The 107,663-nt window shown below is 71.9% G+C and carries 102 protein-coding genes and 3 tRNA genes; 53 read left to right on the top strand and 52 right to left on the bottom strand.

Annotated features, from left to right (window positions below; translation table 11 throughout):
• Positions 1-692 precede the first annotated feature (692 nt).
• The 10 genes from ACXR8F_RS18775 to ACXR8F_RS18820 all read right to left on the bottom strand — a co-directional run bounded on the left by ACXR8F_RS18775 (position 693) and on the right by ACXR8F_RS18820 (position 10,050).
• The gene (locus ACXR8F_RS18775; RefSeq protein WP_458802812.1) at positions 693-968 is read right to left on the bottom strand and encodes a hypothetical protein; all 276 of its coding nucleotides are present in this window, start codon (positions 966-968) and stop codon (positions 693-695) included.
• Positions 969-1,053: 85 nt separating this feature from the next.
• Positions 1,054-1,797, bottom strand: a complete 744-nt coding sequence (locus ACXR8F_RS18780; protein WP_458802814.1) for an SDR family NAD(P)-dependent oxidoreductase — start codon at positions 1,795-1,797, stop codon at positions 1,054-1,056.
• Entirely contained in the window at positions 1,794-3,035 is a 1,242-nt protein-coding gene (locus tag ACXR8F_RS18785; RefSeq protein WP_458802816.1) for a sialidase family protein, read from the bottom strand. The genes ACXR8F_RS18780 and ACXR8F_RS18785 overlap by 4 nt, the downstream gene beginning before the upstream one ends.
• Complete coding sequence (locus tag ACXR8F_RS18790; protein WP_458802818.1) at positions 3,032-3,847, bottom strand: HpcH/HpaI aldolase family protein; 816 nt, start codon at positions 3,845-3,847, stop codon at positions 3,032-3,034. Before ACXR8F_RS18790 ends, ACXR8F_RS18785 begins: the two co-directional genes overlap by 4 nt.
• Positions 3,844-4,836 (bottom strand): aldo/keto reductase, encoded by a 993-nt coding sequence (locus tag ACXR8F_RS18795; RefSeq protein WP_458802819.1) that lies wholly within the window; start codon positions 4,834-4,836, stop codon positions 3,844-3,846. Before ACXR8F_RS18795 ends, ACXR8F_RS18790 begins: the two co-directional genes overlap by 4 nt.
• A complete protein-coding gene (locus tag ACXR8F_RS18800) occupies positions 4,833-5,681 on the bottom strand; it encodes an ATP-binding cassette domain-containing protein (RefSeq protein ID WP_458802820.1) in 849 nt (282 codons plus the stop codon). Before ACXR8F_RS18800 ends, ACXR8F_RS18795 begins: the two co-directional genes overlap by 4 nt.
• Positions 5,674-6,516, bottom strand: a complete 843-nt coding sequence (locus ACXR8F_RS18805; protein ID WP_458802822.1) for an ABC transporter ATP-binding protein — start codon at positions 6,514-6,516, stop codon at positions 5,674-5,676. The genes ACXR8F_RS18800 and ACXR8F_RS18805 overlap by 8 nt, the downstream gene beginning before the upstream one ends.
• Positions 6,513-7,454, bottom strand: a complete 942-nt coding sequence (locus ACXR8F_RS18810) for an ABC transporter permease (protein WP_458802824.1) — start codon at positions 7,452-7,454, stop codon at positions 6,513-6,515. Before ACXR8F_RS18810 ends, ACXR8F_RS18805 begins: the two co-directional genes overlap by 4 nt.
• A complete protein-coding gene (locus ACXR8F_RS18815) occupies positions 7,451-8,383 on the bottom strand; it encodes an ABC transporter permease (RefSeq protein ID WP_458802826.1) in 933 nt (310 codons plus the stop codon). Before ACXR8F_RS18815 ends, ACXR8F_RS18810 begins: the two co-directional genes overlap by 4 nt.
• 38 nt (positions 8,384-8,421) lie before the next feature.
• On the bottom strand, positions 8,422-10,050 hold the full coding sequence (locus ACXR8F_RS18820) for an ABC transporter substrate-binding protein (protein ID WP_458802828.1): 1,629 nt from the start codon (positions 10,048-10,050) through the stop codon (positions 8,422-8,424).
• 248 nt (positions 10,051-10,298) lie between these two features.
• Here ACXR8F_RS18820 and ACXR8F_RS18825 point away from each other — a divergent pair, with 248 nt between their 5' ends.
• Genes ACXR8F_RS18825 through ACXR8F_RS18835 form a run of 3 tightly spaced genes read left to right on the top strand, consistent with a single transcriptional unit; the run spans position 10,299 to position 13,442 of the window.
• The gene (locus ACXR8F_RS18825; protein WP_458802830.1) at positions 10,299-11,639 is read left to right on the top strand and encodes a four-carbon acid sugar kinase family protein; all 1,341 of its coding nucleotides are present in this window, start codon (positions 10,299-10,301) and stop codon (positions 11,637-11,639) included.
• Positions 11,636-12,643, top strand: a complete 1,008-nt coding sequence (gene pdxA, locus ACXR8F_RS18830; protein WP_458802832.1) for a 4-hydroxythreonine-4-phosphate dehydrogenase PdxA — start codon at positions 11,636-11,638, stop codon at positions 12,641-12,643. The genes ACXR8F_RS18825 and pdxA overlap by 4 nt, the downstream gene beginning before the upstream one ends.
• 10 nt (positions 12,644-12,653) lie before the next feature.
• Positions 12,654-13,442: a DeoR/GlpR family DNA-binding transcription regulator gene (locus tag ACXR8F_RS18835; RefSeq protein ID WP_458802834.1), complete on the top strand. Its 789-nt coding sequence runs from the start codon at positions 12,654-12,656 to the stop codon at positions 13,440-13,442.
• Positions 13,443-13,445: 3 nt separating this feature from the next.
• Here the strand turns inward: ACXR8F_RS18835 and ACXR8F_RS18840 are convergent, their stop codons facing one another.
• A complete protein-coding gene (locus ACXR8F_RS18840; RefSeq protein WP_458802836.1) occupies positions 13,446-15,848 on the bottom strand; it encodes a phosphoketolase family protein in 2,403 nt (800 codons plus the stop codon).
• 169 nt (positions 15,849-16,017) lie between these two features.
• Positions 16,018-16,212, bottom strand: a complete 195-nt coding sequence (locus tag ACXR8F_RS18845; protein ID WP_458802838.1) for a CsbD family protein — start codon at positions 16,210-16,212, stop codon at positions 16,018-16,020.
• A 123-nt stretch (positions 16,213-16,335) separates the two neighbouring features.
• On the opposite strand from ACXR8F_RS18845, the gene ACXR8F_RS18850 reads away from it, so the two are divergent.
• The 11 genes from ACXR8F_RS18850 (at position 16,336) to ACXR8F_RS18900 (ending at position 23,520) form a co-directional block, all read left to right on the top strand.
• Positions 16,336-17,346: a cation diffusion facilitator family transporter gene (locus ACXR8F_RS18850; RefSeq protein WP_045190969.1), complete on the top strand. Its 1,011-nt coding sequence runs from the start codon at positions 16,336-16,338 to the stop codon at positions 17,344-17,346.
• Positions 17,343-17,855, top strand: a complete 513-nt coding sequence (locus ACXR8F_RS18855; RefSeq protein WP_458802840.1) for a methylated-DNA--[protein]-cysteine S-methyltransferase — start codon at positions 17,343-17,345, stop codon at positions 17,853-17,855. Before ACXR8F_RS18850 ends, ACXR8F_RS18855 begins: the two co-directional genes overlap by 4 nt.
• An 85-nt stretch (positions 17,856-17,940) precedes the next feature.
• On the top strand, positions 17,941-18,441 hold the full coding sequence (locus tag ACXR8F_RS18860) for an RNA polymerase sigma factor (RefSeq protein ID WP_045190971.1): 501 nt from the start codon (positions 17,941-17,943) through the stop codon (positions 18,439-18,441).
• Positions 18,434-19,045 (top strand): methylated-DNA--[protein]-cysteine S-methyltransferase, encoded by a 612-nt coding sequence (locus ACXR8F_RS18865; RefSeq protein WP_045190972.1) that lies wholly within the window; start codon positions 18,434-18,436, stop codon positions 19,043-19,045. The genes ACXR8F_RS18860 and ACXR8F_RS18865 overlap by 8 nt, the downstream gene beginning before the upstream one ends.
• Positions 19,042-19,605, top strand: a complete 564-nt coding sequence (locus ACXR8F_RS18870; protein WP_458802843.1) for an NUDIX domain-containing protein — start codon at positions 19,042-19,044, stop codon at positions 19,603-19,605. The genes ACXR8F_RS18865 and ACXR8F_RS18870 overlap by 4 nt, the downstream gene beginning before the upstream one ends.
• Before the next feature lie 95 nt (positions 19,606-19,700).
• Positions 19,701-20,204: a SigE family RNA polymerase sigma factor gene (locus ACXR8F_RS18875; RefSeq protein WP_458802845.1), complete on the top strand. Its 504-nt coding sequence runs from the start codon at positions 19,701-19,703 to the stop codon at positions 20,202-20,204.
• Positions 20,201-21,103, top strand: coding sequence for a hypothetical protein (locus ACXR8F_RS18880; protein ID WP_458802846.1), 903 nt, complete (start codon positions 20,201-20,203; stop codon positions 21,101-21,103). Before ACXR8F_RS18875 ends, ACXR8F_RS18880 begins: the two co-directional genes overlap by 4 nt.
• A gap of 49 nt (positions 21,104-21,152) precedes the next feature.
• Positions 21,153-22,199, top strand: a complete 1,047-nt coding sequence (locus ACXR8F_RS18885) for a PHP domain-containing protein (RefSeq protein ID WP_458802848.1) — start codon at positions 21,153-21,155, stop codon at positions 22,197-22,199.
• Positions 22,200-22,291: 92 nt separating this feature from the next.
• Positions 22,292-22,364: transfer RNA gene (locus ACXR8F_RS18890), tRNA-Glu, on the top strand.
• 32 nt (positions 22,365-22,396) lie between these two features.
• A tRNA-Asp gene (locus ACXR8F_RS18895) sits at positions 22,397-22,470 on the top strand.
• Between the two features lie 93 nt (positions 22,471-22,563).
• A complete protein-coding gene (locus ACXR8F_RS18900; RefSeq protein WP_458802850.1) occupies positions 22,564-23,520 on the top strand; it encodes a D-2-hydroxyacid dehydrogenase family protein in 957 nt (318 codons plus the stop codon).
• A gap of 81 nt (positions 23,521-23,601) precedes the next feature.
• On the opposite strand, the gene ACXR8F_RS18905 is transcribed toward ACXR8F_RS18900, so the two are convergent.
• Positions 23,602-24,720, bottom strand: a complete 1,119-nt coding sequence (locus tag ACXR8F_RS18905) for a PucR family transcriptional regulator (protein WP_458802851.1) — start codon at positions 24,718-24,720, stop codon at positions 23,602-23,604.
• 171 nt (positions 24,721-24,891) lie between these two features.
• On the opposite strand from ACXR8F_RS18905, the gene ACXR8F_RS18910 reads away from it, so the two are divergent.
• The 3 genes from ACXR8F_RS18910 to ACXR8F_RS18920 are packed head-to-tail and all read left to right on the top strand — an operon-like array spanning position 24,892 to position 27,937.
• The gene (locus ACXR8F_RS18910; RefSeq protein WP_045190982.1) at positions 24,892-25,962 is read left to right on the top strand and encodes a ferredoxin reductase; all 1,071 of its coding nucleotides are present in this window, start codon (positions 24,892-24,894) and stop codon (positions 25,960-25,962) included.
• 12 nt (positions 25,963-25,974) lie between these two features.
• The gene (locus ACXR8F_RS18915; RefSeq protein WP_458802853.1) at positions 25,975-27,246 is read left to right on the top strand and encodes a fatty acid desaturase family protein; all 1,272 of its coding nucleotides are present in this window, start codon (positions 25,975-25,977) and stop codon (positions 27,244-27,246) included.
• Positions 27,236-27,937 carry an HAD family hydrolase gene (locus ACXR8F_RS18920; protein WP_458802855.1) on the top strand — a complete coding sequence of 234 codons (702 nt, stop codon included), beginning with the start codon at positions 27,236-27,238 and terminating at the stop codon, positions 27,935-27,937. The genes ACXR8F_RS18915 and ACXR8F_RS18920 overlap by 11 nt, the downstream gene beginning before the upstream one ends.
• A 185-nt stretch (positions 27,938-28,122) precedes the next feature.
• On the opposite strand, the gene ACXR8F_RS18925 is transcribed toward ACXR8F_RS18920, so the two are convergent.
• Positions 28,123-29,559, bottom strand: a complete 1,437-nt coding sequence (locus ACXR8F_RS18925) for a GuaB1 family IMP dehydrogenase-related protein (protein ID WP_458802856.1) — start codon at positions 29,557-29,559, stop codon at positions 28,123-28,125.
• Positions 29,560-29,742: 183 nt separating this feature from the next.
• On the opposite strand from ACXR8F_RS18925, the gene ACXR8F_RS18930 reads away from it, so the two are divergent.
• Together ACXR8F_RS18930 and ACXR8F_RS18935 are read left to right on the top strand one after the other, a co-directional pair.
• The gene (locus ACXR8F_RS18930) at positions 29,743-31,893 is read left to right on the top strand and encodes an MMPL family transporter (RefSeq protein WP_458802858.1); all 2,151 of its coding nucleotides are present in this window, start codon (positions 29,743-29,745) and stop codon (positions 31,891-31,893) included.
• A gap of 120 nt (positions 31,894-32,013) precedes the next feature.
• The gene (locus ACXR8F_RS18935) at positions 32,014-32,535 is read left to right on the top strand and encodes a hypothetical protein (protein ID WP_045190987.1); all 522 of its coding nucleotides are present in this window, start codon (positions 32,014-32,016) and stop codon (positions 32,533-32,535) included.
• A 23-nt stretch (positions 32,536-32,558) separates the two neighbouring features.
• Here ACXR8F_RS18935 and ACXR8F_RS18940 read toward each other — a convergent pair whose 3' ends face one another.
• Positions 32,559-33,125, bottom strand: coding sequence for a YceI family protein (locus ACXR8F_RS18940; RefSeq protein WP_045190988.1), 567 nt, complete (start codon positions 33,123-33,125; stop codon positions 32,559-32,561).
• 259 nt (positions 33,126-33,384) lie between these two features.
• Between ACXR8F_RS18940 and ACXR8F_RS18945 the strand changes: the two genes are divergently transcribed.
• Positions 33,385-33,458 (top strand) — tRNA-Phe (locus tag ACXR8F_RS18945).
• 124 nt (positions 33,459-33,582) lie between these two features.
• Here the strand turns inward: ACXR8F_RS18945 and arsA are convergent.
• A complete protein-coding gene (arsA, locus tag ACXR8F_RS18950) occupies positions 33,583-35,397 on the bottom strand; it encodes an arsenical pump-driving ATPase (RefSeq protein ID WP_458802861.1) in 1,815 nt (604 codons plus the stop codon).
• 223 nt (positions 35,398-35,620) lie between these two features.
• On the opposite strand from arsA, the gene ACXR8F_RS18955 reads away from it, so the two are divergent.
• A complete protein-coding gene (locus ACXR8F_RS18955; protein ID WP_045191006.1) occupies positions 35,621-35,995 on the top strand; it encodes a hypothetical protein in 375 nt (124 codons plus the stop codon).
• 74 nt (positions 35,996-36,069) lie between these two features.
• Positions 36,070-36,894: a phytanoyl-CoA dioxygenase family protein gene (locus ACXR8F_RS18960; RefSeq protein ID WP_458802863.1), complete on the top strand. Its 825-nt coding sequence runs from the start codon at positions 36,070-36,072 to the stop codon at positions 36,892-36,894.
• 6 nt (positions 36,895-36,900) lie between these two features.
• Here ACXR8F_RS18960 and ACXR8F_RS18965 read toward each other — a convergent pair whose 3' ends face one another.
• Positions 36,901-37,458: a nucleotidyltransferase family protein gene (locus ACXR8F_RS18965; RefSeq protein WP_045191008.1), complete on the bottom strand. Its 558-nt coding sequence runs from the start codon at positions 37,456-37,458 to the stop codon at positions 36,901-36,903.
• Positions 37,459-37,562: 104 nt separating this feature from the next.
• Between ACXR8F_RS18965 and ACXR8F_RS18970 the strand changes: the two genes are divergently transcribed.
• The 3 genes from ACXR8F_RS18970 to ACXR8F_RS18980 all read left to right on the top strand — a co-directional run bounded on the left by ACXR8F_RS18970 (position 37,563) and on the right by ACXR8F_RS18980 (position 42,050).
• Positions 37,563-38,330: an endonuclease/exonuclease/phosphatase family protein gene (locus ACXR8F_RS18970; protein WP_045191010.1), complete on the top strand. Its 768-nt coding sequence runs from the start codon at positions 37,563-37,565 to the stop codon at positions 38,328-38,330.
• Between the two features lie 172 nt (positions 38,331-38,502).
• A complete protein-coding gene (locus ACXR8F_RS18975; protein ID WP_458802865.1) occupies positions 38,503-40,743 on the top strand; it encodes a glycosyltransferase in 2,241 nt (746 codons plus the stop codon).
• On the top strand, positions 40,740-42,050 hold the full coding sequence (locus ACXR8F_RS18980; protein WP_458802867.1) for a nucleotide disphospho-sugar-binding domain-containing protein: 1,311 nt from the start codon (positions 40,740-40,742) through the stop codon (positions 42,048-42,050). Before ACXR8F_RS18975 ends, ACXR8F_RS18980 begins: the two co-directional genes overlap by 4 nt.
• 29 nt (positions 42,051-42,079) lie before the next feature.
• On the opposite strand, the gene ACXR8F_RS18985 is transcribed toward ACXR8F_RS18980, so the two are convergent.
• The 4 genes from ACXR8F_RS18985 to ACXR8F_RS19000 are packed head-to-tail and all read right to left on the bottom strand — an operon-like array spanning position 42,080 to position 48,168.
• The gene (locus ACXR8F_RS18985) at positions 42,080-43,390 is read right to left on the bottom strand and encodes a guanine deaminase (protein WP_458802869.1); all 1,311 of its coding nucleotides are present in this window, start codon (positions 43,388-43,390) and stop codon (positions 42,080-42,082) included.
• Positions 43,387-44,208 (bottom strand): xanthine dehydrogenase accessory protein XdhC, encoded by an 822-nt coding sequence (xdhC, locus tag ACXR8F_RS18990; protein ID WP_458802871.1) that lies wholly within the window; start codon positions 44,206-44,208, stop codon positions 43,387-43,389. Before xdhC ends, ACXR8F_RS18985 begins: the two co-directional genes overlap by 4 nt.
• Before the next feature lies 1 nt (position 44,209).
• Positions 44,210-46,666, bottom strand: coding sequence for a xanthine dehydrogenase molybdopterin binding subunit (gene xdhB / locus ACXR8F_RS18995; protein ID WP_458802873.1), 2,457 nt, complete (start codon positions 46,664-46,666; stop codon positions 44,210-44,212).
• On the bottom strand, positions 46,663-48,168 hold the full coding sequence (locus tag ACXR8F_RS19000; protein WP_458802874.1) for a xanthine dehydrogenase small subunit: 1,506 nt from the start codon (positions 48,166-48,168) through the stop codon (positions 46,663-46,665). Before ACXR8F_RS19000 ends, xdhB begins: the two co-directional genes overlap by 4 nt.
• 131 nt (positions 48,169-48,299) lie before the next feature.
• Here ACXR8F_RS19000 and ACXR8F_RS19005 point away from each other — a divergent pair, with 131 nt between their 5' ends.
• Positions 48,300-49,058 (top strand): pirin family protein, encoded by a 759-nt coding sequence (locus ACXR8F_RS19005; protein ID WP_458802876.1) that lies wholly within the window; start codon positions 48,300-48,302, stop codon positions 49,056-49,058.
• A gap of 57 nt (positions 49,059-49,115) precedes the next feature.
• On the opposite strand, the gene ACXR8F_RS19010 is transcribed toward ACXR8F_RS19005, so the two are convergent.
• The 6 genes from ACXR8F_RS19010 to ACXR8F_RS19035 all read right to left on the bottom strand — a co-directional run bounded on the left by ACXR8F_RS19010 (position 49,116) and on the right by ACXR8F_RS19035 (position 54,162).
• The gene (locus ACXR8F_RS19010) at positions 49,116-49,847 is read right to left on the bottom strand and encodes a GTP cyclohydrolase II (RefSeq protein WP_458802878.1); all 732 of its coding nucleotides are present in this window, start codon (positions 49,845-49,847) and stop codon (positions 49,116-49,118) included.
• A complete protein-coding gene (locus tag ACXR8F_RS19015; protein WP_458802881.1) occupies positions 49,840-50,559 on the bottom strand; it encodes a RibD family protein in 720 nt (239 codons plus the stop codon). Before ACXR8F_RS19015 ends, ACXR8F_RS19010 begins: the two co-directional genes overlap by 8 nt.
• Complete coding sequence (locus tag ACXR8F_RS19020) at positions 50,552-51,607, bottom strand: lysylphosphatidylglycerol synthase transmembrane domain-containing protein (protein WP_458802883.1); 1,056 nt, start codon at positions 51,605-51,607, stop codon at positions 50,552-50,554. The genes ACXR8F_RS19015 and ACXR8F_RS19020 overlap by 8 nt, the downstream gene beginning before the upstream one ends.
• Before the next feature lie 73 nt (positions 51,608-51,680).
• Positions 51,681-52,733 (bottom strand): glycosyltransferase family 4 protein, encoded by a 1,053-nt coding sequence (locus ACXR8F_RS19025; protein ID WP_458802885.1) that lies wholly within the window; start codon positions 52,731-52,733, stop codon positions 51,681-51,683.
• Positions 52,730-53,128 (bottom strand): 6-pyruvoyl trahydropterin synthase family protein, encoded by a 399-nt coding sequence (locus ACXR8F_RS19030; protein ID WP_045191020.1) that lies wholly within the window; start codon positions 53,126-53,128, stop codon positions 52,730-52,732. Before ACXR8F_RS19030 ends, ACXR8F_RS19025 begins: the two co-directional genes overlap by 4 nt.
• A 41-nt stretch (positions 53,129-53,169) precedes the next feature.
• Complete coding sequence (locus ACXR8F_RS19035; RefSeq protein ID WP_458802887.1) at positions 53,170-54,162, bottom strand: zinc-dependent alcohol dehydrogenase; 993 nt, start codon at positions 54,160-54,162, stop codon at positions 53,170-53,172.
• Between the two features lie 83 nt (positions 54,163-54,245).
• Here ACXR8F_RS19035 and ACXR8F_RS19040 point away from each other — a divergent pair, with 83 nt between their 5' ends.
• From ACXR8F_RS19040 to ACXR8F_RS19050, 3 genes are all read left to right on the top strand, one after another.
• Complete coding sequence (locus ACXR8F_RS19040) at positions 54,246-55,022, top strand: CDP-alcohol phosphatidyltransferase family protein (RefSeq protein ID WP_458802889.1); 777 nt, start codon at positions 54,246-54,248, stop codon at positions 55,020-55,022.
• Positions 55,019-56,665: an alkaline phosphatase family protein gene (locus tag ACXR8F_RS19045; protein WP_458802893.1), complete on the top strand. Its 1,647-nt coding sequence runs from the start codon at positions 55,019-55,021 to the stop codon at positions 56,663-56,665. Before ACXR8F_RS19040 ends, ACXR8F_RS19045 begins: the two co-directional genes overlap by 4 nt.
• Before the next feature lie 110 nt (positions 56,666-56,775).
• Complete coding sequence (locus ACXR8F_RS19050) at positions 56,776-57,180, top strand: hypothetical protein (protein ID WP_045191022.1); 405 nt, start codon at positions 56,776-56,778, stop codon at positions 57,178-57,180.
• 23 nt (positions 57,181-57,203) lie between these two features.
• Here ACXR8F_RS19050 and ACXR8F_RS19055 read toward each other — a convergent pair whose 3' ends face one another.
• The 9 genes from ACXR8F_RS19055 to ACXR8F_RS19095 form a co-directional block, all read right to left on the bottom strand.
• Positions 57,204-59,006: a sensor histidine kinase gene (locus ACXR8F_RS19055; protein ID WP_458802895.1), complete on the bottom strand. Its 1,803-nt coding sequence runs from the start codon at positions 59,004-59,006 to the stop codon at positions 57,204-57,206.
• A 57-nt stretch (positions 59,007-59,063) separates the two neighbouring features.
• Positions 59,064-61,547 (bottom strand): sensor histidine kinase, encoded by a 2,484-nt coding sequence (locus ACXR8F_RS19060; RefSeq protein WP_458802897.1) that lies wholly within the window; start codon positions 61,545-61,547, stop codon positions 59,064-59,066.
• A gap of 144 nt (positions 61,548-61,691) precedes the next feature.
• Complete coding sequence (locus ACXR8F_RS19065; protein WP_458802899.1) at positions 61,692-62,021, bottom strand: nitroreductase family deazaflavin-dependent oxidoreductase; 330 nt, start codon at positions 62,019-62,021, stop codon at positions 61,692-61,694.
• A gap of 145 nt (positions 62,022-62,166) precedes the next feature.
• The gene (locus ACXR8F_RS19070; protein ID WP_045191025.1) at positions 62,167-63,336 is read right to left on the bottom strand and encodes an acyl-CoA dehydrogenase family protein; all 1,170 of its coding nucleotides are present in this window, start codon (positions 63,334-63,336) and stop codon (positions 62,167-62,169) included.
• Positions 63,336-64,550: an acyl-CoA dehydrogenase family protein gene (locus ACXR8F_RS19075; protein ID WP_458802902.1), complete on the bottom strand. Its 1,215-nt coding sequence runs from the start codon at positions 64,548-64,550 to the stop codon at positions 63,336-63,338. The genes ACXR8F_RS19070 and ACXR8F_RS19075 overlap by 1 nt, the downstream gene beginning before the upstream one ends.
• Positions 64,551-64,556: 6 nt before the next feature.
• A complete protein-coding gene (locus ACXR8F_RS19080) occupies positions 64,557-65,621 on the bottom strand; it encodes a phosphotransferase family protein (protein WP_458802905.1) in 1,065 nt (354 codons plus the stop codon).
• Between the two features lies 1 nt (position 65,622).
• Positions 65,623-66,390, bottom strand: coding sequence for a 3-oxoacyl-ACP reductase FabG (fabG, locus tag ACXR8F_RS19085; protein ID WP_045191027.1), 768 nt, complete (start codon positions 66,388-66,390; stop codon positions 65,623-65,625).
• A complete protein-coding gene (locus tag ACXR8F_RS19090) occupies positions 66,387-67,205 on the bottom strand; it encodes an SDR family oxidoreductase (protein WP_458802907.1) in 819 nt (272 codons plus the stop codon). Before ACXR8F_RS19090 ends, fabG begins: the two co-directional genes overlap by 4 nt.
• Positions 67,206-67,316: 111 nt before the next feature.
• Positions 67,317-68,324, bottom strand: a complete 1,008-nt coding sequence (locus tag ACXR8F_RS19095; protein ID WP_458802909.1) for an alpha/beta hydrolase — start codon at positions 68,322-68,324, stop codon at positions 67,317-67,319.
• A gap of 120 nt (positions 68,325-68,444) precedes the next feature.
• On the opposite strand from ACXR8F_RS19095, the gene ACXR8F_RS19100 reads away from it, so the two are divergent.
• The 11 genes from ACXR8F_RS19100 to ACXR8F_RS19150 all read left to right on the top strand — a co-directional run bounded on the left by ACXR8F_RS19100 (position 68,445) and on the right by ACXR8F_RS19150 (position 83,230).
• On the top strand, positions 68,445-70,022 hold the full coding sequence (locus ACXR8F_RS19100) for an ATP-dependent DNA ligase (RefSeq protein WP_458802911.1): 1,578 nt from the start codon (positions 68,445-68,447) through the stop codon (positions 70,020-70,022).
• Between the two features lie 125 nt (positions 70,023-70,147).
• Positions 70,148-71,995: a glycoside hydrolase family 3 protein gene (locus tag ACXR8F_RS19105; protein ID WP_458802913.1), complete on the top strand. Its 1,848-nt coding sequence runs from the start codon at positions 70,148-70,150 to the stop codon at positions 71,993-71,995.
• A gap of 33 nt (positions 71,996-72,028) precedes the next feature.
• Entirely contained in the window at positions 72,029-73,348 is a 1,320-nt protein-coding gene (locus ACXR8F_RS19110) for an exo-beta-N-acetylmuramidase NamZ family protein (protein WP_458802915.1), read from the top strand.
• A 36-nt stretch (positions 73,349-73,384) separates the two neighbouring features.
• The gene (locus ACXR8F_RS19115) at positions 73,385-75,136 is read left to right on the top strand and encodes a serine hydrolase domain-containing protein (RefSeq protein ID WP_458802917.1); all 1,752 of its coding nucleotides are present in this window, start codon (positions 73,385-73,387) and stop codon (positions 75,134-75,136) included.
• A gap of 4 nt (positions 75,137-75,140) precedes the next feature.
• The gene (locus tag ACXR8F_RS19120; protein WP_458802919.1) at positions 75,141-76,040 is read left to right on the top strand and encodes a MurR/RpiR family transcriptional regulator; all 900 of its coding nucleotides are present in this window, start codon (positions 75,141-75,143) and stop codon (positions 76,038-76,040) included.
• A 224-nt stretch (positions 76,041-76,264) separates the two neighbouring features.
• Entirely contained in the window at positions 76,265-77,179 is a 915-nt protein-coding gene (locus tag ACXR8F_RS19125; protein WP_458802921.1) for an N-acetylmuramic acid 6-phosphate etherase, read from the top strand.
• Between the two features lie 71 nt (positions 77,180-77,250).
• Positions 77,251-78,576 (top strand): ABC transporter substrate-binding protein, encoded by a 1,326-nt coding sequence (locus ACXR8F_RS19130; protein ID WP_458802923.1) that lies wholly within the window; start codon positions 77,251-77,253, stop codon positions 78,574-78,576.
• Between the two features lie 34 nt (positions 78,577-78,610).
• A complete protein-coding gene (locus tag ACXR8F_RS19135) occupies positions 78,611-79,510 on the top strand; it encodes a carbohydrate ABC transporter permease (RefSeq protein ID WP_045191037.1) in 900 nt (299 codons plus the stop codon).
• Entirely contained in the window at positions 79,507-80,415 is a 909-nt protein-coding gene (locus ACXR8F_RS19140; protein WP_458802925.1) for a carbohydrate ABC transporter permease, read from the top strand. The genes ACXR8F_RS19135 and ACXR8F_RS19140 overlap by 4 nt, the downstream gene beginning before the upstream one ends.
• A 13-nt stretch (positions 80,416-80,428) precedes the next feature.
• Positions 80,429-81,376 carry an N-acetylglucosamine kinase gene (locus tag ACXR8F_RS19145; protein WP_458802927.1) on the top strand — a complete coding sequence of 316 codons (948 nt, stop codon included), beginning with the start codon at positions 80,429-80,431 and terminating at the stop codon, positions 81,374-81,376.
• 84 nt (positions 81,377-81,460) lie between these two features.
• Positions 81,461-83,230, top strand: coding sequence for an alpha-amylase family glycosyl hydrolase (locus ACXR8F_RS19150; RefSeq protein ID WP_458802929.1), 1,770 nt, complete (start codon positions 81,461-81,463; stop codon positions 83,228-83,230).
• Positions 83,231-83,329: 99 nt separating this feature from the next.
• On the opposite strand, the gene ACXR8F_RS19155 is transcribed toward ACXR8F_RS19150, so the two are convergent.
• Positions 83,330-83,815 carry a hypothetical protein gene (locus tag ACXR8F_RS19155; RefSeq protein ID WP_458802931.1) on the bottom strand — a complete coding sequence of 162 codons (486 nt, stop codon included), beginning with the start codon at positions 83,813-83,815 and terminating at the stop codon, positions 83,330-83,332.
• Positions 83,816-83,945: 130 nt separating this feature from the next.
• Between ACXR8F_RS19155 and ACXR8F_RS19160 the strand changes: the two genes are divergently transcribed.
• Positions 83,946-84,494 carry a sigma-70 family RNA polymerase sigma factor gene (locus tag ACXR8F_RS19160; RefSeq protein WP_458802977.1) on the top strand — a complete coding sequence of 183 codons (549 nt, stop codon included), beginning with the start codon at positions 83,946-83,948 and terminating at the stop codon, positions 84,492-84,494.
• On the top strand, positions 84,491-85,231 hold the full coding sequence (locus ACXR8F_RS19165; RefSeq protein WP_458802933.1) for a hypothetical protein: 741 nt from the start codon (positions 84,491-84,493) through the stop codon (positions 85,229-85,231). The genes ACXR8F_RS19160 and ACXR8F_RS19165 overlap by 4 nt, the downstream gene beginning before the upstream one ends.
• Positions 85,232-85,406: 175 nt before the next feature.
• Here ACXR8F_RS19165 and ACXR8F_RS19170 read toward each other — a convergent pair whose 3' ends face one another.
• Positions 85,407-86,675: an NAD(P)/FAD-dependent oxidoreductase gene (locus ACXR8F_RS19170; protein ID WP_458802935.1), complete on the bottom strand. Its 1,269-nt coding sequence runs from the start codon at positions 86,673-86,675 to the stop codon at positions 85,407-85,409.
• 137 nt (positions 86,676-86,812) lie between these two features.
• Between ACXR8F_RS19170 and ACXR8F_RS19175 the strand changes: the two genes are divergently transcribed.
• A complete protein-coding gene (locus tag ACXR8F_RS19175; RefSeq protein ID WP_052677298.1) occupies positions 86,813-88,495 on the top strand; it encodes a helix-turn-helix domain-containing protein in 1,683 nt (560 codons plus the stop codon).
• Positions 88,496-88,537: 42 nt separating this feature from the next.
• On the top strand, positions 88,538-89,194 hold the full coding sequence (locus ACXR8F_RS19180) for a nucleotidyltransferase domain-containing protein (protein ID WP_458802938.1): 657 nt from the start codon (positions 88,538-88,540) through the stop codon (positions 89,192-89,194).
• Between the two features lie 24 nt (positions 89,195-89,218).
• Here the strand turns inward: ACXR8F_RS19180 and ACXR8F_RS19185 are convergent, their stop codons facing one another.
• Together ACXR8F_RS19185 and ACXR8F_RS19190 are read right to left on the bottom strand one after the other, a co-directional pair.
• Positions 89,219-89,659 carry a VOC family protein gene (locus ACXR8F_RS19185; RefSeq protein ID WP_458802940.1) on the bottom strand — a complete coding sequence of 147 codons (441 nt, stop codon included), beginning with the start codon at positions 89,657-89,659 and terminating at the stop codon, positions 89,219-89,221.
• 125 nt (positions 89,660-89,784) lie between these two features.
• Positions 89,785-89,976, bottom strand: a complete 192-nt coding sequence (locus ACXR8F_RS19190; protein WP_045191048.1) for a BldC family transcriptional regulator — start codon at positions 89,974-89,976, stop codon at positions 89,785-89,787.
• 362 nt (positions 89,977-90,338) lie between these two features.
• On the opposite strand from ACXR8F_RS19190, the gene ACXR8F_RS19195 reads away from it, so the two are divergent.
• Positions 90,339-90,533: a DUF3073 domain-containing protein gene (locus ACXR8F_RS19195; protein ID WP_442277260.1), complete on the top strand. Its 195-nt coding sequence runs from the start codon at positions 90,339-90,341 to the stop codon at positions 90,531-90,533.
• Positions 90,534-90,789: 256 nt separating this feature from the next.
• On the opposite strand, the gene purM is transcribed toward ACXR8F_RS19195, so the two are convergent.
• Complete coding sequence (purM, locus tag ACXR8F_RS19200) at positions 90,790-91,920, bottom strand: phosphoribosylformylglycinamidine cyclo-ligase (RefSeq protein ID WP_458802942.1); 1,131 nt, start codon at positions 91,918-91,920, stop codon at positions 90,790-90,792.
• A gap of 161 nt (positions 91,921-92,081) precedes the next feature.
• Here purM and ACXR8F_RS19205 point away from each other — a divergent pair, with 161 nt between their 5' ends.
• Complete coding sequence (locus ACXR8F_RS19205; RefSeq protein ID WP_458802943.1) at positions 92,082-92,906, top strand: glycerophosphodiester phosphodiesterase; 825 nt, start codon at positions 92,082-92,084, stop codon at positions 92,904-92,906.
• 24 nt (positions 92,907-92,930) lie between these two features.
• Here the strand turns inward: ACXR8F_RS19205 and purF are convergent, their stop codons facing one another.
• The 6 genes from purF to ACXR8F_RS19235 form a co-directional block, all read right to left on the bottom strand.
• The gene (purF, locus tag ACXR8F_RS19210) at positions 92,931-94,493 is read right to left on the bottom strand and encodes an amidophosphoribosyltransferase (protein ID WP_045191053.1); all 1,563 of its coding nucleotides are present in this window, start codon (positions 94,491-94,493) and stop codon (positions 92,931-92,933) included.
• Positions 94,494-94,519: 26 nt separating this feature from the next.
• Positions 94,520-95,107, bottom strand: a complete 588-nt coding sequence (gene thpR / locus ACXR8F_RS19215) for an RNA 2',3'-cyclic phosphodiesterase (RefSeq protein WP_045191054.1) — start codon at positions 95,105-95,107, stop codon at positions 94,520-94,522.
• Positions 95,104-96,312: a CaiB/BaiF CoA transferase family protein gene (locus ACXR8F_RS19220; RefSeq protein ID WP_458802946.1), complete on the bottom strand. Its 1,209-nt coding sequence runs from the start codon at positions 96,310-96,312 to the stop codon at positions 95,104-95,106. Before ACXR8F_RS19220 ends, thpR begins: the two co-directional genes overlap by 4 nt.
• Positions 96,309-96,557, bottom strand: a complete 249-nt coding sequence (locus tag ACXR8F_RS19225; RefSeq protein ID WP_458802948.1) for a hypothetical protein — start codon at positions 96,555-96,557, stop codon at positions 96,309-96,311. The genes ACXR8F_RS19220 and ACXR8F_RS19225 overlap by 4 nt, the downstream gene beginning before the upstream one ends.
• Positions 96,554-96,934 carry a sterol carrier family protein gene (locus ACXR8F_RS19230; protein WP_458802950.1) on the bottom strand — a complete coding sequence of 127 codons (381 nt, stop codon included), beginning with the start codon at positions 96,932-96,934 and terminating at the stop codon, positions 96,554-96,556. The genes ACXR8F_RS19225 and ACXR8F_RS19230 overlap by 4 nt, the downstream gene beginning before the upstream one ends.
• Positions 96,935-97,018: 84 nt before the next feature.
• Entirely contained in the window at positions 97,019-97,900 is an 882-nt protein-coding gene (locus ACXR8F_RS19235; RefSeq protein WP_458802952.1) for an LLM class flavin-dependent oxidoreductase, read from the bottom strand.
• Between the two features lie 51 nt (positions 97,901-97,951).
• Between ACXR8F_RS19235 and ACXR8F_RS19240 the strand changes: the two genes are divergently transcribed.
• The 3 genes from ACXR8F_RS19240 to ACXR8F_RS19250 are packed head-to-tail and all read left to right on the top strand — an operon-like array spanning position 97,952 to position 100,006.
• On the top strand, positions 97,952-98,377 hold the full coding sequence (locus tag ACXR8F_RS19240) for a VOC family protein (RefSeq protein ID WP_458802954.1): 426 nt from the start codon (positions 97,952-97,954) through the stop codon (positions 98,375-98,377).
• A gap of 4 nt (positions 98,378-98,381) precedes the next feature.
• Positions 98,382-99,191 (top strand): GNAT family N-acetyltransferase, encoded by an 810-nt coding sequence (locus ACXR8F_RS19245; protein WP_458802956.1) that lies wholly within the window; start codon positions 98,382-98,384, stop codon positions 99,189-99,191.
• Between the two features lie 14 nt (positions 99,192-99,205).
• Positions 99,206-100,006: a spermidine synthase gene (locus ACXR8F_RS19250; RefSeq protein ID WP_458802958.1), complete on the top strand. Its 801-nt coding sequence runs from the start codon at positions 99,206-99,208 to the stop codon at positions 100,004-100,006.
• Positions 100,007-100,018: 12 nt separating this feature from the next.
• On the opposite strand, the gene ACXR8F_RS19255 is transcribed toward ACXR8F_RS19250, so the two are convergent.
• Positions 100,019-100,444 (bottom strand): MarR family winged helix-turn-helix transcriptional regulator, encoded by a 426-nt coding sequence (locus ACXR8F_RS19255; RefSeq protein WP_458802960.1) that lies wholly within the window; start codon positions 100,442-100,444, stop codon positions 100,019-100,021.
• Positions 100,445-100,508: 64 nt separating this feature from the next.
• Here ACXR8F_RS19255 and ACXR8F_RS19260 point away from each other — a divergent pair, with 64 nt between their 5' ends.
• Positions 100,509-101,708, top strand: a complete 1,200-nt coding sequence (locus tag ACXR8F_RS19260) for a phosphotransferase (protein ID WP_458802962.1) — start codon at positions 100,509-100,511, stop codon at positions 101,706-101,708.
• A gap of 35 nt (positions 101,709-101,743) precedes the next feature.
• Complete coding sequence (locus ACXR8F_RS19265) at positions 101,744-102,760, top strand: LLM class flavin-dependent oxidoreductase (protein WP_458802964.1); 1,017 nt, start codon at positions 101,744-101,746, stop codon at positions 102,758-102,760.
• A gap of 82 nt (positions 102,761-102,842) precedes the next feature.
• Here the strand turns inward: ACXR8F_RS19265 and purL are convergent, their stop codons facing one another.
• The 4 genes from purL to ACXR8F_RS19285 all read right to left on the bottom strand — a co-directional run bounded on the left by purL (position 102,843) and on the right by ACXR8F_RS19285 (position 106,879).
• On the bottom strand, positions 102,843-105,161 hold the full coding sequence (purL, locus tag ACXR8F_RS19270; RefSeq protein ID WP_458802966.1) for a phosphoribosylformylglycinamidine synthase subunit PurL: 2,319 nt from the start codon (positions 105,159-105,161) through the stop codon (positions 102,843-102,845).
• A complete protein-coding gene (gene purQ, locus ACXR8F_RS19275; RefSeq protein ID WP_458802968.1) occupies positions 105,158-105,853 on the bottom strand; it encodes a phosphoribosylformylglycinamidine synthase subunit PurQ in 696 nt (231 codons plus the stop codon). The genes purL and purQ overlap by 4 nt, the downstream gene beginning before the upstream one ends.
• The gene (gene purS, locus ACXR8F_RS19280) at positions 105,850-106,149 is read right to left on the bottom strand and encodes a phosphoribosylformylglycinamidine synthase subunit PurS (RefSeq protein ID WP_458802970.1); all 300 of its coding nucleotides are present in this window, start codon (positions 106,147-106,149) and stop codon (positions 105,850-105,852) included. Before purS ends, purQ begins: the two co-directional genes overlap by 4 nt.
• Positions 106,150-106,252: 103 nt before the next feature.
• Positions 106,253-106,879 carry an LURP-one-related/scramblase family protein gene (locus tag ACXR8F_RS19285; protein WP_458802972.1) on the bottom strand — a complete coding sequence of 209 codons (627 nt, stop codon included), beginning with the start codon at positions 106,877-106,879 and terminating at the stop codon, positions 106,253-106,255.
• 34 nt (positions 106,880-106,913) lie between these two features.
• Between ACXR8F_RS19285 and ACXR8F_RS19290 the strand changes: the two genes are divergently transcribed.
• Positions 106,914-107,165 carry a hypothetical protein gene (locus ACXR8F_RS19290; RefSeq protein WP_458802974.1) on the top strand — a complete coding sequence of 84 codons (252 nt, stop codon included), beginning with the start codon at positions 106,914-106,916 and terminating at the stop codon, positions 107,163-107,165.
• On the top strand, positions 107,162-107,389 hold the full coding sequence (locus ACXR8F_RS19295; protein WP_458802976.1) for a hypothetical protein: 228 nt from the start codon (positions 107,162-107,164) through the stop codon (positions 107,387-107,389). The genes ACXR8F_RS19290 and ACXR8F_RS19295 overlap by 4 nt, the downstream gene beginning before the upstream one ends.
• Positions 107,390-107,663: the final 274 nt, after the last annotated feature.

The raw sequence follows: 107,663 nt of genomic DNA on the forward strand, positions 1-107,663 counted from the left end.
GTCGCCGGCGACAACGCGCCCTCGGCAAGCTCACCCCCATCGAGTTTGAGACCATCAACCAAGCCGCTCACGCGGCCTGAAACACCACACCCCGCGTGACAACCAGATCGTCAGCAGTCCCCTCCAGAACTCAGCGCTGTGCTCCTCGTATCTCAGCGTTTTGTCAATCGTTGTCGTCATCGAAACCATCCCCCTCACGTCATTCACCCTTCACCGACCCAAACGTGACTTCTAGGGCCAAAGGTCCCATCGCGACGCGGCGACCCAAGGTTTGCCCAGGGGTGCCTCGCTGGCTGCACCCGACCCGACGGGCGCCGTAGACGACCGGGTGACGTTCATGCGCACCCAGGTGGCGGTGGCAAGGACGGGCTGGTCCCGAACGCCCAGTACTCGGTGGACAACCCGTGGGGCAGGCCTGACGATGGTCCTGCCCGTGCGCGCCAGCTACCGGTTCTACGTGCAGGCCGTCAACGCCGTCGGTTCCGGTTTCCCTCTCGGCGAAGTCCAACCTTGTGGCGGGGCGGTGACCGGGTAGACCGCGTGACCGGACCACCGACGCCGCATCCCATCCCTTCGCGACAGGGGTGGGATGGGGTGCGCCTGCCCCGGAGTGACGCGCTCTCACCTCAGGAGTGCACAGTGCATCGCGCACGTCCGCAGGAAACGCGCACCTCTGTCGGGAGCGGCGACTCTCAGCGGTACCAGGCGCTCCCGGTGACGGCCGCGAGCAGCTGCATCGGCACCGAGATCGTCACGAGCAGCACCCCCAACCAGCGCGGGCAGCGCACTGCCACCGACGCCACCGCCGCGAGCAGCCAGAGGGCGGCGCGCGGGAGCAGCGGCATCATCCAGCCCGCGAGCACTAGCCCGACGACGAAGGCCAGCTGCTCCCGGCTCGCCTCGTTGTCCACCGTGAGGGAGTTCCACCACCCCCTCCGTCCCGTGAGTGCGCGCGTGGGTTCGCTCATGTCGTGCTCCTTGCCCCTGTATGCCCTGTAACCCCTGCCTCGGGCCGGCGTCGGCCGGGGCCACCACCCAAGCGCGTCGGAGCCCTCAGGGGAGCGAAGCGCCCCCACAGATCGCGAGCGTCTGGCCGGTCACCATGGCGCCGGTCGGCTCGAGCAGGAAGCGGGTGAGCGCCGCGACCTCCGTCGGCTCGACGAGGCGCCCGAGCGGCGGCACGACCGGGGGCACGGAGGAGCGGTTGGGGTCATCAAGCATCGCCGTACGCGTGGGGCCGGGGGCGACGACGTTCACCGTGATGCCGCGGGGTGCGAGCTCAGCTGCCCATGCGCGGGCCATCGCCGCGAGCGCCGCCTTCGTCGCGGCGTACTGGCTCTTGCCGGGCACGCCGGTCATGGTGCGGCTGCCGACGAGCACGACGCGGCCGCCGTCGGCGAGCACGTCGACGAGACCGCCGACGACGAGCTCGGCTGCGCGCACGTGCACGGCCCACATCCGCTCGCCCTGCTCCGGCTTCAGGTCGCCGACGCCAGCCGAGTACTGCAGGCCGGCGGCGTGGACGATCGCGTCGACACCGCCGGCCGCAGCCTCGCGAACCGCGCGCACGGCCTCGTCGGCCGAGATCACGTCAGCCAGGTCGCACGGCACCCACGTGGCAGCGTCCGACAGCCCACCGCGCGAGCGGCTGAGGCCAAGCACGCGCCACCCGACGCCGACGAGGTCGTCGGCGATCGCGAGGCCGATGCCCGAGCTGGCTCCCGTGACGACCGCGCTGCGTGTTCCGCGCTCGTCGGTTGCACTGGGAGCCGGCCCGGGCGGCGTCAACTCGGTCACCGGGATGGGGACCGGCGATACGCGCGGACGAGCTCGGCGGGCAGGTGCACGTGCTTGATGGCGCGGCGGTGGTACGTGTAGGCGACGTGCAGGTCGCCGTCCGGGCCGGGCAGCACCGAGGGGTAGGACAGCTCGCGGTTGAGCCCGTCGCGCGAGTTGTTCGACATGCAGTAGCCGTCACCCCTCTCGAGGTCGACGAGCACCGGCCACGTGCGGCCGTCGTCGGGGCTCAGGCCGAGCGTCATCGGAGCGCGCGGAGCACCCCAGAACGCGGTGCGGCGTCCTTGGGCCTCTGCCTCCTCTGGCGAGGGCTCTGCGACGACGGGACCGTCGAGACCGTCGACCACCCCCTCGTCGTCGATCTCGTCGTAGAGCGAGACCCGCCGTTCGGTGGCGTCCAGGGACGAGCTGTTGTTGAACACGAGCGCCACCTCTCCCCCACCCGTCGCGACTGCCTGGATCGACGAGTTGTTGTTGGGCAGCTGCGTCGGGGTGGGCTCGGCCCACGTCACGCCCTCGTCGGTCGAGGTCGTCTCCCAGACGTGGTCGGCCCAGCGGCTGCGGAAGCAGGCCCACAGTGAACCGTCCTGCCGCACGACGATGTTCATGTGGACGCAACCGAGCGAGCCAGGCACGGGGGCCTCGCTCCAGGTCGCGCCGCCGTCGTCACTCCACCAGACGCTGGAGGTGTCCTCGTTACCGACCCACTTCTCACCCGGCACTGTCACGCAGTTGAAGACCGGAAGCAGGATGCGCCCGCTCGCGAGGACGACGGGTGGCTGGCGCACGAAGACGCCACCGGCATCGGTCGCCGGCAGCAGCACCCTCGGCGGCCCCCACGTGTGGCCGCCGTCGTGCGAGACCCGTCGCCGTACCTCGGAGGTGTCCTGGTTGCCGGCGAGCTGCGCGGTGTAGAGCAGCCAAACGTCACCGTCGGGCTCCGTGAAGAGGATCGGGTTCTGCTCTGACCTCGTGGGGTCGTCGCTGAGCGGAACGGGGTCGAGCCACGTGTCCGAACCGGACGGCATACGCGAGAGGTAGACCGTGATGTCGCTGACCCCCTCTTGCGTGCCACCGAACCACACGCACGCGAGGTCGCCGTTCGGCAGCCACGCCAGGTTGGCCGCGTGGCACTGCACCGTCGGGGTGGGGGTGTATGCCGTGTGGCCGCCCCCGTCACGCGGGCGCAGCACGCCGTCGGTCGGCAGGGTCTCGGGGGCGGAGCCGACGACGCTCACGACTCACTCCGGGCCGCCTTGAGGTGGGCCGTGGAGGCCTGCTCGAGGTGGATGAGGTCGGACGAGACGGTTGCGAGGGTGAAGCCCTGGCCGAGGCGTTTGGCCGCGACCTCACCGCTCGGCGTGTGGAAGCCCGCGGCGATGCCGGCGTCCTGTGCCGCCCTGAGGATCCGCTCGACGGCTGCCTCGAAGACGTCATCGACGGCGGGGTCGGTCGAGGTCGCGCCGCCGACGGCGAGGCGCAGGTCGGAGGGGCCGATGTAGAGGCCGTCGATGCCGGGCGTGGCCGCGATCGCCTCGACGTTCTCGAGGCCCTGCGGCGTCTCGATCATCGCGAGCACGACCGTCGCCTCGTTGGCGTCGGCCGGGTTGGGGCCGATGCGCAGCTGCGAGCGCATCGGCCCGTAGGAACGGACGCCCTCCGGGCCGTACTTCGCGAACGACACTGCGCGAGCAGCGTCCTCGGCGTTGTTGACGAGCGGCACGATGACGCCGGCGGCCCCGGCGTCCAGCGCCTGCCCGATGAGGAACGGGTCGTTCGCGCCGACGCGGACCATGCCGACGGACTCGCCGCCGGCGTCGATCGCCTGCATGCCCGACAGGATGCCCTTGTAGTCGAGCAGGCCGTGCTGGGCGTCGAAACACACGTAGTCCCAGCCGAGCCGGGCGAGTCGCTCGGTCGACACGGGCGAGTCGATGATGACCCAGTAGCCGAGGATCTGCTCGCGGCCCCGGACACGCCGGGCGTAGTCGAGCACGCGGGCGCGGCTGCGTTCCACCGCCGTCTGGCCGGCGCCCCCCAGGGCGCTCATCGGTTGTACCCCGGCATCGAGCCGGCGAGAGCCAGGCCTGCCTCGTCGCACGCGGCGACGACGTCGTCGGGGAGCGGACCGGCTTGTGCAGCAGTGATGTTGGCCTCCAACTGGTGTGGTTTCGAACCCCCGAGGAGCACCGACGACACGACCGGCTTGCTCAGCAGCCAGCGCAGCGACAGCTCGGGGAGGGTGATGCCGGCCTCCGACGCGATGGCGCCGAGGGCCTCGATGACCGCGAACGTCTCGGCGTTCCAGTAGCGGTCCTTGTACATGGTCGCGAGCGCGGAGGAGCCGAAGCGACCCTCGCCCGGGGACTCGGTGAACGAGTGGCGTCCGGTGAGCAGGCCGCCACCGAGCGGGTTGTACACGATCGTGGCGAGGCCCTTTGTCGTCGCGAACTCGGTGTACTCGGCCTCGATGCGGCGGGCCACGAGGTTGTAGAGCTGCTGGGCGAGGATCGGGCGCGGCGTGCCGAGGGCGTCGCACGCGGCGAAGACGTCACCGATCTGCCACGCCGAGAAGTTCGAGACACCGATCGCGCGGATCTTGCCCTCCTCGACGAGCTCGCGCAGCGCAGCGACGGTCTCGTCGATCGGGACCGAGCGGTCGGGCTGGTGGAGGTAGTAGACGTCGACGTGGTCGGTGCGCAGCCGGCGCAGGCTCGCCTCGAGCGACGAGCGCAAGCCGGCGGCCGACAGCAGCGGCGCCCCTCCCGCGTCGCCGGGGTAGATGCCGGCCTTGGTCGCGATCGTGGCCGCATCACGACGCCCGTCGAGGATGTCGGCGAGCATCTCCTCGCTGCGCCCGGCGGCATACCCGTTGGCGGTGTCGATGGAGGTGATGCCGGCGTCGAGCGCCGCATTGACCATGGCGCGTGCCGTGTGCAGGTCGACGGTGTCGCCGAAGGTCATCGTTCCGAGAACGAGCCGCGGCAGCGGCTTGTCGAGCCCGGGCAGGTCGAGGGTGGGCAGGGTGGAGGTGGTCATGAGGCCTTCTCGGTCTCGGCCGTGCGGGAGGCGGCGATGTGTCGGATGAGGTGGCGCGGCTTGATGCCGGTCATGAGCCCCGGCTCGAGAGCCGACCGCCGCAGGCGCTGGGTGTAGTCCTCCTGCGGACGGGAGAGCAGGTCGTCGGTGCGACCGGACTCGACGATGCGGCCGGCGCGCATGACGATCGTGTCCTGCGAGATGGCGCGCACGACACCGAGGTTGTGCGAGATGAAGAGATAGGTCAGGCCCGTGTCGGCCTGCAGGTCGCGGAGCAGCTCGAGCACCTGCGCCTGGACCGAGACGTCGAGCGCGCTCGTCGCCTCGTCGCAGACGAGCAGCTCGGGCCCGGACGCGAGGGCCCGGGCGATGCCGATGCGCTGCCGCTGACCCCCCGAGAACTCAGGCGGCTTGCGCTCGAGCGCCGACTTGGGCAGCCCGACTCGGTCGATGAGCTCGGCAGCCTTGTCGCGCTGGACCTTTCGCGACTTCTCGCCACGCACCCGCAGCGGCTCGGCCACGATGTCCTGTGCCGTGAGGTGCGGGTCGAGGGAGCCGTAGGGGTCCTGGAAGACCATCTGGACGCGGTGCCGCATCGGACGGAGCTGCTTCTCGGAGAGCTGCGCGAGGTCGGTGCCGTCGAGGTCGATGCTGCCTGACGTCGGCTTGAGCAGGCGCACGAGCGCCTTCGCGATTGTCGACTTGCCGCAGCCGGACTCGCCGACGATGGCGAGCGTGCCGCCGCGGGGCACCGAGAACGAGACGTCGTCGACGGCACGGAAGACCTCCTTGCCGGTGCGGTACTCGACGACGAGGTTGCTGACAGTGAGCAGGTCCTCAGCCATGGCTGGCCTCCTTCACGAGCGTGGGGGCATCGAGCGCGGGGTCGTGCCACGGCCCCAGCTCAGGGATCGCGCCGAGCAGCTTCTGGGTGTACGGGTGCTGCGGGTGGTCGACGACGTCGGTGACGGGACCACCCTCGACGAATGTGCCGGACTTCATGACATGGATCCGGTCGCTCATGAGCCGAGCGACGCCGAGGTCGTGCGTGATGAGCAGCAGCGCGATGCCGGTCTGCTCCTGGAGCTCGAGGAGCAGGTCGAGGATGCCGGCCTGGACGGTGACGTCGAGGGCGCTGGTCGGCTCGTCGGCGACGATGAGGTCGGCGTCGGCCGAGACGGCCATGGCGATGAGGACACGCTGGAGCATGCCGCCCGAGAGCTGGTGCGGGTAGGCGTCGAACTGCTTGGCCGGGTTGCGGATGTGCACCTGCTCCATGAGTGACAGGGCACGCTGCTTCGCCTCGGCCTTGCTCAGCTTCGGGTACTTGACGCGTACGGCCTCGGCCATCTGGCGGCCGACGGTGCGGATCGGGTTGAGCGCCGTCATCGGGTCCTGCGGGATGAGCGCGACGGCTCGACCGCGGAGCGTGTCGATGACCGCGCGGCTGCCCGTGACGTCCTGGCCGCCGATGCGGGCCTCGCCCGAGATGACCGCGAGGTCGTCGGGCAGCAGGCGCAGGATCGCCATCGCCGTCGTCGACTTGCCTGAGCCGGACTCGCCGATGATGGTGACGGTCTCACCCTCGTCGACGTGGAAGCTGACGCCGTCGACGGCGCGCACCACGGAGCCGCCCGTCATCAGCTCGACACGGAGGTCCTTGACCTCGAGAACGCTCATGACTGGTCTCCCTTCGCGCGACGGACGCGGTCGCGCAAGCCGTCACCGACGAGGTTGACGCCGACGACGAGAAGGGCGATGACGATGCCGGGGATCGTGACGAGCCACCACTTGCCGGTGACGAACAGCTCTCGCCCGTCGGAGATGATGCCGCCCCAGGTCGGGTACGGGCGCTGCACGCCGGCGCCGAGGAAGCTGAGGGCGCTCTCGAGGAGCACGGCCTGCGCCAGGAGGAGGAGGACGACGACGAGCACCTGCTGCAGCACGTTGGGGATGACGTGCCGGGCGATGATCGAGACCCGGTGCAGACCGAGCACCCGGGCTGCGGCGACGTACGGCTTCTCCCGCTCCACGAGGACGAGCGCACGCGTGATGCGAGCCGGCTCGGGCCACTGGGCGAAGGCGATCACGAGGGTGATGACGGGGATCGACGGCCCGAACAGTGCGACGACGAGCAGCAGCATGAGCAGCAGCGGCAGCGACATCTGCGCCTCGAGCAGCCGCGACACGATCGTGTCGACCCATCCGCCGAAGTAGCCGGCTGCCGCGCCCGCGGCGATGCCGACCAGCCCCGACACGACGATCGCGAGAACACCGATGACGAGCGAGGTCTGGCCGCCGTGCAGGACACGGCTGAGCAGGTCGCGGCCGTTGGGGTCGGTGCCGAAGAGGTGGCCGGCGCTGAAGGGTGGCAGCGACGACTCCGACAGTGCCCCGACGATCGGGTCGGGCAGCGGCAGCACCTGGGCGAGAGCGACCGGGAGGACGACGAGCCCGGCGCAGACCGCACCGACCCAGATCTTGATCGTGCTGTAGCGGGCGCGTCGCGCGGCGGCGGAGCGGCGCAGCAGCACCTTCGTGACCGCCGAGTCGCGGCCGAGGATCGAGCCGGGGACCTGACTGAGGTCGGGGCTCAGGCCGGGTGTGGAGGTGGTCATGCGCTGGCCTCTCCGAGTCGGACGCGCGGGTCCATGAGCGGGTAGAGGAGGTCGACGAGCAGCTGGACGACGAGCGCCAGCAGCACCGTGACGAGGACGGTGGCCTGGATGAGCGGGAAGTCCCGCTGCTTGAGGGCGTTGACGACGAGCTCGCCGACACCCGGCCACTTGAAGACGACCTCGACGATCACCACACCGTTCAGCATGGCCGCAAAGCGCGTGCCGAGCGCGGTGACGACGGGGATCGCCGAGTTGCCGAACGCGTACCGCCAGGTCAGTGCCCGCTCCGAGATGCCGCGGGAGCGTGCGACCGTGAGGTACGGGGCAGCCAGGTTGACGACCATCTCGCGCCGGACGAGCCGGGAGATGAGCGCGATCTGGAGGATCGCGATCGTCACGGTCGGCAGGACGATCGAGCTGGCCGACGTGAAGCCCGCCGGCGAGAAGATGCCGAGGTTGACGGCGAAGACGATGAGCAGCACGAAGCCGCTCCAGAAGTCGGGCATCGACTGGCCGGCGATCGTGGCGATGTTGGCGCCGAGCTCCTTGGCCGTGTTGGCCCGTCGGGCCATCCACACCCCGAGTGGGATCGCGACCACCGCCGTGACGACGATCGCGGCCACCGCCAGCGTGACGGTGTAGGGCAGGCGCTCCATGACGACCTCGAGCGCCGGGCGCTTGAAGAAGAACGAGGTGCCGACGTCTCCTTGGAAGAGGTGCTGAAGGAAGGTCAGGAACTGCACCGGGATCGACTGGTCGAGCCCGAACTGCTGTCGGATGGCCTCGAGCTGAGCCGAGGTTGGGTTCGGCGGCGCGTAGTTCGCCGCCGGGTCGCCCGGGGCCATCCGCAGCAGGACGAAGACCGTCGCGGTCGCGAGGAACGCGGTGAACACGGTCTGCCCGACGCGCTTAAGGACGTAGTTCAACATGGGATCACCTTGGTGCTGCCGTGAGCCGGGGCTGACGGTCAGGCCGAGACCGAGACCGCGCCCAGGTCGTAGGAGTTGATGGCACGAAGCTTGAGCGTCGCGACGCGCTTGCGTTTGGCGAGGACGTTGTTCGGCGTCCAGGCCCACATGGCCGGCCACAGCGCCCAGATCTTCTCCTGGGCCTGCCCCAGCAGGGCGTCGCGCTTGGCCTCGTCGGCCTCGGCGCCGGCCTGGTCGAGCAGCGACGTTATCTCGGGGACAACGAAACCGTGGTAGGTGTCGCGGGTCTTCTCCTTCTCCGCGGTGCCGCCGTACTGTCCCTGCAAGTTGGTCAGTGCCAGGCCGGTCTGGTTGCCGTAGCCGTTCGCCAGGACGTCCCAGTCGCCGGCCTCGCCGCGACGCCACGCGTTGATCTCGCCGCCCTTGGGGATCATCTTGAGGGTGGCGGTGACGCCGACGGCTGCAAGCATCTGCGACACGGCCTCGAGCACCCGCGAGGCGCCGGCGAACTCGGAGTCCTCCCAGATGAACGTGAGCTTGAGGCCGGCGCCGCCGTTGTCGGCGAGCATCTGCTTGGCCTTGGCCGGGTCGTAGGCGTAGGCGCCCGTCTTGGCGAATCCCGCGAGGGTCTTGGGCACGACACCCTCGGCCGAGGTGACCTGGTTGTTCATCAGGGCCTTGATGAGCGAGTCGTGGTCGATGGCGTACGTCAGGGCCTCGCGCACCTTGGGGTTGGCGAGCGGGTGCCCCGCGGGCTTGCGGAAGTTGTAGAAAAGGTGGATGAGGCGGGTTCCCGGCGTCTCGATGACGTCGACGTCGGAGTTCGACTTGAGAGATGCCGCCGACTCGGGCGTGATCGTGTCGATGACGTCGGCCTGGCCGGAGGTGATCGCGATGACCCGTGCACCCTCCTCCTCCTGGTAGGAGACGTTGACCTCCTGCAGCTTGGCCTTCTCGCCCCAGTAATTGTCGTTGCGGGTCAGCTTGTAGGTGCCGGTGCCGGTGTCGGCGGTCGTGATGACGAACGGACCTGTTCCGAGGCCGTTGCTCAGCTCCTCGGCCTTGTTGTCCTTGGCCGGTGTGATGAGGATGTTGGACATCAGGGAGTCGAGGGTGACGACCGGCGTCTTCGTGGTGAGCACGAACGTCTTGTCGTCGACCTTCTTGAAGCCCGGCTGCTCCGGGAACTGCGACGCGACGTAGCCCGCCTTGACCTCGAAGTAGAGCTTCAGCGCGGTCTCGACGTCCTCGACGGTGACCGGCGACTTGTCGGAGTAGTGGATGTCGCTGCGCAGCTTGACGGTCCACTCGGTCGGCTTGGTCTGCTCGAACGACTCGGCGAGCACCAGCTCGGGCTTGAGGTCGTCGCCGATCTTCGTCAGCGCCTCGCGCACGGCACGCTGGACGGTGACGGCGGCGTCGTACTGGTTCAGCTTGTTGTCGAGGCTGACCAGGTTGCGGTTCAGCACGATGCTCAGGGTGCCGCCCGCCGCACCCGCCCCGGCAGTGCTCGCGGAGTTCGCGGTCTTGGGCCCGGTGCAGGCGGCGAGTGCAGGAGCGAAGAGCGCTCCGGCGCCGGCCAGCGAGGCGAGCTTGAGGATCGAGCGACGCGAGACCTCACGCGTCGGCTGGTCAGACGGGGGAAGCAGTGCAGGCTGCTGGGGCATCGGGACTCCTCATTGAGCGGTGGCCTCTCCGTCGGTGGCGCACGGTGCGCCCCTAGGGTTCACCAACCTTCGCACCATTGCGTGATTCGCGCAATACCTGTAGCGTTTTTTGTGAAGGGACGGTTTGGCACACGCCGTCGAGGTTCACCCCGACAGCCAACAGCAAGACCTTTCACCCCATCGGCAAGGTCGCCAATCTCCTTGTCTTACAAGCATTATTGACCTTGAGCGCATGGTGAGGAGGAGAGATGGATGCACCGGCCCTGGCGGTCGTCGCGGATGACCTGAGCGGCGCTGCAGAGTGCGCAGTCCACGCGCTAGTGCGTGTTTCGCGCAGCCACGTGACACTCGCCCCCTCCCCCGACGCCCACGGCAACAGCACCGGTGCGGCTCCCACGGAGTCCAGGGCGACGGTCGTCACCGTGGACACCGACTCCCGACGCCGCGGCGCCGACGCAGCCGTGCGCGCGGTGCGCGCAGCAGCGCCCCTGGTCGCGCCGGCCGCGATCGTCGTCAAGAAGGTCGACTCACTGCTGCGTGGGCACGTCGGCGTCGAGGTCGCCGCCCTGGCGGAGGAGCTGCAGCGCGTACCCGTCGTCGCCGTGGCCAACCCGAGCCTGCGGCGCGTCGTGCGCAACGGCGTGCTTCACGTCGGCGACACCCCCCTGCACGAGACGGACCTCTGGGCCGTCGAAGCCATGCCCGCACCGGCGACCGTGGCCGAGGCCCTGCTCCCGCTGCGCACCTTCCTGGTCCCCCAGGCAACGGTCGCCCGCGGCGTCGACGCCGTCGCCGAGGCTCTGGCCCGGGCGCGCACCGTCGGCCACGTCGCCGTCTGCGACGCAGCCACCGAGAGCGACCTCGAGGTCATCCACGCCGCCGCGACCCGCACACCCATGGCGCTGCTCGTGGGGTCGGGGGCCATCGCCGCCGTCGCTGCCCACGCCCTCCCCGGCGAGGTCTCGGAACCCGACTCCGACGCGCACGCGTACGCCGGCGACCCGCGGCCGGGCCACGGGGTACGGCCACTGGGTCCGGCGGAGTCGGTGCTGTTCGTGCTCGGTACGCGCGCACCAGGGCTCGCCGACCAGCTCACGCACCTCGTCGCCGGGCACCGCGCGCACGCCGTGCTCGTCCAACCCGACGCCCTGCTCGTCGACCCCGAGGCCGTACGCGTCCAGCTCGCCGGGCACGCACCGCTCGGAGTTGTCGTCGTCGCCCTCGACCCGAACGCACCCACCGACGCCACCCGCTCCCGCCGCCTCACGGAGTCGCTCGCCGACGTGGTCGCCCCGGTCGCCGACGCGTACGACGCACTGTTCCTCTCGGGCGGCGAGACCGCACGAGCCGTCCTCGACCGGCTCGGGGTCCGCGAGCTCGAGGTCGTGGGCGAGGTCGAGACCGGCACCGTCGTCAGCACCCGCGCGGGAGGCGGGACCGTCGTCACCCGTCCCGGCAGCTTCGGAGTTCCCGACTCCCTCGTGCGCGTCGCCACCCACCTTCTCGGCCGCGACCACCCGGCCGCTGCTTCCCCAGCAGCCGCTCCAACACCCACCACCACCAGCGCCCCCACCAAGGAGATCCCATGAGCGCCGTCCTTCCCCGCATCGCCGTGACCATGGGAGACGGCGCCGGCATCGGCCCCGAGATCATCGTCAAGGCCCTCGCCGACCCGCAGGTGGCCACGATGGCGCGCGTCGTCGTGGTCGGTGATGCCCTCCGCCTCAAGCAGGCGGCCGCCCTCGCCGGCATCGCCGTCGACATCGCGACGGTCGAGGACGTCGAGGAGGCGAGCGAGATCCCCGGGCGGGTCAACGTCATCGACCTCGCGCTGCTGCCCGAGGATCTCCCCTTCGGCGAGCTCTCGGCGACGGCCGGCGACGCGGCGTACCACTACATCCGCGTCGCGTCCGAGCTCGCCATGGCGGGCAAGGTCCAGGCCATCTGCACCGCGCCCCTCAACAAGGAGGCTCTCCACGCCGGGGGGCACGTCTTCCCCGGCCACACCGAGCTGCTCGCCCACCTGACCGGCACGCCCGAGGTGTCGATGATGCTGTCCACCGAGAAGGTCAAGGTCATCCACGTCACCACCCACATCGGACTCATCGACGCCGTCAACCGCATCGAGCCGGGACTCGTGGAGCGCGTCATCCGCCGCGGCCACAAGGCACTCGTGGACGCCGGCAACCCGAACCCCAAGATCGGCGTGTGCGGCATCAACCCGCACGCCGGCGAGAACGGCCTCTTCGGCTACGGCGAGGAGGAGGCGAAGATCAACCCGGCGGTCGAGGTGTGCCGCGCCGACGGCATCGACGTGCACGGCGCCCTGCCGGCCGACACCCTCTTCTTCCTCGCCGGCCGTGGCGACTACGACCTCGTCGTCGCGATGTACCACGACCAGGGCCACGGCCCCGTCAAGGTGCTCGGGCTCGAGGCCGGCGTCAACGTCACCATCGGCCTGCCCGTCATCCGCACCTCGGTCGACCACGGCACGGCGTTCGACATCGCCGGCACCGGCGTCGCCGACCACCGCTCCATGATCGAGGCGCTGCGTCTCGGCGCGGAGATGGCGCCGCGGCCCGTGGACGCCTAGGGTGCCCAGCGTGGCGAAGCACACCGCACAGACGCGTCGGGGCGAGATCGTCCGCCTCGCCACCACCAGTGGGCTCGCGAGCGTGGAGGAGCTCTCCGACCAGCTCGGCGTCACGGCGTCGACGATCAGGCGTGACCTCGCCAAACTGACCGCCCAGGGCAAGCTGGCCCGCACCTACGGCGGCGTCATGAGCCTGGCGCACCACCCCGAGGCCTCGCTGCGCCAGCGTCTCGGCGAGGCGCACGCGGCCAAGCGCGACATCGCCCGCTGGGCCGCCGACCAGATCGAGTCGGGCGAGACGATCCTGCTCGACGCGGGCTCGACGATGGGCGCCCTCGCCGACGCCATCACGAAGACGCCCGACCTCACCGAGCTGACCGTCGTCACGGCCGGCATCAGCGCGATGGGCACCCTCACCGACAGCGCCGGCATCGACGTCATCGCCCTCGGCGGACGGTTGCGTCCCCTGAGCCAGGCGTTCGTCGGCCCCCTGGCTGAGGCGGCGGTGCAGCGGCTCAGCTTCGACCGCGCCTTCATGGGGGCCGACAGCGTGCACGCCGAGCGCGGCATCTGCGAGGCCGACCTCGAGCAGACCCGCCTCAAGGAGCTGATGATGAGCCGGGCCGAGCACACTTACGTGCTGGCGCACGCCGACAAGCTCGGCCAGTCTCCCTTCCACGCGTGGGCGGTCATGCCCAGATCGTGGACGCTCGTGACCGATCATTCCGCCGATGCGATTGCGCTGCAGGCCTTCCGCGACAACGGCGTCGAGGTCGTGGTGGCCCCACGCCGCGACTGACCCCTACCCCTCGAGTGGCGTCATCATGACCCAGTCGCGCACCTCGGGCATGTCCTCGAGGTTCTCGACGATGTATGCCGCGTGCTCGGCCAGCTGCGACTCGCACCACTCCTTGAGCTCGCTGGAGCCCCTCACCTGGCGCCCCGCGTTGTTGATGGCGTCCATGACCAGGTGGTAGCGGTCGACCTCGTTGCGCACCACCATGTCGAAGGGCGTCGTCGTCGTGCCCTCCTCGCTGAAGCCGCGCACGTGGAAGCGGTCGGCGTCTGGCCGGCCGTGGACGAGCTGGTGGATCGCGCCGTGGTAGCCGTGGAACGCGAACACGACGTCGACGTGGTCGGTGAACAGCTCGCCGAAGCGCACGTCGTCCATGCCGTGCGGGTGGCTGCGAGGTCGCGCGAGACTCATGAGGTCCACGACGTTGACGACGCGAACCCGTAGCTGCGGCAAGCGTTCGCGCAGGATCTGCGCAGCCGCGACGGCCTCCATGGTGACGACGTCACCCGCGCAGGCGAGCACGACGTCGGGGTCGCGGTCGCCGTCGTCGTTGCCGGCCCAGTCCCAGGTGCCTGCGCCGCGCGCGCAGTGATCGACGGCCTCGTCGATGGTCAGCCACTGGGGCTGAGGCTGCTTGTCGATGACGACCAGGTTGACGTAGTTCTTCGACCTGAAGCAGTGATCCGCCACGGAGAGAAGGCAGTTGGCGTCCGGCGGCAGGTAGATGCGCGAGACGTCACCCTTGGCGTTGAGCACGGTCTGGATGAGACCCGGGCCCTGGTGCGAGAAGCCGTTGTGGTCGTTGCGCCACGCCGTCGACGTCAGCAGGATGTTGAGGCTGGGCACCTTGGCCCGCCAGTCGAGCCGGTTGGCCTCCTGCAGCCACTTGCAGTGCTGGACCGTCATCGAGGCACTCACCATCGCGAAGGCCTCGTAGGTCGCGAAGAGCCCGTGCCGGCCGGTCAGGTTGTAGCCCTCGAGCCAGCCGTGGCAGTTGTGCTCCGAGAGCACCTCCATGACCCGCCCCTGGTGCGAGAGCTTCACGTCGTCGTCGGTGACCCGCTCGGCCGTCATGCGGTCGGAGACGTCGAAGACCGCGCCGACCCGGTTGCTGTTCGTCTCGTCGGGGCTGAAGAGCCGGAAGGTCGTCGGGTTCCGCACGTAGAGCTCGCGCATCAGCTCGCCGATCGCCCTCGTCGACTCCTCCCGCACGGTCGCGGGCGCGGGCACGTCGCGGGCGAAGTCGCGGAAGTCGGGGATGTCGAGGTCCTTCGTGAGCACTCCGCCGTTCGCGTGCGGCGATGCGCTCATGCGCAGATCTCCTTCCGGGTTCGCTTGCAGCACAGTCGCGTTCGGTGCACCCGAGTCGTCGAACAGCTCCTCGGGTCGGTAGGAACGCATCCACGACTCGAGCTGGGCGAGGTGCTCGGGGTTGTCCTTGACGCCCGACAGCGGCACCTGGTGCGAGCGCCACGTGCCGGTCACCTTGACGCCGTCGACCTCGTCGGGCCCGGTCCAGCCCTTGGGGGTGCGCAGGATGATGAGCGGCCAGCGAGGTCGCCGCGTCATGACCCACCCGTCGGCTCGCGCCTCGGCCTGGATGTCCTTGATCCGGCCGTATGCCGTCGCGAGCGTCCCGGCGAAGCGTTCGTGCATGCCGGGCAGGTCGTCACCCTCGACCTCGAGCACCTCGTAGCCGTGCCCCTCCAGGAGGGCACGGACCTCGGCGGGGTCCTTGCGGCCGAGCACGGTGGGCCCGGCGATCTTGGCGCCGTTGAGGTGCAGCACCGGGAGCACCGCGCCGTCGCGGCGAGGGTTGAGGAACGAGATGCCCTTCCACGAGCCCTCGAGGGGGCCGGTCTCGGCCTCCCCGTCGCCGACGACTGCGAGCGCCAGCAGGTCGGGGTTGTCCATGACGGCACCGAAGGCGTGCATCAGGACGTAGCCCAGCTCGCCGCCCTCGTGGATGGAGCCCGGGGTGGTCACCGAGACGTGGCTCGGGATGCCGCCGGGCGCGGAGAACTGACGGAAGAGCCGCCTGACTCCTTCCGCGTCGCACGTCACCTTCGGGTAGGTCTCGGAGTACGTGCCCTCGAGGTAGCCGGCGGCGACCAGGGCGGGACCGCCGTGCCCCGGGCCGGTGAGGTAGATCGTCTGCTGACCCGTGTGCCGGATGACCCGCGACAGGTGCGTGTAGACGAACGAGAGGCCGGGGCTCGTGCCCCAGTGGCCGAGCAGCCGCGGCTTGATGTGCTCTGGCCGCAGGGGCTCTCGCAGCAGCGCGTTGTCCTGCAGGTAGATCTGGCCGATGGTGAGGTAGTTGTTGGCCCGCCACCAGGCGTCCATCGCCGCGATCTCCTCGGCGGTGGGAGCCGGAACGGTCGTCTGATGCGTCGTCGGGGTCGTCACGTCTGGCGCCTCTCGAGTGAGCGGAAACGTTCGTCCCGTCGAGACTCACGGAACCCGGGCGTGCTGGCAAGGGGACGAACGTCCCGGCACCCCAGCCGGGCGGCATACGCCCCCGGGACAGCAGTGGGCCGGTCCCCGTGAAGAGACCGGCCCACCCCACTCCGGAAGATCAGCGGTCGAGGGCGTCCTTGACGTCCTTGCCCGCGTCCTTGAGCTGCTCACCCCGCTGCTTGAGGTCCGCCGAGGCCTGGTCACGCTCGCCCTCGGCCTCGAGTCGCTCGTTGTCGGTGACCTTTCCGGCGGCTTCCTTGGCCTTGCCCTTGAGGTCCTCGCCCATGTTCCTGGCCTTGTCCTCAACACCCATGTCGGGCTCCTTTCGCCAACGATCGGATACCTCTGCCCCTACCCGCTCCGCCACCATCCTCACCACCCGTCCACGTATGGGTCGGCGCCGGCCGTCGTCGGTGCCCTTTGCGACACTGGGGGTGTGTCAACCTCTCCCACGCCTGCGTCCGAGGGTGCGGGCCGCCTGCAGCAGACGCGCGACCTGAGCCGCTTCGCCTACCTCTCGATCGCGGCGGCGGTCGTGACGATCACCCTGAAGTTCGTCGCCTGGCGCATCACCGGCTCGGTCGGTCTCCTCTCCGACGCCGCCGAGTCGGTCGTCAACCTCGTCGCGGCCGTCGCGGTGCTCATCGCGCTCAAGGTCGCCGCCATGCCGGCCGACAAGAACCACCACTTCGGCCACACCAAGGCCGAGTACTTCTCGGCGGCCGTCGAGGGGATGATGATCTTCGTCGCCGCGGTGGTCATCGTGGTCAGTGCCGTCGAGCGCTTCATCCGGCCGCAACCCATCGAGAACGTCGGCCTCGGCCTCGCCATCTCGGTCGTGGCGTCGCTCGTCAACGGGGCCGTGGCGATGGTGCTGCTCCGGGCGGGGCGCCAGCACCGCTCCCTCACCCTCACCGCCGACGGCAAGCACCTCATGACCGACGTGTGGACGTCCGCGGGAGTGGTCGTCGGCGTCCTCGTCGTCGCGCTCACCGGCATCGAGCGCCTCGACCCGGTCGTCGCCTTCCTCGTGGGCCTCAACATCATCTGGACCGGCTGGAAGCTCGTCCGCGAGTCCACCGAGGGCCTCATGGACATCGCCATGCCCAAGGAGGACAACGCCGCGATCGCCGAGATCCTCTCGCGCTTCGTCACCCGCGAGGTCCACTTCCACGCGCTGCGCACGCGCCTCTCCGGACACCACCGCTTCGCGGAGGTGCACGTGCTCGTGCCGGGGGCGTGGACCGTCCAACGTGGCCACGACCTCGTGGAGGAGGTCGAGGAGGCCGTGCACCGCGAGTTCGGCGACCTCGCGCTGACCTGTCACCTCGAGCCCACCGAGGACCCCCGCGCCTACGGCGACTACGCCGCCGAGTTCCCGGTGCCCACCCACGCCGACATCGTGGCGGCCCACGGCGGCGCCGGGAAGGGCGACGACGACGCATGAGCCGCGTGCACGTCGTCCTGCCCTCGCCGATCGGTGACCTCACCGTCGTCGCCGAGGACGGGGCGCTCACGCACCTGCTCATGGATGCCGCGAAGTACCGTCCCAAGGACCCCGCCGTCCTGGGCGAGCCGGGCGACGTCGCCGACGAGCCCTTTGCCGCCGCGTCGGTGCAGCTGGCCGCCTACTTCACGGGCGCGTTGACCTACTTCGACCTACCGCTCGCGCCGCAGGGCGACGACTTCCACCAGCGCGTGTGGGCGCTGCTGCGCGAGATCCCCTACGGCGAGACCCGCAGCTACGGCGACCTCGCCCGGACCCTCGGCGACCGCAACCTCGCGCAGGCTGTGGGCACCGCCAACGGGCGCAACCCGATCGCCGTCGTCGTGCCGTGCCATCGCGTCATCGGGGCCGACGGATCCCTGGTCGGGTATGCCGGTGGGCTCGAACGCAAGCGCTTCCTCCTCGCGCTCGAGGAGCCCGCTGCCGCCGAGGTGGGTCGCCTCTTCTGAGGGTCGCCGGCCGCTCCCGAGGCTGCTCGTCCGCGTCCGCCACACTGGGACCTCACACTTCCGCAGGTCGGAGCGTCTACAGGACATGAAGCGACCGTTCGAGCAGGCCGTCACCGAGCACGGTGCCGTGGTGCTGCGCGTGTGCCGCTCCGTCCTGGGGCCCGACGAGGCCGACGACGCGTGGTCCGAGACCTTCCTCTCGGCCCTGCGCGCCTGGCCCGACCTGCCCGAGGACGCGAACGTCCGGGCGTGGCTCGTCACCATCGCTCACCGCAAGGCCGTCGACGTCGCCCGCGCGAGGGCACGTCACGCGGTCCCGGTGGCGCTGGTTCCCGATGCCCCCGCCCCACACCGCGACCAGCCCGAGGAGGCCCTGCCCGACGGTGGCCTCTGGGCCGCGCTGGCCGCCCTGCCCGACAAGCAGCGTCTCTGCGTGGCCTACCACCACGTGGCCGGGCTGCCCCACCCCGAAGTCGCCCGCATCGTCGGCGGCACGCCCGCGGCGGCACGCCGCGCCGCCGCCGACGGCATCGCCCGGCTCCGGTCCACCTACGCACCCGAAGGAAGGGTGAGCCTCCATGTCTGACCACACGATCCAGCTCCTCGAGAGTGGCACGAACGACGAGGCCGATCACCTCGCGGCCCTCCACGCCGCACTGGTCGACCGCGCCACCACCGAGTCGTCCGTCGACGCGACCTACCGCGTCGTCGACTCCCCCGTCGGCGCCCTCCTGCTCGCGGCCACGGAGGCCGGGGTCGTTCGCGTCGCGTTCGCCGTCGAGGACCACGACCGTGTGCTCGAGTCGCTCGGCACCACGGTCGGCTCGCGGATCCTCCGCGGCGGTCACCGCCTCGACCCCCTCGCCCGAGAGCTCGACGACTACTTCGCGGGCGCACGACGCGACTTCGACGTGCCGATCGACCTGCGACTCGCCCACGGCTTCAGGCTGTCGGTGCTCCAGCACCTCAAGGAGATTCCCTACGGGACCACCGAGAGCTACGGCCAAGTCGCCGTGGCGTCCGGCAGCCCGCGCGCGGTCCGCGCCGTGGGGTCGGCGTGCGCGACCAACCCGCTCCCGATCGTCGTCCCGTGCCACCGGGTCGTGCGCTCCGACGGCTCTCTCGGGGGCTACCTCGGCGGCCTGCCCGCCAAGGAGCTGCTCCTCGGCCTCGAGCGAGGGCCGCGGTGAGCTGGCCCGTCCGCGACACCCGCCTCGTCTACGAGAACGCCTGGATCCGCGTCCGGGAGGACGCTGTGACCCGCCCCGACGGCAGCGAGGGCATCTACGGCGTGGTCGAGCTGCAGCGGCCCGCGGTCTTCGTCGTCGCGCTCACCGACGACGACGAGGTCGTGCTCGTCACGATCGACAGGCACACGGTCGGCGCCTCGGTCGAGGTGCCGGCGGGTGGCACCGACGGGGAGGACCCTCTGGTCGCCGCCCGCCGCGAGCTCGCCGAGGAGACCGGCCTGACGGCTCGTGACTGGCGCCGGGTCGGGGAGATGAACGCGCTCAACGGCGTCTGCCGCGCCTTCGAGGTCGTCTACCTCGCGACCGGCCTGGAGCCCGTCCACGGCTTTCACGGCGACACGGGCGAGGGCGCGCGCGAGCGGGCGCTCGAGGGGATCCGCGAGGTGCGCACCGTGCCCGTTGCCGACGTGCTGGGCCTCGTGCGCGACGGCACGATCACCGACGGCGAGACGATCGCGGCGCTCATGCTCGCCCTCCTCGAGCTCGGCCGGGTGTCCTGACGGCGGCATGCAACGGTTCGGGGTGCCCCCGTGTCCAAGGGGGTGTACGACACCAGTGACGACCTGACCGAACCGACGGCGACGAGCGGGAGCACATGAGACGGAGGGACGAGGCCGCGTTCCGCGCCTTCGTGGAGGAGCGGCAGACGATGCTGCGCCGGCGCGCCTACCTGCTCTGTGGCAACTGGGCCGACGGCGACGAGCTCGTCCAGGAGGCGCTGGCCCGGGTCTACGTGGCCTGGCCACGCATCGCCGCCGGCGCAGAGACCGCCTACACGAGACGCACGATGATGAACCTCTACCTCAACGACCAGCGCAAACGGCGCCGCGAGGTGCTCACCGACGAGGCCCCCGAGCCCCCCACCACCGACCACGACCGCGAGCTCGCGATGACCCTCACCGACCTCTTGCGCGACCTTCCCGAGAAGCAGCGCGCCGTCCTCGTCCTCCGCTTCTGGGAGGACCTCACCGTGCCCCAGATCGCCGAGTGCACCGGCGTGGCAGAGGGCACCATCAAGAGCCAGATCTCGCGCGGCCTGGCCGTGCTGCGCGACCGGCTCGCCGAGCCACCACTGACCGGGGCAGGAGCCGTCTCATGAGTGCCACCGACGACGGGTTCGGCCCGGACACCCCGGAGCAGCGCTCCGCCCCCGAGGCGGGCGAGCTGCAGCTGCGAAAGGCGCTGTCGACCATGAACGACCTCGAGCCCCCACGCGACGACCTCTTCGTGCAGCGGGCCCTCATCCGCGGCCGGGCCCGCACGTCCCGGCGCCGCAACACCGTGCTCGGCGCGGCTGCCGCTCTCGTCGTGGTGGGCGCGGTCGGCACCGCCTGGGTGACCAACCAGTCGGCGTCGACGACCACCGCGAGCGCCGGTTCGGCGGCCGAGGCTCCCAAGGACGTCACCGGTGCAGCCCGCGGCTCCGACGACGGTTCGGGCAATACCCCCCAGTCGCTCCGCGAGAGCGGCGGCGCCGACGGGCCCGCGGTGGCGCCCAGCGTCGCCCCGGAACGAGACGCGTCGACCTGGTTCGGCACCCTCGCGACCCCGCAGACGGCCGCCTTCGACACCGTCGAGCAGCAGCTCGTGACACGCTGGCCCGACGTCTTCTCCGGGGCGTACGCCGCCGACGCCACCGGCACGCGCCTCGTGGTCACCGTGACCCGCCACGACCCGACTCTCGAGTCGTTCGTGCGAGGCGCGATGCCCTCGCCCGGTGACGTCGACTTCGTCGTCGTCAAGCACTCCTACGCCGAGAAGGCGCGCGTGCAGCAGGAGATCGGCAACGAGCGAGAAGCGTGGCGCACCAAGGGGGTCCAGGTCCTCGGCCTCTCGCTCGACGCCCGCACCGACACGGTGGTCGTCCTGGCCGACGAGGGCTCCTCCCCCGGCCTCCTCGCCCAGCGCTACGGCGACCTCGTCCGCGTCGTGCCGTCCACGGCGGTCCCCACCGGCAAGCTGCCCGACGGCTCCACGCTCCCGCCCCTCCAGCGCTAGCCGGCGCGAGGCCGTTTCGGCGTCCGCCCGCGCCGTTAGGCTGCACGGCATGGAGCAGCCGACCCCTCCGCAGGCACCGATCAGCCCTCTCGACGCCCTGCGGCGCATCTGCTTCCTGCTCGAGCGCGGCCGCGAGAGCAGCTATCGCATCGATGCCTTCCGCAAGACCATCGAGGCCATCACGCTGATCTCCGACGACGAGCTGCGCGAACGCGTCGAGGCCGGAACCCTCAAGCAGATCAAGGGGATCGGCGACTCGAGCGCGGCGATCATCGGGCAGGCCGTGCGAGGCGTCCTGCCGGCATACCTCGTGTCCGCCGAGGAGAAGCACGGCGAGCCGCTCACCACAGGGGGCGCCGAGCTGTATGCCGCCCTGCGCGGCGACCTGCACGCCCACTCGAACTGGAGCGACGGGGGCAGCCCGATCGAGGAGATGGTGCTCGCCGCCGTGCAGCTCGGTCAGGAGTGGATGGCCCTGACCGACCACTCCCCCCGGCTGACCGTCGCCAACGGCCTGAGCCGCGAGCGCCTGGCCGACCAGCTGACGCGCGTCGACGCGATCAACGCGAGCCTCGGCGACGCGTTCACGCTGCTCAAGGGCATCGAGGTCGACATCCACCTCGACGGCACCCTCGACCAGGACGACGACATGCTCGACCAGCTCGACGTCGTCACGGCCTCGATCCACTCGAAGCTGAGGCAGCCCTCGTTCGAGATGACGCCGCGCATGGTGGCCGCCGTGCGCAACCCCCGCACCAACGTGCTCGCGCACTGCACCGGTCAGCTCGTCACGGGCGGCCGCGGCAAGCGGCCGCCGTCGGCCTTCGACGCCGAGAAGGTCTTCACGGCCTGCCTCGAGAACGACGTCGCCGTAGAGATCAACTCCCGCCCCGAGCGCTGCGACCCGCCCGACGAGCTCATCGAGCTGGCCCGCGACCTCGGGTGCCTCTTCACCATCGACTCCGACGCCCACGCCCCGGGCCAGCTCGACATGAAGTCGCTCGGGTGCGAGCGCGCCGAACGCCTCGGCATCCCTGCCGAGCGCATCGTGACGACGTGGCCGGTCGAGGACGTGCGGGCGTGGGCCAAGGGCTGACCGGGGGGCCGATCCGAGGCTCCTGACGGCGGATTTGGCGGGTGCCCGAAACTCCCCTATAGTTTCGACGTCCCAACGGATAGGTAGGGCCGGTCCCCATCGTCTAGCGGCCTAGGACTCCGCCCTTTCACGGCGGCAGCACGGGTTCGAATCCCGTTGGGGATACGCAGTACAGTTCAACCCGCACCACCCAGTAAGGCCCCGTAGCGCAGTTGGTTAGCGCGCCGCCCTGTCACGGCGGAGGTCGCCGGTTCGAGCCCGGTCGGGGTCGCAGCACACGAAGCGCCGCTCTCACACGAGAGCGGCGCTTCGCGCATTCCGGGCCCGGACGCCGCCGTCGGTGACCGCCGCCTACGCTTGCCCCGTGCGGATCGCGGTGCTCGACGACTACCAGGGCGTGGCACTGACGAGCGCCGACTGGTCTCCCGTGACCGCCCACCCGACGGGCCCGTGCGCGGTCGACGTCTTCCGCGACCACGTGTACGAGCCCGACGCGCTGGTGGCGCGGCTGGAGCCGTACGACGCGGTGGTGGTCATGCGCGAGCGCACGCCGCTCACGCGCGAGGTGCTGGCCCGCCTCCCCCACCTGCGGCTCGTCGTCACCACCGGGCGCCGCAACCCGAGCATCGACACCGCAGCCGCGGCCGAGGCCGGCATCACGGTCTGCGGCACCGACAGCCTCGCCACCGCTCCGGCCGAGCTGACCTGGGCCCTCGTGCTCGGGCTCTCGCGCCACGTGGTGCTCGAGGCCGAGGCGATGCGCACGGGCGGCTGGCAGACGACGGTCGGGCGCGACCTGGCGGGGCACACGCTCGGCCTGCTGGGACTCGGGCGCATCGGCAGCCAGGTCGCCGCCGTCGGCCGCGCCTTCGGCATGCACGTCGTCGCGTGGAGCCGCAGCCTCACCCCGGAGCGCGCCGAGGCCGCCGGGGCGCGCTCGGTCCCCTTCGACGAGCTGCTCTCGTCCTCGGACGTCGTGTCGGTGCACCTGCCGCTCGCGGACGGGACTCGCGGCCTGCTGGGTGAGCGCGAGCTCTCGCTCATGCGCCCCGACGCGCTGCTCGTCAACACCTCACGTGGCCCCATCGTCGACGAGGCGGCCCTCCTCGCGGCGCTCGAACGGGGTCATCTCGGTGGCGTCGGCCTCGACGTCTTCGACGAGGAACCCCTGCCCGCCGACCACCCCCTGCGCACGGCGCCGCGCACGCTCCTCACGCCGCACCTCGGCTACGTCACGCGCGACGTCTACGCGACGTTCTTCGCGGGCGTCGTCGAGGACGTGACGGCATACCTCGACGGGGTGCCCATCCGGTTGCTCTGACGCGTGGTCGTTCCCGACGACACCCATGGCGTATGCCGTCGCCCGCGACCCGCCCGCGCCCCCGGTCCGTGACCCCGTGGTTCAGCGGTGGCCGGCGCGCAGCACGAGCTCCAGCTCGAACCGGACCTCGGGGTCCTCCAACGCGTCGCCGAAGAGCTCCTTGAGCTGGGCAACCCGGTAGCCCACGGTCTGCTGGTGCACGAAGAGCTCCTCCGCGATCGGCGCCCGCTGGCCCTGGTGGCGCAGCCACGCCAGCAGCGTCTCGGTCAGGCGCTCGCGCACGGCCGGTCGCAGCCCGTCGAGGGGGGCGAGACGGGTGCGGGCGAGGTCCTGGGTGGCGAGCGGCTCGGCGTGCACGACGAGCTCCGCAAGGTGGTCCTCGACCCAGACCGGGGCCGTGTCGCGCACGGGCTGGTCGGGACCGGGGGCGAGACCGTGGGCACCTGCCGACGCCGCCAGGTGCAGCGACTCGCTCGCCTGCTGCCACGGACGAGCAGGCCCGACGATCGCACGGCGCCCACGCAGCGCCCGCTCGAGGTCGCGCCGGCGCGGCTTGCGGCTGACGAAGGGAAAGACGACGACGACGTCGGTGCCGCGCTCGGCAGCGAGCCCGTCAGGGCCCAGCGCAGCCCGCAGGCCGTCGACGTGCGGGAACGGCACGAGCGCCACGACGACGACGTCGGGCAGGGTCCAGCCGACAGCGGCAGCGAGGCGCCCCACCCCGCCATCGCTCGAGTCCCCGCGCAGGATCATCTCGAGCAGCTCACCCCGCAGCCGCAGCTGCTCGCCCGCGCGCTCGGACTGCTCCTGCGCATAGCCCTGGGCGCTCGCGGCCGACAGCTCGTCGATGTAGGCGAAGAGCGACTCACCCAGCGCGAGCAGCGTCTCGGGAGGCAGCTGCGACACGTCGATGGTGCGCGAGATCGCGCGGAAGGTGACGCGCGCGCCGTAGCGGTAGGCCGCGAGCAGCGACTCGAGGCTGCGACCCGAGCGCACCTCGCCGCGGCCGAGGCTCTCGTAGACCCACTTGCCGTCCTCGGAGAGGGCGGGCAGGTGGGTGCCGGGCAGGTCGAGGAAGCGGTTGAGCGCGACGGTCACACCCTGCCGGACGCCCTGGCCGAAGCGTCCCTCCATGGGCATCGCGTAGACCGGGACGTCACGGGGTATGCCCTCGATGATCGCCTCGACGATGTCACCCACGACGGGACGCAGTACTGTGCTGACTTCGGCCGGAAGAAACAACCACGGCGGATCAGAAGTGGTCTGCGCCACTGACTCCACCTCCTATTTGTTGCCTCGCAACAGTTTCTCACTTCAAACCCTACGCGTCGCCGCAAGACAGGGAAGGGGTCGGAGCGCGACCATGGAGGTATGGCCCAGATCAGAGCTCTCCGGCGTGTGGCGTCGATCCTGACGACCCCTCTCGCGCCCGAGGACGTCATCGGGCTCTTCAACCCCCTGTCCTCCTCCCGTCAGCTGCGCGGCGTCGTCACCAAGGTGACCCGCGAGACGCCCGAGTCGACGACGATCCACTTCCGCCCCGGACGCGGCTGGAACCCACATGCCGCCGGCCAGTGGGCGCGCATCGGCGTGGAGATCGACGGCGTGCGGCAGTGGCGCAGCTACTCGCTGTCGGCAGCCGTCGGCCACGACCCCGCCATCACGGTCACCGCCATCGGCTTCGTCTCGACCGCCCTGGCCCGCAACACCAAGGTCGGCGACATCCTCTTCCTCGACACCCCGCAGGGCGACTTCGTGCTCCCCGAGCACCCGCGCCCGCTGCTCATGCTCACCGCCGGCAGCGGGCTCACCCCGGTGATGTCGATGATCCGCACCCTGGTCCCGCGTCGCCCGGACGCCGACGTCGTGCTCGTCCACTCGGCGCGCACCCGCGAGGACGCCCTCTTCCACGACGAGCTGCTCGAGCTCGCCGACCAGTTCCCGGGCCTTCGGGTCGAGCACTGGTACACCCGCGAGCAGGGCGGCCGCCGCCTCGACCTCTCCACCGTCACCGACCTCGAGACGCTGTGTCCCGACTGGCGCGACCGGGCGGCATACGCCTGCGGCCCCACCGACTTCCTCGACGCGGCCAGCGAGCTGTGGCTGCGCGACGGGGACGACGAGGCGCACACGAACCTCACCATCGAGCGTTTCGCGCCCGTCCTGCTGGAGGGATCCGGCGGGGAGGGCGGCCTCGTGACGTTCGAGAAGTCCGACAAGGAAGTGGAGGTGGGCGGCGACGTCCCCCTCCTCGAGGCCGGCGAGAACTGCGGAGTGGTCATGCCGAGCGGGTGCCGTATGGGCATCTGCCGCAGCTGCCTCACGCCGCTCGTCGCCGGCAAGGTCCGCGACCTGCGCACCGGTGAGGTGCACGGCGACGAGGGTGAGCTCATCCAAACCTGCGTCAACGCGGCCGCCGGACCCGTCCACCTGGACATCTGAGAAGGGAAACCCATGACCGCCACCATGAACCGACCGACCACAGCGCCCACCGGCGCGCGTGGCGCCGTCGACGGCGCCACCACGACGATCCGGCCCAGGAAGCCGATCCTCGCGTCGTCCGGCGGCCCCACGAAGCGTCCCGCCGCCGCGGCGCACCTGTCCGATGCCGACGTCGAGCGGCTCGGCCAGGAGCTCGACGCCGTGCGCGACCGCATCATCGCCTCCCGCGGGGCCAAGGACGCCGCGTACATCCGGCGCGTCATCCGCGTCCAGCGCACCCTCGAGATCGCCGGCCGCGCCACGCTGCTCCTCTCCAGGCGCAAGAGCGCCTTCGTGGCCGGCACCGCGATGCTGTCGGTCGCGAAGATCCTCGAGAACATGGAGATCGGCCACAACGTCCTGCACGGCCAGTGGGACTGGATGCGCGACCCCGACATCCACTCGACGACGTGGGAGTGGGACTTCGTGACGCCGGCCGCGGCGTGGAAGCACACCCACAACGACCTGCACCACACGTGGACCAACGTGCTGGGCAAGGACAAGGACGTCGGCTACTCGACGCTTCGCATGGCCGAGGACCAGCCGTGGCGTCCCTTCAACCTCCTCAACCCCGCCATCAACGCGGTGCTGGCTCCCTTCTTCGAGTGGGGCATCGCCATCTACGACCTCGAGCTCGAGGCCGTCAAGGAGGGCGAGAAGTCCAAGGAGGCCCTCAAGAAGGACCTCAAGGCCGTCGGCCGCAAGGTGGTGCGACAGGTGACCAAGGACTACGTGGCCACACCGGTCGCCGCGTTGCCGTTCGGGTCGTCGAAGCAGGCCCTCATCGGCACGTTCACGGCCAACGCGATCCGCAACGTCTGGGCGCACTCGGTCATCTTCTGCGGCCACTTCCCCGACGGTGTCGACACCTTCACGGAGGAGGAGATCGAGGGCGAGACCCGGGGCGACTGGTACATCCGCCAGATGCTCGGCTCGGCCAACATCTCGGGCAGCAAGCTCATGCACCTCATGACCGGCAACCTCAGCCACCAGATCGAGCACCACTGCTTCCCCGACCTGCCGAGCAACCGCTACCACGAGGTCGCCGTCGAGATGCGGGAGATCTGCCAGCGGTACGGCCTGCCCTACACCACCGGCCCCATCCACCGTCAGGTCGGCCAAGCCTGGGCGAAGGTCTTCCGCCTCGCGCTGCCGCCGCGCCCCAAGGCGCTGCCGAAGAACGCCGTCAACGCGCCGGTCCCGCCGCGCCGCGCCGCCCTCCCGATGGTGGCCAGTGTCGGGTGAGGCGCAGGCACGACCCGCGCCGACGGCCGCCTTCTTCGACCTCGACCGCACGCTGATCCGCGGGTCGGCCAACTACCCCCTGGCGATCGCCGCCTTCCGTGGTGGCCACGTGCCGTGGCGCGACCTCGTCAAGGACACCGTCAACGCGATCACCTTCCACCGCAAGGGATCCACCGACGCCGGCTCGGAGGCACTGCGCGAACGCATCCTCCGGGCCGTTGCCGGCATCCGACAGGCCGACATCATCCACCTCACCGACGCGATCGTCCCGGGCATCGTGCGCAAGGCGATCCCCGCCTCGATGACGCTGCTCTCCGACGCGAAGGCGCTCGGCCAGGACCGCATCGTCGTCTCGGCCTCGCCCATCGAGCTCGTGAGCCGCATCGCGGCGGCGCTCGGCCTCGAGGGCGCCGTCGCCACCCGTAGCGAGCTCGACGACGAGGGGCGTTACACCGGCCACCTCATGGGCGAGTTCTGCTACGGCGCCGGCAAGGTCATCGAGATCGAGAAGCTGGCCGCCGAGCGGGGCTACGACCTCGCGCAGTGCACGGCCTACAGCGACTCGATCAGCGACCTGCCGATGATGGAGCGCGTCGGCACCGCCGTCGCCGTCAACCCCGACCGTGAGCTGCGCGACCTGGCCCGCGAGCGGGGCTGGCGCGTCGTCGAGGTCGGGCGCCAGCGCCACTGACCTCGGCACCCGAGGGCGTGTGCCTGAGGCGTGTGCCGAGGGGCCTGCGCCGCTCCTCCCCCTGTCGGGCACACCCACCCGCAACACACCCGGAAACAGTCAGGGTGTCCGGTTTGCAGCCGCGCCCAGTTGACCTTTGCCGGGTGTGTTGCTGGGGCTGAGCTGTTGCGGGGGCGGGCGCAGGGTCACCAGGAGGTGTGGAGGGGCCGGCCCTCGGCGAAGCCGGCGGTGCTCTGGAGGCCGACGACCGCTTGCTCGTGGAACTCCTCGAGACTGCGCGCACCGGCATACGTGCAGCTGCTGCGCAGCCCGGCGACGATCTGGTCGATGACGTCCTCGACGGAGGGACGGGCGGGGTCGACGTACATCCGCGCCGTGCTGATGCCTTCCTCGAAGAGTGCCTTGCGGGCGCGGTCGTACTCGGAGTCGGTGGCCGTCCGGTTGCGCACGGCGCGCGAGCTCGCCATGCCGAACGACTCCTTGTACTGCCGGCCGTCGTTGTCGGTGTAGAGGTCGCCGGGCGACTCGAGGGTGCCCGCGAACCACGACCCGACCATGACGTTGGAGGCGCCGGCGGCGAGCGCGAGCGCGACGTCGCGCGGGTGGCGCACACCCCCGTCGGCCCAGACGTGCTTGCCGAGCTCCCTTGCCGCCGTGGCGCATTCGAGCACGGCCGAGAACTGCGGGCGACCGACAGCGGTCATCATGCGCGTCGTGCACATGGCGCCGGGGCCCACGCCGACCTTGACGATGTCGGCACCGGCCTCGATGAGCTCGCGGGTGCCGGCGGCGGAGACGACGTTGCCGGCGACGACCGGGACGCCGGGGTCGAGGGCGCGGACGGCGCGCAGCGCCTCGATCATCTTGTCCTGGTGCCCGTGCGCGGTGTCGATGACGAGGACATCCGCGCCGGTCTCGAGCACCTCTCGCGCCTTGGCGGCGACGTCGCCGTTGATCCCGATGGCGGCGGCGACACGCAGGCGACCCTGCGCGTCGACGGCCGGCCGGTAGAGGCCGGCGCGCACCGCACCGCCCCGGGTGAGGATGCCGACGAGCTCGCCGTGCTCGGAGACGACCGGCGCCACCTTGCGTCGCGCGGCCGAGAGGCGTTCGAAGGCCTCCTGCGGGTCGATGCTGTCGGGCAGCACGACCATGTCCTCGTGCATGACGTCGTGGACCTGTGTGTAGCGGTCGACGCCGGTGAGGTCCTTCTCGGTGACGATGCCGACGGGCTTCGGGCCGTCGACGACGACAGCCGCACCGTGGGCGCGCTTGCCGATGAGCACGAGCGCCTCGCCCGCCGTCATGTGCCGCTCGAGCGTGATCGCCGTGTCGTGCACGAGGTCACGCTGCTTGACCCAGCCCACGACGTCACGCACGACGTCGACCGGGATGTCCTGCGGGATGACGGCGATGGCGCCGCGCCGGGCCACGGTCTCGGCCATGCGACGCCCGGCGATGGCCGTCATGTTGGCCACGACGAGCGGGACTGTCGTGCCCGAGCCGTCGACGGACGACAGGTCGACGTCGAGTCGGCTCGTCACGGACGAGCGGCTCGGCACCATGAAGACGTCGTCGTAGGTGAGGTCGAGCTGGGGCTGGAGGCCGTTGAGGAACTGCACGAGCAACCATGCTAGGCGGCTCGCCGCGGTGCGGGGCGCACGGCCACCGGTCAGGGTCAACCCGGAGCGACCCCTGAGGCCGACCCCGGTTCCTCGCCGAACCCCTGTGCGCGGGCGCCGCCCGGCCCTAGCGTGGATGCGGGCCGCTGGGCGCGACTCCACTCCGGCAGAGGGGCAATCACCATGCAAGAGAACAAAACCGGTGAGATCGGACGCTTCGCGAGGATCCCGTCGACGCGGGTGACGAAGTGGCTCGTCGTCGGCTTCTGGATCGTCGTCCTGGGCCTGATGTTCGGCCCCGCGTCGAAGCTGCCCGACGCCCTCAACAACGAGGCAGCCTCCTGGCTGCCGCAGGACGCGCAGTCGACCCAGGTCGTCGACCAGATCGCCGACTTCCAGAGCAAGAACGAGTTCCCTGCCGTCGTCGTCTACGAGCGCCCTTCGGGCATCACGCCCGCCGACCTCGCGGCCGTGTCGGCCCAGGTCGCGCGGTTCGACGCGATCGACACCGTCAAACGCGATGCGGTCGGCCCGATCCCGTCCGCCGACAAGCAGGCGCTCCAGGTCATCGTCCCGGTCGACGCCGGCGACGCGGGATGGGACTCGCTCGGGGCCACGGTGACGAAGATGCGTGACGCCGCGAAGGACACCCCGACCGGCCTGTCCATGCACATCACCGGCCCGGTGGGCTACGCCGCCGATTCGTCCGAGGCGTTCTCCGGCATCGACGGCAAGCTGCTCTACAGCGCCATGGCGGTCGTCATCGTCATCCTGCTGATCACCTACCGCAGCCCGGTCCTGTGGCTCGTCCCGGTGCTGTCGGCCGGCACGGCACTCTTCGTGGCCCAGGGCGTCATCTACTTCCTCGCCGACGGCGACGTGCTCACCGTCAACGCGCAGAGCTCGGGCATCCTCACCGTCATCGTGTTCGGCGCCGGCACCGACTACGCGCTGCTGCTCGTCGCCCGCTACCGCGAGGAGCTGCGGCGGCACGAGGACCGCCACGAGGCGATGGCCGTGGCGCTGCACCGCGCCGGGCCCGCCATCATCGCGTCCGGCGCCACCGTCATCGCCGGCATGCTGTGCCTGCTCTTCGCGACGATGAGCTCGACGAAGGGGCTCGGGCCGGTCGCCGCCATCGGCATCGCCGTGGGCCTGCTCGTCATGCTGACCCTGCTGCCTGCGCTGCTCGTCGTGCTCGGCCGGTGGGTGTTCTGGCCGGTGCGCCCGACCTTCGGCTCGGTCGACCACACCCGTGACGGAGTCTGGGCGCGCATCGGCGCTCGCATCGCCCGCGCCCCGCGACGCACCTGGGTCGTCACCTCGCTGCTGCTCGCGATCGCCTCGATCGGCGTGCTGCAGCTGAACGCCGTCGGGCTGTCCAACAAGGACTCCTACTACACCGCGCCGCCCTCGGTCATCGGCGAGCAGATCGCGGCCAAGCACTTCCCCGCCGGGGCCGGATCGCCGGTGCTCGTCCTCGCCGACGAGGCCAGCGCCGGTGCCGTCTCGACCGCCGTCAAGGGCGTCGACGGTGTCGACACCGTCGCGCCCGCGATCTCGCGCAACGGCCGCTCGCTCATCCAGGCGACCCTGGCCGACGCGCCCGACTCGGATGCCGCGACCGCGACCCTGGACCGCATTCGTGAGGCGATCAGTACCGTGCCGGGCGCCGACGCCATCGCCGGTGGCGACACCGCCACGCGCGCCGACACGCTCCGCGCCAGCGCCGACGACAACGTCCGCATCATCCCGGTCATCCTCGGCGTCGTGCTGCTGATCCTCATCCTGCTGCTGCGCGCCGTCACGGCCCCGCTCGTGCTGATCGGAACCGTGGTGCTGTCGTTCGGAGCCGCAATCGGCTTGTCCGCATTGGTGTTCCGTCACATCCTCGGCTTCGCCGGCGCCGACTCGTCACTGCCGCTCTTCGTCTTCGTCTTCCTCGTCGCGCTCGGCATCGACTACAACATCTTCCTCATGACGCGCGTCCACGAGGAGGCGAAGCAGGTCGGCACGCGGCGCGGCGCCCTCATCGGTCTCGCCGCGACCGGGGGCGTCATCACGTCCGCGGGACTCGTGCTGGCCGGCACCTTCGCCGTCCTCGCGACGATGCCGATCGTCGCCTTCGCCGAGATCGGTTTCGCGGTCGCCCTCGGCGTGCTGCTCGACACCCTGGTCGTGAGGTCGGTGCTCGTCACTGCGCTCAACCTCGACATCGGCGGCCGCATGTGGTGGCCCAGCCGGCTGGCGCGCGACGACCGGGCCCTCGGCGACCGCGCCGACTCCGCCGAGCGCTCCCCGGAGGCCGAGCCCGAGCTCGCCCCCACCCGCTGAGTGCCGGCCACGCACCCGAGGACGTATGCCGTCGCGCCCGGCGGGACGGCATACGTCCTCGAGGATCTGCCGGGGGCGTAACCCGTTGACCACCGCTCGTAATGGAGTAATCCTGATTACATGATTACGAACGAAGCACTGGAGCGGGTGCGCGGCTGGTTCGTCGGCCGCCTCCCCGAGGAGTGGCGCTCGACGCCACCCGAGATCACCGTCGACCGCGAGGAGATCACGGTCGTGCTCACGGTCGGCGACGTCGACCTGCCCGACGGGTCCAGCGACGCCGAGCGCGACGAGGCACGCGCGGGCCGCACCAAGGCGTTCCGGGAGGACACCCGCGGTCGCCGCATCGAGATCGCGCGCGAGGCGGAGCACCGATTCGAGCGCAAGGTGTCGTGGGCGGTGCGCGTCGGCGACCGCACCGAGCTCTTCACGCACGTCGCGGCACCGGCGATGACCCGCCTGCGCCAGCCCGAGCGGCTCGTCCTCGACACCCTCGTCGACGCGGGTGTCGCCCGGTCACGCGCGGAGGCGCTGGCCTGGTGCGTCAAGCTCGTCGGCCAGCACGAGAGCGACTGGCTCGGCGAGCTGCGCGAGGCGATGTCGCACGTCGCGGACGTGCGCACGAAGGGTCCCGCCGCCTAGGCGAGACCCTTCGGGGTGGTCGCTCAGCCCTGGTCGCCGCTGCCGCGCTTGACGGCCGAGATCTCGAACTCGAGCGAGATCTTCTCCGACACGAGCACACCGCCCGCGTCGAGCGGCATGTTCCACTCGAGCCCGAAGTCACGCCGGTTGATGCGGCGCGAGCCCTCGAAGCCGGCGCGCAGCGCACCGAACGCGTCGGTCTGCACCCCCATCAGCTCGAGTGGGATCGAGACCGGCTTGGTGATGTCGCGGATCGTCAGGTGACCGGCCACCATGTAGGCGTTCTCCTCGATCTCCTCGATCTGGGTGCTCTCGAAACGGATGTCAGGCCACTTCTCGACGTCGAAGAAGTCGGCGCTGCGCAGGTGGTCGTCGCGCTGCTGGTTGCGGGTGTCCACGCTGGCGGCCTTCAGCGTCACCTCGGCGTAGGACTTCGACATGTCGTCGAGGTCGGCGTAGAAGCGGCCGGTGACGTCGTTGAACGAGCCACGCACGGTCGTCACCATGGCGTGGCGCGCGGAGAAGCCGATGCGGGTGTGGGCCGGGTCGAAGTCCCAGTCCCCGCTCAGCGCGGAGGCGTTGTCGGTCATGGTCTCTCCCCTGGCACGTAGGACGGGTCGTCGAATGGTTTCACGAGCCCGCTGTCATTGAATACTTCACGGTCGTCGCCGCCGGAGGCAAACCGGCTCTCGCCGGCCGCCCGGACAGCGTGCCGAACCCCCGACCCGACGAGCCTATCCATACCCCTCCCCACTCCCGCTACGACGCACGGAAGCGCGGCGAGCTGGCCCTCCCGGGGCGGTTTGCGAGAGGGGGTGAGGGGTCGGCTATAGTTCGTCACGTTGTCCCGGCCAGGTAGCTCAGTTGGTACGAGCGTCCGACTGAAAATCGGAAGGTCGGCGGTTCGACCCCGCCCCTGGCCACAACCCACGAAGCCGCAGGCTCAGAGCCCTCTGACCTGCGGCTTCGTCGTTTCCTCCGTCGCTCGACAGGCCGGCCCCGGGCAGGATCGGCGCGATCGTGACTGTCGACCGGCCGGCTGGGATCTCAGGGGGATGGAAGCAAGGCGTCCCTCGAAGGGTCGGCAACGACGCTCGGAGCCGTCAACGCGGCCAGGGCTGCAGGGCCGACGGGATCCTCAGCGAGCAGCGGGAGCACGGCGACGCGCGGGCAGAGACGACTGACGCGAGCGAGCGGAGCGGTCTCGGCTCGGGCCCGCGTGCGCAGGAACGGTGAGGTCGGCGCCGCCGCGGTGAGGCTGGCGTTGACGACCCAGGCCCAGGGTGTGATGCCGGCACGACCGAGGTCGTCGCGCAGCTCCTCGGCCTCCAGCACGGGCGTCGTCTCGGGGAGGGTGACGATGATGACCTTGGTCTGGGCCGGGTCCTGCAGCCGCATCAGCGGGGTGACGAACCGTGCGCCCTCGGTCATCTGACGGGTGATCTCGCGATGGTAGGAACCTGTGGCGTCCAGGAGCAGCAGCGTGTGTCCGGTCGGCGCGGTGTCGAGCACGACGAACTGCTTGCGGGCCCGGAAGACCACGTGGGAGAACTGCTGGAACACGGCAACCTCGTCGGTGCACGGCGACTTCAGGTCCTCGGCCAGCGCTGCCCTGCCCGCATCGTCGAGGGCCTTGCCCTTGCCGGCCATGACCCGGGACCGGTACTCGGTGATCGCCTGCTGCGGGTCGATCCGTTCGACGGTGAGGTTCTCGACCCGGGCCTGCAACGTCTCGCCCAGGTGGGCCGCGGGATCGGTTGTCGTGAGGAGGACTTCATGGCCGCGGTTGGCCAGCTCGACGGCCACCGCGGCGGCCACCGTGGTCTTGCCGACCCCGCCCTTGCCCATGCACATCACGAGGCCGTGCCCGTCCCTCTCGAGGTCGTCGACGAGGTCACGCAGGCCGACTGCGCCCAGGGGCAGCGACACGGTCTCGCCACTGGCCCCACCCCGCGCAGCGGATGCCGGGCCGAGGAGCGCTCGGAGCGCCGGGACACCAACGGTGTTGAAGGGCAGCAGCGGCAGCGTGGTCCTCGGCAGCGCGGAGAGGTCCGCCGGAATCGCGTTCAGCGCTGCCTGCTCGCGAAGACGGATGGCCTCCGTCAGCTCATCCGCATCATCGTCGGCCGCAGACGCCGGCATGACGCCGTTGACGATGACGTGGGCGTTCGTCATGCCCAGCGCCCGCAGCTCCTCGTAGGTCCGGGCGGCTTCCCCGATGGCGGATCGCTGCGGCCTGGTGACCAGGACGAGTCGAGTGCGTGCCGGGTCGGTCAGTGCGGCGAGCGCGCCGGCATAGTCGCGGCGGAGACGGTCGAGGCCGGCCACCGGGCCGAGGCAAGAGACGTCGCCCTTGCCGTCGGACAGGTAGCTCGTCCACTCGCCCGGGAGCTGGAGAAGGCGGATCGTGTGCCCCGTGGGAGCGGTGTCGAACAGGACGTGGTCGTACGCGGCGGTGACGCCCTCTCCCGCAAGCAGGGTGGTGAACTCGTTGAAGGAGGCGATCTCCGTGGTGCACGCCCCGGAGAGCTGCTCTGTCATCGCGGAGATCTCGTCAGCGGGAAGCACGTCCCGGACCGGGTCGATGATGGCTGCGCGGTAGGCGTCCGCGGCCTGCTGCGGGTCGATCTCCAAGGCTTCCAGGCCAGGCACGGTGGGGACCGCGGAGATCGTGTTGCCGATCGTGACGTCGAAGACCTGCCCGACGTTGGATGCCGGGTCGGTGCTCGTCAGCAGCACCGTGCGACCCTGCTCGGCCAACCAGACCGCGGTCGCGCAGGCAAGCGACGTCTTGCCGACGCCGCCCTTGCCGGTGAAGAACACGAAGCGGGGCAACGCCTCGAGGAACGGTAAACCAGTCATCAGCGGCAGCCTCTCCGCGGTCCGCGCCCAACGGCAACGGAGCGCAGTCGCTACTTCCACGGTGGCAGCCAGGGCGATCGGTGTCGATGGACTGAGGCGAAGTTCACGGAAGGGCCTCCACCGGACCACCGGACCATGATGCCCCGCCGCACAGCGGGTTAGCAGGTTGTTAGCGGTCCTGCGTTGGCTCCTCCCCGGAAAGCCCCCCACCCAAGGAGAAGCCATGAAGCACACGTCCCGCGTCCGCCGCATCCAGGCTCTGGCCGTGTCGGCCGCGCTGGCCGGCGGCCTCGCCGTCGCCGCCGCACCCTCGGCCCTGGCGGCCGACTGCTCGACCGCGTGGCAGGACCGCTCGAGCGGCAACAACAGCCTCAACCAGGGCGCCCCCATCAAGGCCGGCCCGCACGCCGAGTGCGGCACGCGCTACACGCAGAGCGGCACCAGCAGCGGCGTCGAGCTCGACTGCTGGACGAAGAACACCGCGGGCAACATCTGGTGGCACCTGCGCCACATGGGCACCGGCACCGTCGGTTGGGCCTACGAGGGCAACCTCTACTACTCGATCGTGCGCAACGACTCCAACCGCTGCCTGGCCTGATCCGTCGCGGCGCGGCCCACGAGTCCCGGGGTCGCGCCGCGACGAGCCCACCTGTTCGTGGGTAACGTCACGACATGACGAGCACGACCGAGCAGACCTACGACCTCGACGGCATACGGCGGGGGCTCGAGACCGACGGCATCATCGCCTGCCGCGGCGCCTTCTCCACGGAGTGGGTTGCCCGGCTGCGCGAGGACATCGACGTCGCGTTCGACGAGGCCCGCTCCCGCGAGGGCGGCGCCGTGGGACGCGGGCCCAACCGGTGGTACGTCGAGATCCACCCCGAGGCGCTGCGCGGTTTCGTCGACCTCGTCGAGCACCCGTGGGTCCGGACCGTGTGCGAGACCGTCCTCGGCCCCGACTACACGATCGTCGAGGTCGGCTTCGACACCCCGTTCCCCGGCGCGAAGGTGCAGCCGTGGCACCGCGACTTCCGCAGCCCCCGCGAGACGACGGAGGAGCACCGGCTCACCTCGCTCGCGTTCAACCTCACCACCGTCGACACGACCGATGAGATGGGACCCTTCGAGATCGCCCCGGGCACGCAGTGGGAACGGGGCGACACCTTCGACCGCGAGCAGTTCCCGCCGGAGTCGGAGTACCCCCGCTACGAGGCGCTCGCGCAGCGCAAGTACCCGCAGGTCGGTGACATCTCCGCCCGCTCGGCGCTGACCATCCACCGCGGCACGCCCAACACCTCCACGGTCTCGCGGCCGGTGCTCGTGCTCGGCGTCGACGCGCCCGGTGCGGGCAACGACGCGCACCACGACGTCGCCGTGACCCACGGGTTCTGGGAGAGACTGCCCCAGCGGGTGCGCGACCACCTCGCCTGCCCCGTCGTCGACGAGCTGCGGCCCATCGTGCAGAAGCACGACATCGAGGGTCTGGTGATGGGCTGAGCGACGTCAGGCCGCGGCGACGATGCCGAGGCGGTCGAGCAGGAAGAGGACCATGGCCGCGAAGTCGTTGTCGGCCGTCTCGCGGCACACCCGCTCCCAGTCGACCTGTTCGCGCAGGGCGCGCAGCACCGGCAGCACCTTCGCGACGTCGCAGTAGTGCTCGTCGAGCGCGTTGAGCTTGTGCACGACGAGCTCGGTCGACTCGAGCACCGGCATCTCGACCGAGAGCACGTCCATGAGGGTGGCGCGCTGGACCTCCGGCCGGTGCACCGGCCCGCCGACCGGCCCGTGGATGATGTCGACCATCGCACCGTTGCAGAAGACCTTGAAGAGCCAGTCCTCCGGGGGCTGCACGACGTCGAAGTCCTGCTCGGCCAGGTACTGCGCGACGTGGTCGGCGTCCTCGTCGGCGACGAGGAAGTCGACGTCGTGGTCCGGCTCGGGCCCGCCGCGCGCCCACGCGGCGTAGCCGCCCATCAGGGCGAACGGCACCCCCGAGCCCTTCAGCGCCACCGCCACCGCCTTGAGCGCCTCCCGCAGGTCCGGCTCGTCGTCGACTCCCATGCCCAACGCATACCCGTCGGGCAGCTCTCCTTGCGTATGCCGTCCGGCCGGCCCGGGCGCGCCACCGACGTGTGCGTCCGCCGAATCGCGGGTAGGGCCACGGCATGAGAGTGGCGACGTTCAACATCCTCAACGGGCGCGTGCCGACCGACCAGCACGTCGACCTCGCCGGGTTCCGGTCAGCCATCCGCGACCTCGACGCCGACGTCCTCGCCCTCCAGGAGGTCGACCGCAACCAGCACCGCTCCGACCACGCCGACCTCACGGCCATCGCCGCCGAGGCGATGGACGCGCCCGAGCACCGGTTCGTCGCAGCCCTGTCGGGCAGTCCCGGTGCCACGTGGATCGCGGCCACCGGCGAGGAGCAGCCCGACGCGGCGGCATACGGGATCGCCCTGCTCTCACGTTTCCCGGTGCGCGGCTGGCGGGTGGTGCGGCTGGCCCCGGTGCCGGTGCGCGTGCCGATGCGGTTCCGCGGGCGCCTGCGCCCGGAGCTGGTGCGCGACGAGCCGCGGGTCGCGGTGGTCGCGGACGTGGAGACGCCGGACGGCGTCGTGACGGTGGCGAACACGCACCTGTCGTTCATCGACTGGTGGAACGGCCGCCAGCTGCGCCGGCTCATGGCCGACGTCGCCGACGACGAGCAGCCGCTCGTGCTCATGGGCGACCTCAACATGGGCCCCGACCGCGCGACGCGCATCACCGGCCTCCGGTCGGCCGCGTCGGAGCCGACGTTCCCCGTCGACGACCCGCAGCAGCAGATCGACCACGTGCTCGTGCGCGGTGCGGTGCGCGCGACGGGTGCGGCTTCCGTCCGGCTGCCGGTCTCGGACCACCGCGCGCTCACCGCCGAGCTGACCGTGGCGTCCTGAGCGACCTGACTCGCAAGCCCGCCGAGGCGAACGAGGCCAACGAGGCCACCGAGGGCCCCAGCGCATCCCGCCACGCGCGCGCCGAGCACGTCCCCTCTGGCCGCTACCGGCCGCAGGCCAACCTTGGACAGGATCGCGATGGGCACGTCCACTGCACCCTAGGGTTGACGCCATGGACGTCGGCCTCGCGCTCGCCGCGGTGAGGGCCGCCCCCACCATCCTCGAAGGCATGCACGCGGCACCCCGGCTGGCCGCGGCCGCCGCCACCGACCCGTCCGACCATGCCGTTGCTGCGCTTCGCTCCGAGGCGCTGACGGGCGATCCACTCACGGCGATCTCGGCGGTCCACGCCCTCGGCGCCAGCAGGCACGCGTCTGCGGGCCCCACCCTCGGCCGCCTGCTGGCTGGGCAGCGCGGCTACGTGGCCGAGCACGCCGTCGACGCCCTCCGCCGCACCGCACTCGTCGAGGAGGCACTCCCGGCCCTTGTCCGTGCCTGCCGGGCCGGCGGGTTCATCGGGATGCTGGCCCAGCGCAGCCTCGAGCAGTGGGCCGAGCACGCGCCCGACGAGGTGCGCGGTGCAGTGCTCGACGCGCTGCCGGGCTGCACCGACGCCGCGGCCCGGGCTCGCCTGGTCGAGACCCTCGGCCTCGTTGCCGGTGCGCCGTCCACCCGGGCCCTCCTCGCACTCGCCGGCGACGAGTCGGAGCCCCTGCCCGTCCGCACTGCGGCGGTCTGCGCCCTCGGCGACGGGCCGGCAGCCCACCGCAGCGCCGAACACCTGCTCGTCACGCTGTCGCGCAGCGTGGGGCCGTTGGCCCCGACCGCCCGGCTGGCACTTCACGACCTCTTCCCGGCGCCCGCGACGGCGGCCCCGCGAGGACTCACGGTGGCGCAGCTCTTCCTCCACTCCGACATCGACGGACAGCTGAACCACTCCGGGCAGGGGGACACCGGGGGCATCGCCACCCTCCTCGTCCACCTCGGTGACGCCCTGCTGCGACAGCCAGCGGTGGAGCGCGTCATCACCATCTCCGGCGGCGACCCTGACCCGGCGCACTTCCCCGTCCTCCGGGGTGCGGCACGGCCGGCTGGACAGGCGCCGGCATCGACTCTGCTCGTCCCGGGCCACCACTACGCGCACGTCCCCCGCCCGGGCGCGCGTCCCGGCGTCGCGCAGGCCTGGCCGACGCGCGTGGCCACCCGACGCGGCATACGCAGGATCCTGCGAGCGGCAGGACACGTCGACACGATCCACCTCCGGATGGCCGACCTCGGGTCCATGGCCGCCGCCGAGGTGGCGGCCGAGCTCCACATCCCGGTCGTGCTCACGCTGGCCCCCGACCCCCAGGCCCTCATCGCGTCCCGCGACGCGGCAGGCACGTTGACCCGGTCCACGTTCGGGGAGGCCGACCGGACCGAGCACCTGTGGTTCCGCGACCAGCTGCTCCTCGAGCTCGCGGCCCAGGCCGACCACCTCGTGCTCTTCCCACGACCCCACGTCGAGCGCGACCTGCGCCGATTCCTCGGGCTCGAGCTCGGGGCACAGCAGGCGACCGTCGTCGGGGAGGGCATCGACGTCGCGGCCCTGGACCGGATCGTGCGGGAGGTGCGCGACGAGACGAAGCGCGGGACTGCGGTCTCGGCAGCACTGGACGAGCTCGGGCGGCTGGTGGCGACGCTGCCCGCCGAGCGTCGCGACCTGCCGATCGTCGTGTCGGTCGGCCGCCTCAACGCGGTCAAGGGCATGGCCACCCTCGTGCGCGCCTGGCGGGACGACTCGAGCCTGGCGGCACGCTGCAACCTGCTCCTCGTCGGCGGCGACCTCGACCAGCCGAGTGACGAGGAAGCAGCCGAGCTCGGTCGCATCCGCTCCGCCGTGCCCGCGGACGAGGCCACCCATCGTGGGCTGCTCCTCGCCGGACACCGCCCCAACGCGACGGCGACCGCCTGGCTCGCGGCGCTCGGTGCAGGCGCGCAGGAGCCGGAGGACGCTGCCACGGGCGCACCCGCCGCGCCGACCCGTCGCCCAGCCGGTGCGCCGCGCGGGGTCTACGTGAGCGCCAGCGTCAAGGAGGAGTTCGGGATCGCGATCCTGGAGGCCATGGCCGCCGGACTCGTCGTGGTGGCGCCGGCGGGCGGCGGCCCCGCAACCTACGTCGCTCACGGCGACACGGGGATCCTCACCGACACGTCCACCCCACAGGTCGTCGCCACCGCCACCCACGCCGCCCTCGACCTCGCGGAGTCCCCCGGCGCGGCGGCGCGCGTCCGGCGCGCGCGGGACATGATCCGCACCCGGTTCGGCATCGACACCATGGCTGCTGACCTCGCCTCCGTGTACAAGCAGGTCGGGTCCCGGACCGCAGGAGCCGGCGTGCGGTCGCCCGTCGTCGCGGAGGGGGCGTCGTGACCCTCCTTGTCATCAGCCCCGACTACGCCTCCCACCTCTACCCGCTGGCCACGCTGGCGACCGCCTGGCGTGAGGCGGGCGAGCGTGTCGTCGTGGCCACCGGACACGCCACGGACGCCCTCGTGGCGCAGTTCGGCTACGAGCGTGAGCACCTGCAGCTCGGCCGCGGTTCGAACCCTGGCGTCATCCGCGTCGAGGACCAGCCCGCCGGTGAGGACGACTCGCTGAAGGGGTTCTTCGCCGCGACGCGCCTCGGCGCGGTCGAGACGCTCGCCTACCAGGCGCGGGCTCGCGGCGACGACCTGCTCTGGAACGCCGTGGGCGTGGCCCGCGCCGTGCACGACGTCGTCGACCGGGTCAGGCCCGGCACCGTCATCGTCGACCATCTCGCGTTCGGGGCGCGCCTCGCGCTCGTGAGCAGCGGCATCCCCCACGCGGACGTGGTGCTCGGCCACCCGTCCGCACTCACCGTCGGCGACGAGGTCTACGGCTACCCGCCCGCCTGGCCGCGGGCGTTCGACCCCGAGCCAGGGGCACTCGCCGACCTGCGCCGGCTCTCGGAACAGGTGCGCGACGAGTTCACGGCGCAGTGGAACGCCGCTCTCGAGGAGCTGAGCCCCGGTGCGTCGCCGAGCGCCGACGCCTTCGCCGAGACCGGCGACGTGCTGCTGCTCAACTACCCGGCGGAGCTCCACGAGCAGCAGCGCACCGCGCTGCTGCCGCGCCACACCTTCCTGGGATCGGCGGTGCGTGAGGAGGCGCGTGACGAGGAGGTGCAGGACTGGCTGCGTCGCGGCGGCGAACCAGTGGTGTACGTCAGCCTCGGCAGCTTCCTCTCGGCGCGGTCCGACGTGCTGGCCCGCATTGCCGCGGCCCTGCGCGGTCTCGACGTCCGGGTCGCGCTCGCGAGCGGGTCCACTCCACGCGACCTCCTCGGCCACCTGCCGAGCTCATGGCTCGTCCGCGAGATGCTGCCGCAGGTGACGCTGCTGCGGCACGCGGCCCTCGCGATCTCGCACGGCGGCAACAACAGCGTCACCGAGGCCCTGACAGCGGGAGTGCCGCTGCTCGTGATGCCACTGTCGACCGACCAGTTCGCCGGTGCCGCCGCCATCGAGCAGCGCGCTCTGGGCGAGGTGCTCGACCCCAACTCGGCCGGCCCCGCGACGATCCGCGCCGCAGTCGCCCGGCTGCTCGGGTCGGACGGCCCGCGAGCGGCCGCGCAGCTGCTGGGTGAGTCGCTACGAGACCTGCCGGGGCCACGACGCGCGTTCACGGCGCTCGTCGACGCGCCGGCCGCCCACTGAACCCGGGCCCCGCCGACCTCGTTCGCAGGTCACGGACGGCCTGGTCGTCGCCAGTGGCCGGCCGCGATCTGCTCCCCGCCCACCCACACGCCGGCGATGTCGGACGTGGTGCCGAGGGCGAAGACCTTCGACAGCGCCTCGTCGGCGGACGAGGCGTTGGCCAGGCCCACCGCGAGAGGGTCGCCGGGCTCGGGAAGCACCCAGATCGCGTCGAACTGCCGCCCCACCGACAGGACACCCACCTCCTCGCCCAAGCCCAGCGCGTCAGCGCCGGCCGCCGTGGACAGCCAGAGCAGGTGGGCCGACGTGAGCGGCAACCCCGCCTCACCCAGCAGCTGCTGCACGAAGTACGCCTGGAGGCCCTCCTTGAAGAGGCAGAAGCCGGTGCCCGCCCCGACGTCGGAGCCGAGCGACACCCTCACCCCGGCATCGACGTGTCTGCGCAGGGGGAACAGGCCGCTGCCGAGCGCGGCGTTGCTCGTCGGACAGTGCGCGACGGCGGCCCCGCGCGCCGCGAGGGTGCGCAGCTCGGGGTCGGACGGGTGCACGTCGTGCGCCAGGACGGCACGCGGGGTGAGCAGCCCGTGACGGTCGTAGGTGTCGACGTAGGCAGAGCCACCGAAGAGCCTTGCGACCTCGCGGATCTCGTGGAGGTTCTCGTTGACGTGCGAGGTGAAGACCGATCCCGGCACCTCGGCCAGGGTCTGCGCACAGGCCTCGAGGAGATCGTCGCTCGCCGACAGCGAGAAGCGCGGCGTCACGGCATACCGCAGCCGCCCCTTTCCGTGCCAGCGGTCCGCGAGCTCGCGCGATTCGGCGCGGGCGCGGTCGGGGGTGGTGAGGAGGGGTTCGGGCAGCAGCCTGTCGGAGGTGACGAGCCCGGTCGTCACGCGCAGGCCGGACTGGTCGGCGGCGTCGAACATCGCATCGACCCCTCCGGCGTAGTGCGCGCCGAAGACGAGCGCGGTCGTCGTGCCTGCGTCGACGAGTCCGGCGACGAAGTCCCGAGCCACACCGCGTGCGTGGTCGACGTCCGCGAGGCGCATCTCCTCCGGGAGCGCGCACTGGTCCAGCCAGTCGAGCAGCGGCAGGCCGAGGCCACCGATGATGCGCACCTGCGGGAAGTGGACGTGGGTGTCGACCATGCCGGGCAGGAGCATCCCTTCGCGCAGGTCGAGCACCGGCTCGTCGGGATGCGCCCTTCGCAGGGTCTCGAACGGCCCCCGCGCGGTGATGGCGCCGAGCTGGACGAGCAGCCCGCAGTCGTCGTCCGAACGCAGACGGCCGCCGGTGAAGGGGTTGGACGGGGTGTCGACGACGGTCGCCCGGAACAGCGTCACGACGGCGCGCCGTGGGCGGCCCGGTCCCGCTGGAAGGCCTCCAGGAGGTCGACCGCTACGGCGAGGGCGATCTCGGCCGGGCTCTTGCCGAAGAGACCCGGCGCACCGATGGGCGACGTGATCCTGCGCAAGGATTCTGCCGAATGCCCTTCTGCGGCAAGACGTTGCTCGAAGCGACGCCACTTGGCCGATGACCCGATCAGCCCGATCGACCCCAGATGGGAGCATCGCAGCGCGGCGTCGCACAGGGCCGCGTCCTCGGCGTGGTCGTGGGTCATGATGAGCACGTGCGTGCCCTTCGGGACCTGTCCGAGCACCAGCTCGGGCACCGGCGCGTGCCGGACGTGGATACGTGCCACGGCGTCCTCGAGCCCGGTGAGGTGACCCGGCTCGAGCTGGTCCTTGCGACCGTCGACCAGGTGGAGCTCGAGGTCGTGGCGACACAGGACGCGAGCCAGCTCCAAGCCCACGTGACCCAGGCCGAAGATCGCGACGGAGGGCACCACCGTGAGCGGTTCGAGCAGCACCGACACCTCCCCACCGCAGCACTGCTGCCCGTGCTGCACCGGGGCACGCTCGTTGAGCGACAGGACGAGCTGCTCGGGGACCGTGACGCCGTTCGCGATCATCGCCCGGGCCCGGTCGACGGCGGTGGCCTCGAGGTTGCCGCCCCCGATGCTGCCCCAGGCTCGCTCGGCGGCGACGACCATCTTCGCGCCGGCATCGCGCGGCGCGTGGCCCCGCACCGAGACGAGGGTGACGAGGACGCCGGGCAGTCGGTCGGTCCGCAGCTGCTCGACTGCTGCCAGCCAGTGCACGTCAGTCCCCCGCGCCGGTCTGCCGGGCGAGCTGCTCGGAACGTGGGTGCAACGGCCGGGCCGTGGCGTCGGGCTGCTCGGGCACGACACCCAGTCCTCCCTCGACCAGCGGCGCGGTCTGGGGCAGGCCCCCCGCGCCACGGGCCCGCCGCACCGCCCAGAAGACGGCCTCGGGCGTGGCCGGCGAGGCGAGCTCGACAGAGGTACCGGGCGGCCCGAAGGCGGCGGCGGCCTGCCGCAGTGCCTCACGCACCGAGATGGCGAGCATGAGCGGAGGCTCTCCGACGGCCTTCGACCCGTAGACCACCCCGTCCTCGTGCGCCCGTTCGAGCAGAGCGACGTTGAACACCTCCGGCATCTCCGAGAAGCTCGGCAGCTTGTAGGTGCTGGCCGACGCCGTGGCGAGCCTTCCCCGTGCGGGCGTGTGCGACTCGTCCCACCGCAGGTCCTCGAGCGTCAGCCACCCCGCCCCCTGCACGAACCCACCCTCGATCTGGCCGATGTCGACCAGCGGCGAGAGCGAGTCGCCCACGTCGTGCACGATGTCGACGCGGCGCAGCCGGTACGCACCGGTGAACCCGTCGACCTCGACCTCGGTGGCGGCCGCACCGTAGGAGAAGTACTTGAACGGCGACCCGTGCATCCGGGTGGAGTCCCAGTGCAGACCCTCGGTGCGGTAGAACCCGGCTGCCCAGAGCTGCACGCGCTGGTAGTAGGCCTGGCTCACCAGGTCGCCCCAGGCCACCACCTGCTCGCCGCCCGTCACCCCGACGGTTCCCCCGGCGAAGACGACCGCGTCGACCGGCACACCGAGTCGCTCGGAGGCGACGGGCCGCAGCCGGTCGAGGATCTGCTCACACGCGTCCTTGACTGCTGCGCCGTTGAGGTCGGCTCCCGAGCTCGCAGCAGTTGCAGACGTGTTCGGCACCTTGTCGGTGCGGGTCGGGGCAAGCCGCACCGACGACAGGGGCACCCCCAGCGTCGTCGCCGCGACCTGGAGCATCTTGGTGTGGAGGCCCTGGCCCATCTCGGTGCCGCCGTGGTTGACCAGCACCGAACCGTCCTTGTAGACGTGGACGAGGGCCCCGGCCTGGTTGAAGGCGGTGAAGTTGAACGAGATGCCGAACTTGACCGGGGTGAGGGCAAGGGCGCGCTTGGTGTGCACGTGGGCCGCGTTGAACGACGCGATCTGCGCGGCGCGCGCTGCAACCCCGCCGTCCGTGAGCACCTGCTCCCAACAGGTGACCGCGCGCTCGGGGTGGCGCACCGTCTGGCCGTACGGGGTCTGCTGCCCGGCGCGGTAGAAGTTGACGCGGCGCAGCTCGGACGGGTCGATGCCGAGCCGGGGGGCGCACCGGCCGAGGACGTCCTCGACGACGAGCATGCCCTGCGGCCCGCCGAAGCCGCGGAACGCCGTCTGGGACGTCTTGTGCGTCTTGGCGATCCGACCGTTGACCCGGACGTCGGGGATCCAGTACGCGTTGTCGACGTGGCACAGGGCCCGGGCCAGCACCGGTTCGGAGAGGTCGAGGCTCCAGCCACCGTCGGACGTCAGCGTGGCGTCGAGCGCCAGCAGGTGCCCGGCCTCGTCGAAGCCTGCGCGCCACTGGGCGTGGAACCCGTGCCGCTTGCCGGTCATGGTGATGTCCTGGCTGCGCGTCAGCCGCAGGCGCACCGGTCGGCCGGTGAGCGTGGCTCCGAGGGCAGCCACGGCGGCATACCCGTGGGGCTGCATCTCCTTGCCGCCGAAGCCACCCCCCATCCGCAGGCACTGCACCGTCACGGCGTGGCTCGCGAGCCCCAGCACGTGCGCGACGATGTCCTGGGTCTCGGTCGGGTGCTGCGTGCTGCTCTGCACGAACACCTGCCCCGCCTCGTCGACGTGAGCGAGTGCGCACTGCGTCTCGAGGTAGAAGTGCTCCTGGCCGGCGAGGTCGAGCTCGCCGCTGAACACGTGCGCCGCCGCCGCCAGCCCGGCGTCGACGTCGCCACGCTCGAGCCTCGGCTGACCACCCTGGAAGCTCTCCGCCTCGATGGCCTCGCGCACCGTGACGATCGACGGCAGCGGCTCGTAGTCGACCTCGACAGCCAGTGCGCCGAGGCGCGCCGCCTCGAGGCTCTCGCCGAGCACCCAGCACACGGCGTGCCCGAAGAACATCGCCTCCGAGGGGAACAGGGGCTCGTCGAGCTTCGCGCCGGCGTCGTTGACGCCCGGCACGTCGTCGGCGGTGAGCACGCGCACGACGCCCGGCACCTCGAGGGCCGGTGCCGTGTGCAGCCTGGTGACGAGGGCGTGGGCGTGCGGTGCCTGCACCGGGTGGGCGTGGAGGACGCCGTGGGTGCGCACCCAGAGATCGTCGGTGTACAGCGCCCTCCCGGTCACGTGCAGCGCTGCTGACTCGTGCGGGATCGACTGGCCGACAGGGCTGCTCGCCGGACGGTTGGACAGGGGGGTCATGCGCTCGCCTCCTGGCGTGGGGAGGTCTCGGCGTAGAGCCTGGGCAGCGAGGTGCCGAGGACCGCACGACGGTAGGCGGCGCTTGCCCGGTGGTCGTCCAGCGGCGTGCCCTCGCCCTGCAGCACGTCTGCTGCGGCGTGCACGGTCTCGACGGTCCACGGTCGCCCTTCGAGGGCCGCCTCGGTCTGCCGCGCCCGCACCGGGGTTGCCGCCACGCCCCCCAGCCCGATCCGTGCCCGGCGCACCACGTCGCCGTCGATGTCGAGGGCGAACGCCACTGCAACGCTGGAGATGTCGTCGTAGCGTCGCTTGGCGATCTTGTGGAAGGCGGTGACCGGTGCGAGTGGCACCGGGACGCGCACCGCGCGCACGAGCTCGTCCGCTCGCCTGACGCTCTGGCGGTAGCCGGTGAAGTAGTCGGCGACCGGGACCTCGCGGTCGCCGCGCGGTCCCGTGAGCACGACGTCGGCCTCGAGGGCGAGGAGGGCGGGCAGCAGGTCGCCGATGGGCGAGCCGGTGCCGAGGTTGCCTCCGATCGTCGCGCCGTTGCGGATCAGCCTCGAGGCGAACTGGGGAAAGAGCTTGTCGAGCAGGGGGATCCGTCCGGCCAGTCCGCGCTCGACCTCGGTCAGGCTCAGGGCCGCGCCGATTTCGATGACGTCGTTGCCGACCGACAGCGCGCGCAGCTCGGCCAGCCGGTCCAGGCCGATGACGAGGGCAGCCCGTGCCCCCCTGAGGTTCACCTCGACCCCCCAGTCGGTGGAGCCGGCCACGAGCACGGCCCCCGGGTGCTCGCCGAGCAGGGCAATCGCGTCGGCGAGGTCGACGGGGCGCACGTAGCGGCCGGAGTCGCCCTCGAGGAGCGTCGCGGCGGCGCGAGGAGGCGCTTCGGTGCGGCGCGCGGCGAGAGGGTCGTCGGCGGCCGGCTCAGGGAGCGCGAACGCGGCATCGCGGATCGGCCGGTAGCCCGTGCAGCGGCAGAGGTTGCCCGAGAGCGCCTCCAGCTCGAAGCCGTTGGCGCCGCAACCGTGCCCGGGCTCCCGGGCCTCGTCGGCCGCGTCGTCAACCGCGTCGTCGGCCACGTCGCGGGCCGACTCGTCCAAGGGCTGTCGACCGTCGCGGTAGTACTCCGCGGCCATGGAGCAGACGAAGCCGGGCGTGCAGAAGCCGCACTGCGAGCCGCCGCGCCGAGCCAGCTCGCGCTGAACCGGGTGCAGCCGCTCGGGGGTGCCCAACCCCTCCGCCGTGACGACCTCCTGCCCGTCGAGGGATGCGGCCGGCACGAGGCACGAGTTGAGGGCGGTCCACTCGGTGCCCGAGTCGGCGCCGGGGCGGGCCACCATGACGGCACAGGCGCCGCACTCCCCCTCGGCACAGCCCTCCTTGGCCCCGGTGAGGCCTCGGCTGCGCAACCAGTCGAGGGCGGTGGTGGCCGGGTCGGTGCCGTCGAGGCCGATGCCCACCCCGTTCACCGTCACCTCGGGTCGCAACCCGGGCGTCATCCGTGCGTCCGTTGTTCCACCGGACCATGATGCACCGCGGCGTCGCTGACGTCGGCGACGCTCGTCCGTGCGGCACCGCCGGGAGCCCACCGGCGGCTTCACGCCGGGCCGCGCGCTGCATGATGGAGACCATGGACCTCATCCCGGGCATCGACGTGCGCCGCGCCGGCGAGCGCTTCACGAGCCGGTTCGGCTGGCTCGACTCGAAGCACTCCTTCTCGTTCGGGCAGCACCACGACCCGGCCAACACCCACCACGGGGTGCTCCTCGTCAACAACGACGACATCGTCGACCCGGGCACCGGGTTCGACACGCATCCCCATCGCGACATGGAGATCGTCACGTGGGTGCTCGAGGGCTCGCTGGTGCACCAGGACAGCACCGGCCACAACGGGGTGATCTACCCCGGGCTGGCGCAGCGCATGAGCGCCGGCAGCGGCATCCTCCACTCGGAGAAGAACGACTCCTGGCGCCTGCGCGGCGACGTCCACGACGACCCGGTGCACTTCGTGCAGATGTGGGTGCTGCCCGACGAGGGCAACATCACGCCCGGCTACGAGCAGCTGGAGATCGAGCACGAGCTGCTCGCCGGCGGGCTCGTTCCCGTCGCCTCGGGAATGGCGAGGCACGACGGGGAGGCTGCCATCCGCATCCGCAACCGGTACGCCGCCCTGCACGCCGCGCGGCTCGCACCGTGGCAGGAGGTCTCGCTGCCCGACTCGCCGTTCCTGCACCTGTTCGTGGCCCGCGGTGCGGTGACGCTGGAGGGCGCGGGCCCCCTCGCGACCGACGACGCCGTCCGGTTCACGGCGGTCGGCGGCAACCGGGTCACCGCCATCGAGCCCGCAGAGATCCTCGTCTGGGAGATGCACGCGACCATCGGCTCCTGACGGGCAGCGCCGTGGCGGCCTTGCCGAGCAGGAAGGCCGCCCGTGTCGCGCCTTCGCTCACGCGGTGCCGTGGCGCAGGTCGCCCCGAAGCCGCAGACCCAGGTCGAGCTCGCCGCTCGCGCCCAGGGGTGCGTCGGCGACCTCGTCGCCCTGGAGGTCGAGGGTGTGGGCGCCGTACCTGACCTTCGTCGAGAGGTAGTGCGCGTTGGCGTCGGAGAGGTGCACACCGGTGCGCACCCGGCGCGTCACGGTGATCCCCAGCCCGCGCAGCTGGTCGGCCTTGTCGGGGTTGTTGCTCAGCAGGGCGACCCGGTTCACGCCGAGCGCACCGAGCATCTGGGCGGCCACCGTGTAGTCGCGCTCGTCGGCGCCGTAGCCGAGCGCGACGTTCGCCTCGTAGGTGTCGAGGCCGCTGTCCTGGAGAACGTACGCGTCGAGCTTGGCGTAGAGCCCGATCCCCCTGCCCTCCTGCCGCAGGTAGAGCAGGAAGCCACCCGTGGTGGCGAGCCGCTCGACCGACTCGCGCAGCTGGGGGCCGCAGTCGCACCGACGGCTGCCGAAGACGTCGCCGGTGAGGCACTCGCTGTGCAGCCGGGTCAGGGTCGGGCCCGCGGAGGCCGAGCCGGGCTCGACGGGTGCGGCGCGGTCGCCGAGACCCAGGGCCACGTGCTCGAGCCCGTCGACGAGTCCGTCGAAGGTGAAGACCCGAGCCGTCGTCGTGTAGCCGTCGCCGAACGTCATCGGCACGAGCACCTGGGTGCGGATCGAGGCGGCGGCAGGCTCACGCATCGCGTCCCCCGACCGCGGTGCCCCCGTCGTCGAACCGCGGCGACAACGCGTACCTGAGGAGCACGACGTCGCCGATCTGGCGCACCTCGGCCAGCGTCGCCCGTCGGTCGGCGTTCCACGGGAAGCGCCCGTCGCCGACGAAGCGGCAGGCCGACGAGTCGCCGACGAAGAACGGCGCCACGACGAGCTGCAGCTCGTCGGCCAGCCCGGCCGTGAGCAGCTGCGTGTGCAGGGTGCCGCCGCCCTCGACCATGAGCCGGCGCACGCCGCGCTCGCCGAGGTCGTCGCAGACGTGGCTCATCGTGACCGGGCGTCCGGCGTCGACGACGGCCGCGGCAGAGCCGAGGCGGTCACGGGCCTCGCCGACGGTGTCGCTCGGGCAGTAGACGATCTTGTCCGCCCCGTCGGCTGCGAAGAAGCTCGCCGCCCGGTCGAGCTCGGCCCGCCGGGTCACCGTCACCTTGGTGGGCGACGGTGTCAGCCCCCGCGCGACCCGAGCGGCGCGCCGCTCCGCGGACCGCACGAGCAGCCGCGGGTTGTCCTTGCGGATCGTGCCCGCACCGATCAGGATCGCGTCGCTCGCCGCCCGCTCACCGTCGACCCGGTCGAAGTCGGCGTCGTTGGACAGCAGCAGCCGGGTCGTCGTCCCCGAGCCGAGGTAGCCGTCGAGCGACATGCCGCAGCTGAGGAGGGTGTAGGGCCGGTCAGCCACGGGCGGCTCCTTCGACGTCCACGTCCACGCCTGGTCCGGCGAGGACGACGGGTCCGATGCGGACGGGGCGACGCCGATCGACCGTGCCGCTGCGGCGGGACACGAGCAGCAGCACGGCGCCCGGCAGGCTCGCCACGAGCACCAGCACTCCGTACACCACTGCCGTACCCATTCCCGCAGCCGATCCGAGGCCTGCGGCACCGAAGAGTCCCGCGGCCGCACCTTCCCGCGGACCCCATCCGGCGACGTTGAGCGGCAGCCCCATCGCGACGAGCACGAGCAGGGCGAGCGGCAACAGGCTCGGCACAGCGGCGGTGACACCGGCGCTGCGGGCCGCCACGACGAAGGTCGCCACGTGACCGGTGACGACGAGCACCGAGGCCGCGACGACCCCGGGCCAGGTGCGGCGTCCGAGCACCCCGGTGCGCAGGTCTGTCGCGACGACCCGGACTCCTCTCCGGACGAGACGCCACGGCCCTCGGCCGCGGCCGATGCCCCAGAGCACGCCGCAGCCACCCAGCGCCAGGACCAGGACCAGGACCAGGACCACGAGCACGAGCACGAGCGCGAGCCGACCGGCGCCCGTCCCGCTGCCTGTGGTGTCCCCGGTCTCCGGCTCGAACGGCCACGGCAGCAGCAGGAGCGCGCCGAGGGCGAGCACGGCCAGCACGAGCTGGCCGGCTGCTCGCTCCCAGACGACCGCGCGAAGGCCCCGGCCGAGGTCGCCGCCGGCGCGGCCGTGCCGCACGCCCCGTCGCACGTCACCGACGACGCCACCGGGCAACGTCACGTTGAGGAACTGCGACCGGTAGGACTCCGCAACGGCCGAGCGCAGCGTCAGGTCCGCGCCGAGGCCCCGGGCCACGAGTGCCCACCGCCACGCACCGCACACCGTCGTGAGCGCCGCGAGGGCCGCGGCCCCCGCGAGAGCCGAGGCGTCGATGCGCCGGAGCGCGTCGACGACGCCGCCCGCGCCGAAGCGCCAGAAGGCGGCGCCGAGGACCACCGCACCCCCGGCCGGCTGCAGCCAGCGCCGGCTCGTCCGCATGGTCCACCGGCCTCTCCGTGACGCCCCCGGTCGGGGGTCTCCCTCCGGACGACGTCGGCGGGAGACGGCCGGTTCAGTCACGGCTCACCCGCTCCAGCACTCGCGCGACGTCGGCGACCGTCCTCGACCACGGGCTCAGCGTGGCACGCCGCGCGGCCGCGCGAGAGCGCAATCGCGATCGGAGGTCGGCGTCCGCCAGCCACTGGCGCAGTGCGGCGGCGAGCGGTTCGGGCCCGTCGGCCGCGACGAGCACGCCCGGCACGTCGGCGCCGTTGGCGCCCAGGGCCTCCGGTATGCCGCCCACGCGGGTTGCGACGACGGGCAGCCCCCGCGCCAGCGCCTCCGTCACGACCATCCCGTAGGTCTCGGCACGGGAGGGGACCACGACGAGGTCGGCGGCGGCATACGCCCGCTGGAGAGCGTGCCTCCCGAGCGGCCCGACGAGGCTGACGCGCTGCGAGACGTCGACAGAGGCGAGCCGCCCTCGCACGTCGGCGACGCAGTCTGGGTCGACGTCGAGGGCACCGGCCAGCACGCAGTGCCAGGGCAGGTCGGCGACGCGGCCGAGCGCGTCGGCGAGGTCGGTCTGTCCCTTGAGGGGCGACACGGCACCGACGCAGAGCAGCGAGCTGCCGTGCGGTGTGCCCGGCGCGAGCGGCGCGGCGTCGACGCCGGGGTGGGCCACGTGGACCCTGTCGTCCGCGAGCGCGTACGTGTCGGTGAGGCGGCGACGCGTCCAGTCGCTCGTCGCCAGCACCGCTGCCGCCGACCGAAGGACGCGCCCCTCCTCGGGCGCGGCTGCGGGGTCAGCGACCTCGAGCGGCAGGTGGACGAGGACGACGAGCCGCGGGCGCCGAGCCTCCTCGACGAAGACGTCGGCGGAGCACGACGCGACGAGACCGTCGACGAGCAGCACTGCGTCCGTGGGGATCTCGGACATCACAGCCGCAAGGCCCGCGAGCGCCGTCGAGTCCGGTCGGGGCCAGTCACCCGCGACGGGGTGCTCGTGCACCGTCCACCCCGCGACCCGCAGACCGTCGAGCACGCGTCGGTCGTACGTGTTGCCGCCGCTCGGTCGGGCGGGGTCGTCGATGCCGTCGGGGACGACGGCGTGGACGGTCGTCACACGTCGCGCTCGTAGGTGGCCCAGGCGACGTGCGACTCGTGCAGGGTGACCGCGAGACCGGTCACCTGTTCGGACGCCGCGCCCAGCTGCCCCGAACGCACCCGCTCGCAGACGCGGTCGGCGACGGCTCGCGCGAGCACCTCGGTCGACGTGTTGACGCCCGTGAAGGCCGGGTCGTCGTCGAGGTTGCGGTAGGTGAGCTCACCGACGACCTCGTGGACGTGCTGTGTCGCCAGACCGATGTCGACGAGGATGTCGTCGTCGTCGAGCTGCGGGCCGCGGAAGGTCACGTCGACGACGAACGTCGCGCCGTGCAGCGCCTGCGCGGGCCCGAAGACCTCGCCCCGGAAGCTGTGCGCGACCATCATGTGGTCCCGGACGGTGACACTGAACAACGGGCTCCCCCGATCGGTGGTGGGTGGGTCGTGCTGGGTGGTCAGTGGGCGGTGGGATACGTGATCGTGTGGCAGATGGCGGGCAGGCTGCCGTCGACGAGGCGTGGCAGCACGTCGGGCAGCTCACCGAAGGACGACTCCCCCGTGAGCAGCACGTCGAAGGCTGGGTCGCGCAGCAGGTCGAGCGCCAGCGCGAGCCGCTGCGCGTACGAGTAGCGCGAGCGCCTCGCTGCCGCAACGGAACCCACTTGGCTCGCGCGGACGCCGAGCCGCGACGAGTGGAACGCGCCGCCGAGCGCCAGCTCCACGGTGCGGTCGCCGTACCAGCTCAGCTCGAGCACGGTCGCCTCCGGCGCGAGCAGGTCGAGCGAGAGCTGCAGGCCCGCGCTCGTGGCGCTCGTGTGGACGACGAGGTCGTGACCGTGCTCGCTGCGGTCGAGGTCGTCGGGGCGCGCGAACCCCACTCCGAGCCCGGCGGCGACCCCGGACCGCGACGGGTCGATATCGACGAGCGTGACCCGGGCCCCCGGGATGCGGGCCAGCAGCCGGGCGACGCAGCACCCGACCATCCCGGCGCCCACGACGGCGACGCGGTCACCGACGAGCGGTGCCGCGTCCCAGAGTGCGTTGACAGCCGTCTCGACGGTGCCCGCGAGCACCGCCCGCCGGGGCGGCACGTCGTCGGGCACGGCGACCACCGCCTCCGCGGGCACGACGTACGCCGTCTGGTGCGGGTGCAGGCAGAAGACGGTGCGCCCGCGCAGCGCCGGCGGTCCCTGCTCGACGACGCCGACGTTGAGGTAGCCGTACTTCACGGGTCCCGGGAAGTCGCCCTCCTGGTGCGGGGCGCGCATCACGTCGTGCTGGTCGGCCGGGACCGCACCGCGGAAGACGATCGTCTCGGTGCCGCGGCTCACCCCCGAGTGCAACGAGCGCACCAGCACGTCGCCGGGACCCGCCGCGGGCAGGGTGACGGGCCGGAGCTCGCCCCTGCCGGGCTCGGCGACCCAAAAGGCCTGCGCGACGCTGGACACGGCCCCAGACTAGAGCGGACTCTGAACTCCGGAGGCGGCCACGTCGTCCTTGGTTCAAACCCCGTTCGATGAGGTGGAGGCGCGTGCGTCAGCTGATCCCCCCCGGCCCGGTCATCGGGTTCGTCGGCGTGCTGGGCCTGCTCACCGGGCTGCACGACGTCGGCGGGCTGGGCCAGCGCGGGTGGATGGCGGGCCTCGCCAGCGGCGTGGCCCTCCTGGCGGCGCTCTCCTGCGGGCTCGTCCGCGTCGGGCGGCGCGCGCTGCTGCCCGCCGACCGTGTCACCCTCACCCGGGCCGTGCTCGTCTGCGGCGTCACCGCTCTCGTGGCCGCCTCGTCCGGCGGGGCCGGCACACCCAGCGGGCTCGGCGTCCTGGTCGCCGTCTCCTCGGTCGCCCTGGCGCTCGACGCCGTCGACGGCTGGGTGGCCCGGCGCACGGGCACGGCGAACCCCATGGGCGCCCGCTTCGACATGGAGACCGACGCCTTCCTCATCCTCGTCCTCAGCGTGCAGGTCGCACGCGACCTCGGCTGGTGGGTGCTCGGCATCGGCGCCGCACGTTATGTGCTGCTCGCCGTCGGCGTGGCCGGCCGGTGGGCACCCTGGCTACGCGGGCAGGTGCCCGCCCGTCGCTGGCGCAAGGTCGTGGCGGCCTACCAGGGGATCGCGCTGACCGTGGCGTCGGCGCAGGTCCTCGACGAGCGGCTCGTGACCCTGAGCGTCGCGGCCGGGCTGGCGCTGCTGGTCGTCTCGTTCGGCACGGAGGTGGCGGCCCTGCGGCGCCTGCCCGCGCCCGACGCCGCGACGTCCCTCCCCCACCCGGTCCCGCTCGACGTCACCGTGGCCGAAGCGGTCCAGTGAGCGCCACCGTCCGGCCCACCTCCGTGCGCCGGGCCCTCGGGCACGTCGCGACGGCGATCGCCCTCGTGGTGCTGTGGGTAGCGCTCGTCGCACCCGTCCCCGCCATCGGCTGGGCGGCCACGCCCCTGGCGGCGCTCCGCGTCCCGATCGAGGGAGTCGTGCTGCTCGCGGCCCTGCTCGTGCTCCCCGGTCGCGTACGCCGGTGGCTGGCCGTCGTCGTCGGCGTCCTGCTCGGGGCGATGCTGGCCCTCCGCGTGCTCGACGGGGTCTTCGTCGCCACGCTCTACCGTCCGTTCAACGCGCTGACCGACTGGCGCTACGCCGGGTCGGCCCGCGACCTCGTCGGTGACTCCATGGGGTCGACGGTCGCCCTGCTCGTCGTCGCCGGGGCCGCCCTGGTGCTCCTCGGCCTGCTCGTGCTCGTGCCGTGGGCGGTGCTCCGCATCGGCCGGCTCGTCCAGCGACACCGCCCCGTGGCGTGGCGGGTCGTCGCCGCCGGGGCGGTCGTGTGGGCGGTCTGCGCACCGCTCGGCGTCAGCGTCGGTCGCGACCTGCCCGTCGCGGCGGCGACCACCGCGACCCTGACCGCCCACGAGGTGACGACCGTGCGCGAGGCGGCCGCCGACCGAGCCGCCTTCGCGACGCAGATCCCGGTCGACGCCTTCGCCGGGACCCGTCCGGACCAGCTCCTCACCGCGTTGCGCGGCAAGGACGTCGTCGTCGTGTTCGTCGAGAGCTACGGGCGTGTGGCCGTCGAGCAGAGCCCCGACGTCGCCCGAGCCCTGTCCGCCGGGACGAGCAGCCTGCGCGCCGACGGCTGGAGCACTCGCAGCGCCTGGCTGACGTCGCCGACCTTCGGCGGCATCAGCTGGCTCGCCCACTCCACGCTCCAGTCCGGCCTCTGGGTGAGCAGCCAGCAGCGCTACGACCAGCTGCTCGACACGCGGCGCCTCACGCTCACCCGGGCCTTCTCGCAGGCCGGCTGGCGCACCGTCGACGTCGTCCCGGCCAACTTTCGCGACTGGCCGGAGGGTCAGGCGTTCTACGGCTACGACCGCGTCTACGACCGCCGCACGCTCGGCTACGCCGGTCCCGGCTACGGCTACGCGCCCATGCCCGACCAGTTCACCCTCGCGGCCTTCGACCGGCTCGAGCTGGCCAAGACCGACCGGGCCCGGGTCATGGCCGAGGTGGACCTCGTCACCAGCCACGTGCCGTGGGCTCCCCTGCCGCGCCTCGTCGACTGGTCGGAGGTCGGGGACGGCTCGGTCTTCCTCGCCGACGCCGGCAAGGCACCCACCCGCGACGTCGTGTGGCGCAGCACCGACCGCATCCGGACGGCATACGGCCAGACCGTCGCGTACTCCCTCGACAGCGTCGTGTCGTTCCTGCGGGGGACGCAGGACGAGAACCTCGTCGTGCTCGTCCTCGGCGACCACCAGCCCGTCAGCGTCGTGTCCGGCGAGAACGCCAGCCACGATGTGCCCGTCACCCTCGTCACCCGCGACCCGGCCGTCCTCCAGCGCATCCACGGCTGGGGCTGGCAGGAGGGCCTGCGGCCCGGCACGGACGCACCCGTGTGGCCGATGGACCGCTTCCGCGACCGGTTCCTCACGGCATACGGCCCCGGCGGCGACGGCTGAGCGCACCCCTCGTGAACCGGCGCACCCCGGGTGTCGTCTCCGGGTGGAGAGTCCGACACCACGGCGCCACCCCGACGCCGCGCGGCGAGCCGGACGGATGGAGTGACCTGATGAGACTCCGCATCCTGGGTGCCGTGGCGCTGCTCGTCTCCGCCGCGGTGCACGGCTACCTGTGGTTCGACGGCGTGCGCAACCAGTCCGTCGGGCCGATGTTCCTCGTCAACGTGGTCGCGGGCGTCGTCATCGCGATCATGCTGCTGCGCTGGGAGCACTGGGTCCCGGCCTTCCTCACGCTCGGCTTCGGCGCGGCGACGCTGGGTGCGTTCGTCATCTCCTCGACGGTGGGCCTGCTCGGCATCCACACCGAGTGGAAGGGCTTCGCCGTCTTCGCCGCGGCCGCCTCCGAGATCGTCTGCATCGTCGTCGGCGCCACGCTGCTGCTGCGGGCCCGGTCGTTCTCGACAGACCTGGCGCCGCGCACGCACGCGACGACGCACGGGCACCACGCGTCCTGAGGCGGGCGCCCCGGTCAGTGCACTCAGAGGGCGGGCAGGAGCAGCCGGACGCTCGTGCCTCGCCCGAGCTCGGAGTCGACGTGGATGCGGCCCCCGTGCCGCGACACCACGCGCTGGGCGATGCTGAGCCCCAGCCCGGTGCCCGGCACCCTGAGGCTGGCCGGGTTGGTGCCGCGGAAGAACTCGGTGAACAGACCCGCCTGGTCCTCCGGCGAGATGCCGAGACCGTCGTCGGCGCACTCCAGCACCACCCGGTCACGGCGGCTCGCGACCGACACCGCCACCGAGCCACCTGCCGGCGTGAACTTCACGGCGTTGCTGACGAGGTTCTGCACCACCCGCTCGAGGTCGCCGGCGCTGCCGCGCACGAGCGGCAGCGCGGGCTCCAGGTCGAACGTGAGGGTCACGTCCTGGTGGTCGGCGCGCGGCCGGAACATGTCGACGACGTCACGTGACACGACACCCAGGTCCACGTCGGCCTCGGGGAGGGCCCGGTCCGGGTCGCTCACCCGCGAGAGCGTCAGGAGGTCGTCGACGAGGTGCTGCAGGCGCTCGGTGTTGCGCTCGATGACGCCCAGTGACCAGTCCGGGTTGCCGTCCGGCTCCTGCCGCAGCAGCTCCACGTGCCCGACGATCGAGGCGAGCGGGTTCTTCAGCTCATACACGGTGGAGAAGAGCTGGGTCTTGCTGCGGTCGGACTCGCGCAGCTCGGCAGCGACCCGGCGCTCGGCGGCATACAGGCGGGCGTTGCGGATGGCGCGCCCGAGGTCACGGCCGATCTCGAGCGCGGCGGCCGCCTCGGCCTCGGTCCACCCCGGGTCGGCGGGTCCCCGCGTGCATGCGATGTAGCCGAAGCACGACGACCCCGAGCCGATGGGTGCGACGAGGATCGAGCGGGCCCCGGCGTCGCGCAGGAACTGCTGCACCTCGGCGAGCTCGCCGGCCCGCCACGCCAGGTCGGCGTCGCCGGCACCGTCCTGCTCGACGACGGCGACCCTGCCCGTACGCCAGCGGCGGGTCGCGATGTCACGGGCGATCGCGACGAGGGAGACGGGGGTGTGCACCGGGCCGCCACTGCGGGCCGCCACGCTCTCGCGCTCGTCGTCGTCCTCACCCGCGAAGGCGCGCATCCAGAGCCCCGACGTCGCCAGGCCGGCGGCGATCGGCTCCGAGGCGACGTCGAGCACCTTGGCCGGGTCGAGGTCCTCCTGGGCGATGCGGGCGACGGTCTGGACCGCCTCGACGAGCCTGACCCGCTCGGCGAGCGCGTTGCGCTGTCGAGCGGACGAGATCGCGATCCCCGTCTGGTGCGCGAAGAGCTCCAGGACGGCGCGCTGGGTGAGGTCGGGGCGGCGGCCACTCAGCGGAAGGTCGACCGACAGGATGTCGAGGAGGTTGCCGACGGCGTCGGAGAACGGCGCGATGAGGGTGTCCTCGGGGTTCCACGCGTCGGGGTCGTCGACCGGTGCGGTCCAGTCGGAGGCGACCCAGCCGTCCCCGGAGCCGGCGGGCAGCTGGCCGGCCGGCACGAAGCGCAGGCTGCCCCAGCGCTCGGCCGCCGCGAACTCGGCCTCGAGGTTGATGCGGGGGGTGCGGCGGCCCATCAGCTCGCTGCGGGCGTCGTCGTCACCGGCCACGGCGACGACCTCGACGTCTCCCGTCGGGATGACGAGGCTGATCGCGGCGACCTTGAAGCCGACGACGTCGGCCGCGCCGTCGACGACCATCTCGAAGAGGCTGGTCAGGTCGTCCTGTGCACTGGCCCGGTTCATCAGGTCGGTGAGCCGTCCGAGCGCCAGCACCTCCCACGTCACGCCGTCGCGCACCCCTGTCCCCTGACCTTCCGTCCGTGTGTCGCTCGTCCGCGAGCGCGGGATCGCCCCCTACGCGTCGCCCTGGTCGTCACGATATGTCCGACCCGCCCGCAAAAGGGTGGGTCCGCCGGAATTCGCCTCTGGAACAGACCTGGGCAGCGACACCGTGAACGTGGAGCCCCGCTCCGGCTCGGACTCGACCGAGACGGTGCCGCCGTGACCCTCGGCGATGGCGCGCACGATCGACAGTCCGAGCCCCGAGCCCTGGATCGCCCTCTCGTTGGCGGCGCTCGACCGGAAGAACCTCGCGAAGACGCGCTCGTGGTCGGCGGCCGGGATGCCCATGCCGGTGTCGGTGACGACCAAACGCACCATGGTCGGCTCGTGCTCGTCGGGCCCGAGGTCGAGGCCCACCCGGCCGCCGTCGGGGGTGAACTTCACGGCGTTGGAGAGCAGGTTCGTCACCATCCGCTCGAGCGCCACCGGGTCTCCCTCGATCCACAGCGGGCTCTCGGCGACCTCGACACGGCGCTCGAGGTCGCGCTGGGCCGTCACGGTGTCCACCGACGTCCACGCGCTGCGGACGACGTCGGACAGGTCGCAGCGGCGCAGGTCGAGGTGCAGGCGTCCGGCCTCGATGCGGGAGTTGAGCAGCAGGTCCTCGATGAGCGAGAGCAGCCGGCGCCCGTTGCGGTCGACGCGCGAGACGAGCTCGAGCTGCCGGTCGGTCAGCGGTCCGGCGGCTCCGTCCTCGAGCATCTCGGCGTAGCCGAGCACGCTCGCCAGGGGCGTGCGCAGCTCGTGGCTGACGGTCGAGACGAAGTCCGACTTGGTGCGGTCGAGCGCCGTGAGCTCCTCGACGGCCTGGCGCTCGCGGTCGAGCGCGACCTGCAGCGCGATCTCGGCCTGACGGCGCCGCGTCACGTCCTCGGCCACGGCGAGGTAGCCGGTGAGGTGGCCGCCCTCATCGCGGATGCCGCTCATGGTGAGCGACACCGTGCGCCGCGTGCCGTCCTTGCGCACGCACGTCCAGTCGCGCGCCTCCGCAGGAGCGCCCTGCTTCACGAGGTGGACGAGCACGTCGAAGCCGGGCTCGACCCCCAGCTCGGCGGCGCGCCGGGCGATCTCGTCGGGGTCGTGCAGCAACGGCCAGTCCGGGCGGCCCACGACGTCGGACGCGCGCCACCCGAGGACGTTCTCGGCCCCGCGGTTGAAGAGCGTGACGATGCCCTCGAGGTCCATGCCGATGATCGCGGTCGCCGTCGCCGCCTCGAGCAACGCCTCGACGAAGGTGCGCGCGGCGCGCTCGTCGGTGACGTCGACGCCGGTCTTGACGAGGTGGGTGCGCCGGCCGGCGTCGTCGGTCAGGTACGCGTTCGTCCACACCAGACGGCGTACGCCCAGGCCCTCCACGTCCCAGTCGTGCTCCTCGGTGAGCGGGCAATCTCCGCTCGCGATGCCCGCCATCGTGGCCGCCACGCGATCCCGGTCGTCGACGGGGAAGACGTCGGCAGCACGGCGTCCGACGATCGCCTCCTCCGAGTCGCCGATGAGCCGGGCCGCCGTGGCGTTGAGCCGCACGACCGTGCCGGTGGCGTCGACGACGATGATGGCGCTGGCGGCCGTGTCGAGCACGACACCGCTGAGCTCGACCTCGTCACGCAGCTCGGCGAGGGCGTTACGGCGCTGCGTTGTCGCGACGGCCAGCGACAGCGCCGTGACGGCGGCGGTGGCGAGGAAGGCCTGGGTGAGCGCCCCGACCGTCTCGGGACGGATGCCGTGGGTGAGGGCCGCCGAGGCGAAGGGCCCCCCGCCGAGGCTCGTCATGACGACGGCGGTCACGCCGACGACGAGCAGCTGCACCGCGACGGTGCGCTGGCCCAGGCGCAGCGCGCCCCACACGAGCACGGGGATCGGCAGGAAGGCGAGCGGCAGCAGCTGACCCGAGTGGAAGACCCATGCGGTCAGGCCCACCACCGCCGCCCACTGGACGGCGTCCTCCAGGCCGAGCGGCTGGGGGCGGCGGACCCTCGCGGCGAGGCCGATCGGGGCGAGCACCAGGACTGCTGCGGCGTGCGAGGCGGTCACGGCCGACATCGTCGCGAGGAACGGGCCGCCCATACCGATGCGCACCGTCAGTCCGGCCAGCAGCCCGAAGACGAGCGCCCCCGCGAGGGTGGCCGCGAGCAGCCGCCAGAGGTCCTCCATCGACGCGAGGGTGGGACGGCGGGCGCCGCGGGTGAGCAGGCCGTGCACGACGGCCGCCTCGGCCGCGTTCGCGACCCCGAAGCAGAGGGCGACCACGGGAGGCCGGCCGCCGTAGTAGTTCGCGGCCCCGCTCGAGAGCAGCACCCCGACGAGGAAGACGTACGCGCGTGGGTCGCGTCCGGTCGCGAGCAGGAACGACACCGCGAGCCCCGCCGCCGGCCACCAGACCGCGACGGTCGAGCCGGGTGGGGCGAAGCGCACCGCCGTGACGCCGAGCACGAAGACACCGACGAGCGAGAGCAGGGCCCAGACCCACCAGTTCCAGCGCGCGACGAGACCGCGCATCACCCGACGCCCCCTGTCGGCGCCGACCGCGACTTGCAGCCTGCCGCTGCCCTCTGCGCGGACGTCATTGACCCATGATGTCGCAGAGACCCGGCGAATCCGACAAAACGGACGTTCGACGCTCCGTGTCGCCGCGGTGCGGCATTACCAGCCGGACTGCATCACCGGGCGTCGCGGGGCAGGGGTGCGGGTGAGCTGGAGGAAGCCGTGCGGCAGGTCCTGCCGCTCGATCCCCCGCCGGAGCAGGCCCGTGGTGGCTGCGAGCGCGACGTCCTTGCCCACGAACGTCGGCTCGGTGCACACGAACTCCTGCCCCTTCCAGCGCACGGTGCACCCGCCGGCGTGCCGCACGTTGCGCGCCCAGTCCGTGCCGCGCCCCCAGGGCAGCGCGATGAGGAAGGTCGTGTCCGTGGGCACCACCGCGAGCGGGGTCTCGTAGGGGCGACCGCTCTTGCGGCCCGTGTGCCGGAGCACCGCCTACAGCGGGAGGAACCGGTGCCCCGCGAGGTGCACGGCCACCTTGTTGAACTGCCTCGCGGCTGCAGGAGGTCCCGCCATCGCTCCAGCATGCGCCCGAGTGCGGGACCGGCGGAAGGGGAATCGGCCGTATGCCGTCAGGTCAGCCCAGGTGCCCACGCACCGAGGCGTGCCCCCTGAGCAGGTTGCGCGCGATGGTGCGCCGCTGGATCTCGTCAGTGCCCTCGTAGATGCGCAGCAACCGCAGCTCGCGGTACCACCGCTCGACGGGCAGCTCGCGGGTGTAGCCCATGCCGCCGTGCATCTGGAGCACGCGGTCGACGATCTCGTTGGCCTTGACGCCGCCGAAGAGCTTGGCCATGGACTGCGACTGCCGCGAGTCGAGCCCCTTGTCGACCTGCCAGGCCGCGGTGAGCACGAGCCAGCGCAGCGCCTCGATCTCGACGGCGGAGTCGGCGACCATCCACTGGATGGCCTGCCGGCTGGCGATCGGCTCGCCGAACGTGACGCGGTTGCGCGCGTGCTCCATGCCCATCTCGACGAGGCGTTCGCACGCCCCGAGCGCCCGCGCGGGCAGCATGTAGCGGCCCTTGCCGATCCAGCGCATGGCCAGCTCGAAGCCCTTGCCCTCCTCGCCGAGGATCGCCGAGTGCGGCACGCGCACGTCCTGGAACGAGAGGGCGGCCGGGCCCCACTCGCCCATGGTGTCGATCGGCCGGCTCTCCCAGCCGCGGTCGCGGTCGACGAGGAAGCAGGTCACCCCACCGTCGGCGCCCTTCTCCTTGTCGGTGACGGCGAAGACCATGACGAAGTCGGCCTCGTGCCCGCCGGTGATGAAGGTCTTCTCCCCGTTGATGACCCACTCGTCACCCTCGCGCCGCGCGCTCGTGCGGATGGCACGCGCGTCGGACCCGGCGCCCGGCTCGGTGATCGCGAAGCACGACTTCCGCGTGCCCTCGATGGTCGGCACGAGGTAGCGCTCCTGCTGCTCCTCGGTGGCGCTGAAGAGGATGTTGTCGGCCTCGCCGCCGAACCTGAACTGGACGAACGAGCGGCCGAGCTCGATCTCGATGAGGGCCGCGACGACGGCCCCCAGTCCCATGCCGCCATGGCTCTCGGGGGTCTGGATGCCGAAGAAGCCCGACGCCTTCGCCTTGTCCTGCAACGCCTTCAGCTCGTCGGGAGTGATGCCCCGTTCGTGCCGCCGCTCGCGCTCGAGCACCTGCGGCTCGAGCGGCATGATCTCCTTGCGCACGAAGGTGCGCACCCAGTCGCGGATCTCGCGCTCCTCGGCGCTGAGGTCGAAGTCCATCAGGCGTGCCTCCTCAGCTCGGCCTTGGCCAGGGCGTTCTTGTGCACCTCGTCGGGGCCGTCGGCGAAGCGCAGGGTGCGGATGCCGGCGAACGCGGCGGCCAGCTCGGTGTCCTGGCTCAACCCCGCCGCGCCGTGCGTCTGGATCGCCTTGTCGAGGATCCACTCGACGGTCTTGGGCGTGGCGATCTTGATGGCCTGGATCTCGGTGTGGGCGCCCTTGTTGCCGACGGTGTCCATGAGCCACGCGGTCTTGAGCACGAGCAGGCGCAGCTGCTCGATGCGCACGCGCGACTCGGCGATCCAGTCGCGCACCACACCCTGCTCGGCGATCGGCCTTCCGAAGGCCACCCGCTCGGAGGCTCGACGGCACATCGCCTCGATGGCGACCTCGGCGAGGCCGATCGAGCGCATGCAGTGGTGGATGCGGCCGGGGCCGAGACGTGCCTGTGCGATGGCGAAGCCGTCGCCCTCCCCGGCGACGAGGTTGCTCGCCGGCACGCGGACGTCGGTGAAGCGCAGCTCGGCGTGGCCACCGTGGTCGTGGTCGTCGTAGCCGAAGACCTCCATGCCACGCACGACCTCGAGCCCCGGGGTGTCGCGCGGGACGAGGATCATCGACTGCTGCCGGTGCCGGTCGGCATGGGGGTCGGTCTTGCCCATGACGATGAAGATGCGGCAGTCGGGGTTCATCGCCCCGGTGATCCACCACTTGCGGCCGTTGATGACGTAGTCGTCCCCGTCACGCCTGATCGACAGCTCGATGTTCGTGGCGTCGCTGCTCGCGACGTCCGGCTCGGTCATGGCGAACGCCGAGCGGATCTCCCCGCGCAGCAAGGGGTCCAGCCACTCGGCCTGCTGCGCCTCGGTGCCGAACTGGGCCAGCACCTCCATGTTGCCGGTGTCGGGGGCGGCGCAGTTGAGCACCGCGGGAGCGAGCCGGATGCAGCGCCCGGTGATCTCGGCCAGCGGGGCGTACTGGAGGTTGGTGAGGCCGGCCCCCCTCTCTCCGGGGAGGAAGACGTTCCAGAGGCCGCGGTCGCGCGCCTCGGAGCGCAGCGTCTGCAGGACCGGGACGGTGCTCCATGCCCAGCGGTCGTCCAGGGCAGCGACCTGCTCGTCGAAGACCGGGAGGGACGGCACGATGCGCTCGTCCATGAAGGCGAGCAGACCCTGTCGGAGCTCCTCGGTCTTGGCGTCGAATCCGAATTCCATGGCGTCTCAGTCCTCCTCGGCCTCGACAGCCCTGAGGCCGGCCACGACGAGAGGGCCGGTGGCCTCCCCGATGCGCGCGAAGCCCGAGCCGACGGTCTGCCCCTGGGTGTAGCGGTAGTGGATGCCCTCGAGGATCACCGCGAGCTTGAAGTAGGCGAGCCCGAGGTGGAACGACAGGTGCGTCAGGTCGCGCCCGCTCGCGGCGGCATACCTGCGGCGCAGCTCGGGGGCGGTGATGAAACCCGGCGTCCGCGAGACGTCGGAGACGGCGACGCTGTCCATCATGAGCGGCAGCGTCTGGTACGCCTCGAGCAGCGCGACGTCGGTGAGCGGGTCGCCGATGGTGGCCATCTCCCAGTCGAGCACGGCCGACACCTCGTCGGCGTCGGTGACGAGGAGGTTGTCGAGACGGAAGTCACCGTGGACGATGGCCGGGTCGCCTTGGACCGGAACCGACTCCGCCAGCCGACCGTGCAGCTCGTCGATGCCGGGCAGCTCGCGGCTGCGCGACGCATCGAGCTGCTGCTTCCACCGCCACACCTGCCGCTCGAGGAACCCCTCGGGCCGCCCGAAGTCGCCCAGCCCCACCGAGGCGGGGTCGACGGCGTGCAGCGCGACGAGCGTGTCGACCATGCGCTCGCTGATCGCGCGCACCCGCTCGTGACCGAGAGGGCCCAGCTGGGCGGCGAAGCGGTAGGGCGTCCCGGCGACGCGCTCCATGACGTAGAACGGGGCCCCGATGACGTCGGCGTCGGCGCACACGGCATACGTCGCCGGGACGGGCACGTCGGTGTCGCGCAGGGCGCTGATGACCCGGTGCTCGCGGCCCATGTCGTGAGCGGTCGCCAGCACGTGACCGAGCGGCGGGCGCCGCACGATGACGCTGCGGCTCCCGTCGCCGACCTCGTACGTGAGGTTGGACTTGCCCCCCGCCACGACGCGTCCGGTCAGCGGGCCGCCGAGCAGTCCTGGCGCGGCAGAACCGAGCCACTCGGCGAGGCGCTCGAGGGGCAGGCCGGGCGGATCGGTGTCCGGTGTCGCCGGGCGGCGGTGCAGGTCCGGGTCGGTCACATCAGTCCTTCGGGCCGCCGGCGACGTAGACGACCTGACCCGAGACGAAGCCGGCTCCCTCGCTGACGAGGAAGGAGGCCGTGGCGGCGATGTCCTCGGGCTGGCCGACCCGGCCGACGGGGATCTCCTTGGCCGCACCCTCGAGGAACTGCTCGAAGGTGATGCCCATGCGCTCGGCCGTCTGGCGCGTCATGTCGGTGGCGATGAAACCCGGTGCGATGGCGTTCGCGGTCACGCCGAACTTGCCGAGCTCGATGGCGAGCGTCTTCGTGAAGCCCTGCAGACCCGCCTTCGCGGCGGAGTAGTTGGCCTGGCCGCGGTTGCCCAGCGCCGACGTCGAGCTGAGGTTGACGATGCGACCCCACTTGGCGTCGATCATGTGCTTCTGGGCGGCACGGGTCATGAGGAACGAGCCACGCAGGTGGACGTTCATGACGGAGTCCCAGTCGCCGGTCGTCATCTTGAACAGCATGTTGTCGCGGATGATGCCGGCGTTGTTGACGAGCACCGTCGGCGCGCCGAGCTCGGCGGCGACGCGGTCGACGGCAGCCTGCACACCCTCCTCGTCGGAGACGTCGACGCCGACGGCGAGGCCCTTCCCGCCGGCCGCCTCGATCTCGGAAACCACTGCAGCACAGGCGGACTCGTCGAGGTCGAGCACGGCGACGGCGAAGCCGTCCTCCGCGAGGCGCTTGGCGACGGCCGCGCCGATGCCGCGGGCGGCACCCGTCACGATGGCGGTGCGCTGGGTGGTGGGCTGGTCGGTCATGCGTTCTCCTGCTGGTGGTCGTGGGAGGGGGTGGTGGGGGCGGTGGGGTCCGGGGTGAACGGTTCGAGCTTCTGCTGGAGCCGGTTCATGCCGGCGAGCCACGCGTCTGGGTGGGCGGCTCGCTGCGCGTGGTACTCGCTGACCTCGGGGTGGGGCAGGACGAAGAAGCCGTCGCCCGAGAGCGCCTGCCAGGCCGCGTCGGCCACGTCGTCGGCGCTCACGACGTCATCCCGGGTGAGCAGGTCACGCAGGGGGCCGGAACCGTCGAGCATGCGGGTCTGCACGCCCTGCGGGCAGATGGCCTGCACGACGATGCCGCGGTGGCGGTACGTCGCGCTGAGCCACTCGGCGAAGGCGACGGCCGCGTGCTTGCTCACCGAGTAGGGTGCGTCGCCGAGCATCGTCAGCAGCCCCGCGGCAGAGGCGGTCACGACGAGCCGGCCACCGCCGGCCTCGAGCCAGCGCGGCACGAGCAGGCGCGCGGCACGCACGTGGGCCAGGACGTTGGTCTCGAGCGCACGTGCCCACTCGGCATCCGAGGCGTCGAGGCCCTTGAGCGTGCCGACGCCGGCGTTCGCGAAGAACACGTCGACGCGCCCGAGCCGGTCGTATGCCGTCTCGACGAGGTGGCGCACTCCCGCCTCGGTGGACGTGTCGCCGGCGACGGCGTGGGCGCCCGTCTCTGCCGCGACCGCGGCGAGCTCGTCGGCGTCGAGGTCGGCCACCACGACCTGCCACCCCTCGTGCGCGAGGCGGGTGGCGATGGCTCGTCCGATGCCCCGGGCTGCTCCGGTGACGACGGCGGTGTCGGGCATGCTGCTCCTCGCGAGTGGACTAAGCGCTTGCTTACCTTGACGACAACAGCCCCTCCCCGTCAAGTGGCCCACCCCACTCCCCCACCCGTCGAGAGGCCGAGACCAACCGCGTCAGGAGGTGACGCGCTGGAGGAACGCGACCGAGCGGTCCAGTGCCTCGCGTCCCGCCGGCGTGTCGAGGTCGAGCTGGTACTCGTGGCCGAGTCGTGGCTGGTGGTCGTCGGCGAAGAGCAGCGTCTCGTGCTCGACGCCGTGCGACTCCAGCGACTCCACCAGGCCCAGCGTGTGCGGCAGGAGAGGGTCGCCGTTGCCGGCCGAGACGAAAGCCGGCGGGAAGGCGGGAGTCAGGTTCTGCGGGATCGAGCCCTGCGTCGTGATCCGCTCCTCGTGACGCTGCGACCCGAGGTACGACCAGATCGCCGTGTTGACGAGCCAGCCGCCCAGCCGCGTCGACCCGCGGGCCAGCGTGAAGTCGTAGGCGCCGCAGAAGAGCACGACACCGCGCACCCCGTCCGGCAAGAAGTCGAGGGCGATCCCCACGCCACGCGCGTACGCCTCGTCGGTGGCGATGAGCGCGACCTGTGCCGCGATCTGGGCTCCTGCGGAGTCCCCCGCGAGCACGATCCGCGTGGTGTCGATGCCGAGCCGGTCGGCATGGTCGACGAGGTGGGCGAGAGCGGCCGCCACCTGCCGCACGGGCGTGGGGTAACGGGAACCGGGAGCGATCGAGTAGTCGACGCCGACCGTCGCGAAGCCACGGCCCGCGAGCACGCGCAGGTAGTTCGCGACGTCGCCCTTGGAGCCGGAGACGAAGGCCCCGCCGTGCACCCAGACGACCGTCGCCAGCGGCTCGTCGCGTTCGGGACGGAACACGTCGAGGCGCCCGTCGGGCGACGAGATGTCGTACGCCTCGTCGACGTCCTCCACGAGCCCACCGGGCACGTGTCGCTCGAGTGCCGAACTGGCACGGGCCGACCCGCGGTCGAAGATCGCACGGATGGCGAGCGCCGACGGCCAGGGCGTCACCCGCGTCGCGACGGCGAGCAGGCCTGCGGCAGCCGCCGCGCCCCGCGCGCCGGTCCGGGCCAGGGCGCGCGCCCGGAGCCCGGTGCCGCGCATGGGTCGAATCTAGACCCGCGTCTGCGCGGGTGGCCTCTCGACGGTCGGGAGGCCACGAACTTTGGCCTGTCGACGCTTGAAGGGGGTTGGGATGTGGGTGGGAACGGGCAGGATCTGGGCATGGAGCTCTCCGACGTCGTCGCCACGTCCCGGGCCGTCGCTGCGACGTCGTCGCGCACCGCCAAGGTCGAGGCCCTCGCCGCGTGCCTCGCCCGCGCCGCCGCCGACGGACCGGCCACCGTCGAGGTCGTCACCGCGCACCTGTCCGGCGTTCTCCCGCAGCGGCGCATCGGCGTCAGCTGGCGCGGCCTCCAGGGCCTGCCCGAACCGGCAGCGACCAGCGCTCTCACGGTCGAGGAGGTCGACGCCGCCGCCACGGCGATCGCCGCCATCGGGGGCTCGGGTTCTGCCGCGGCCCGCACCGCCGCCGTCCGTGAGCTCTTCGCCCGCGCGACCGCCGACGAGCAGCAGTGGCTGCGCGGCCTCATCACCGGCGAGACCCGCCAGGGCGCGGGAGACGGCGTCATGCTTCAGGCCGTCGCCAAGGCGGCGGACGTGCCCGACGCGGCGGTGCGGCGGGCTGTCATGCTCGCGGGCTTCGCGGGGCCCGTGGCGAGCGCTGCCCTCACCGGCGGCGTCGAGGCGCTGGAGGCTCTCACCCTCGAGGTCGGCCGGCCCCTGCGTCCGATGCTCGCCGGCTCCGCTCCCGACGTCGCCGCGGCGCTCGCCACCTTGGGCGGCGAGGTGGTCGTCGAGACCAAGCTGGACGGCATACGGCTGCAGGCGCACGTCGACAACCGCACGAGCCCGGGCTCCGTGCGCCTCTTCACGCGCACGCTCGAGGAGGTGACCGACCGCATGCCGGAGATCACCGAGGCCCTGGCGGCCGTCGACGTCGAGACGCTCGTGCTCGACGGCGAGGTCATCGCGCTCGGCGAGGGCGGCCGCCCGCAGCCGTTCCAGGTCACCGGCGCGCGCACCGCGAGCACCGCCGACGTGCAGCGCCTCCGCGAGGAGGTGCCGCTCACGCCCTTCTTCTTCGACCTGCTGCACCTCGACGGCGACGACCTGCTCGACGAGCCCGCGGCCACACGGTGGAGCCGGCTCGCCCGCACCGTCCCGCCCGCCTGGCTCGTGCCCCGCGAGCTCACCGACGACCCCGAGCGCGCACAGGAGTTCTTCGTCGACCTCGTCGCGGCCGGTCACGAGGGCGTCGTCGTCAAGGACCCCACCCTGCCCTATGCCGCCGGCCGGCGCGGTCCGGGATGGGTCAAGGTCAAGCCGCGCCACACCCTCGACCTCGTCGTGCTCGGCGTCGAGTGGGGCAGCGGCCGGCGTCGAGGCTGGCTCTCCAACATCCACCTCGGGGCACGCGACGCCGACACCGGCGAGCTCGTCATGCTCGGCAAGACCTTCAAGGGCATGACCGACGAGATGCTCGCCTGGCAGACCGAGCGCTTCAGCGAGCTCGCCGTCGACCCGGGCGACGTCGAGGCGGGCCGCTCGGGGCAGCAGTGGGGCGTCGTGCCGCTGCGTCCCGAGCAGGTCGTCGAGATCGCCTTCGACGGCGTGCAGCGCTCCACCCGCTACCCCGGCGGCATGGCGCTGCGCTTCGCACGGGTGCTGCGCTACCGCGACGACAAGCCGGTCTCGGAGATCGACACCGTCCAGACCGTGAGGTCGCTCGCCGGCTGGTGACGTCCGGCCACCAGCCGCGCGTCCCACGAGGACGCGCCGCTATCTGTTGCCGACCTCACGCTCCGTAGGTAAGTTCCGAATCGTCGGCAGTATGCGTGAATTGTTCACATTCCAACGGAGGACCCATGTCCCTGTCAGACCTGTCCCGTCGTTCGGTGCTCACGGGCGGACTCGCCACGACTGCCCTCGGTGTCGGAGCCGGACGAGCCGCCGCGGCCGGGACCGCCACCGCCGACGGGACCGCCGCCGGCCCCGTCGGCACCGCCGGGGCCGCAGGCGAGGAGGGCTGGATCACCTCGACCCTGAGCCGGATGACGTTGGAGGAGAAGGTCGGTCAGCTCTTCATCCAGAACGTCTACGGCAAGGACGCCACGACCCCCGACAGCCGCAACGTCCCGCTCTACGGGGTCGCGAGCCCGGCCGAGGTCGTGCGCAAGTACCACCTCGGCGGCGTCATCTACTTCGCGTGGACCGACAGCGTGCAGAACCCCGACCAGATCGTGGGCCTGTCGAACGGCCTCCAGAAGGCGGCGCTCGAGCAGGGCGGCAAGGCGCCGGTGCCGCTGCAGATCGCCGTCGACCAGGAGCAGGGGGTCGTCACCCGCATCGGTCCGCCCGCCACCCAGTTCCCCGGGTCGATGGCCCTCGGCGCCGGCGACAGTGCGCCCGACGCCCGCACCGCCGCCGCGATCACCGGACGCGAGCTGCTCGCGATGGGCGTCAACACCGACTTCGCGCCCGTCTGCGACGTCAACGTCAACGCCCTCAACCCGGTCATCGGCACGCGCTCGTTCAGCTCGCACCCCGACCTCGCGGCCGAGCTCGTCGCGGCCCAGGTCGCCGGCTACCAGCGCGACGGCGGAGTCTCGTCGTCGGCGAAGCACTTCCCCGGCCACGGCGACACCGCCACCGACAGCCACGTCGCCTTCCCGGTCATCACCCACACGCGCGCGCAATGGGAGGCCGTCGACGCGCCGCCGTTCAGGGCGGCGATCCGCGAGGGCATCGACATGATCATGACGGCCCACCTGGCCTTCCCGGCCCTCGACGACTCCGGCGACCCCGCGACGCTGAGCCATCCGATCCTGACGGGCCTGCTGCGCGAGGAGCTGGGCTACGACGGCGTCGTCGTCACCGACTCGCTCGCCATGCAGGGGGTGCGCGACCGCTACGGCGACGCCGAGGTGCCGGTGCGGGCCCTGCTCGCCGGGGTCGACCAGCTGCTCATGAGCCCATCGATGGACGAGGCGTATGCCGCCGTGCTGGCAGCCGTGCGCAGCCACCGCATCCGCCCCGACGAGCTCGACGCGAAGGTGCGCCGCGTGCTGCGCCTCAAGTACCGCCGCGGCGTCGTGGCCCGGCCGTACGCCGACCCGTCGCGCGTCGCGTCCGTCGTCGGCATCCCGGCGCACCTGTCCGCCGCCGACGAGATCACCGACCGCACGACGACCCTCGTCAAGAACGACGCGTCCGCGCTGCCGATCGTCGCGAGCGGCAAGAGAGTCCTCGTCACCGGCTACGGCGTCTCGACGACCGCCACCCTGGCAGGCGCCCTGACGCGCAGGGGCGCCGGGGTGCAGACCCTCGAGACGGGCACTTCACCGACCGACGCCAAGGTGGCCGCCGCCGTCGCAGCGGCCGTCGACAAGGACGTCGTCGTCGTGACGACCATGAAGGCCTGGGACACCACGGTCACCGACCCGCGCCGCGGGCAGCAGAAGCTCGTCGAGCAGCTGCTCGGCACGGGCACGACCGTCGTCGTCGTCGCCGTCCGCGACCCGTACGACATCGCCTACTTCACCGCGGCCCCGACCTATGTCGCGACCTACTCCTACAGCCCGGTCGCCATCGAGGCGGCCGCGCGGGTCATCACGGGCGAGGTGGCCCCCACCGCCTCGCTGCCCGTCGACATCCCCGTCGCAGGCGACCCCAAGACCGTGCTCTACCCCTTCGGCCACGGGCTCACCTACTGACCGTCACCCAAGACTCACGATCGGAGAACCCAGATGAACCTCAACCGCAGGCAGCTCCTCACTGCCGGAGCCCTCGGTGCCGTGGCCGTCCCCACGGCCGCAGCGGGTTCCATTGCCGCCCAGACCAGCCCGGCGGCATACGCGAGCAGCTACCCCAGCAACCCGGTCACCACGGGCGCCCAGAGCGCGGCGGCCACGAGGTGGTCGGCCCTCGCCGGGCAGCGGGTCGGCGTCATCACCAACCCGACCGGCATCCTCACCAACCTGCGCACCGTCGTCGACGAGATGCACGAGTCGGGCGCCGTCGACATCGTCGGCGTCTTCGGCCCCGAGCACGGCTTCCGCGGCACGGCGCAGGCGGGTGACTCCGAGGGCAACCACACCGACCCGCGCACCGGGCTCATGGTCTACGACGCGTACGGCGCGAACGCGGCGAAGATGACGGCGCTCTTCCGCACCGCCGGCGTCGAGACCGTCGTCTTCGACATCCAGGACGTCGGCTCCCGCTTCTACACCTACATCTGGACCATGTACACGGCGATGCGCGCGGCGGTGGCCGTCGGGGCGCGGTTCGTCGTGCTCGACCGCCCGAACCCCATCGGCGGCAAGGCGATGGGCCCGATGATGACGACGCCGTGGACCTCGGGCGTCGGTGCGAAGGAGATCGTCCAGGCGCACGGCATGACCGTCGGCGAGCTGGCCCGCTACTTCGACGCCGAGTTCCTGCCCGCCGATGCGGGAGGCCGCCTGACGGACCTCACGGTCATCGAGGTCAAGGGGTGGCGCCGTGACGTCCCGTATGCCGTCACCGGACTGCCGTGGGTCATGCCGAGTCCCAACATGCCGACTCCAGACACCGCGCTCGTCTACCCGGGAACGGGCATGTTCGAGGGCACCAACCTCTCCGAAGGCCGCGGCACCACCCGCCCGTTCGAGCTCATCGGCGCCCCGTACGTCGACTACAAGTGGGCCGAACGCCTTGCGGCGCTTGACCTCCCGGGTGTCGGCTTCCGCGAGGCCTACTTCACCCCGACGTTCGGCAAACACGTCGGCGTGGTCTGTGGCGGCGTGGGGCTGCACGTCACCGACCCGACGGCGTTCGACCCGATCCGCTCGAGCGTCGAGATGCTCGCCGCGGCGAAGGCCCTCTACCGCGACTTCGCCTGGCGCTACGACTCCTACGACCCGGCGCGACCCTACTGGATCGACAAGCTGACCGGCTCGCAGCGGCTGCGCACGCAGATCTCCGCCGGGGCTCCTGCCGCAGAGGTCGTCGGCTCCTGGCGCGACGAGCTGGCCGCCTTCGACGCGAAGCGCCGGCCGTACCTGCTCTACAACGGCCCGGCGAACTGACCGGCCGTCCGGACTGCTGCACGATCAAGGAGTGACATGCGTCTGCGCACCCTCGTCGCCACACCCGTCGCCGTCCTCGGCAGCCTCGCCCTGGCGGGCAGCCTCGTGACGGCGGGGCCTGCCGGCTCCGCCGCGGCCGACGACTTCAGCAAGCCAGACCGCGGCTTCGCCCCGCCCAACACCGAGCTCTCCGACGCGAGCCCCGCCTCGCTCGCGCTCGACCCCGACCCGATCGCCGAGTCGGTGGCACAGGTCCACGCCCACGAGCAGGCGCCGGCCGGTGGGCACCCGCTCTTCGCGGGGGCGGTGGGGATCATGGGCCACGAGGGGCGCATCGTCGAGCGCGACGCGAGCGGCTGGGCGCTGCGCTACGCCGACGCGACGACCGAGCTGCCCCGCGACCAGTGGGAGCCGATGCGCACCGACACGGTCTTCGACCTCGCCTCGGTGTCGAAGCTCTTCACGTCGATCGCCGTCGTCCAGCTCATCGAGGAGGGCCGCGTCTCCCTCGAGAGCCCGGTGGCGGCATACCTGCCGGAGTTCGCGGCCAACGGCAAGGCCGGCGTCACCGTGCGGCAGCTGCTCACCCACACCTCCGGCTTCACGTCATGGCTTCCGCTCTGGAGCAAGTGGCCCGACAAGGCCACCCGCATCAGGGCCGTCATGGACCAGCCGCTCACCAGCCCGCCCGGCTCGACCTACCTCTACAGCGACCTCAACCTCATCACGCTCGGCGTCATGGTCGAGCGGCTGCGGGGCGCGCCGCTCGACACGGTGGTCCACGACCGCATCACGGCGCCCCTCGGCATGACCGACACCGGCTACAACCCCACCGACAAGGCACGCACCGCCGCGACGGAGTACCAGACGGCGCCCCCTCGCGGCATGGTGCGCGGCGAGGTGCACGACGAGAACGCGTGGTCGCTCGGGGGCGTCGCCGGGCACGCCGGCGTCTTCTCGACGGCCGACGACCTCGCCGTCCTCTCGCAGGCCCTGCTCAACGGTGGCACCTACGAGGGGCACCGGATCCTCAGCCGCAAGAGCGTCGAGCAGCTGGTCACGAACTTCAACGGCGACTTCCCCGGTGACAGCCACGGCCTCGGCTTCGAGCTCGACCAGCGCTGGTACATGGACGCCCTGAGCGGGCCGCGCACCGCGGGCCACACCGGCTACACCGGCACGTCGATCGTCATCGACTTCACGTCACGATCGTTCGCGATCCTGCTCACCAACCGGGTGCACCCGTCGCGCAGCTGGGGCTCGATCAACGTCGCCCGGCGCGAGTGGGCCCACGGCCTCGCGGCGTCGATGGGCATCCGGCCCCGGCACGGCGACACGGCGTGGTTCACCGGGTCCGAGAACACCGCGACGACGACCCTGACGACGCCCACGCTCTCGGTCGGCATGCGTGGCGCGAGGCTCGGCTTCGACCTCTTCCTCGACACGGAGGAGACCGACCGGCTGCACCTCGAGCGCTCGACCGACGGCGGAGCCACCTGGTCGGCGGTGCCGTTCGAGGTCGTCGACCGGGGCGAGACCGAGAGCGCCGACGGCGTCGTCTCGGGCTCGGGCACGCGTCGCTGGGTGCAGGTGCGCGCCGACCTGGCGGCCGGGGCGCAGCAGCTGCGCTGGCGGCACACCACCGACGGGGGCTATCTGGGGCGCGGTGTCGCGGTCGACGACATCCTCGTCAACGGACCCGGCGGCATCCTGCTCGACGGCGAGAGCACACCCGGCGCGTTCACGGCTGACGGGTGGCGGCTGCAGGGCCGCGACGCCGTAGCGTAGGCCCATGCCAAGGACCGACGACGGGACCACGTCCCCCGCAGGTGCGAGAAGCGCATCGCTGCTCATCCGCCTGCGGGGGATCAAGCCCTCGCTCTCGCCCGCCGAGGACCGCGTCGCCGACATCGTGCTCGCCGACGCGCGCCGCGCGGCCGGACTGACCATCAGCGAGCTGGCGGCGGCGGCGCGCACGTCCGAGACGACGGTGCTCCGGTTCTGCCGGCGGCTCGGCCTGCCCGGCTACCCGCAGCTGCGCCTGACTCTCGCCGAGGAGTCCGCCCAGCCGCGCACGATGAGCACCCACGGCACCGACATCAGCGCCAAGGACTCCATCGACGACATCATCGCCAAGGTCGCGTTCACCGACGCGAGCGCCGTCGAGGAGACGGCGCAGCAGCTGGACCGGGCGGCGCTGGCGGCCGCGGCGGCCGCGATCGCGAAGGCGGGCCGCATCGACATCTACGGCATCGGTGCCAGCTCGATCGTCGGCACCGACCTCCAGCAGAAGCTGCACCGCATCGGGATCGTCGCCTTCGCTTGGAACGACCCCCACATCGCCCTGACGAGCGCGACGCTGCTCGGCGCCGGTGACGTGGCGGTCGGCATCTCGCACTCCGGCACGACGACCGAGACGATCGAGGCCTTGGCGGCCGCACGCTCCACCGGCGCCAAGACCCTGGCGATCACGAACTTCCCGCTCTCGCGACTCGCCTCGGGCGTCGACTTCCTGCTGACCACGGCGGCCCGCGAGACCAGCCTGCGGTCGGGCGCGACCGCGAGCCGCATCGCGGCCCTCACCGTGGTCGACTGCCTCTACATCGCCGTGGCCCAGCGCAACCTGCGCCGCGCCCGCAAGGCCGTCGCCGACACCCGCGAGGCCGTCGCCGGCCACCACGTCACCGACTGACGGGTCGAGTGCCCACGTCCTCACACTCGAGTGCCCACTTCCCGACACATCGAGTGCTCACTTCCTCACGCCCCGACGGCCACCCGCCAGGACGACGCCGTCGGGAAATGAGCACTCGACGGGGTGCAGGCGTCGGAAACTGGGCACTCGACGGGGCGGCGTGATGAGAATGTTACTCATTTACGGCATTGACGGCATACGCGTAGGAAACTAACCTCCAACGGGTGAGCAGCGAGGTGACCGTGGACGCCCCCACCGAGGAGCGCCACCCGGGGACGACGTCCATCGACACCCACACCTCGCTCGACATCCTCCGGGCCCTCAATGCCGAGGACGCGACGGTCGCCGCGGCCGTGGGCGAGGTGCTGCCCGAGCTCGCCCGGCTGGTCGACCGGGCCGTCGACTCGCTCCGCGCCGGAGGCGCGGTGCACTACTTCGGCGCGGGAACGTCTGGGCGCCTGGCCGTGCTCGACGCCGCCGAGCTGCTCCCGACCTTCAACGTCCCGACCGGGCTCTTCGTCGCCCACCACGCCGGCGGGCCCGAGGCGCTGCTGCGTGCCGTCGAGAACGTCGAGGACGACGCCGACCTCGGCCGCTCCGAGGCCGACGGCCTGCACGAGGGGGACATCGCCATCGGCCTCACGGCTTCCGGGCGTACGCCGTTCGTGGCGGGCGCGCTCGAACGCGCGCGCGAGCGCGGCGCCGTCACCGCCCTCGTCACGGCCAACCCGCACGCGGAGATCGCCCACCACGCCGACCACCTCCTCGCCGCCCGCACCGGCCCCGAGGCGCTGACCGGCTCGACCCGGCTCAAGGCCGGCACCGCCCAGAAGCTCGTGCTCAACTCGTTCTCGACCGCCGTGATGATCCGGCTCGGACGCACGTGGAGCAACCTCATGGTCGACGTCGTCGCCACCAACGCCAAGCTGCGCGGCCGCGTGCTGCGCATCCTCCAGGAGGCCACCGGCGCCGACCCGGGGCAGGCCCGAGCCGCCCTCGACGACGCCGACGGCGAGCTGAAGCCGGCGCTGCTGTCGATGCTCGCCGGTGTCGACGCCGCCACCGCCCGAAGCGCCATCGCCGAGCACGACGGCTCGGTGGCCCGGGCACTCGCCGCCCTCGCCGGCCCCACCCACTGACCCCCGAGTCCCCGCACCCCCCACCTACGGTGTCCCCCGGGCACCACGCAGAACCCGACAGGAGCATGACAATGACGTTCGCCCCACGCCTCACCGGCTCGTCGCGGGCCCGCCGCACCGTCCTCGCGATCGCCGCACTCTCCGGAGCCCTCGTCGTGACGGCGTGCTCGCCGTCCTCGTCGGGTGGCTCCGGCTCGACGGCGGCCGGCGGTGACGGCAAGACCACCCTCACCGTGTGGTCCTGGCGCGTCGAGGACGAGGCGGCGTACAACAAGATCTTCGACGCGTACGAGAAGTCGCACCCGAACGTCGACGTCCAGTTCAAGGCGTTCAAGGCGACCGAGTACAACAAGATCCTCGCGACCGGCCTCGCCGGGGCGAACGGTCCCGACGTGCCGCAGGTGCGCTCGTACGGCCAGCTGCAGGGCACCGTCGCGAGCAAGTCGCTGCTGCCCCTCGACGGCAAGGTCGACCTGTCCGGCTGGGACGAGAACGTCGTCGCGAGCGCCAAGGGCAAGGAGGACGGCAAGACGTACTCCGTGCCGCTCGCCCGTCAGACCGTCCAGATGTTCTACAACCAGGGACTCTTCGACAAGTCCGGCCTCAAGGCCCCCACCACGTGGGACGAGTTCGTCGCCGCCAACGACAAGCTGATGGCCGCCGGCGTCACCCCGATCGCCGTCGGCGCCAAGGACGACTGGACCTTGCCGATCGTCCACGAGGTGCTGGCGGGCCCCCGCTTCGGCGGCAAGGCCTTCCAGGACGAGGTGCAGTCGGGCAGGAAGAGCTTCACCGACCCCGACTGGGTGGGCTCGGTCAAGGTCGTCGGCGACCTCGCGAAGTACATGCCGAAGAACGTCACCGGCGTCGCCCAGACCGACGCGCAGACGCTGTTCTCCGCCGAGAAGGCCGCCATGATCCCCGGCGGCAGCTTCGACCTCGCCGTCTTCCAGAAGGCCAACCCCGCGATGAAGATCGGCATCTTCCAGGTGCCGCCGGCCCCCGGCTCGCCGAGCGGTTCCGGGGCGACCACGGCAGGATGGGCCGATGGCAACTTCGCCGTCTCCGCCAAGTCGAAGCACCCGAAGGAGGCCACCGAGCTCGTCACGTGGATGACCTCCAAGGAGTTCGGCCAGATGGTCAGCGACGACATCAAGCAGCTCTCCGCGGTGCCGGGCGTCGACCCGACCGACCCGCTGCTCAAGCAGATGAGCGACAACTACGCGAAGTCCGGCTCGCCCTACCTGCTGCTCACCGACTTCCGCTACGGCGCCCCCTCCGGCACCGAGCTGCTCGGCAAGGGCATCCAAGAGATGCTGCTCGGCTCCAAGGACGCGGCCACGGTGAGCAAGGAGCTCGACACCGGCGTCAAGACCTGGTTCAAGCCGAGCGCGTGACGCTCGACCCGAAAGGCACGGCATGAGGCACGGCATGAGGCGGCGTACGGGCCTGCTCTTCGTCGCCCCGGCACTCGCGCTCTTCGCGGTGTTCGTGCTCTACCCGATGGTGACGGCGTTCTCGTACGCCTTCTTCCACTGGCAGGGCACGACCCGCGGGGAGTTCGCCGGGGTCGCGAACTTCACGACCCTCTTCACACGGGCCCCGTTCACGACCGACCTGCCACAGGCGCTGCTGCACAACGTGCTGTTCTTCGTCGGCACGATGCTCATCCAGAACACCATCGGGCTCACGATCGCCTACCTGCTCCACAGCCGGCCGCGCAGCCGGCGGGTGCTGCAGACCCTGTACGCGATGCCCTACCTGGTGAGCCCGATCGTCATCGGCTACCTCTGGACGCTGCTGCTCTCGCCGACGTTCGGTCCGGTCAACACGCTGCTGACGAAGATCGGCCTCGAGTCGTGGGCGCTGCCGTGGCTCGGCGACCCGAAGACGGCCCTCTGGGTCGTCATCCTCGTCAGCGTGTGGCAGTGGATCGGCTTCCCGGTGCTGCTCTACGGCGCAGCGCTCGGTGGCGTGCCCGAGGAGCTCACCGAGGCCGCCCGCGTCGACGGCGCGAGCAACCGACAGGCCTTCTTCCGCATCACGCTGCCGCTGCTGGTCCCCGCCATCGGCACCGTGTCGGTGCTGACGTTCATCTTCGCGATGGAGGCGTTCGCCCTGCCGTACGCGTTCGGCGGGTCGACCGGAAACCCTGCGGGCGCAACCGACTTCGTCTCGCTGCTCTTCTACCGCACGGCCTTCGACTCAGGTGCGACCGACGCCATCGGCAGCTCGTCGGCCCTCGCGACGCTGCTCTTCCTCATCATCTTCGGCGGGGCCTACGCGGCCACGGCCGTGCTGCGCCGTCACGAGCGGAGGATCACCGCATGACCACCGCCGTCGTCACGACAGAGGAGCCGCAGCAGCAGACCCGCACCTCCCCCACGCCGCGCAGCCGGCGCCGCCCGCCACGAGCGAACGCTCCCGTGGGCGGCGCGGGCGCCGGGGTGCTCCTGTGGGGGTATGCCGCCCTGGCGCTGGTGCCGCTGCTGATCATGGTGAGCAACAGCGTCCGCACGAACGCCGACCTCATCACGGACCCGCTCGGCCTGCCGAGCCCGCCGACGACCGCGAGCTACGTCGAGGCGTGGACGACGGGCAGCTTCGCGACGTACTTCGGCAACTCCCTGGCCGTCACGGTCGGTGCGGTGGCCATCTCGACGGCGGTGGCGACGATGGCCGCCTACGCGCTGGCGCGCGGCCGGTCGCGCATCTTCCGCTGGCTCGAGTCGCTCTTCCTCTCGGGCCTGATGCTGCCGATCCACCTCGCGATCCTGCCGATCTTCTACCTCTTCGACGGCCTCGGCCTCGTCGACTCCCGACTCGGCCTCATGCTCATGTATGCCGCGTCGGGCATCCCGTTCTCGATCTTCGTGCTCACGACGTTTTTCCGGCAGCTGCCCGAGGAGCTCGAGGAGGCGGCGGCGCTCGACGGCGCGACGAGCTGGCAGACGTTCTGGCGCATCATGGTGCCGCTCGTGCGCCCCGCCCTCGCGACCGTCGCGGTCTTCCGCTTCGTGCCGATCTGGAACGACTTCCTCTTCCCGCTCGTGCTGCTGCGCCGCGAGGAGAAGTACACCCTGCCCGTCGGCCTCACGACCTTCTTCGGCGAGAACGCGACGAACTACTCGGCGGTCTTCGCCGGGCTCGTGATCACCACGGTGCCACTCATCGTGCTGTTCCTCGTCGCGACGAAGCAGATCGTCGCCGGGTTGACGGCCGGCATGGCGAAGTGATCGGCTCGCTCGCGTGAGCGAGCGCACGGTGGTCGCCGTCGACGTCGGCGGCTCCGGCCTTCGCCTGACCACGTATGCCGCCGAGCGGGGCCCCGTGCGCACCGCCGCCGGCGCCCGGGTCGGGGCGGGCGGGATCGACCTGTCGTCCCTCGTCGCCGATGCTCGCGCCCTGCTCGAGGCCGAAGAGAAGGCCACCGGCGCAAGGCAGCCCGAGACCCCCGAGGTCGTCGTGTGGTCGATGCGCGGGCTGCTCTTCCTCGCCGACCGTGACGAGGTGCTGCGCACTGTCGCTGCCGGGCTGGGCGCGCGCCGCACCGTCGTGGTCAGCGACGCCGTCGCCAACCTCGTGGGCGCGACCGGCCGCATCGGCCCCGGGGCCGTCGTCGCCGCCGGTACCGGGGCGGTCGCCTTCGGCACCGACTTCACCGGCCAGTGGCGGCGGGTCGACGGCTGGGGCCACGTCCTCGGCGACGCGGGCTCGGCCGCCGTGCTCGGCATGGAGGGGCTGCGCGCCGCCCTCCGGGCCCACGACGGCCTGCCCGACGGGTCGACCGCCCTCCTCGATGCGGCGACGGCGCTGCTGGGTCAGCCAGAGGCCTGGCCGCGTCAGGTCATGACTACACGCGACGCCCCGGAGCGTCTCGCAGCCGTGGCCCCGATCGTCACGGCCGCCGCCGTCGACGACCCTGTCGCCCGGGACCTCTGCGCCAGAACGGGATCCGCGCTCGCCCAAGCCCTGCTCCGCGCCGCCGAGGGCCTCGCCCAGCCGGTGCTGACGGCGACGGGTGGCCTGCTGTCGGCGACGTCGGTCGCGAGCGCCCTGGACGAGGCCCTCACCCGCGCGGGAGCCACCCGCTCCCCGGCGCTCGGCGGCGCGCTCGACGGCGCCCTGCTGCTCGCCCGGCACCTGCTCGAGACGGGCAGCGTCCCCGAGCACCCGGCATACCTGCTCGTCCGCTGAGCGGGCTCGGTCGGGTATGTCCCTGATCGGTCCCAGCAGCCCCGTCTACGCTCGGGACACCGCAACGAGCCGACTGGAGCCCGCATGTCCGAGCACGACGCCCACCGCCCCGGACTCGGGTCCATGCCGCACGAGACGGGCACCGCCTTCCGTGTGTGGGCACCGCACGCCGACGCCGTCGCGGTCACCGGCAGCTTCACCGACTGGTCCGGCGACGGGCACGCGATGGTCCCCGAGGAGAACGGGCACTGGTATGCCGACGTCGACGGCGTGCGCCCCGGCGACGAGTACCAGTTCGTCATCACCAACGGCGAGCAGCGCCTCATGCGCATCGATCCCCGCGCCCGGGTCGTCACGAACTCGTCGGGCAACGCCGTCGTCTACGACCGCGACGCCTTCGACTGGGGCGGCGACACGTTCGGCTGCCCGCCGCACGACGAGCTCGTCATCTACGAGACCCACATCGGCTCCTACGTCGCGAGCGAGGGCGACGCCGGCGACCTGACCGGGCTGTCGGGCAAGCTCGAGTACCTGCACCAGCTCGGCGTCAACGCGGTCGAGCTCATGCCCGTCGCGGAGTTCGCCGGCGACTACTCGTGGGGCTACAACCCGTCGAACCCGTTCGCCGTCGAGAGCGGCTACGGCGGCGCCGACGCGCTCAAGTCGTTCGTCAAGGAGGCCCACAGCCACGGGATCGCCGTCATCCTCGACGTGGTCGTCAACCACTACGGCCCGAGCGACCTCGCCCTGTGGCAGTTCGACGGCTGGAGCGAGGACGGCAAGGGCGGGATCTACTTCTACAACGACGAGCGCTCGGCCACGCCGTGGGGCGACACGCGGCCCGACTACGGCCGCGAGGAGGTCCGCGCCTTCCTCCACGACAACGCCCTCATGTGGCTCGAGGAGTTCCACCTCGACGGGCTGCGCTTCGACGCGACGCTCTACGTCCGCACGATCGACGGCGTCGGCACCGGTGACCTCCCGGAGGGCTGGGACGTCCTGCGATCCATCACGAGCACCATCCACGAGCGGCACCCCGACAAGATCCTCATCGCCGAGGACCTCCAGGGCGATCCGGCCATCACGTCCGTCGACGACGGCGGCGCCGGCTTCCACGCACAGTGGGATGCCGGCTTCGTGCACCCCGTGCGGCGCATGCTCACGGCCGTCGACGATGCCGACCGGTCGATGACCGAGCTCGTCGACGCGGTGCGCGGCACCGACGAGCCCTTCCGGCGGATCGTCTACACCGAGAGCCACGACGAGGTCGCCAACGGCAAGCTGCGCGTGCCCCACGAGATCGACGGCGACGACCCCAGCGGCTGGGCCGCCCAGAAACGGGCGACGCTCGGGCTGGCCATCGCACTGACGTCGCCCGGCATCCCGATGCTCTTCCAGGGCCAGGAGTTCCTCGAGGACGAGTGGTTCCGCGACGACGTGCCGCTCGACTGGGAACGCGCCGAGCAGTTCCGCGACATCGTCCGGCTCGGGCGCGACCTCATCCACCTGCGTCGCGACGTCGACGGCGTCTCACGCGGCCTGCGCGGCGACGGCTTCGAGGTGCTCCACCTCGACGACGAGGCCAAGACGGTCGCCTGGGAGCGCCGGTCGGGCGACGACGTTGCCGTCGTCGTGGTCAACGCGAGCGCCGAGCCCCGCGACATCACGACGGGTATGCCGTCCGCCGGGCCATGGGCGGTGCGCTTCAACTCCGACGCGGCCACCTACAGCGCACTCTTCGCAGGCCACGAGACACATGACGTCGATGCGGTGGACGAGCCTCTCGACGACCAACCGGCGCGCGGCACCGTCTCGGTGGGCGCGTACACCCTGGTCGTCCTGACCCCCGCCTGACCGACTGCCGGCCCCCGCAGACCCCACCCGGCGGGGAGGGCCCTTTGGGTGTACCGGCACGGGTCTGCCACCGGCCGCCGGCACCGCTGAGGAGCAACTTCAGCCGTCGGAGCCCGACTCACCCCGGTCGTCGGCGTCCTGGGGGTCCTGCTGCCCCGGCAGGTCCTCGGCGTCCGCCTTGTCCTCGGCCTCCGCCTTGTGCTCGGCGTCCGCCTTGTCCTCGGTGTCCGGCTTGTCCTCGGCGTCCGGCTTGTCGGCCGCCTCCTGGTGCTCGGGCTGACCCGCGACCTCGGCCTGGTCGTCCGCGTCCTGCGTGCCCGGCTGGTCCTGCTGGTCCTCGACCTCACCCGGCTCGTCGGGCCCGTCGGTGGTGGTGGGCGAGCCCGAAGACGCAGTCTCCGAGGGGGATGGCTCGCCTGCCTCGGCCGTCTCGGCCCTGGGTCCTCCGGGGCCGCTCGACGTGTCCGAGGCGCCCACCACCGACGGCGGTGAGGACGGCTGGCCCGGCGACGCCACTGCGACGCCGATGCCGGCGGCACCTGCCGCAACCGCTGCGCCCAGAACGAATGCAGCGCTACGATTCACTGGCTTGAGACTCACGGGGAGGGCCCCTTCCGATGGATGCCGGCCTGCCGCACCTACGGCAGTTGATTGCCCCGCACCGAGGCACCGCTACACCGGTAACGCGGGGGACTCCCACGGCGATTCACCCGTGATGGACGAAGCGCGGCTTCGCGATGTCGTTGGCCGGGCCCGGGCGGGCGACGCCGAGGCGATCGAGTTGCTGCTGAAGGAGTTTCGCCCGCGTATCCGCAGGTACTGCGTGACCCGGCTGGTTCGGGAGGAGGTGGCGGACGACGTGACGCAGGAGTCGTGCCTGGCGCTGGCGGCCGCCCTGCCCCGCTACGAGGACAGGGGCGTTCCCTTCAGCAGCTTCGTCTTCGGCATCGCGGCCAACAAGGTGGCGATGGCCCGACGCACGCTGGCGAGGTCGCACGAGGTCCTGAGGGTCGTGCCGGACGCGGAGTCGGACGATCCGACGCCGGAGGAGCGTGCCGTGAGCAGTGACGGACTGCGTCGGCTGCTCGAGCCGCTGTCGACCCTGCCTGAGCGGCAACGCGAGATCCTGCTGCTGCGCGTCGTCGACCAGCTGTCTGCCGACGAGGTCGCGGCGCTCCTCGGCATGACCTCGGGCGCCGTGCGAGTGGCCCAGCACCGGGCCCTGCGCGCCCTGCGTCGCACCATGGGGGTGACCGGCGCATGACACCCCGCCGCCGCACCTCGCGAGCCATTCGCTCCGACGACGCGCTCGTCGAGTCGCTGGCCCGCCGTGAGGAACCAGCGGTCGGCGGCACCGACCGCGCCGCACGCCTCCTGGCCGACATCGCCGTGGCCGCCGACGCGGCCACCCCCGGGCTGGCGCCGTCCGCCGATCTCGCTCGATCGACCTCCGGCGTACGCGCGTCCGCCGGCGCCGACCCGCAGCGGGGCGAGCGCTCGTCGCTCGGCTGGGCCGTGGCGGCTGCGGCGGCCGCCGTCCTCGCCGTCGGGCTCGGCACGATCGCCCCGCGGTCCACCCCGGGTCCCGTCTCCCCCGTCAGCACGGTCGACGTCACGTCGCAGTCGCTCGTCCGCGCGCGCACCCTCATCGGTGAGGCGGAGGACATCCTGGCTCCCGCGGGCGCGCTCCTGACGCCGACCGCCCGCGACCGCGCCCGGGAGCTGCTCGTCCGGGCCAGGGCCGAGCTCGCGCGGGCCCGGAAGGGGCAGCAGGGTCTGTCCGAGGAGAGTGGCGCGGTCGAGGAGGCACTCGTGCGCGCCGAGACCGACCTCACCGAGTCGGAGCGCGGCCTCGAACCCGAGACCAGCGGCCCGGGGCCCACCCCCACGGTGGACGAGGAGCAGCACCCCGAGACCGACGAGGAGCCCCCTGCCGGTGACGGTTCCGAGGAGAGCACGGAGCACACATCGGGCAACGACGAGTCCTCGCGCGACGACTGAATGCCGTTCCGGCAGACGTTGGCGCACCGTTGGCGCCCGACCCCATCCGGGATCGTGGCGGCACCGAAGACCGGTCGACGGCTGCCACCGCACTGAGGGGTCCGGTGGCAGCCGGTCATGCAGGAAGGGGCCCGCCCGACAGCCGTCGGACGGGCCCTTCTGCAGCGGTACGAGCTCAGCGCAGCGGGTCGAACGGGCTCAGCTGCGCGGGGGCGGTGCCGGTGACGATCTGCTCGGCGAGCAGGCGACCGGTGACGGGGCCGAGGGTGATGCCCCACATGCCGTGGCCGCCGGCGACGAAGACCTTCGGGTTGCGCGAGGCGCCGATGAGCGGGAGGCCGTCGATGGTGCAGGGGCGCGAGCCGACCCACTCGTCCTGGCGGTGGTCGAGGTCGGCGCCCTTGAGCAGCGGGCGCGCCGACTCGACGATGGCCTTGATGCGTCGGCGGTCGAGGGCGGCCTCGGGCTGGCGGAACTCCATCATGCCGGCGACCCGGAGGCGGTCACCGACAGGCGTGCAGGCGACGCGGGCGGCCGGGAAGTAGACCGGGCCGTTCGGCAGGTCCTCGACCTCGACCGAGAAGGAGTAGCCACGGCCGGCCTGCACGACGCGCTTGACGCCGAACTCCCGTGCCAGCTTGCCGAGCCAGGCGCCCGTCGCGACGACGACGGCGTCGTAGTGTTCGGCCTGCCCGAAGTCGTTGGTGACGAGCACGCCGGTGGGGGTGTCGGTGATGCGCGAGACGGCGCTGCCGGTGACGATCTTGCCGCCACGGGCGGTGACGGAGTCCGCGAGCGCGGCGACGTAGGCGCCCGGGTTGATGAAGCGCTGGCCGTGCAGCACGATCGCGGCACCGATCTCGTCGGACAGGGCGGGCTCGATGGCGCGGGCGTCGTCACCGGAGAGGACGTCGAAGGTGATGTCGCCGCCGGAGGCGTGGATGTGCTCGATCTCCTCGAGCAGCGTCTGGCGCTCCTCGGCGTTGCGGTAGGCCGCCGTGAACGACTTGGCCTCGTAGGTGTCGGCGTCGACGCCACCTGCCTTGAGCAGGTCGAAGCTCTGCAGGGACAGGTCGTTGACCGGCACGAGGGCGCCCATGGCCTTCTTCCACGCCGTCATGGTGCTGTGGCGGGTGAAGCCGGTGACGAAGCGGAGGAAGTCGGGGCGGGCGCTCGGCGGCACGTAGACGGGCGAGCTCGGGCTGAGCACGGCGCGCAGGCCGTACTTGAGCACGGCCGGCTCGGGCAGCGGCGTGGCGATGCCCGGAGTCAGCCAGCCCGCGTTGCCCCACGACGCGCCGGCGGCGACGCCGTCACGGTCGATGACGGTCACCTCGACGCCACGCTCCTGGAGGAACCAGGCGGTCGCGAGACCGACCATGCCCGCTCCGACGACGGCAACGCGCTCGGGGACCGGGGTACCAGCGGTGTTCACGGCAGGCATGCGGATCGACTCCTGGGGGTGTGTGGGTGCCTTGCGACCATGGTGGCGTCCCCCAGGACCGACCCCTTGGTGCTGCACACACAGAGTTCATCGCGGTCCTTGTGCGCGTGACACAACTCGGTGGGCCACAATGGGGTATGCCGCCTGCCCAGCGACGCTCCCGCGCCGGCACCACGCGCACGTCGTCCACGACGCCCGTCGGCCTTCCCATCGCGCAGCTGGTGGGCGCGCTCGGCGGCGGTCTGCTGACCGTCGTCGTCGACGCCGGAGGGCCTGCCGTCGACGACGTGACGCTCGCCGAGCCGGCGTCGGGGGTCTTCGGCCAGGCGGGCGACCTCCTGCTCGGGGTCGGGGTCGAGCGCCCGGCCGAGGCGTCCGCACTGCTCGAGGGCGCCGCGTCGGCCGACACCGGCGCCGTGGTGCTCCGCCGGTCTGCCGCCCGCCACACACAGGTCCGCGCGGCCGCGCGGCGCCACGGCGTCAGCCTCGTGCAGCTGGCCGACCACGCCTCCTGGGCGCACGTCGTGTGGCTGCTTCGCGGCGTGCTCGACCGTGCCGCGAGCGGCCCGGCCGTCCGGGCCGAGGGGCCGGTGCTCGACGAGCTGTTCGCCCTGGCCGACGCGTGCGCGGCCCTCGTCGATGCCCCCATCACCATCGAGGACACCCAGTCGCGGGTCCTCGCCTACTCCTCCACCCAGGACGTGGCCGACCCCGCCCGCGTCTCGACGATCGTCGGTCGCCGCGTGCCCGACGAGGTCATCGCCAACCTGCGTGGTCGCGGCGTCTTCCGCCGGCTGGCGCGCTCCGACGAACCGTTCTTCGTGCCGGCCGGGCGCGGCCTACGGGCCCGCGTCGTCGTGCCGGTTCGCGCCGGCACCGAGTGGCTCGGCTCGATCTGGGCGGTCGTCGACGACGAGCCGGACGAGCAGGTCATGGGCTCACTGGCGCAGACCGCCTCGGTCGTGGCGCTCCACCTGCTCCGCATGCGGTCACAGGCCGATCTCGCCCGCCGCGTCTCCGCCGACCGGCTCCGCGCCCTGCTGAGCGGCGACACCCTCGAGGCGGAGAGCTGGCTCCCCGCCCCGCCGTGGCGCGTCGTGGTGCTGTCCGGGGCGCACCACGACGGCGACGTGGGCACGACGACGCGCCTGCACGCGACTGCCCGCGAGTCCCGAAGCGGCAGGGCCCGTGACGCGGCCGCGCCCCGCGACGCCGAGCGTGAGCTCGACGTGTGGGAGTCGGTGGCGCGGCGCCGGTCGTGGCGCCAGCCCCTGCTCGCGATCTTCGACGGGGTGGCGCTGGCACTCGTGCGGGACGAGCCCGGCGACACCTCCGCCGGCACGTGGGAGTGGCTGCTCGGCGTCGTCGAGGAGGTCGCCCGCGTCACGCCGGGCGCCACCGCGAGCGCGGGTGGTCGGGTCTCTCGGGCCGTCGAGCTGGACCGCTCGCGCCGCGAGGCGACCGAGGTGCAGCGGCTGCGCGACATCGGGCGCGTCACCGGCCCGTCGACAACGGTCGAGGAGGCCTGGGCCGCGGTGACGAACGCCCGCGCCCTCGGCGGCATCTGGACCGAGGAGCTGCTCGGCCCCGTCGGCACGATCCGCGACCACGACGAGGCGCACCAGACGGCATACCTCGAGACCGTGGCCGCGTGGCTCGACCACCCCGGCGACCCGCGCGAGGCCGCGGCCCGGCTGCACGTGCACCCGAACACCCTGCGGTACCGCCTGCAGCGCCTGTCGGACGTGGTCGACCTCGACCTGCACGACCCGGAGACGCGGCTCGCGCTGCGTCTCCAGCTGCGCGCCCTCGGCCACTGACGCGGGCCCACGCGCAGGCCACGACATCGCTACCGTGGCGCCATGGGCGAGGCGACGGCGCGGCAGGACGAGCAGACGTGGCTCCCCCACTCGGAGTTCGAGCGCATCTACGGGCCGCTCCGGCCCCTGTCGCCGGACGAGGCCAAGGACGTGCTGGCCGGCCTGGACGTGCCGTGGTGGGTGGCCGGCGGCTGGGCCATCGAGGCCTTCACCGGCGTCGCCCGTCCGCACGAGGACCTCGACCTGTCCGTCTTCCGGCGCGACCTGCCGGCCGTGCGCGAGTTCCTCGAGCCCCGGTTCCACCTCTGGGCGGCCGGCGGCGAGGGCCTGCTCCACCTCGCCCCGGGCCGCGCCATGCCCGACAGCTCCGGGCAGGTCTGGGTGCGGGAGCACGCGCTCGCGCCGTGGATCTGCGAGTTCCTGCTCAACCGCGACGTCGAGGGAAGGTGGCAGTCGAAGCGCGACCCGTCGTTCAGCGCACCGCTCGAGGCGGTGACCTGGGAGCGCGACGGCGTGCGCTACCTCAACCCCGAGCTCGTCCTCAGCCACAAGGTCGCGACCGGGCGACCCAAGGACGACGACGACCTGGCCGCAGCGCTGCCGCTGCTCTCCCCCGAGCAGACCGCCTACCTCGCGACCTTCGTCCGCACGCACGCCCCCGGGCATCCGTGGCGGAGCGTGCTCGACCGCGCCACCTGACCCGCCCCAGGCGGCGAGCAGGGCTCAGGCCTCGCCGAGGTGCACCGTCCCGTCGGCGTCCACGCGGAAGTTTGGGTTGTGCACGAAGTCCCACCGGAACCCGTCGGGGTCGGCTACGCAGGCGCTCGACCCACCCCACTCGCGTACGGCGGGGGCCGTGACGGACGTCGCCCCGGCAGCCAGGGCGGCGGCATGCAGCTCCTGCACCTGCTCGGCCCGCTCGACGTTGTGACCGAGCGACATCGGCGGCGCCGCCGTGCCGTGGGCGACGTCGCCGTACTCGCTCGGCAGCTGCGACACGTCCCACAGCGCGAGCAGCAGCCTCGGCGCGGCCTGGACGAAGCAGATCTCACCCGGCAGGTGCAGCACCTGACGGAAGCCGAGGCCGTCGACGTAGAAGGCGCGTGATGCCTCGACGTCACGGACCCCGAGCGTGACGGCGGACAGGTCCGGACGAGTCGTCATGCCCGCCACGATATGAGGTCGAACGAGTCAGGGGAGGGACACCGTGGTGTCCCTCCCCTGCTTGTGGCGCTGGATGCCCCCAACCAGCGTCTGAGTCGGTGCCGGTCAGTGCCGGTCAGTGCCGGTCAGTGCCCGCCACCCAGAAGGTCGCGTACCTCCGACTCGCGGTACCTCCGGTGCCCACCAAGGGTCCGGATCGAAGTCAGCTTGCCTGCCTTGGCCCAGCGAGTGACCGTCTTGGGGTCCACTCTGAAGAGTGCCGCAACCTCGGCAGGTGTCAGCAGCTTCTCGGTCTCGTGTCGATCCTGAGTCGTCATTGTCATATCCCCACCACCCTGTCGCTAGGTGCAGCGACACGCATCGCCCCAAGCGGGGCTCGGTAAAGCAAGAGTAAAGTCTGGACTCGCCCAATGGCGGTTAATCACAGAAAAGAGTCAAATCGTCCCCGTTTCGCACCTGGCGGTGTAATGGGGGTTGTGAGCCCGGAGGACACCGTCCGAAGCGCCTCGCGACGCGACGCCGCGGAGGGGGTCCGGCGGGCGCAGGATTTGCCTCTCTCATGTAGCGTTAGCCCCACGAGAACACACACATTCCCGGGACCGCTACGCAGACATCGAGGAGCCATCCGGCTCTCCGAGGGGCGATGCCGTCCCGGCACGACGCACGAGGGGGTCACGCCATGGGGCGCGGCCGAGCCAAAGCCAAGCAGACCAAGGTCGCACGGCAGCTCAAGTACTACACACCTGACACGGACTTGAGCGCGCTGGAGCGTGAGCTGCACGGGCCGTCGCAACGCGACGTCTCCAACCAGCCACAGTCCGTCGACGACGACGAGTACGACGAATACGGGAAGTGGGTCTCGGGCGAGCGCTGAGCTCGCCCTCCTCTTCCGTCTGCACCTCGTGCGTCGGGTGTTTCGCACCCGGCGTGCGGTCGGTGCTGCCCTGACACGGCCGAGCCCGCCCACCGTTGCGGTGGGCGGGTTCGGTCATGCCATCCGGCTGGTCCGGCCACCATCCGCCGAACGTGGTGAGGCGCGAGCGACGTTGTCGCGCAGCGCTGCCCAGTGAGGCGATGGGTGAAGGCGAGGGGGAGGCGATGGCTGCGGCCGGCAGGCCTCGCCCGCGACGTCAGGCCGTCGGGTGCTGCCCGACCACCTGCACAGCGCCGCCGTCGACGCCCTTCGCTCCGCGCACGACCTCCGCGTCCGAGGCGACGAGCCCGTCGGCCTGCGCACGCTCCTCGGTCGCCACCTCGCCGAGACGCCACGCCCGTATGCCGCGCGCCTCGCTCAGCTCGATCGCGCGGTCGGCGTGCGCCTCGGGCAGCACCGCGACGAAGCCGATGCCCTGGTTGAGGGTGCGCTCGATGTCGGCCTGCGGCACGCGACCGAGCCCCTGGACGGTGCGGAAGACGGCCGGCGGGGTCCACGTGGTGCGGTCGACCCGCGCGAACGTGCCGTGGGGCAGCACTCGGGCGAGGTTGGCCGCGAGCCCGCCGCCGGTGACGTGGCTCAGGGCGTGCACGTCGACGCCGGCGTCGCCGATGATCTCGAGCAGCGGCTTGGTGTAGATGCGGGTCGGCTCGAGCAGCTCCTCGCCGAGGGTGCGGCCGAAGTCGTCGACGTGGCGGTCGAGGGCCCAGCCGGCGCTCTCGACGACCCGGCGCACCAGGCTGTAGCCGTTGCTGTGCAGGCCGCTGCTCGCGAGGGCCACCACGACGTCACCGTCGGCGACGCGCTGCGGACCCAGCACGGCGGCATACTCGACGACGCCCGTGGCGGCGCCGGCGACGTCGTACTCGTCGGGCTCGAGCAGGCCGGGGTGCTCGGCGGTCTCGCCACCGACGAGGGCGACGCCGGCCTCCTCGCAGGCGCGGGCGATGCCGCCGACGATGGCGGCGATGCGCTCGGGCACGACTTTGCCGGTCGCGATGTAGTCGGTCATGAAGAGCGGCTCGGCACCGCAGACGACGATGTCGTCGACGACCATGCCGACGAGGTCGAAGCCGATCGTGTCGTGCACGTCGAGGGCCTGGGCGATGGCGACCTTGGTGCCGACGCCGTCGGTGCTCGTGGCGAGGATCGGGCGGGTCATCCGCGCGATGACGCTCGCGTCGAACATCCCGGCGAAGCCGCCCAGTCCTCCGACCACCTCGGGCCGGGTCGCGCGCCGCACCGACGCCTTCATCAGCTCGACCGCCTTGTCACCTGCCTCGACGTCGACTCCGGCCGAGGCATACGTGATGGGGGCGTCGCTCACGGCCCCACCCTACCGGCCCCTCGACCACCCCTTTCGCATCGTCCGGGCTATGGGGGACGGCGTATCCGTTCGGAAGCTTGCACGGGTGATCGGCGTGCGCCACAGCGGCCGTCCGCGGGGTCGATTGATTGCCGTCCAGGCCTTGCTGGAGGATCGATGACATGACCAAGCGCGCTCTCCTCCTCGCTGTGGCCGCAGTCGTGGCCGGGCTAGGCGTCCTTACCGGGCACCTTCTGAACGGAACCGAGCCCAACGGGGCCGCCCGCGTGGCACCCGTCACGGGGTATGCGCCATTCACGCGCACACCGGATCCGTGGCTCATCGCCCACCGGGGCGGCGCCGCGCTCTACCCCGAGGAGGGCAGGCGCGGCTACGACCACTCACTCGCCTCCGGCTTCGCCCTCGAGGCGGACGCCCGTCAACTCCAGGACGGGACCTGGGTGCTCCTGCACGATGACACCGTCGATCGGACGATGAGCGGGGTGTCCGGGCCGATCGACGAGCTGACTGTTGACCAATGGCGAGCCGCGTACCTGAAGCCGGGGCCGGCCGGAAGATACGCGTCCGACCGACCCTTGACCCTTGACGACTTCCTTGTTCGGTATGGCGGCAGAGCTCCCATAGTGCTTGAGCACAAAGGTGGCTCGGTGGACGATTTCATCAGGCAGATCCAAGGCCGTGGGCTGCAGACCAGCGTCATGGCGCAGTCCTTCAGCTGGACCGAGGTCAAGCAGTTCCAAGCCGCTGGTCTGATCCCGATGTACCTGATGGGCCGGACCATCCGGGTGTCCCCGGCCGACATCGCAGCCAGCGCCGTGCGTTACGTCGGGGTCTCCAAGGACATGAACGCGGCGAGTGTTGCAGCGCTCCGCTCCGAAGGTCTCGTCGTCATCTCGTACACCGTGGACACCAGGCGCGAGTTCGACATCGAGCGCAGGGAGGGCGTCCGTGGTGCGTTCTCCGACAATCCGTGGAGCTTGCGCTGAGCGCCGCTCGCGGCCCCCATGCATTCAGGGGTGCTGGAGGGCGCTCTCGCCGCCGACGCCGACCCCGAGGCTGACGCCCTCGACGTCGACCGAGCGGTCGTGCCCGGTGCGCACCGACAGCGGCAGCGTCTCGAGCACGTGCTTGCCGATGTGGCCGTCCTCGGGCAGCTCGATGGGGTACTTGCCCGTGAAGCAGGCGGTGCACAGCTCGGCCGGCGACTGGTTGGTCGCGCCGATCATGCCCTCCTCGGAGATGTAGCCGAGCGAGTCGGCACCGATCGAGGCGCGGATCTCCTCGACGCCGAGACCGGTCGCGATGAGCTCGGCACGCGTCGCGAAGTCGATGCCGTAGAAGCAGGGCCACTGCACGGGCGGCGAGCTGATGCGCACGTGCACCTCGAGCGCACCGGCCTCTCGCAGCATGCGGATCTGCGCGCGCTGCGTGTTGCCGCGCACGATGGAGTCGTCGACGACGACGAGGCGCTTGCCGCGGATCGTGTGCTCGAGCGGGTTGAGCTTGAGCCGGATGCCCAGCTGGCGCAGCGTCTGCGACGGCTGGATGAAGGTGCGCCCGACGTACGCGTTCTTGACGAAGCCCTGGCCGAAGGGGATGCCCGACTCCTGCGAGTACCCCACGGCCGCAGGCACGCCCGACTCGGGCACGCCGATGACGAGGTCGGCGTCGACGGCGTGCTCGCGCGCCAGGACGCGGCCCATCTCGACGCGCGCCTCGTGCACGACGCGGCCGCGGATGACGGCGTCGGGCCGTGCGAGGTAGACGTACTCGAAGACGCAGCCCTTCGGTTGGGGCTCGGCGAACTTGTGCGAGCGCAGGCCGTCCTCGTCGATGACGATGAGCTCGCCGGGCTCGACCTCACGGATCACGGCGGCGCCGATCGTCTGCAGCGCGGCGGTCTCGGAGGCGACGACCCAGCCGCGCTCGAGGCGGCCGAGCGCGAGGGGACGCACGCCCCACGGGTCGCGGGCGGCATACAGGGTCGTCTCGTCCATGAAGACGAACGAGAAGGCGCCGCGCAGCTTGGGCAGCAGCTCGAGCGCGGCCTGCTCGGGCGTCTTGTCCTCGTCGGCGGACAGGAGCGTCGTGACGAGGGCCGTGTCGGAGGTGTTGCCGCGCGCGAGCTCGCCGGTGACGCGGGCGCCGCCGAAGTGCTCGTCGACGAGGGCCTTGAGCTCGACCGTGTTGATGAGGTTGCCGTTGTGGGCCAGGGCCAGCGTGCTGTGGCCGGTGCCGCCGAGCGTCGGCTGGGCGTTCTCCCACGTGGAGCCACCGGTCGTCGAGTAGCGCGTGTGTCCGATGGCGATGTGGCCGCGCAGCGAGCTGAGCGCCGTCTCGTCGAAGACCTGCGACACGAGGCCCATGTCCTTGTAGACGAGGATCTTCTCGCCGTCGCCGGTGGCGATGCCCGCGGACTCCTGGCCGCGGTGCTGCAGCGCATAGAGCCCGAAGTACGTCAGCTTCGCGACGTCCTCTCCGGGAGCCCAGACGCCGAAGACCCCGCAGGCGTCCTGCGGGCCCTTCTCGCCGGGGATGAGGTCATGACCAAGTCGACCGTCGCCACGTGCCACTGCCCCAGTGTCCCACACGGGCGGGGTCAGCCCGGCCGCGGTCCGTCGCCGGGGCGGGCGCGCAGCGGCAGCGCGGCGAGCACCTCGTAGCGCGGCCGCCGCCCGCGCCCCTCGCCCAGGTGCGACTCGACGAGGGCGAGCTCGGTGGCCCGCCACGCCGGCCCCTCCCAGGCCTCGAGCGACCGGATCCACCGGGTCGCCTCGGTCGGGCGGTGGAAGCGCCCCAGCGTGAGGTGCGGGTGGAAGCGGGTGCCGTCGGGTGTCGCACCCGCCGACGACGCCGCATTGCGTATGCCGCGTGCGACCGCACCGAGGTCACCGCGCACCTGCTCGACACCCGCCCAGAGCACGCGGGCGGCATACGGGTTCGGGAAGGCGCCGGCGCCGGCGAGCTGCAGCACCAGGGGGTCGCGCCGACCGGCCGAGCGGGCCAGTGCGTCGGTGAGGTCGTCGAGGCGCGCCTCGGGCACTGCTCCCAGGAAGGCGAGCGTGACGTGCCACTGGTGGCGGTCGGTCCAGCGGACCTCGGGGCCGGCCTCGCGTCGCGGTGCGACGTGCTCCTCGAGGTCGTCGAGGACCTCGTCGGGTGGCACGACGGCGACGAAGAGCCTCATGGCTGCGTCGCGACCCCCGAGGCGATCAGCGCGTCGACGTCGTCGATCCCCCACGCGCACAGTGCCGCTCGCGTGTCGGCACCGGGCGCGGACGGCGGCGTCGCCAGTGTCGCGGGGGTGCGGGAGAAGCGCGGTGCCGGTGCCGGCTGCACGACGCCGTGGTGCTCGACGTAGGTGCCGCGTGCCGCCAGGTGCGGGTGCGCGGGCGCCTCGGCGTAGGAGAGCACGGGCTCGACACAGGCGTCGGTGCCCTCGAAGACCATCACCCACTGCGCCCGGGTGCGGGTGCGGAACGTGTCTGAGAGCAGGGTTCTCAGCGCCGACCACCGGCGTGGGTCGAGCCGGTCGGGCGCGGCCTCGGTGAGCCCGAGCAGGCGCAGGAACTCGGCGTAGAAGGCCGGCTCGAGCGGGCCGACCGCCATCCAGCCGCCGTCGCTCGTCTCGTAGACGTCGTAGAACGGGGCGCCGGAGTCGAGCAGGTTGGTGCCGCGCCGATCGGACCACAGCCCGGCCGAGACGAGGCTCACGACGAGCGCCGAGAGGTGCGCGGTGCCGTCGACGATGGCGGCGTCGACGACCTGGCCGCGACCGCTGGTGCGCGCCTCGAGGAGGGCTGCGAGAACCCCGACGACGAGGTAGAGGGCACCCCCGCCGAAGTCGCCGACGAGGTTGACCGGCACCTGCGGCGGACCACCGGCGCGCCCGATGGCGTGCAGGGCGCCGGTGATGGCGACGTAGCCGATGTCGTGACCGGCGGCGTGCGCGAGCGGGCCGTCCTGCCCCCAGCCGGTCATCCGACCGTAGACGAGGGCGGGGTTGCGGGCCAGGCAGTCGTCGGGGCCGAGGCCGAGGCGCTCTGCGACGCCGGGCCGGTAGCCCTCGACGAGCACGTCGGCCTTCTCGACGAGGGCGAGAGCGGTCGCGAGTCCGTCCGGGTGCTTGAGGTCGAGCAGCACCGACGGGCGTCCGCGCCGCAGCACGTCGGCCTCCGGGGCCAGCGGGACGGGCAGCGACGCCTCGCCTGGGCGGTCGACGCGGATGACGTCCGCCCCGAGGTCGGCGAGCAGCATGGCCGCGAAGGGCGAGGGCCCGATGCCGGCCAGCTCGACGACCCGGACCCCGGCGAGCGGTCCGGCACGCAGTCCGGCGTCGGGTCCGGCGTCGGGTCCGGCGCTCGGGCCGCGGTCACCCGCCGGGTCGGTCACGACCGGTCGCGACCCGACCGGTCGAGCACGATGCCGAGCACGCCTGCGAGGGCCGTGCCCAGGAGAGCGCCGAGGGCGCCGATGTAGAGGGCGCCGGTCGTCTCGGAGTAGCCCTGCACCCGGTCACCCATCAGCGAGATGGCGGCACCGATGACGAAGCCGAGCACCGCGCCCGTGATGAGGAAGCGCTTGAAGTTCGGGATGCGGGGGCGCTCGGGGCGGGAGTCGCGGGGCGTCTGGCTCACGCGCCCAGCCTAAGCGAGGCGATCGGCAGCAGCCCCTCGAGGTGCGCCCGTCGGCCGCTCGCCCGGACGAGCGCGGCGCCGACGGCCTCGTCCCAGGCCAGGTCGCCGACCGCCAGGCGCAGCCATGTGGCGGCATCGGTCTCGATGACGTTGGGCGGTGTGCCACGCGTGTGGACCGGACCCTCGATGCACTGGACCGCCCCGTGTGGCGGGACCCGCACCTCGACGGTGCGCCCGGGTGCGAGGGTAGCGAGCTCCTCGAGTGTGTAGCGCACGGCGGTCGCCGTCGTGCGCCGGTCGGCCGCCCAGCCTGCAGCGCGGCACGCCTCCAGCGCGGCGTGGCCGTCGGCGATCGGCGTGCGTCGGCGGGGCGGCATACGGCAAGGCTAGCGACGGGCGCCGTCGGCGGTGGAGGTGGCCGCCGACGGCGCCCGTCGTCGGCGGTGGAGGTGGCCGCCGCCTCAGCGCAGCCGGGGCAGCACGTCGGCCACGACCTCGTCGAGGACCTCACGCGTGCCGCGGTAGGGGTCGCTCGGGCGGGGCCAGTGGGTGATCACGTCGGTGAAGCCGAGCCCGGCCGCGCGTCCCACGGCGTCCTCGAAGGAGGCGGCGCTCGAGAGCGTGAACGTCGGGGCCGAGTCGAGGTTGAGGTAGCGGTCGAGGTCGACCGGGTCGCGACCGGCGTCCGCGAGCGCCTCGTCGACGCGGCCGCAGAGCGAGCCGACGAGGGCCCACCACTCGTCGTCGGTGTCGACGTTGCCGCCGTACGTCATCCAGCCGTCGCCGCGCTCGACGGCCAGACGGATCGCCTTGGGGCCGTTGGCCGCCACGATGAGCGGCACCCGGTTGCCGGTGTCGCCGCCGCGCACCGGTCCCGGCAGCGTGCGCACGTCGCGGGCGCCGTAGAACCGGCCGTCGGCGTCGACGTGGTCCTCGCTGAGCAGCCGGTCGAGGAGGGACGTGAACTCGTGGAACCGGGCCGTGCGGTCGCGCAGCGGCAGGTCCTCGCCCATGATGCGCGAGTCGACGTCGCCGCCCGCCCCCACGCCGAGCAGGAAGCGCCCCCGGGAGATGTCGTCGAGCGCCAGCACCTCGCGCATGAACTGCACGGGGTGGTGGTTGTTGGGCGACGACACGAAGGTCCCGAGGCCGATGCGGTCGGTCACCGCAGCCGCGGCCGCGAGGGTGGGCACGGCGCCGAACCAGGGCGAGTCGGGCAGTCCACCCCACGTGACGTGGTCGAACGTCCAGGCGTGGTCGAAGCCCATCCGCTCGGCCTCGCGCCACATCGGCTCGGCGACGGACCAGGAGTGCTCGGGCAGGATCGTGAGTCCGAAACGCATGCCCCTGACGGTAGTAGTTTCGTGAGGACCAGCCCTCGCGAAGGAGTCCTCATGTCCAACCTCGTCGTCCACTTCGAGATCCACGGCTCGGACCCCGAGCGCCTCGCCGACTTCTACTCCTCACTCCTCGGCTGGTCCTTCCAGCAGTTCGGCGACATGCCCTACTGGTCGATCACCACGGGTGAGGAGGCGATGAACCAGGGCGGCTCTGGCCACGGCATCAACGGCGGCCTCACTCAGCGGCAGGGCCCCAGGCCCGAGGCCGGCGGGCCGGTCAACGGCGCCAACATCGTCGTCGCGGTCGACGACGTCGACGGCCTGTTCGCCAAGGGGATCGAGCTCGGTGGGTCGGAGGCGCTGGCACCCTCGGACATGCAGGGCGTCGGACGCCTCGCCTACCTGCACGACCCCGACGGCAACGTCTTCGGCCTCATCTCCCCCGTCATGTCCGACGGCACCACGGCCATGGGCTCCTGACCCCGTGGTGCGACAGGCCGACCGCGTCTGGGACGCCGCCGAGGTCCTCGCGGCGTCCAACGAGTGGAGCTGGGTGCCCGACGGGGCCCCGCACGTGCGCACCGACGAGTATCTCGTCGTCGCCTATCCCGACTACTTCATCACGCCCACCTCGGCTCGCGTCTTCGGCTCGGACCGCGATCCGGCGGAGCTCGCCGACGAGATCTGCGCGGCCGCTCGCGGCTGGGGTCGGGACCGCCTCTGGTGGCGGCTGTCCGAGTTCACGCGGCCGACCGGTCTGGAGCCCCTGCTCCTGGCTCGTGGCGCTGCGGTCGTCGACCGCATGGACGTGCTGGCGCTCCCGCTGGACGGCGACCTGCCCGACCTCGCGGTCCCGGACGACGTCGAGGTGCGACGCGTCACCGACGAGCGGACGGTGCGCGACGCGATCAGCGTGGGCAACGACGCCTTCGGCGGCGACGAGCCGACCGACGACCAGGTCGCGGCCTCGCTCCTCGAGGTGCAGAAGGGTCTCGACGACGGCTCGTCCGGGCGCTGGGTCGCGTACGTGGACGGCCGGCCCGCGGGCTCGGGGGGCTACACGCTCGCCGACGACGTATGCCGTCTCTGGGGCGGTGGCACGCACCGCTCGCTCCGTGGTCGCGGGGCCTACCGCGCCGTCCTCGAGGCCCGGCTGCGTGCCGCGCGCGAGGCCGGCGCCACGCTGGGTCTGACGCACGGGGTCGTCGACACGTCGTCGCCGATCCTGCGACGCATCGGGTTCACCCGCTACGGCGAGGAGCGCACCCTGGTGCTCGACCTGCCGTCGTCGTGATCGCGGGAACCCCTGTGGCAGAGAGGTTCTCGATCGAGTGGGACGACCGCGGAGGCGTCACCGTGCACATGGACGGCTCGCCGCAGTCGCACGTCCAGCTGGACGACCCGACCTTGCTCGTCTTCGAGTACGTGCAGCACCTCGCGCTCGCCATCGACGCCCTGCCGCCCGGGCCGCTCGGCGTGACCCACGTGGGCGGCGCCGGCCTCACCCTCCCGCGGTGGGTCGAGGCCACGCGGCCCGGGTCGCCGCAGATCGTGCTCGAGCCCGACACCGAGCTCACGGAGCTCGTCCGCAGGGAGATCCCGCTCCCCCGACGCCACCGCATCCGGGTGCGGCCCGTCGACGGGCTCACCGGCGTCCGGGCGCTGAAGCCCGGCTCGGCCGACGTCGTCGTGACGGATGCCTATGCCGGGGGGAGGGTGCCCGCGGATCTCGCGGGGACGGCATACGCCCTCGAGGTGGCGCGGGTGGTGCGGACGGGTGGGGTGGCGCTCTGGAACCTCGCCGACGAGCCCGGGCTGCGCTGGGTGGCGCGCTTCGTGGCCACCGTGGCGACCGCTCTCCCGCACGTGGCGCTCATCGCCACGCACGAGGTGCTCAAGGGTCGCCGCTTCGGCAACTCGGTGCTCGTCGCGAGCGCGTCGCCCCTGCCGGTGGACACGCTGCGCCGCGACGTGGCCCGCGCGAACCTGCCCACGGGACTGAGGGAGGGGGCAGCCCTGACCCGCCTCGTCGCGGGCGCGCGACCCTTCGCGGAGACCGGCGACCCGAGCCCCACGCCGCCCGAGGCGGGCCGCTGGCGCGTTCGCTGAAGGCCTCGGCTGTCAGCTGCGTGCGAGCTCGGCCAGGGTCGAGCGGAAGTCGGCGTAGCGCTCCTGCCCGACGCGATCGGCCCAGTCGGCCTCGATGGCCGCGATGCGGGCGGCCGCCCTGCGGGTGAGCCGCGTGCCCTTGGCCGTGCGCCGCACGATGCGTGAGCGGCGGTCGGCCGGGTCGGGGACGGTGCGCAGGTGGCCCGACTCGGTGAGCTGGGAGACGAACTGGCCGCAGCCCTGTTTCGTCATGCGCAGCCGCGAGGCGAGCTCGGTGATGGTGACGCCGTCGGGCGGCACGAGCTCGAGAAGCCGGAAGTGCGACATGCGCAGGCCCTGCCAGTCCTCGCTCGCGAAGACGGCGCGCACCTGTTCGAAGAGGCTGCCCATGAGCCGCGGGAGGTGCTCCTCATCCGCGACGTCGTTGACCAAGGTCATAAAGTGACTTTACCATCGACAGTGGGAAAGCCACTTTCCCACCTTGCGGACGGCGGAGGCGCAGATGAGCGACCGAACGATCCTCGGCTCGGCCGACGTGCCGGACCAGCAGCTCCTGGCGTATGCCGCCGCGACCCTCTCGCTCGACGTGGCCCGCTGTCGTCTCGTAGGGTCAGGGGCGGAGGTCGTCGACTACGCCCTCGACGCCATCACCACGGGTGGGCGATGGTGGGTGACGGCCGACCTCGAGACCCCCGACGGGGCTGCGTCCGTGCGGTTCTTCGTCAAGCTCGTGCAGTCGTTCAGCAGGTCGCCGCACTTCGCGTTCGTGCCGCCCGAGATGCGCGAGCTGGCCGAGCGTGGCGTGCCTTGGCGCACCGAGCCGCTCGTCTACGCCTCCGACCTCGGCGAGCGCCTTCCCGACGGTCTGACGATGGCCGGCGCCGTCGACGTGCGCCCGGTCGACGAGCTGTCGACGGTGATCTGGCTGCGCGAGGTCGACGTGGTCGAGTCCGACTGGCCCGTCGACCAGCTCGCCCGTGCCGCGCGGCTGCTCGGCAGGCTGGCGGCCAGCCCCGGGGTGCGTCCGCTCGCCTCCATCGGCGAGGCCGACGGGCGGCGCGGCGTCCGGTCGTACGCCGAGGGCCGGCTCCCCGGGCAGGTCGTGCCACTGCTGCTCGCGGACGAGCTGTGGCAGCACCCTGTCCTCACCGCCACCTTCGCCCCCGCCCTGCGCAGTCGGCTGCTGGCCCACCTCGACCGGATCGGCGAGCACGTCGAGTGGCTGGAGACCGTGCCCGAGGGCACTGCGCACGGTGACGCGTGCACGAACAACCTGCTCGTGACGGCGGCCAGCGACGACCTCGTCCTCATCGACTTCGGCTTCTGGAGCACCCAGCCGATCGGCTTCGACCTCGGCCAGCTGCTGCTCGGTGACGTGCAGATCGGCCGGCGGCCCGCGGCGACCCTGGAGGCTGTCGAGCAGGCCTGCCTGCCGGCCTACGTCGACGGTCTGCGTGCCGAGGGGTGCGACCTGCCGCCCGACGTCGTCCGCCGCGCGCACGCCCTGCAGATGCTCATCTTCTCGGGCTTCTCCTCGTTCATGCTCGAGGGCCTGATGGGCCTCCCGGGAGACCCGTCGTCACCACCGCCGCCCGACCTGCTCGAGCAGGCGGCCGAGCGCGCCCTCATCACCGAGTTCGTGCTCGACCTCGTCGACGCCACCGAGGCCGTGGCCGCCCGGCCCGCCCACCTGCACGCCTGAGGAAGGGTTCGGGGCCGTGCGGCGTTGCACGGCCTGTGAAGAACATCGGGTTTCTCTCCTTCGGGCACTGGACGCCGTCGCCTCATTCGCAGACCCGCTCCGCGTCGGACGCGCTGCTCCAGTCCATCGACCTCGCGGTGGCCGCCGAGGAGCTCGGCGCCGACGGTGCCTACTTCCGGGTGCACCACTTCGCGCGGCAGCTGGCCTCCCCCTTCCCGCTCCTCGCTGCGGTGGGAGCGCGCACCAGCCGCATCGAGATCGGCACCGGGGTGATCGACATGCGCTACGAGAACCCCCTCTACATGGCCGAGGACGCCGGCGCCGCCGACCTCATCTCGGGCGGCAGGCTGCAGCTCGGCATCAGTCGCGGGTCACCCGAGCAGGTCATCGACGGCTTCCGCTACTTCGGCTACCAGCCCGAGGGCGACGACCACGCGTCGATGGCTCGCGACCACACGCGTACCTTCCTGGAGGTCATCGGTGGCGAGGGCTTCGCGCAGCCCAACCCGCGGCCGATGTTCCCCAACCCACCGGGCCTGCTGCCGATCGAGCCGCAGTCACCGGGCCTGCGCGACCGCATCTGGTGGGGCGCCGGCTCGCGCGCGACGGCCGAGTGGACCGCGGAGCAGGGCATGAACCTGATGAGCTCGACGCTGCTCACCGAGGACACCGGGGTTCCGTTCCACGAGCTGCAGGCCCAGCAGATCCAGATGTTCCGTGACGCCTGGAAGGCCGCCGGCCACGAGCGCGAGCCACGCGTCTCGGTGAGTCGCAGCATCTTCCCGATCGTCAGTGACCTCGACCGCCAGTACTTCTTCCGCGAGACGGCGAGCCAGGACCAGGTCGGACACCTCGACGGCGGGCTGGCGCGGTTCGGCAAGACGTATGCCGGCGAGCCCGACCAGCTGGTGCGTGACCTCGCCGAGGACTCCGCGATCGCAGCGGCGGACACGTTGCTGCTCACCGTGCCGAACCAGCTCGGCGTCGACTACAACGCGCACGTCATCGAGAGCCTCCTGACGCACGTCGCGCCCGGCCTCGGCTGGCGCTGAAGCCCCGCGCGGCCCGGAAACGCCGGACGGCGAGCACCCAGCAGGGTGCTCGCCGTCCGGCGTTCGAGCGGTGGGTCGAAGATCAGGCTCCGAAGACCGCCGGGAGCGTGAACTCGTGCGCCGACTTCAGCTCGGCGATCGACGCCGTGAACACGCCGGTGACCTCGAGGTCGCGGCCGCCCGTGACGCCGATGCGCGCGTGCGGCACGTCGCCGAGCAGCGCCTCGAGCTCGGCGGCGTGGCCGGCCGGGACCGCGACCAGCGCACGGGCGGTCGACTCGGAGAAGAGCGCGGTGAAGGCGTCGAGCGCGTTGCCCTCGTCGTCGACGCCGACGCGGTCGAGCCCGTCGATGGTGACGCCGACGCCGTGGCGCATGCACGCCTCGGCGAGCGCGATGGCGAGCCCGCCCTCGGAGAGGTCGTGGGCCGCCTCGACGATGCCCGCGCGGGCGGCCTCCACGAGCACGCGACCGAGCGCCTGCTCGGCGCCGAGGTCGACCTGGGGCGGGTGCCCACCGAGGTGCTTGTGGATCACGTGCGCCCACTCGGAGCCGTCGAGCTCGTCGCGCGTCGTGCCGAGCAGGTAGACGTGGGCGTCGTCGCTGCGGAAGCCGGAGCCCGAGCGCTTCGAGACGTCGTCCATGACCCCGAGCACGCCGATGACGGGCGTCGGGTGGATCGCGACGTCGCCGGTCTGGTTGTAGAACGACACGTTGCCGCCGGTGACCGGGATGCCGAGGAACTTGCAGCCTTCGGCGATGCCGCGGATGGCCTCGCGGAACTGCCACATCACACCCGGGTCCTCGGGCGAGCCGAAGTTGAGGCAGTCGGTGACCGCCAGCGGGGCCGCACCGGCGGTGGCGACGTTGCGGTAGGCCTCGGCGAGCGCGAGCTGCGCACCGGCATACGGGTCGAGCTTGGCGAAGCGGCCGTTGCAGTCGGTGGAGACGGCGACGCCGCGCCCCGTCTGCTCGTCGACGCGCACGACGCCGGAGTCGTCGGGCTGCGCGAGCGCCGTGTTGCCGAGGACGTAGCGGTCGTACTGGTCGGTGATCCACGACTTGTCGCAGAGGTTCGGCGAGCCGAGCAGCGTCAGCAGCTGGGCCCGGATCTCCTCACCCGTCTCGGGCTTGGCGAGCTCTCCGGTGCCTGACGCGTTGAGCCCGTCGAGGTATGCCGGCCGGGCCAGCGGGCGGTCGTAGGTGGGGCCCTCGTGGGCGACCGAGCGCGGCGGCACGTCGACGATGACCTCGCCGTGCCAGGTGATGACGAGGTGGTCGCCGTCGGTGACCTCGCCGATGACCGTGGCCTCGACGTCCCACCGGTCGGTGATGGCCATGAACTCGTCGAGGTGCTTCGGCTCGACGACCGCCATCATGCGCTCCTGCGACTCCGACATGAGGATCTCCTGCGGCTGCAGGCTCGCGTCGCGCAGGGGCACGAGGTCGAGCTCGACCTGCATGCCGCCGTCGCCGTTGGAGGCGAGCTCGCTCGTGGCGCAGGAGAGCCCGGCCCCACCGAGGTCCTGGATGCCGTCGACGACGCCCGCCGCGTACAGGTCGAGGCAGCACTCGATGAGCACCTTCTCGGCGAACGGGTCGCCGACCTGAACGGCGGGGCGCTTCGTCGGGCCGCCCTCGTCGAACGTCTCGGACGCGAGCACCGAGACACCGCCGATGCCGTCGCCGCCGGTCTTGGCGCCGAAGAGGATCACCTTGTTGCCGACACCGGAGGCCTTGGCGAGGTGGATGTCCTCGACGCGCATCGCGCCGACGCAGAGGGCGTTGACGAGCGGGTTGCCCTGGTAGCAGTCGTCGAAGACGACCTCGCCGCCGATGTTGGGCAGACCGATGCAGTTGCCGTAGCCGCCCACACCGGCGACGACGCCCGGGAGCACGCGCTGCGTGTCGGGGTGGTGCAGGTTGCCGAAGCGGAGCGGGTCCATGACCGCGATCGGGCGGGCACCCATCGACATGATGTCGCGGATGATGCCGCCGACGCCGGTCGCGGCACCCTGGTAGGGCTCGACGTAGCTCGGGTGGTTGTGCGACTCGACCTTGAAGGTCACCGCCCAGCCGTCGCCGATGTCGACGACGCCGGCGTTCTCGCCGATGCCGACGAGGAGCTTCTCGCGCATCTCGTCGGTGGTGTTCTCGCCCCACAGCTTGAAGTGGATCTTGCTCGACTTGTAGGAGCAGTGCTCGCTCCACATGACGGAGTACATCGCGAGCTCGGCGATGGTCGGGCGGCGCCCGATGATCTCGCGGATGCGTGCGTACTCGTCGGCCTTGAGGCCGAGCTCGGCCCACGGCTGCTCGACGTCGGGGGTGCCGGCCGCGTGCTCCACGGTGTCGAGGACCGGCGCCGCCGGCGCCTGCTGGACGGTCTGGGTGTCGCTCATGCGTTGGCCGCGCTCTCGAGGGTCTGCGTGATGATCGAGGTGAAGAAGGCGCGCCCGTCGAGGCTCGGGCCGTAACCCTCCTCGACGGCGTGCTCGGGATGCGGCATGAGGCCGACGACGTTGCCGCGCTCGTTCGTGATGCCCGCGATGTCGCGGTAGGAGCCGTTGGGGTTGCGGCCCTGGGCGTCGGGCACGTAGCGGAACACGACGCGTCCGTCGCCCTCGAGCTCGTCGAGGGTCCTCTCGTCGGCGACGAAGCCACCCTCACCGTTCTTGAGGACGATCGTGATCTCCTGCCCGGCCTCGAAGTCGGAGGTCCAGGCGGTGGAGGCGTTCTCGACGACGAGGCGCTGGTCGACGCAGTTGAACTTGCGGTGGTCGTTGCGGATCAACGCGCCCGGCAGCAGGTGGCTCTCGGTGAGCACCTGGAAGCCGTTGCAGATGCCGAGCACCGGCAGACCGCCCTTGGCGGCGGGCACGAGGGCGTCCATGACGGGCGCGAACCGGGCGATCGCGCCACAGCGCAGGTAGTCGCCGTAGGAGAAGCCACCGGGGAGGATGACCGCGTCGACGCCCTTGAGGTCGGCGTCACCGTGCCAGAGCGCGACGGCCTCGCCGCCACACTCCCGGACGGCCCGCGCCGCGTCTCGGTCGTCGAGGGAACCGGGGAACGTGACGACGCCGATCCTCACTGCTCGCCGTCCTCCGCGTCGCCGCCTTCGCTGGTCTCGACGCCCGGCTCGTCGAGCACGCGTACGGAGACGACGTCCTCGATGACGGGGTTGGACAGGAGGGTCTCGGCGGCCTCGCGGGCCGCAGTGAGGTGCTCGTCCGTGACGTCACCGTCGACGGTGAGCACGAAGCGCTTGCCCTGACGGACGTCGGTGAACCCGTCGAACCCGAGCCGCGGCAGAGCGCCGCCGACGGCCTGTCCCTGGGGGTCGAGGATCTCGGGCTTGAGCATGACGTCGACGACGATGCTTCCCATCAGTGGTGCTTCTCCCTGCGCTGGATGGGCGATGGTGGCGTCCCTCGGGTCCCTCGGGACGGGCCCGAGTCTATCGGGCGCCACGCTCGCGCCCGACCACGTCTCAGCGCGACTGGAGGGCGTCCAGCGCGACCGCCATGGACATGCCGACCCGCCAGTCCATCGGACGCCCGTCGCCGAGCGCCGGCAGCGTCACGTGGTAGACGTCCTTGACCGACGCCTTCTTCGTCGAGCTGAGCGCGAGCGAGCCGTCCGGCGCGACGAAGTCGAAGTGGAAGAGGAACGGGACCGGGATCTCGCCGATCACCGGCACGAGCTCCCAGACGCGCCGGGCGACGGCCACCTTCGCGTTGCGCTCCCGGCCGACGAACTCGCGCCCGTCGGGCAGGCCGAGCGTCCACGTCGAGTTCACGAGGGAGGCCTTGAACTGCTTCTTGAACCAGCCGATCGGCTGGCCCTGACTGTCGGTGACGTCGTAGCCGGAGCCGAGGTCGATGCGCTTGCGGGCCTTGAAGCCGAAGAGCGGGTGCGTCTTGGCGGAGTCGGTGAAGAAGGTGACCTGCTCCTTGGCAGCCATCCGCTTCTGCTCGGCGAAGCAGAGCAGTCCGAGCTCGTTGCCGTTGTCGTCGGCGCGGAAGATCTCGTAGCGGTTGACCATCAGCGTCAGCTTCTGGCGGAGGACATAGCGCTCGGCCTCGAGGGGCGCGCGGTCGGCGACGGGCTCGGTCATGCCGCCAGCGTATGCCGGGTGGCAGGGTCGACTGTTGACCCACCCCGTGCGCCCCGCCGGGCCGGAGGACCTCACTGCCCTTCCTGCCGTCGAGGCAGCCGCCGACGAGGTCTTCGCCGAGGTGGGCATCAGTCCTCTCCCGCCGGGTGCGGCCGACGTCGAGGAGCTCGGGAGGGCGGCATACGTCGTCGTGGCAGGTGAGCCGGTGGTGGGGTTGGCCCGGGTCGAGGTGGTGGATGACGAGGCGCACCTCGAGCAGCTGGCGTCGCGGCGGTCGCTCCGGTGATCGCCGACCTCGAGGGGCGCCATCGCGTCTGGCGTGGGCGGCTCGAACTCGAGAGGGTCGGCCTGACGACGGTGCAGACCTTCGTCGGTGTCGACCCGGCCGCGAACCACGCGATCATGCGGGTGAGCCCGGGTGAGCCGCTGCACCTGCTGCCGGCCACGGAGCACCGCGTGCTGACGTGGGCGACGATTAGGGCGTCCGCGCCCTCGGGGAGCAACCAGTAGCCGACGCGGCCGCGCACCCACTCAAGCGCGTCGGCAGCGGCGTCGGCGAAGGTTTGGAGCGTGAGGCAATGACGCAAATCTGTTGTGCGCCAAGTTGATTCCCTGTGGACAACCTCTTGAGCATGTCGGCAAAATCACCTAGAGTAGAACACATGTTCTGCATATCTGCTTAGGTGAAGTCCGGTATGCCGGTTTCTGGCTTGAGCAGTTCTTTGAGCGGGTGCGGGTCGGTGTCGACGGCTTGCTCGAGCAGGCGATAGAAGAGCAGGCCGCG

The sequence above is a fragment of the Terrabacter sp. AAH1 genome (assembly GCF_054456855.1).

What these genes read in the sequence shown, in the direction of transcription:
- ACXR8F_RS18775 (WP_458802812.1), bottom strand. Translation starts at nt 968, where the DNA reads ATGAGCGAACCCACGCGCGCACTCACGGGACGGAGGGGGTGGTGGAAC.
- ACXR8F_RS18790 (WP_458802818.1), bottom strand. Translation starts at nt 3,847, where the DNA reads ATGAGCGCCCTGGGGGGCGCCGGCCAGACGGCGGTGGAACGCAGCCGC.
- ACXR8F_RS18795 (WP_458802819.1), bottom strand. Translation starts at nt 4,836, where the DNA reads ATGACCACCTCCACCCTGCCCACCCTCGACCTGCCCGGGCTCGACAAG.
- ACXR8F_RS18800 (WP_458802820.1), bottom strand. Translation starts at nt 5,681, where the DNA reads ATGGCTGAGGACCTGCTCACTGTCAGCAACCTCGTCGTCGAGTACCGC.
- ACXR8F_RS18805 (WP_458802822.1), bottom strand. Translation starts at nt 6,516, where the DNA reads ATGAGCGTTCTCGAGGTCAAGGACCTCCGTGTCGAGCTGATGACGGGC.
- ACXR8F_RS18810 (WP_458802824.1), bottom strand. Translation starts at nt 7,454, where the DNA reads ATGACCACCTCCACACCCGGCCTGAGCCCCGACCTCAGTCAGGTCCCC.
- ACXR8F_RS18815 (WP_458802826.1), bottom strand. Translation starts at nt 8,383, where the DNA reads ATGTTGAACTACGTCCTTAAGCGCGTCGGGCAGACCGTGTTCACCGCG.
- ACXR8F_RS18820 (WP_458802828.1), bottom strand. Translation starts at nt 10,050, where the DNA reads ATGCCCCAGCAGCCTGCACTGCTTCCCCCGTCTGACCAGCCGACGCGT.
- ACXR8F_RS18825 (WP_458802830.1), top strand. Translation starts at nt 10,299, where the DNA reads ATGGATGCACCGGCCCTGGCGGTCGTCGCGGATGACCTGAGCGGCGCT.
- pdxA (WP_458802832.1), top strand. Translation starts at nt 11,636, where the DNA reads ATGAGCGCCGTCCTTCCCCGCATCGCCGTGACCATGGGAGACGGCGCC.
- ACXR8F_RS18845 (WP_458802838.1), bottom strand. Translation starts at nt 16,212, where the DNA reads ATGGGTGTTGAGGACAAGGCCAGGAACATGGGCGAGGACCTCAAGGGC.
- ACXR8F_RS18855 (WP_458802840.1), top strand. Translation starts at nt 17,343, where the DNA reads ATGAGCCGCGTGCACGTCGTCCTGCCCTCGCCGATCGGTGACCTCACC.
- ACXR8F_RS18860 (WP_045190971.1), top strand. Translation starts at nt 17,941, where the DNA reads ATGAAGCGACCGTTCGAGCAGGCCGTCACCGAGCACGGTGCCGTGGTG.
- ACXR8F_RS18865 (WP_045190972.1), top strand. Translation starts at nt 18,434, where the DNA reads ATGTCTGACCACACGATCCAGCTCCTCGAGAGTGGCACGAACGACGAG.
- ACXR8F_RS18875 (WP_458802845.1), top strand. Translation starts at nt 19,701, where the DNA reads ATGAGACGGAGGGACGAGGCCGCGTTCCGCGCCTTCGTGGAGGAGCGG.
- ACXR8F_RS18880 (WP_458802846.1), top strand. Translation starts at nt 20,201, where the DNA reads ATGAGTGCCACCGACGACGGGTTCGGCCCGGACACCCCGGAGCAGCGC.
- ACXR8F_RS18885 (WP_458802848.1), top strand. Translation starts at nt 21,153, where the DNA reads ATGGAGCAGCCGACCCCTCCGCAGGCACCGATCAGCCCTCTCGACGCC.
- ACXR8F_RS18910 (WP_045190982.1), top strand. Translation starts at nt 24,892, where the DNA reads ATGGCCCAGATCAGAGCTCTCCGGCGTGTGGCGTCGATCCTGACGACC.
- ACXR8F_RS18915 (WP_458802853.1), top strand. Translation starts at nt 25,975, where the DNA reads ATGACCGCCACCATGAACCGACCGACCACAGCGCCCACCGGCGCGCGT.
- ACXR8F_RS18930 (WP_458802858.1), top strand. Translation starts at nt 29,743, where the DNA reads ATGCAAGAGAACAAAACCGGTGAGATCGGACGCTTCGCGAGGATCCCG.
- ACXR8F_RS18935 (WP_045190987.1), top strand. Translation starts at nt 32,014, where the DNA reads ATGATTACGAACGAAGCACTGGAGCGGGTGCGCGGCTGGTTCGTCGGC.
- ACXR8F_RS18940 (WP_045190988.1), bottom strand. Translation starts at nt 33,125, where the DNA reads ATGACCGACAACGCCTCCGCGCTGAGCGGGGACTGGGACTTCGACCCG.
- arsA (WP_458802861.1), bottom strand. Translation starts at nt 35,397, where the DNA reads ATGACTGGTTTACCGTTCCTCGAGGCGTTGCCCCGCTTCGTGTTCTTC.
- ACXR8F_RS18955 (WP_045191006.1), top strand. Translation starts at nt 35,621, where the DNA reads ATGAAGCACACGTCCCGCGTCCGCCGCATCCAGGCTCTGGCCGTGTCG.
- ACXR8F_RS18960 (WP_458802863.1), top strand. Translation starts at nt 36,070, where the DNA reads ATGACGAGCACGACCGAGCAGACCTACGACCTCGACGGCATACGGCGG.
- ACXR8F_RS18965 (WP_045191008.1), bottom strand. Translation starts at nt 37,458, where the DNA reads ATGGGAGTCGACGACGAGCCGGACCTGCGGGAGGCGCTCAAGGCGGTG.
- ACXR8F_RS18970 (WP_045191010.1), top strand. Translation starts at nt 37,563, where the DNA reads ATGAGAGTGGCGACGTTCAACATCCTCAACGGGCGCGTGCCGACCGAC.
- ACXR8F_RS18975 (WP_458802865.1), top strand. Translation starts at nt 38,503, where the DNA reads ATGGACGTCGGCCTCGCGCTCGCCGCGGTGAGGGCCGCCCCCACCATC.
- xdhB (WP_458802873.1), bottom strand. Translation starts at nt 46,666, where the DNA reads ATGACCCCCCTGTCCAACCGTCCGGCGAGCAGCCCTGTCGGCCAGTCG.
- ACXR8F_RS19000 (WP_458802874.1), bottom strand. Translation starts at nt 48,168, where the DNA reads ATGACGCCCGGGTTGCGACCCGAGGTGACGGTGAACGGGGTGGGCATC.
- ACXR8F_RS19005 (WP_458802876.1), top strand. Translation starts at nt 48,300, where the DNA reads ATGGACCTCATCCCGGGCATCGACGTGCGCCGCGCCGGCGAGCGCTTC.
- ACXR8F_RS19010 (WP_458802878.1), bottom strand. Translation starts at nt 49,847, where the DNA reads ATGCGTGAGCCTGCCGCCGCCTCGATCCGCACCCAGGTGCTCGTGCCG.
- ACXR8F_RS19020 (WP_458802883.1), bottom strand. Translation starts at nt 51,607, where the DNA reads ATGCGGACGAGCCGGCGCTGGCTGCAGCCGGCCGGGGGTGCGGTGGTC.
- ACXR8F_RS19050 (WP_045191022.1), top strand. Translation starts at nt 56,776, where the DNA reads ATGAGACTCCGCATCCTGGGTGCCGTGGCGCTGCTCGTCTCCGCCGCG.
- ACXR8F_RS19060 (WP_458802897.1), bottom strand. Translation starts at nt 61,547, where the DNA reads ATGCGCGGTCTCGTCGCGCGCTGGAACTGGTGGGTCTGGGCCCTGCTC.
- ACXR8F_RS19070 (WP_045191025.1), bottom strand. Translation starts at nt 63,336, where the DNA reads ATGGACTTCGACCTCAGCGCCGAGGAGCGCGAGATCCGCGACTGGGTG.
- ACXR8F_RS19075 (WP_458802902.1), bottom strand. Translation starts at nt 64,550, where the DNA reads ATGGAATTCGGATTCGACGCCAAGACCGAGGAGCTCCGACAGGGTCTG.
- fabG (WP_045191027.1), bottom strand. Translation starts at nt 66,390, where the DNA reads ATGACCGACCAGCCCACCACCCAGCGCACCGCCATCGTGACGGGTGCC.
- ACXR8F_RS19090 (WP_458802907.1), bottom strand. Translation starts at nt 67,205, where the DNA reads ATGCCCGACACCGCCGTCGTCACCGGAGCAGCCCGGGGCATCGGACGA.
- ACXR8F_RS19095 (WP_458802909.1), bottom strand. Translation starts at nt 68,324, where the DNA reads ATGCGCGGCACCGGGCTCCGGGCGCGCGCCCTGGCCCGGACCGGCGCG.
- ACXR8F_RS19100 (WP_458802911.1), top strand. Translation starts at nt 68,445, where the DNA reads ATGGAGCTCTCCGACGTCGTCGCCACGTCCCGGGCCGTCGCTGCGACG.
- ACXR8F_RS19105 (WP_458802913.1), top strand. Translation starts at nt 70,148, where the DNA reads ATGTCCCTGTCAGACCTGTCCCGTCGTTCGGTGCTCACGGGCGGACTC.
- ACXR8F_RS19110 (WP_458802915.1), top strand. Translation starts at nt 72,029, where the DNA reads ATGAACCTCAACCGCAGGCAGCTCCTCACTGCCGGAGCCCTCGGTGCC.
- ACXR8F_RS19115 (WP_458802917.1), top strand. Translation starts at nt 73,385, where the DNA reads ATGCGTCTGCGCACCCTCGTCGCCACACCCGTCGCCGTCCTCGGCAGC.
- ACXR8F_RS19120 (WP_458802919.1), top strand. Translation starts at nt 75,141, where the DNA reads ATGCCAAGGACCGACGACGGGACCACGTCCCCCGCAGGTGCGAGAAGC.
- ACXR8F_RS19130 (WP_458802923.1), top strand. Translation starts at nt 77,251, where the DNA reads ATGACGTTCGCCCCACGCCTCACCGGCTCGTCGCGGGCCCGCCGCACC.
- ACXR8F_RS19135 (WP_045191037.1), top strand. Translation starts at nt 78,611, where the DNA reads ATGAGGCGGCGTACGGGCCTGCTCTTCGTCGCCCCGGCACTCGCGCTC.
- ACXR8F_RS19140 (WP_458802925.1), top strand. Translation starts at nt 79,507, where the DNA reads ATGACCACCGCCGTCGTCACGACAGAGGAGCCGCAGCAGCAGACCCGC.
- ACXR8F_RS19150 (WP_458802929.1), top strand. Translation starts at nt 81,461, where the DNA reads ATGTCCGAGCACGACGCCCACCGCCCCGGACTCGGGTCCATGCCGCAC.
- ACXR8F_RS19160 (WP_458802977.1), top strand. Translation starts at nt 83,946, where the DNA reads ATGGACGAAGCGCGGCTTCGCGATGTCGTTGGCCGGGCCCGGGCGGGC.
- ACXR8F_RS19165 (WP_458802933.1), top strand. Translation starts at nt 84,491, where the DNA reads ATGACACCCCGCCGCCGCACCTCGCGAGCCATTCGCTCCGACGACGCG.
- ACXR8F_RS19170 (WP_458802935.1), bottom strand. Translation starts at nt 86,675, where the DNA reads ATGCCTGCCGTGAACACCGCTGGTACCCCGGTCCCCGAGCGCGTTGCC.
- ACXR8F_RS19175 (WP_052677298.1), top strand. Translation starts at nt 86,813, where the DNA reads ATGCCGCCTGCCCAGCGACGCTCCCGCGCCGGCACCACGCGCACGTCG.
- ACXR8F_RS19180 (WP_458802938.1), top strand. Translation starts at nt 88,538, where the DNA reads ATGGGCGAGGCGACGGCGCGGCAGGACGAGCAGACGTGGCTCCCCCAC.
- ACXR8F_RS19185 (WP_458802940.1), bottom strand. Translation starts at nt 89,659, where the DNA reads ATGACGACTCGTCCGGACCTGTCCGCCGTCACGCTCGGGGTCCGTGAC.
- ACXR8F_RS19190 (WP_045191048.1), bottom strand. Translation starts at nt 89,976, where the DNA reads ATGACGACTCAGGATCGACACGAGACCGAGAAGCTGCTGACACCTGCC.
- ACXR8F_RS19195 (WP_442277260.1), top strand. Translation starts at nt 90,339, where the DNA reads ATGGGGCGCGGCCGAGCCAAAGCCAAGCAGACCAAGGTCGCACGGCAG.
- ACXR8F_RS19205 (WP_458802943.1), top strand. Translation starts at nt 92,082, where the DNA reads ATGACCAAGCGCGCTCTCCTCCTCGCTGTGGCCGCAGTCGTGGCCGGG.
- thpR (WP_045191054.1), bottom strand. Translation starts at nt 95,107, where the DNA reads ATGAGGCTCTTCGTCGCCGTCGTGCCACCCGACGAGGTCCTCGACGAC.
- ACXR8F_RS19230 (WP_458802950.1), bottom strand. Translation starts at nt 96,934, where the DNA reads ATGCCGCCCCGCCGACGCACGCCGATCGCCGACGGCCACGCCGCGCTG.
- ACXR8F_RS19235 (WP_458802952.1), bottom strand. Translation starts at nt 97,900, where the DNA reads ATGCGTTTCGGACTCACGATCCTGCCCGAGCACTCCTGGTCCGTCGCC.
- ACXR8F_RS19240 (WP_458802954.1), top strand. Translation starts at nt 97,952, where the DNA reads ATGTCCAACCTCGTCGTCCACTTCGAGATCCACGGCTCGGACCCCGAG.
- ACXR8F_RS19255 (WP_458802960.1), bottom strand. Translation starts at nt 100,444, where the DNA reads ATGACCTTGGTCAACGACGTCGCGGATGAGGAGCACCTCCCGCGGCTC.
- ACXR8F_RS19260 (WP_458802962.1), top strand. Translation starts at nt 100,509, where the DNA reads ATGAGCGACCGAACGATCCTCGGCTCGGCCGACGTGCCGGACCAGCAG.
- purL (WP_458802966.1), bottom strand. Translation starts at nt 105,161, where the DNA reads ATGAGCGACACCCAGACCGTCCAGCAGGCGCCGGCGGCGCCGGTCCTC.
- purS (WP_458802970.1), bottom strand. Translation starts at nt 106,149, where the DNA reads ATGGGAAGCATCGTCGTCGACGTCATGCTCAAGCCCGAGATCCTCGAC.
- ACXR8F_RS19285 (WP_458802972.1), bottom strand. Translation starts at nt 106,879, where the DNA reads ATGACCGAGCCCGTCGCCGACCGCGCGCCCCTCGAGGCCGAGCGCTAT.